The sequence below is a fragment of the Undibacterium sp. Ji83W genome (assembly GCF_049340385.1).
Lineage (GTDB): Bacteria > Pseudomonadota > Gammaproteobacteria > Burkholderiales > Burkholderiaceae_D > Undibacterium.
Genome location: NZ_JBMPOZ010000018.1, coordinates 57672 through 140070, shown reverse-complemented (window position 1 = coordinate 140070; position 82399 = coordinate 57672). Strand labels below are relative to the sequence as shown.

The following is an 82399-nucleotide window of genomic DNA, read 5'->3' as shown; positions in this document are numbered from 1 at the left end:
GAACTGATACAGATGGGGGAGATGTTCCCCAATTTATGAAGATCATCATGTTCCTGCAACGCATTTCATGCTTTTGCCTGAACATGATTTTGAAATTGAAGAAAATTAGAACTTAATCAGACATTCCCTATCAATATCCTTGCACCGAGAAGTCACTGAAAGCACCTTGATCCCGGCATTCCCGAGAAGTGTTGTGAAAAGTTTTGCCATTGATTCACAAAATTTCAAATACGTGGCTCTGTCGTCTTGGAAATTTTCCAGTAATTTATGCTGAGAGGATTGATCGATCATATGTACGATTATCTTTACTTAAGGCAATTAAATTAACCACTTTTTTGTATGCTCGTGCTCCAACAAGCTTAAACCAAGTAAATCGAAACATGCAATCATTGTCTTCGCTCAAATATTTTTAAAAGACACAAACTTAAATCATGCAACGAACTTTGCGTTTGCGCTATTGCGACTTCGGAAAAGCTAGCATTAGAGCATGCCTCACTTCGCTTTCATAAAGCCCACCATCGCGCACGCATTTTGACTATTTTTCGGTACAGCGTCTATCTGTAGGAGCGGCTTTAGCCGCGAAGAATCACTACGGTATTTGATTAACGGATACGGCCCATGCTGGCACCTGTTCTCGGCTGAAGCCGTTCCTACTAAGGTACGCCGCCATTTTTCCGTAAGCAAATAACAAACATCTTCATTTATTGCAACACTGTTGCAAAATAATTTGAATTACTTTATGATCCTGAAAATGCAATTGTGTTGCAAATAGACTTGAAGTAATAAACCATGTGCAGGCCAGATGCATGGCGGATGCTGCCTGTTTGCTTGAGGTGCTGAGCTGCTGAGCTGCTGAGCTGCTGAGCTGCACGCAAGTCTATATGCACGCGGCTCAGAGTTGGAAAATTGTGAAATACCAGGATACGTACAGACTGATTTCAGTCTGTTTTTTTAAACCAATAATGCAACAAAGTTGCATTTACAAATGCAGACGAGGTCATGTCCCCAGCGCTTCTTCCCTTGAAAAAAACTGGCCTGAATTGCGATCCTCTATCAACACTAAATAGCGCATCGCCAGCCTAACCAAACCCAGACACAGGATTCATCATGCCAAACCCCACGCTCTTGCCCGTCACCGTACTCTCCGGTTTTTTGGGTGCAGGTAAAACTACCTTGCTAAATCACATCCTCAACAACCGTGAAGGCAAGCGAGTGGCAGTGATTGTCAATGATATGTCAGAGGTAAATATCGATGCAGACCTGGTGCGGCAAGGTGGGGCCGAGTTGTCGCGGGCGGATGAAAAGCTGGTCGAGATGAGCAATGGCTGCATCTGCTGCACCCTGCGGGAAGACTTGCTGATAGAAATCCAGCGCCTCGCCAGTGAACAGCGCTTTGATTATCTGCTGATTGAATCGACCGGCATTTCTGAACCCATGCCTGTGGCGGAGACTTTTACCTTTAGAGATGAAGAAGGCCGCAGCCTGTCTGACATTGCGCGGCTCGATACCATGGTCACGGTGGTGGATGCGTATAACTTCTTGCGCGACTATGCCTCTGGCGACAGCCTGAACCAGCGCGGCACTTCCATGGGGGAAGAGGATGAGCGCACCGTGGTTGACCTGCTGGTCGAGCAGATAGAATTTTGCGATGTCATCGTCCTCAACAAGGCTGACATGGTCAGTGCTGCCGAGTTTGAGAGGCTGAGCCAGATCTTGCAGGCGCTAAACCCGCGTGCAGATATCGTGCCTTGCAGTTTTTCGAATGTGCCGCTGGAGCGGATATTGAACACGGGCCGCTTCAACTTTGAACAGGCATCTGCCGCACCGGGCTGGCTCAAGGAATTGCGCGGCGAGCATGTGCCTGAGAGTGAAGAATATGGCATACGCAGCTTTGCCTACCGCGCGCGCAGGCCGTTTCACCCTCAGCGTTTCTGGTCTTGCATACATCAGGGCTTTGCGGGTGTGGTGCGGTCAAAAGGTTATTTCTGGCTGGCGACGCGCATGGATATCGCAGGCGAATGGTCACAGGCGGGTGGCATTTGCCGTCACCATGAAGCGGGCTTGTGGTGGTCTGCCGTCAGCAAGGCAGAGTGGCCGCAGGATGCAGATTACCAGCAGCATATTTTAAGCAAGTGCATAGAGCCATTCGGTGACCGCCGCCAGGAGCTGGTGTTCATTGGCGTTGATATGGATCAGACGGCGATAGAAGCAACGCTGGATGCCTGTCTGCTGACGAATGCAGAAATGGCGCAGGGTTCAGCAAACTGGGCCAGCTATGAGGATCCTTTCCCATCATGGATGGAAGTGGATGATGGCGAAGACGAGGAAGCCGAGGAAGCCAACCACGCGATCACAGCGCACGTGGAGGCTTTAGTATGAACAAACTGATCCCCCTCACCCTGCTCGCTGCATTGCAAGCGATAGCAATCAATAGCAACGCCCATGAAGCCCATGTACACGGCAGCGCGACTGTCTTGCTGGCGCAGGATGGAAACAGGCTGACGCTGGAATTTGGCAGCCCCCTGGATAACCTGCTCGGCTTTGAACATGCGCCGCGCACGGACAAGCAAAAACAGGCCGCCAAGGCTTTGCTTGATCTCATGCAAAAGCCGGATACTTTATTGAAACTCAATGCAGAGGCAGACTGTCAGTTAGTCACGGTGAAAGTAGTTGCGCCTGTTTTACAAGCTACCAGTACAGCCAAGGATGAACATGCAAACCTGCACGCTGAATATGAATATGCCTGCACCAAAGTCGCCGCATTGAAGTCGCTGCAACTGAGCTTGTTTGATGCCTTCCCGGCGATACACAAGGTCGATGTGCAAGTGGCAGGCGCGCGTGGGCAGGTGGCAGCAACACTGACACCAAAACAACGCATGCTGGCATGGTGATGTCAGCAATAGAAAAAGACAGCAGCCCTGCACTGAGCCTGCGCAACGTTCAGTTTCGCTGGCAGGCCGGGCAGGCAGCGTGTCTGGACATAGAAAGCTTGAGCATCAGCAAGGGTGAAAGCGTGTTCCTGTACGGCCCCAGTGGCAGTGGCAAGAGCACGCTGCTGTCGCTGGCGGGTGGCATCATCACGCCGCAGCGTGGGCAGGTCACGGTACTCGGTAGTGAGCTGGGTGCCTTGTCTGGCGCAGCGCGTGACCGCTTCCGCGTGGATCATGCGGGATTTATTTTCCAGCAGTTCAACCTCATCCCTTATCTGTCGATGCTGGAAAATGTCTTGCTGCCTTGCCGCCTGTCGGTGCGGCGGCAGCAACGTGCCAGTGCAGTGCATGGCAGCCCGCGCGAGGCGGCCATTGCCTTGCTAAGTACCCTGGGGCTGGATGCCCACCTGTACCAGCGCCATGTCACAGGACTGAGCATAGGCCAGCAACAGCGCGTGGCGGCGGCGCGGGCGCTGATAGGCCAGCCAGAAATCATCATCGCTGATGAACCTACATCGGCATTGGATGCCGACAGGCAAAAAGATTTTATCGCACTCATTTTGCAGCAATGCGCCAGCCATGGCAGCAGCCTGCTGTTTGTCAGCCATGACCACAGGCTGGCAAGCCAGTTCAGCCGTGAGCTGGACTTGCAAAAAATCAACCGCGTGGAGCAGCACTGATGTTTTCGCAGTTATTTTCGCAGTTATTTTCGGAGTTATTTTCGCAGTTATTTTACTTCTTGCGACTGGCAGGCAAAAGCGCCTGGAACCGCCGCCTGACACTGGGCCTGATGCTGTTTATCATCAGCCTGTCGGTCTGCCTGCTGCTGGCGGTTGAGAGGCTGCGCAATGATGCGCGCGAGGGTTTTTCGCATGCCATCTCGGGCACTGACCTGGTCGTGGGTGCGCGTACCAGCCCGGTGCAACTGATGCTGTATGCGGTGTTTCGTATCGGTGCGGCGACCAATAATATTTCCTGGCAAAGTTACCAGGATTTGCTGCATGACCCGGCCGTGGCCTGGGCCGTGCCCCTGTCGCTGGGTGACTCGCATCGCGGCTTTGCGGTGGTGGGTACCACGCCAGATTATTTCAGCCGTTTTCGCTATGGTGATGCGCAAGGCTTGCAACTGCGAGCGGGGCGGGTTTTTGCCGGGGATGCAGATCATTTGTTTGATGCCGTCATTGGGGCAGATGTGGCAGACAATCTGGGCTATCAGGTCGGCACAAAAATCACGCTCACTCATGGTACTGGCGATGCTGCATTGGCTGAGCATGCCGACAAACCTTTCAAGGTGGTGGGTGTACTGGCACGCACCGGCACGCCAGTCGATAGAAGCGTGCATATCAGCCTGCAAGCCATGCAGGCTATCCATCTTGACTGGCAAGGCGGCGCACCCGTGCCGGGTTTTTCTATCGCGGCAGAACATGCACGCAAGTTTGATTTGCAACCCAAGGAAATTACTGCCGTGCTGGTGGGCCTGCACAAGCGCAGCATGGTGTTTCGCCTGCAAAGGCAAATCAATACAAAAAATGGAGATGCCTTGCTGGCCGTGCTGCCGGGCGTGGCGCTGGATCAGTTGTGGCAAATCATCAGCATCATTGAACGGGTCTTGCTGGCGATGTCGTCCCTGCTGGTGGTGCTGGGCAGTGCAGGTTTGCTGGCGGTGATGCTGGCCAGCCTCAATGAGCGCAGGCGTGAGCTGGCGATTTTGCGTTCTGCCGGTGCCGGGCCGGGGCACCTGTTCTTGATGCTAATGGCTGAGAGCCTGGGCCTGACCATTGCCGGTGCCATCAGCGGCCTGCTCCTGCTTGATGTATTGACGCTGGCGGGCAAGGACTGGGTACAGATGCATTACGGCATTCTCATCAAACCCGGCATTCTCAATGCAACAGAAATCCCATTGCTAGGCCTGGTGGTGCTGATGGGCATGCTCACCAGTTTGGTACCGGCATGGCTGGCTTACCGTAATTCGCTGGCTGATGGCTTAATGCCGCGTCTGTGAAAATGAGAGAACAACGATGAAACCAAAACATCAATCCCGCTTTGCTTACCAGTTCTGGCTGGGCAGCGCCTGCTGTATTTTATTCATGCTGACTGCCTGGCTGTTGATGACAGCCAAAGCGGCGGAGCCCAGCGGGCAATACAAGGTGGGGGACAGGCTGCCGCAGAATAAGGCTGCGGCATCAGCAGCGCCAGGAGCACCAGCGCCCGCCAGCAAGCCTGCACCCGCGCCTGCTGCCAGCGAAAGCTACAAGGAAATCCGCTGGGAAGCCCTGATCCCAAAGAACTGGGACCCGGGCAAGGACTTCAAGAACCTGGACATGAACTTCCTCAACGATGGTGACCCACGCGCCATGGCCGCCCTGCAAACCATGCGCGAAGCCTGGGACAAAGCCCCGGTCGAGGCAAACCTCAATGGCACGCGCATCAAGATACCCGGCTTCATCGTGCCTCTGGATGGCGAACGCGGCAAGCTGCGCGAATTCTTGCTCGTCCCCTACTTCGGCGGCTGCATCCACACCCCGCCACCGCCTGCGAACCAGATCATCGACGTGGTGCTCGACAAACCCGCCAAGATACAGATGATGGACGCGGTATGGGTCAGCGGTGTGTTGGAGACGACGCGTAGTGATACGTCCATGGGTAGTGCGGGATATCGCCTCAAGGGGATGAAGGTGGAGGCTTATGTTTATGCGAAGTAGGGCTTCAAACTTTAAGACCGCTCAACACAGAGGAAGGAAAGACTGCTTGCAAGCAGTCTTCGTTACGCAGGCGTGCGGCATGCCGCACGAAATCCCTGCTACACCACAGAGACACCGAGCTAGCACAGAGAAAATCTCGGAGGTTGGGCCGGAGCGTAGGTTGGGCTACGGTTCATCAGCCCAACACTGGGCCTCAACAAACGTATACGTCATTTAAACGCCGAGTGTTGGGCTGGTAAACCGTAGCCCAACCTACGATATTCCACCATCCGTCCCAATTCATCCAACTATTTAATTTTTTCTCCCTCAGGAACCCCATGCACTACAAACACCTAAGCCTCCTCATCGCTGCAACCTACCCCGTCCTCACCCAGGCCCAAGAACAAACAAATCCCGAAGTCCTGATCAAAGCCCAAAGACAAAACTACCGCAGCATCTCCGCCACCGGTGCCACCAAGACCGATGCCTTGCTGGCTGACCTGCCGCAAAGCGTGCGGGTATTGACGGCTGACCTGCTCAAGGACAATGGCGTCACCAGCCTCAACAATGCGCTGGACCTGACCAGCGGCATTGCGCGGCAAAGCAATCTGGGTGGTTTGTGGGACAGCTATGCCATGCGCGGTTTTACCGGCGACCCTAATTTTGGGTCTGATTACATGGTCAATGGTTTCAGTTCCAGCCGTGGCTACAATGGCTTGCGCGATACTGCGAGTACGCAATCAATCGAGATATTGAAAGGGCCATCATCGGCCCTGTATGGCCGTGGTGAACCCGGTGGTACGGTCAATATCATGACCAGGAAACCGCGCTTCAAACCTGAGTATGATGTTGACCTGACGCTGGCCAGCCACCAGACTTACCGCATCGCTGCCGACCTGACCGGGCCGGTCAGCGACAACATCGCCTACCGCATCAATGCCGCAGCAGAACAGGGTAACAGCTACCGCGACACCATCAGCAGCAAGCACAGCTTTGTCTCGCCTTCGCTGGTGTGGCTGATAGGTGAGCGCACGACACTCTCGTATGAACTTGAAGCCAGTGAACAAAAAACACCGTTTGACCGCGGCGTGCTGGCCGTGAATGGCAAGCTGGGCCTGATACCCAATTCACGTTTTCTGGGTGAGCCAGGAGATGGCTTGATGACAGTAAAATCTCTGGGACACCAGGTGTTTGTGCAGCATGATTTCAACCAGCAATGGTCGCTGCAAAGTGGCTTGTCTTATCGCGATAGTGCACTCAATGGCTACTCCACCGAGGCAAATAATCTGCTGGCAGATGAACGCACTTTGCGCCGCCAGCGCCGCTACCGTGATTTTTCTGCGACGGACAAATCTGCGCGGGTGGAACTGGTGGGCAAGTTTGATACTGCGGCAATCAAGCACCATGTCTTAATGGGTGTGGATACCTACCAGTTTGATGACAGCCGCGTGCAGTTGCGTCGCAATCCATCGGCTACGAATGCCTATGCCATCGACATCTACAATCCTGCGTATGGCAAGACTGCCGACCCGTTGACGCTATCTGTCAACACTCTGGAAAACCAGCGTGCACGTGGCCTCTACCTGCAGGACCAGCTTGATCTGGGTACGCAATGGAAGGCGTTGCTAGGCTTGCGCAGCGACCATTATGACCAGACCCTGACCAATTACCGCGCATCTGTCGCCAGCAGCCAGTCACTCGGTGCCACCAGCCCGCGTGCTGGCCTGGTGTATCAGCCCATGAAAGGCATATCGCTGTATGCCAATGTCGCAAAAGGCTTTCGCCCGAATAGCGGCATCAGCATCAGTAACACCGCCTTCCCGGCAGAAGAAAGCCGCTCTTATGAAGTGGGCCTCAAGTTTGATACGCCAGACAACAAGACCAGCGCCACCGTTGCGCTTTACCGTATCAAGAAAAGCAATGTGCTGACCACTAACCCAGCCAATACCGATTTCTCGATTGCGGCAGGTGAAGTGGGTAGCAAGGGGCTGGAGCTGGATGTGGCGGGCGACATCGCCACTGACCTGCGCCTGTCTGCCGCCTATGCCTACACCGATGCGACCGTGACCAAAGGCGACAACACCATCATCACTGGCAGCCGTTTTCCGAATGTCGCAAAGCATAGCGCCAACCTCATCCTGAGCCAGTTATTCACCATAGGCACAGCCAGGGCCAGCGTGGGTGCAGGTATCAATTATGTGGGTGAACGCCTGGGTGATGTGGCGGTGTCTTCCAGCTTTGTGCTGCCAGCCTATACAACGGTGAAACTCATGTCATCTTACAGCCCGAGCAAAACCACGCGGGTGTCGCTGAATGTGGATAACCTGTTCAACAAGCGTTATTACGCCAGTTCGTATAGCCAGTTGTGGGTGGCACCTGGCACGGAGCGCAATGTCAGCCTCACTCTGCATCAGCAATTCTGATGGACATGGCGGCTCAAAAAACCAGCCAGCGCATCAACAGCATCGATGCGCTGCGTGGCCTGGTCATGATGATCATGATGTTTGACCATGTGCGCGAGACTTTCTTTTTGCATCAGCAAGTCAGCGACCCTATGGATGTGGGCCAGACTGCGCCTGCATTGTTTTTCACGCGGCTGGCGGCACATCTGTGTGCACCGGTGTTTGTATTCCTTACTGGCTTGTCGGCATGGCTGTATGCAAACCCGCCATCTGGGCCGCGTGACTCTGGCCCGCGCGATGCCAGTAGTTTTCTGATCAAGCGCGGCTTGTTGCTGGTAGCGCTGGAGCTAACGCTAGTCAATTTCGCCTGGGCCGGGCAATTTCCGCCTGCGACGATTTACCTGCAAGTGATCTGGGTTATCGGCCTTGCCATGATCACCCTGGGATTGTTGCACAAGCTGCCGCCGCTGCTATTGGGCATTCTGGGTTTGCTGATCGTGACCGGGCACAATGCCCTGGCTGACCTTAGTTTTGCACCCGGCACCGCATCGTATGCCTTGTGGACTTTGTTGCTGCATCGTGGCTATCTCATCAGCGACGCGGCAATCAACATCAAGGTCAGCTACCCTCTGCTACCGTGGATAGGCATCATCCTGCTGGGTTATGTTGCTGGCCGTTTGTATGCGACAGGCATCAGCGCACATCGCCGCCAGCGCCTGCTGACTATCCTGGGCATCACTGCCCTGCTCTTGTTTGCCTTGCTGCGCGTTGTGAATGGCTATGGCGAAACCCAGCCCTGGCAATATCATGGCAACAGCCTGCTGACGCTGATGTCTTTCTTCAACCTGACCAAGTACCCACCCTCGCTGGACTTTGCCCTGCTGACGCTGGGCATAGGCATGTGCTATTTAGCCTTGCTGGAAAAATATCCTGGCAAGTTAAGCCGCATTGCCAGCGTGTTTGGTGGCGCACCGATGTTTTATTACCTGCTGCATCTGTATGTCTTACTTGCATTGCAGAAGATGATGCTTGCTACATTCGGTGCCAACCATGGGCAGAGATTTGGTGTGGATCATGTCTGGCAAGTCTGGCTGATTTCTGTGGTCTTGATACCCGTGCTGTATTACCCCTGCCGCGCCTTTGCCCGTTATAAACGGCAAAGCGGGAAGGCATGGGTCAGGTATTTTTGATGAACAGAAAATCACCGGGTAGGGTGCGCCGTGCGCACCGTCGTCGCATACAAAAACGGTGCGCACGGCACACCCTACGAAACCAACAAACATCGCAGGTCAAGGCTGTGGCGCAACCGTAACGGGAGATGCATAGTGATGCGCCGCATGCATATTCAGCCTACCGTGGGATGTAATCTTTGCTGTACACAACGATGACATGCGGCGCATTACAATGCGCCTTACGTTACGGCTACGCTTATGGCTATGGCTATGATTCAAAATCTACCGGAGCAGGCGGACAAAACCATGCAAGGTCAAGCCCATCCCGTGCCATCGCAGCTTCATCAAGTATGGGTGCAAACGGCACTACAGCCAGTTGCCCCAGCCTGGCATACAATTCCGTCGCAAAGCGGTGTGCATAGTCTTCTTTGGTGGACCTGGTCTTGCTATCCCACTCTTCCAAGGTACTGCGATTGAAGTCAACATGATGGCCTATCTCATGCAAGAGTGTGCGGTACAAAATGGTATTGCGCATGGACTGGGCATCAGGCGAAATTGCGTAGCCCTGGCGGCTGCGGATGATGGTGTGGCCATCTTGCTGCAAACGCGCCAGCTCTCGCAACTCTTCCTGGTTGAAGTGCTTCCCCCACTGATAGCCAGCCAGATTATGCGCTTCAATGACGATGGCTGCGCCGCGTTGCTGGCGTATCTCAAATGAGAATATTGCCCGCCCCCATGCGGGACTCAGGATGCGTTGTTTGCGCGTGGGCTGGCGCAGTACGATGAAATCAAAAGCGGATAAAGCTTCTGCCGGGCAATGCTCAAGTACTCTGCAGATATCATCTATGCTGCAGGCATAAAAGCAGTCAGCCCGGCTTGGCTCGACAAAGAAACGCATTTCGCGCCCGGCAATATCGCGCCTGACCAGCACATGCGTATCGAGCTTTTCATAATAAATTTCGCCCCAGGCTTCGGGCACGACCATGCGGTTATCGTTACCGTGGCCGTGGGCTTTGGTGCCGACGTGTTTGTTTCTGCGAGTGGGGTTCCAGCCGGGGCGCATGGGTTTAATTTACGTTGATCAGAACGTCGATTGTAATACAGCTCACAAGCAATTACCCGGTAGGGTGCGCCACGCGCACCGCTTACACTTGGTTCATCAGTTGGGGGATCAGTTAAGAAACGGTTAAGAGACGGTGCGCACGGCGCACCCTACTTATCGTCAAGCAGACAGGTGTTTTTTCCTGGAGTAAGCCTTGAATTGCAAAAAGGCGTTAAGGGCAAACAAGCCACCTGCAATGAATTTGGCTATTTGTTGGCTTTCGACAGACTGGAAGGCCAACGCCAGGAAAATCAGGCTGGACAGCATGAAGCAAATGCCAGATACGAGGTGCAGACGGGGATTTTTGACGTCTTTGGACATGTTAAATGAACTCTGAATAGGACGATTTCCATCATAGCAGGCCAATCAGAAATTTCCAGTTATTTCAACTACATCTGCAGCCGCATCAAGGCTAAATCAAGGCAAACTAAAATCAAAACTGTAAAAATGCTGCCCCTCTTTGATATCTATCGCCATGGTACCGCTGATGCCAGTCAGCTCATCGGTACCAGAATCAGGCACGACCTGTATCGTTAACTGCGGTTGACCACGGTTCATGAGACCAGTGTGCATGAGGACGAAACTGCCTTTCTTGCCCAGCAAAGTACCCGTCACCCTTTCTATGGCAACATAGCCTGCCGAGCCTTTGACTTCACCCATGGCCGACATCATTTCACCCTGGCTATGGGCTTGCAGCTCACCATGGAATTGCTTGTCTATCGTCATGCGGCCCAGTTTGGCGGCTTCTATGCCAGGTGCAGCAGCTTGCGGGCTGAGTTTGACTTCGAATTTGCCATTAACTTGTTGCATATGTTGCATGCGCTGCTCCTTTACAATGGTGGATGGGGATGCGGCAGTTTGCGCCTGAGATGCGCCAGTGTACAGGCAGATTGTGCTGATGACGGCAATGCCGGATAGCCTCGATAAAATTGTTTTCATCCCAGTTCCTGATTTAAAAATTGCATAAGCAGGATTACACCAGAGCCAAACCGCACATGATAGTAAAAACGCGACAAGCCGCAAACCAAGCTACAAACGATGAGCAAAAAATGAAACAGCCTGAATCCCAAGATCCTGGCCCGGCACGCGGCGTCTTGCGCCCGGCCTTTAGCGAAGGTGAATTCCAGCACCATCGCCAACGCCCATCGCCCGCGCTGGCTGATCTGGTGGCGCATTACTGGTATGTCGCATGGGATTTGCGCGGCCTGCCTTCGCAAGAACAAGCCACCTTGCCACATCCGAATGTGCACCTTGTTGTCGAGCATGGTGAGGCGCGCATCTATGGTGTGCACAGCGGGCGCTTCATGCGCACTTTGCGGGGTAAAGAAAGAGTATTCGGCATCAAGTTCAAGCCCGGTGGTTTTTTCCCGTTTTACCGGCAGGCAGTGGCACAACTGGGCAATACATCGATAGACGTAACAGACTGCTTTGGCAAGGATGGCGCAGATTTTTGCGCACAGATACTGGCGGCAAATGATGTACAAGCCATGTGCACTGCGGCAGAAGCTTTCTTGCTGCGCCACCTGCCACCAGCCGATGAACAAGTCAGCCACATTAGCACCTGGCTGACGCAAATAGAACAAGACCGCAGCATCGTCACCGTGGAAGACGTGATGGCAATCGCTGGCACGGACAAACGCAGCCTGCAACGCTTGTTCCAGAAATACGTGGGCATAGGCCCCAAGTGGGTAATACAACGCTACCGCCTGCATGAAGCCTTGGCCCAGGTGCAGGCAGGCAAGACCCTGAGCTGGACTGACCTGGCGCAGGAACTGGGTTACTTTGACCAGGCACATTTTGTGCGGGATTTCAGGCAGTTGGTGGGGATGACGCCGAGGGAGTATGAGAAGAGTTTGGGGTAACTCTTGCTTACCGCTCCAAGGCACTGCGTCAAAAGCCTTGGATCAACTTCCCGGATTATAAAAACCTAGCTCGTACCTGAAGAAATAAGCAAAGGTTCACGAATAGGAATTTGGAGCAAGGGGACTGCAAGCAACTGCAGTGCATGATTCATTAAAGTCCCCTGTACTTCGCAGATACCAAGAGTGATTATGAACGTAGTTTCGTTTGCGTCTGCGTATTCCATCGCCATCACCTGGGCACTCATCTGCACCCGAATCACCAGGGGAATGACAATGGAAAATTGACCGTCCAGCAAAATATTGAGCGAGGGATGATGAATGGATTCAAAACTGAGTGTTTCGTTCAGCGCGAATTGAGGATAAGGCATTGCTTGCATAGCCCGCCGAAAAATTTCTTTTACACCAATCTTAAGTACTCCCGCTATTCCTGCACGCGTACCTGCAACAGTTTCTGGCCAACTGAGTGAGCGACAATACTTTTCCACCTCTGCCTTCAATAGTAGCCCGTCCTGTGTTTCAATGTCCAGGAAACGATCTGCAGAGATTCTTTCTGCCTTGAAAATATCAGCCAGCGCCAGGTGTGGATTATTCATAGTTATTATTTGGCCCTATGGTTTGCACGCCCCAGTCAAGAACCGGTCTTACATGAAATTTTGGATTCTTGTTCACCATCAGCAATGAGATAAGCGGGGCATCCTCATCTTCATCTATCAGGGAACGAGTGCGCAAACGGCGCGAAAGCAAGGCCATGCCAGCGACACCTATCAAACCGCCACCGATCAGCGTCGCGACAAAAATATAGTCATGCACTGGGACATAAATTATTTTTTCAGTTTGTGTCGAAGTACGAACTTCGCACTCAGACCTCCCTGCTAGTATCGTCAGATACTCCGTTACTTCCAGGTAGAATGCCACGTCCACATAGATCGTCGCTCCAACATCGACCGGCGTTACCGCATAAACCATCGTTCCTGGGCATACCTTTTCACCAGCAACAGGAAATTGCCCGATGACCTTATCATCCTTATCAGTTGACTTGCCGCTGGCAATACGCTGAATTTTTAGTTGGACCGACTCCAGAATTTGCCTGGCACTGGAAAAATTCAACGTATGCAAATGAGGGACCGTCACAGAACGTTCACATATCCATGGAAGGACAGTCAATGTGACCGCAGACCCAGCTTTGACCAAACCTGGTATCGGATCTTGACCTTTCACCGCCCATTTTTCAAACATGGACAAGTTCCCGAACGCGACAGGGAAGCCCCCAGTTTTTAATTTTTCAATCGCGCTACTAAAGTCTCCTGTGACATCAGGTAATGAAACCTGGGAAAGTGGAGGAAAAGTGAGATATATCTTCTGGCCTTCTTTCGTTATGGGCAGTTGTTCGCCAGCCCGAGGGAACTGGAATTCTATCTTTGCGTCGTCCGGCTTATCTCTCCTGTCATCTGTCAACGTAAATACAGCATCCAATTTCTTATCTTTTAATATCGCCTGCGCCTGCTTCAAGGTTTTCTGCGTCAGATCTGGAATAACTGTTTTCGCAACAGTCATCGCGACATTAGAATATTGAGGGAGTATTTTTCCGCAATCGGGACAGGCTTGAATTTCTCCACCTGGAGGACCTGCATTTGCGGCATAAGTGACGGTTTTACCGAAATGTCCCTCAACAAGAAGCAGGTCCGCCTCGGCCTCGGTTTTCCCTTTCAAGTCTGGTACGCGTCTGCCGACCAGTACACCAATCGCTGCGTTATTTGACGCCTCGTCGAGTTGGTCTTTTTTATTGCTATAACATTGCCGTATGACGATATCGTCATTGTCTAATTTTGTTCTTTCATCGAAATTGACCAGTGTTTGCTTATTTAATGGCTGCTTATTTGAATTTAGTATGCTCTTTTTTATTTCACCGTTCAGCTTTGTTTGTGCATCACCGATAGTATCTCCAACAAAATATGGCACGGTAAACCAGGGGCAAGGTTCGCTGACGCGGAACTCATTGTCCACGCCAACTCTGAGACATCTCCCTTGACTATCCAGTATAAAACCCGTGGACCTGTTATCCACATAGCGAGAACGTACAGAGTCCGCAGCTGCGACATCCCGCTGAAAAAAAAATAATGCAATAAGCAGGACTGGCACAAGCTTTATCCGTATAGACATGCGGCTTCCTTCCGTAGGCTAGCATTGATTCAGTTTATTTTTTTTCTGGCTTGGCCCCGGTCGTGCGCAGATTAAGAAGTTTGTTCAGTAATTCAAACCAGAAGGGAGCACCGAAAGAGACTGCTATTGTGGTAAATAAAATTCCAAAAAAATCGCTCCATTTCAGACTCTTCACGAAGCGGCAAAGACAAGTCATAGAAGTACTCTTACATTCTTCTAAGTTACGCCAGCCAAACGGTAATTTAAGTGATTTAACATCTTTTCGAAAATCTTCCCCCAGCAACTTGTCCGTCAATTTCAAATCCACATTCACAATAATTTTTTCTGCCTCTGGACAATTTAAAGTTAATTTCTTCTTTTTTTCATCGGCACAAGCCTTATCTTTTTCTTTTTGCGATTCTTCAACGCTAGAATTAACTTTGTCCGCCACTTTTACTAGGCTAGCCCTCAGCTGTGGCGATTCCCACAACCGGTCTATGATAGTCAGCGTATTAATATTAAAAAGAGACGCGATAATTAGACCAAAAATAAGCAGTACCTTCTGTGTATTACGTTTGTACCAGCCAGATACTCTGTCCATGCTATTTTCAAACCATTCTTCTATATTTTTTTTTGCTTGCTCCAGATCATATTGTGCTGAATCCAGACACGACAAAAGTGCTGTACGTAACGCGTCGTCATCAGTGATCTCAACTACCGCCTGGCGGACATTGTCAAACGTATGCGGTTTTTTGTTAGGGCCGGGCAGATTCGCCTGCACAACAATATCAATCAGTGCCTGGGCAAACGCTTTCGATGGAATATAAGAGGGGTGAAAATTTTTACCAGCAAGAGGTTTTATGTCACCCAGAAAAAGACGCATTGTAGATTCTCCAATGGGTTCTCCAAGTGAGGCAATCAGTGGGTGTTCGTAGAATTTTTTTAGCTTCCCGGGATCCGTCAATAGTATCGTTAGCCCCTTTTTCAAATATTTGGCACGCGAGGCCAGCATTTGAGAAACTAATTCGTTCAAAGCCGAACACACCATGCTCAACAAAAAATAGACAAGTACCAAGCCAATCGCGATGTCGATAACACTGGACGTATTCATAATTTCATCCCTTCATTGTGGTTCCTGAACCGAGTTCACACCAAGAATGCGTAATATCCAAGCTAACATGTTCGTTGCCTGAAAGACCGATCATTAACGAATTCAGCATTTCTCACGCCATTAGACGCCCTCACCATATTATCTTTATTTCATGTAAATATTTTAACAAATGACTTTTTTACAACATTCATTTAACATCTTTCATTGTGCATTGCGATACAGAAGCTGGCATAGTCGCCACAAATTGCAAACTTGCAAAATAGATAATTTTGCACTATCTTGAAATGACCACCAATCTCCAGGAAACTGACATCAGGAGGTCACATGCAATACGATCCAAGCAAGACCGCCTTGTTCCATCCCGAATCCCAGCCTGCCTTGCTGGGCACAGAATTACCCTGGACCACGCATGCGATTTGTGCCGAGCTGGCGCGGCTGGCTTACTGGCATTATGAAAAAGGCGGGCAGGTGCTTGAGCATTTCCAGGGCATATTGACGCAGGCGCAGTTTGGGGAAGCCAGTTTGCTGCTGGATGTTGATACGCATACCCAGGGTTTTGCTGTTGTCAAGGGTGATACTGCCTATATCGCTTTCCGGGGTACGCAGCCGGATGATCCTACTGATATCCTCATCGACGGCTTGTTCTGGCCTGTGCACTGGCAAGGTGATGGCCAGGTGCATGATGGATTTTTACGTGCCTATAACAGCGTCGCGCCGCAACTGCATGACTGGCTGGGCAAGACCGAGGCCAAAAAAATTTATATCACTGGTCACAGCCTGGGTGCAGCAATCGCCACACTGGCCGCTGCCATGCTGCCCGACAGCCGCCTGGTTACGTTTGGATCACCCCGCGTGGGCAATGCCAGCTTTGCTGCCATGTTCAAGAACCGCGTGGTTGACCGCTATGTGGATTGCGCCGACATCGTCACTATCCTGCCGCCAGAGTCCGAATATTATGAGCACCTGCATGGCATGCATTACCTCGACCGCCACGGTGCCCTGATCGCCGCCCCCAGCAGCCTGGACATCTTGCAAGACCAGACCATTGCCAAGGCAGAATATTTGTTTGAACATGCATGGCGTAGCGAGAATGTCGGCTTTCGGTCGCTGGCAGATCATGCGCCTGTGAATTATGTGCGGGCGGTGTTGGGTTTGTGAGGAACGTCATATCTGTGTATTAAAACCAGGTCCAAAACCTCTCAACGCTGAGGAAAGAACATCTTTCGCATGCCGTGCATGACAAAAAATGGATAAGCGTAGGGCGCATTGCAATGCGCCGTATGTGAGCGATGCCGCACGGCAGAGAGATATTCCCACAGCATGTAGCGACCACATGCTGCGCATTACAATGGACCTCCCGTTACGACTACTTCACGGTCATGCGTAGTTCGATTGTTATTGCCAGACAGATGCGGGCGATTACGCGATGCTAATCGCCCCTACGACTCAGGCCTTTCACCTGTTGTCATCAAAAATGCTATCCTAAGCCATCAAGCTAACACCTAACACCAACATGCCCGCCAGCCCGCAAAAACAGTTCACCATGCTGCCCTGCCATTTACCCGGCGTAGAAGCAGTGCAGGCGCAATCCAGGCATGCCTTTGGGCGGCACATGCATGAGCAGTTTGGTATAGGCGTGGTGGTACAGGGTGCACAAAAGTCGCTCAGCGGCATAGGCATGGTCGAGGCGATGGCGGGCGACACGATCACCGTCAACCCTGGTGAAATCCATGATGGCATGCCGATAGGTGATAGCGGGCGCAGCTGGCAGATGCTGTACTTTGAACCAGCCCTGATCAGCAGCATCATGATGGACATCAACGAAGGCAAGACTACCCAGGCAGAATTCAGTCTGCCTGTCATGCGTGATGTGCGCATCAGCCTGGCAGTGCAAGAATTGTTTGCGACGATGACGGCGTCACCTGACGCGTACATGCCTGCAGAAGAACAAATGATCATGCTGTTCGCCCGCGTCATGCAACAAAGCGCCAAATTCAACCAGAGCGTGCAGGGTGTGGCGTCGGCCATACACCATGCGCGCAGTCGTATTGATGATGACCCGACTGCCGCCCTTAGCTTGCAAGACCTGGCACAACAAAGCGGCTTGAGCCGTTTCCAGCTTTTGCGTGCCTTTGCAAAGGCCACAGGCATGACGCCGCATGCCTATATCCTGCAACGCCGCCTGCACCACGCGCGTCGACTGATCGCTGCGGGTACGCCACTGGTCCAAGTCGCCATGGATAGCGGCTTTGCTGACCAGAGTCACCTGACACGCTTGTTCGTACGCAATTTTGGTGTGTCGCCAGGCGCTTATGCCAACCTGAGTTAGCCTGCAATTTTATTCAAGACCTTTGTTTTGCTAACTGTCACTCTGATGTTTTTCCATGCAGAGTGAGGCAAGCAATGTCAGACAGATTATTGGGGTATGTGTATTTGGCGCTGGCGATGATCGTCGTCGGCAGCACGGTGGTAGCCAGCAAAGTCATAGGCAATGGCTTGCCCGTGTTCACCGCAACGGCGCTACGTTTTGCCATCGCCCTCCCTTGCTTTTTATTGCTGATGCGCGTCACCGGCACACGTTTGCCCAGGCTGGGCAAACAAGACTGGCTCTTGCTGGTCTTGCAGGCCGGTGCTGGCAGCGTCGGTTACACTACGCTGCTCATCAGCGGCATGCGCCTGACTTCTGCAGCCGATGCCGCTGTCATTATCGGCACCCTGCCGATAGTCTCTGCGGCAATTGCCATTGTCTTGCTGGGTGAAAGGCCGCAAGCCAGTTTATTGCTGGCTGTATTGCTGGCAGGAGCAGGTGTTTTATCGATAGCCATGCGGGCAGATGCCGGTGGCCAGCATTCCTTACTGGGCAATGCGTTGATCTTTGCTGCCATCATTTGCGAAGGCTTGTTCATCTTGTTGAACAAGCGCCTGAAGACTGCCATCGCACCACTGGCACTGTCCACCATCATGACGGGTTTGGGATTAACTTTATCCATCATCCCTGCTCTGTTTGAAATGCCGTGGCAAACACCCGTCACCAGCGATGCAGTGTGGGCTGTGGTCTACTATGCCATAGTGCCAACAGTGGCTGGCTTTTTACTATGGTATGCAGGTGCTGCCAAAGTCAGCGGCAGCGAAGCCGCCCTGTTCACCGCCCTGGCCCCGGTGTCCGCCGTGGTGCTGGCGGTAGTGGTGCTGGGGGAAATGGTCAGCGGTAGCCAGATCACGGGTATTGCTTGCGTGTTGCTGGCGATAGGTGGGATGGCTTTGTTGGGCAAGCGTGAGGATGGTGAAGCAGACGAGAAAATTTCGTAAATTTGTGGGGTGCGCCGTGCGCCCGACGCCGTGCTCATAACTTCAAGACCACTCACCACAGAGGCACAGAGACACAGAGGAACGCATTCGAGAGGATGTACATGCCAGTGAGTCGTGCGCACCATCACCGTGTCCAAAAACGGTGCGCACGGCGCACCCTACTGATGTTTGCGCTCTACCCCGTTCACTGAAAAACCGTGTACATTATGCATCTGTCCCTACTGACCACTCCACGTTTCTGGAATACGCCATGCTCATCAAAAAAACGCTCCCGCTTTGCATTGCCCTCGCCCTCTCGACCAGCATGTTTGCAGCAAAGGCCAACGCGCAAAGCCTGTCACCGACCGAGCAAAAAATCGTCGCCGCCGTGCAAGCACGTTCTGAAGCTGCCCTGCAATTACTGGAACGCAGTGTCAACATCAATAGTGGCACGCTCAATCATGCAGGGGTGCGCGATGTCGGCAAGCTGTTCAGCACTGAACTTGATGGCCTGGGTTTCAAGACCAGTTGGTCAGAAATGCCAACCGCCATGAACCGTGCCGGGCATTTGCTGGCTGAGCGTGAAGGCAAGCAGGGCAAGCGCGTGCTGATGATAGGCCATCTCGATACCGTCTTTGAAAAAGACAGTCCCGTGCAGTTGTGGGACAGGAAGGGCAACCTCGTGCGCGGTCAGGGTGTCAATGATATGAAGGGTGGCGATGTCATCATGATAGAAGCGCTGCGCGCCCTGCATGCCGTGGGCGCACTTGACAATACCCGCATCCAGGTCATCTTCAGTGGTGACGAAGAAAGCGCAGGCCACCCCATCGCCACGTCCCGCGCTGACCTCGTCAATGCCGCCAAGCGCAGCGATGTGGCCCTGGCTTTTGAAGGCACGGCACTCGACAAACAGGGCAATGCCACCGGCACCGTGGGCCGCCGCGCCTCTGGCGGTTTTGTGCTGGATGTGACGGCCAAGCAAGGGCATTCTGCCGCCGTGTTCGGCCACAATGGTTATGGCGCAATTTATGAAACTGCGCGCATCCTGAACAGCTTTCGCGAAACTTTGATCGAACCCGACCTGACCTTCAACCCCGGCAATATCCTCGGCGGCACCGAAATCAGTTATGACAATCAAAACAGCAAGGGCACGGCATTTGGCAAGACCAATGTCATCGCCCCCAGTGCCCAGGTGCATGGCGATTTGCGCTACCTCAGCGCAGAACAGGGCCAGCGCGCCAGAGACCGCATGAAAGATATCGTCAGCAAAAACCTCGCTGGCACCAGCGCGACTATACGCTTTAGCGAAAACTACCCACCTATGTCCCCCACACCCGGCAACCTGGCACTGCTCGACATTTATTCAAAAGCCAGCTTTGATGCAGGTCTGGGCGAAATCAAGGCCTTCCCACCGGGTGAACGCGGCGCTGGCGACATACAGTTCGTCGCACCTTATGTAGATAGTCTGGATGGCCTTGGTGCCACTGGCCGAGGTGCACATTCACCGGATGAGGACCTGGATATTTCATCGATACAAAGAGCGACGATCAGGACGGCGATTTATTTGTACAGGTTGACGCGGTGAGAGACTGATGTTGCCATGCATAGTAAATATCAATCAAAGGGAATTCAAAACACATGATGCACTATTCAGGCACGCTTATTTTTAACGCCTTTTTTATCTTTGGTCTTGGCTATATCTGGGTTAAGAAGCCCCCAATTCCGCTTACATCGGGGAAAAATGCCATTTGGGTAAAGTATGAATCAGAACCAGACAGATGGCGTAAATATGCGGTGATCTTTAGTTTTTTGGTTTTGTTGATGATTGCTTTTGATTTATTGAGGATGGTGGGCAAGTAGGGCCGTAGGCACGATTAGCGCACCGTAATCGTACTCGTGGTCAGCGGTAAGTCTCCATGCTGCTTGACAATCACTGACCGTGCGATGAGATAGAATCTGGCATGCATAACGCGAACGCCGTTACGGATCACGGACAGACAAAGGGACATACTGGAGACCACCTTTTATTTGAGGCACCGCATGCGTACGATTACGTTTCACTAATCGTACGCATGCGGGTTGGCGTCACTTTGACACCAACATGGTGGCATTTTGCCCCCACCATGCTATACTCAATGAGTATAAGCAGTAGTACCGTGTGTAAAAAGTACATCGAAAGGCACATGATGAGCATAACTGAAGCCAGGGACCGGATCACCGCCCGCGTCTCTCAACCCATAGCGACAAAGCTGCAAATGGCAGCTGATTTGACGGGGTCAACCTTGAACCAGTTTCTGGTTCAGGCTGCTGTCGAAAAAGCTGAAAAAATTATCGCACATGAAAGAGCGATACATTTTTCGCATGAGGACGCGGTCCTGTTTATAAAAATGCTGGATAAGCCTGCTCCACCGAACGAGGTGCTGAACAAGGCGTTTGCGAAACGCAGACAGAAATAGCCAATGACAATATTCATCACTGCGCTGGAAGCAGAACATGATGTAAAAGGTTTTGATTGCGGCAATGATGCATTGAATAACTGGTTGCAGCAAATCGCCAGACAACATCAAAAAAACGCTATATCTCAGACATTTGTATTAACGGATGAAAAAACACCAGATGCTATTCTTGGTTTTTACAGTCTGGCTTTACGTGCGCTGATCCCCAGGCAAAATTTGCCAGCCTCAATGGCAAAAAAATTGCCTGCCAATGTCCCTGCCATTACTTTGGCAAGGCTGGCAGTACAAGAGAATCAGCAGGGCAAAGGCTACGGCGAAGAATTGCTGGTTGATGCAATGCGTCGTACAAGGACTGCATCGAAGACAGTGGGCGGATGGGCTTTATTTGTGGATGCCAAAGACGAGCATGCGGCGGCGTTTTATCAAAGATATGGCTTTGTTGCACTTCCTTCTGATTCTTTGGTTTTGCTTATTCCTATTGCGTGTATACCAGAATAAAAAACTGATATATCGCGAAAAGCAATCCTTCCTTTGATATCCGCATGAAGACACTTGCCCTTGTCTAAAGCAACTTCAATAAAGAAACAGCAATCTCTAGAGTGCGCCATGCGCGCCGCTAGCCAAACTGCATCATATCAATTGATGTGCAGGACGCAGCTGACAGCTTATTACTTCAAGAAAACTATATCCCCCACCACTAACATCACCATCACCAGCAAACCCCAGACAATAAATTTATTTGAATTTTTGGTCGCAGTCTTTTTATGCTGTTCAATGACGATAGGCCATATCAATAAGTAGTCGATAAAGGACTTATTGTCTCCCTTATTGCCGCCCTTCAAGACGCGCGAGACGCGAAAAAAAACAAGAATAAACCCGACCAGGACAAAAGCAAATCCAACTATGTTGTAAGCGTAGGGGTAGGTCGATAGCCAGGATAAAAAAGTTTGCATCAGATTTTCCAAATCACGCCGCACTACGAAATCTCAAGCTTAGCACAAGCGGCACCGCAATCGCATACACCACCACCACCGTGAGCCAGATCGCCCCCGGCCATTGTGATCGCACGACAAAATAGAGCGTCGAGAACATCAGCGGGCCAATGATGGAGGCGAGGCTGACGGCGGATGCCAGCACGCCCTGGAATTGCCCTTGCCTGCTCTCATCGACCATACGACTGGCCAGTGACTGCAAGGCGGGTATGCCGACCCCACCCATGACAAACACCGGCATGACGGCAAACACCATCCAGCCCTGTTTGGCAAAAGCCATGACGACCAGGGCCAGGCATGTGCCAGCAAACCCGGTCAATATGGTGCCGCGCTCGCCCAGCAACTTGACGGCGGGGCCGGGCAAGAAGGCTTGCGCCAAAGCCTGGCACAGACCGTAAGTGCCGAGTGAGAGACCTATCCACAGGCCATTCCAGCGGAACACGTCATTGCCCCAGAGTGCCCAGCAGGTGCCATATACCTCACCCGTCATGCTGAGGATGAAGAAGACTACGGTGACGGGCACCAGGTTTTTCATGGCAAATATCCAGCGCATGGGCAGTAGCGGGTTAAGCGCTGCCAGGTCCAGCTTTTCACGGCTGGGTGTGCGAGATTCTGGCAAGACAAAGTATGCCATCAATAGATTGGCCGCATTCAAGATCGCCGCCGCGATGAAGGGCAGGCGCAGGCCATAGTCACCGAGTACGCCACCGAGGATGGGGCCAATGATGAAGCCTGCGCCAAACACCGCATTGAACAGGCCAAAGCGACGCGCCCGCTGGTCTTCTGGCGAAATATCGGTGATGTAAGCCATGGCCACCGACATATTGGCGCTGGTCAGCCCGGCAATGGCGCGGCCCAGCAGCAACATCCAGAGTTGCGGCGCGAAGGCCATCACGAGGTAATTGATTGCCGCCCCGGCCAGCGAGATCAACAGCACCGGGCGACGACCCAGCCTGTCACTCAATGCGCCCAGCACGGGTGCGAAGATGAACTGCATCACCGCATATAGCGCGGTCATGATGCCTATGTAGGGCGCGACATTGTCGCCGTGGGTGACCTCTTCCAGCAGGCGCGGCAGGATGGGGAAGATCAGGCCTATCCCAACCGCGTCCAGACCGATGGCGGCGAAGATGACGCTCAGTGCCTTGGTACTTGCTTTATTAGCTGCTGTATTAGTTACCGTGTTAGTTGCAGAGTTAGTTGGAGAGTTAGTTGCGGGGTTAGTGACAGAATTAGTTGCTTCAGTCATTGCCCCGCTCCTTTACAGCCTGATTTTTTGGATGGGCGTTGGAGATTTTTCGCATGGGAACGCGCAGCTTGCGGGATCAAATCCCAGAGATTTCGCAAACCCATTGCTTTGGTAGTTTTGGTCATAACATTAACTTTCTTATTAATATACTCAATATAGTTATGTACTGAGTATATTTAATATATGCTATGATCTCGTCCATGTCAAATCCACCCGATCTCCGCACCCGCAAACGCCTGGCCATGCGCCAGGGCATATCCAATGCCGCCACCTTGCTCTTCCAGGAGCGGGGCTTTGATCATGTGACGGTGGATGAGATCGCGGCGGCGGCTGACGTGGGGCGGATGACGGTGTTCAATCACTTCCCCCGCAAAGAAGACATGTTCTTTGACCGTGATGAAGAGGGCCGCGAAATGCTGCGTGTCGCTTTGCGCCAGCGCGATCCTGATATTTCTCCGGTGGAGACCTTGCGCCTGCTCGCGCACAAGCTGGTGGCAGAAGAGAGTCCTTACGTGCGATTTTCTGCTGCTGCCAAAGGCTTTATTTCACCAGGCAGCCAGGGCTTCATAGAAACCATAGAAGGCAGCGAAACCCTGAAGGCACGCGCCAGGGCAATACGCGACGAAATAGCCCAAGTCGTGGCAGAGGCGATGGCCTTATCCGTCAAGCGCGACCCCGGCGACACCGATGCCGCACTGGCGGCCAACTTGCTGCTGGCAACGTGGACGGTGGCACTTGTACAGGCTCACCAGAGTTTCAGGCAAAAGCAGGATGCGGCAGTAGCGAAAGCTGTTTTTCTGGCGATTGTTGATAAGGGGAGCGTGGGGATCAGGGCGGCGATGGCGGGGACGGTTTATGCTTGAGTTTGGCTGAATGCGGTTGAATACGGATTACAAGCAGCCTGCATCCAGACTATGGAAAGCTACACATTATTTGCTGGTAACGGCATTTGCGCAGATGGATCCCAGCCTGCGCTGGGATGACCTGAATATGTATTGCAGAGCTTCAAACCTTGTTGCTTCGATACAGTTATAAGAACGATGTTCTCTTTCTATTACCGTCTCCTGTAGCTTGCATTGCGACGTCCCCGAACTAAAAGGCACGAGACATCCATTGCAGGGCAAGTTCAGGTGAAGGTGAAGCCAGGAAACTTTCAGCCTTACTGGCCCATTCACTTGATTCTGCGTCGCTTTGCGCCATCAATAGTGAAATAGCAGTTCGCATGTCGAGCAAGCCGTCCGGATCTTTTCCAGCGAGAATTTGAGAACCCATACTTCCACACATTGCATACAACATAGAAAACATGGTTTTTCTCGTTGGACAACTGTGGTCACTGGCAAAGCCTGCAATGAGCATTATCCGTTCAATGACAAGCAGATGATGCAAGGCCCCTTCAAATGGCGTATCCCTATCCGAATAAGCCAGTCTACGGATATCTTCATCACTCAATAAAGACATTTTCGCACTGGAAAATTGAATTCTTTGCTCTATGAAAAGCTGAACATCTTCCCGATACAAATTCATATAAGCATGAATCTTGAGTTTTACTTCTTCGCAGACAAGTTGACACTCCTGATCAAATTGATCGAAAACACTGGATTGAACTTCATCACGCTCTACCCGCTCAAGCACATCAGGTAGAAAATCTAGCCCCGGGCGAGGCTCGCGTTTCGTGACAAGTTTTACCACTTCTGCAAACATGCTGGCAGCCTGATTCGCTTTGATCAATTCAAGAAAGCGTGCAACATCTCTCCATCTATTTTCAGAATAACGTAAATAGTGACTTATTCCCTCAGTTTCTATCGTTGTGACAAACTCATGAAGTGCTACAGCCAGTTGGCCAATTTCCTTCATCTTGCAGTAATCACCGGGCCCCTGACAGTTGATCAGCCTATGCAATTCAGAGAGAAACTGCCCTGGCTCATTGATAGAAAAAATATCCAGATTCACACGCGCTCGTTTTCCCATTTTAATACTCATATATTCCAAAAACGGTTCGCATTTTCTCTCAGCATTTCTCTAGCAGTTTCAATAAAACAGATAGGTGAATTTAAAAAACAGATTCAGATAACAAAACCAATAAATAAACATGGATAAATATGTATCTTTGTTTCTTTTTCTTGTCAGGAAATACGTGGTCATAGCGATGACAAGAATTGCACCTGCAATTAAAAAAACGCGCATTACTTCATTTGAAGTGAGAAAACTGCCTATGCTGGCTAGCATAAAAGCCATATCAGAAAAATTTTTTGCTAGGCTCGTAAGCCAGGTCGACAAAGGGATATTTTTTAAGTCTCGTCTGCAAATCTAATAATTCAGCAGTATCCTGTCTGGTAATGAAATGGACGCTTTGTTGGTGTTGACTCATGATTTCCGCCCTTTCTCTTTACTCCACTCCTTCTGACAATCCGCATAATTCGCAAACTCATAACTGACACCAACCTCGCCGCGGTTGATGGCTTTGGCGTGGGCGAAGACGATGATGTTGAGGATGTTATTGGGCAGTTCGCGCTCGGTCTTGCCATTGGCCCACAGGTAGCCGTAGCTGACTGAGCCTTCCTTGAGGCCGACCATCCAGAATTGCGGACGGCGGGTGTAGATGTCGGTTTTGACTTTGTCTTTTTTGAGGCTGGCTTTGCCGTATTGCTGTTCCAGCGCCTGCGCGATGCGGTCGGCGGCGGCTTTGATTTGTTCACCAGTGCCGCTGACGGCGGTGATGGTGCGCGATGCGCCAACCTTGCAGATGCCACTGATGGGGGCAGTGACGGCATAGTAGTCGCTGAATTCGTCTACGGGTATGGGTGGCTGGCCTTCGAACAGGTGTTTGGCCTTGGTGGATTTGACAAAGCCCAATTTGCTGGCGAGTTCGGTTTCGCTGATGGCCATGGCGAGGCCGAAGGGGCCGGTGTTGGTGGATGTTGCTGGTGCGACGGGCCCTGTGTTTGCTACAGATATGGTGTTTATCGGGAGTGCTGGCGTGACTTGGGATGGCGCTGACACTGTGCTGGCAGTAGCGTCGGCAGACTTTTTGCAAGCCACGAGGCTGGCAGTCGTCATCACCAGGACAATGATGCAGAGGTGGTGGAGTTTGTTTTTATGCTGCATCAGGCTGTGATTGATGTATGGATATGGTTTACCAAGGTCGCTGCAATTTAATGATATTCGGGCATAAATTGCAATGGTTTTGATCGATATCCTTCTCAAGCAGAAATGCTGGACACGGTGCAGTGTTCGCGGCTGAAGCCGCTCCTGCTGGATATTTGTCGTGCGCACTGTACGGCACATCAACATATTTGGCGCAAATACAATGGATTCCTGCCTGCGCAGGAATGACGATTTTGAGGGTATTCGGATAAGCGGGCGGTACCGTTTGCATGAGCTTGTTTGCCTTAGCTTTGAGGTGGGTGCCAGGAAGAAATCTCTTAAGCGATCTATCTTCTAGCCACAGTCCGTCAATTGTCCCCGCCCTTTGCAACGTCGCTCCAGCGCAGGCTGGAGCCTAGCGGCGTTCATTGATCAACGAAAAGGCTTTGTAAATCAGGATATTCGTCGCAAGCAATGTACGGCGCATCAAAACTCACGGCACAAATGCGATGGATTCCTGGCTGCGCAGGAATGACGATTTTGAGAGTATGCAAATAGGCGGGCGATGCGGCTTGCATGGCCCGACTCAATCCCATCCACCCCATCACGTCCTCTCTAGTGGCAATCTGGTCATCAAAAAATCCAGCAAGGCAGCCACGCGTGGGGGTATTGCCTCCTGTTTATAAAATACCGCCCAGACTGGTTGCATCCAGGGCAGGCTGATATCTGCCAGCACGGGTTTGAGCCTGCCGTGGGCGCGGTCGGCCATGGTCAGGAAGTCGGACAGACAAACGATGCCAGCGCCCTGCACGGCCAGGTGGCGCAGGGTTTCGCCATTGCTGGCGTTGACTACGGCATCGATGATGTAGCCTTCATCCTCTGCTCCTTTGGCTACATCTGACTTGGGCAAGGGCCAGGTATTCAGGCTGGCAGGAGCAGTAAAACCCAGCAACCTGTGGTGGGCCAGGTCAGCCACGGTTTGTGGTTCACCGTGGCGTGCCAGGTAATGCGGCGCGGCCACCAGGCGAATGCGGCTGCTACCCAGGCGGCGCGCATGCAGGCTGGAATCGGTGAGCTGGCCTATGCGTATCGCCAGGTCGGCGCGTTCTTCGATGAGGTCAACAAAGGTTTCGCCGCTGACCAGTTCGAGCTTGATGAGGGGATAGGCGTCGAGAAAATCTGCCACCAGCGGGGCCAGCAAATGATCAAGCGTGGGGGTGGCGGCGTTGACCCTGACCAGGCCGGACGGTTGCGACAATCTGGCCGTCAGTTGTTCTTCAGTGTCATCAATATCACAGAGTATTTTCTTTGCCCTTTGCAAGAGCCAGTGACCTTCCTCGCTCAACTCCAGCTTGCGGGTGGTGCGCGTCATCAAGGTCATGCCGAGTTGCGCTTCGAGACGGGAAATGCTGCGACTGATGCCGGATGGGGTCTGCCCCAGGCGCTCGGCAGCTGCTGAGAACGAGCCAGTATCGGCCACCGCCACCAGGGCTTTCATGGTTTCCAGGCTTAGCATTGTTGACTCCCAGTCATAAGTTAAGTGTAGCTTAAGCTATTTTTCTTTGCCTTGCATGGGTTCAGACTGCAGCCTGTTATTCATTTCCCCATGTATGGAGTCCCTATGCCCTTAGCCCTGTGGGCGCTGACACTCAGCGCCTTTGCCATCGGTACGACAGAATTTGTGATTGTCGGCCTTATCCCTACCATCGCCAGCAGCCTGGCGGTGTCTGTTCCTTCTGCCGGTTTGCTGGTCAGCCTGTATGCGCTGGGCGTGGCAGTTGGTGCGCCCGTATTGACAGCACTGACTGGCCGGGTGCCGCGCAAGCAATTATTGCTGGGCCTGATGGCCTTGTTCACGATTGGCAACCTGGTGGCCTGGATGGCACCCAACTATGCCTCGCTGATGGCGGCGCGGGTGTTGACTGGTCTGGCGCACGGGGTGTTCTTTTCTATAGGCTCAACGATAGCCACTGGCCTGGTTGCCAAGGACAAGGCGGCCAGTGCGATTGCGCTGATGTTCAGCGGCCTGACGGTAGCTTTGGTGACGGGCGTCCCGCTGGGTACTTTCATAGGCCAGCATCTGGGTTGGCAGGCGACGTTTCTGGCAGTGTCGGCGCTGGGTGTGATTGCGTTTATCGGTTGTGCGATCCTGATTCCCTCCACCATCGCCAGCAGCAAGCCTGCCTCTTTGTTGACGCAAATGGCGGTACTCAAAAAGCCGCGCCTCTTGCTGGTATATGCGATGACGGCCCTGGGTTATGGCGGCAGCTTTATCGCCTTTACCTATCTGGCACCGATACTGCAGGACATCAGCGGTTTTAGCGCCAATGCGGTGGGCCTGGTAATGCTGGTGTACGGTGTCTCGGTGACCTTTGGCAATATCTGGGGTGGCAAGCTGGCAGATAAAAAAGGGCCGGTCGCAGCGCTGCAAATTGTGTTTGCTTTATTAGCCCTGGTCTTGCTGGTGCTGACTTTTACTGCGCATAACAAGTGGCTGGCCTTGCTGACCGTGCTGGCCTGGGGTGCAGTGGCTTTTGGTAATGTGCCGGGTTTGCAGGTGTATGTGGTACAGCGTGCAGAACAGGATGCGCCGCAAGCTATCGACGTGGCATCAGGTTTGAATATTGCTGCCTTTAATGTTGGTATCGCATTCGGTGCCTGGGCAGGTGGATTGATCGTCAGTCATATCGGTTTGATGCATACACCGTGGATAGGTGCTTTGGTAGTAGTGGGTGCATGGGGTTTAACGACGCTGGCTGGCAAACTGGACAAGGCTGATGGGATAGATTTCGCCACAGGACAAGCAAGGGTAGTTGCGATGCACTAAGCATGTTCAGAGAAGCGTCGGTTTTACTCCTCAGTAGCGACCACGTAAGTTGCGCCTCGCCTCGCCAACTACGTAGGTTGGGTCGGCCCAACTTACGGCCCACCCAATTTACGCCCCCCCCAACCTCCCCCCACCATGCGCGCTGGACAAGATTGATGTGCATATAAAAAAAACCTTGGTAGAATTGCGCCTTTCTTTCCTTTGCTACGAGCGGGCAAACTTATCCATCCCCGCCTGTGCAAGCAATCCCCATACAAGCACTTTAATGAACATCTCCAGACTATCTCTAATTATTTTATTGTCCCTCGCCAGCCAGTTGCCTGCTACCAGCCTTGCTGCTGGCCCCGCAAATCCTGCCAGCCTGGTCGTGCCAAAACAAGTTGTTGCCGGCAAAACCCAGGGAGAATGGTCCAGCGCCTGGTGGCAATGGGCGCGTTCATTTGATGGTGAAAACAATAGCCCGGTTGCAGACAAAACCGGTGAGTCCTGCCATTTCAAACAGCAAGGTCCGGTCTGGTTTTTGGCTGGCACGTATGGCACGCAAAGGACCATCAGGACTTGCACCGTCCCCAAGGATAAATATCTTTACTTCCCTCTGATTAATTACATGGTCAATTCAGGTGTGCCAGGCGAAATCAGTTGCAAGGGCGTCACTGCAGCTGTGAGGGAAGCCATTGATGGCATCCATATGCTGATACTGGAAATTGATGGAGTGCGCGCCACAAAACTTGAAGCACACAGACAAGTCAGCCCAGTTTGTTTTGATGCAGGTGCGCTGACCGGCGGCCGCATCAAACTCGCCCCCTCTGCTGCTGACGGTTACTATGTCATGCTCAAGCCCTTAAGCCCGGGCAAGCATACGATCAACTTTGGCGGGCGTAGCAACGATATGTCGCAAGCAGTGACATATACATTGATTGTCGAATAAACCCTGGTCTCGCCTATGGTAAAAAACACCCCGAATGTGGGTGTTTTTTTAAGGTGTCTGCCTGCAGAGATTATGCGGGCAAAGAATGGATATAGTTTCTTTTTTCCAGATCCGATTTCGCCTTCGCAGAAACAGCGCCAGCCTCCTCAGTGCGTCCGGAAGCCTGCAATACCTTGATGATATTGTCGATATCCTGGATAAACCTGTCCTCAATATCCTTTATAAACACGTCCCTGCCAGTTTCAGGCATGGCCTCCAGGAATTTCATTGTTTCATCATGCGTTTTCAACTTGGTCTCATAGAAGGCCAGCGCATCATCCATATAAGTGGAGCACACGGCAATGTGTGGTGAAGCGACCAGCTCATCCCAGATGAAATGCACTATTTGCGCGGCGAGTTCAGAGTCTGCATGGTGATAACCCATGAATTTTTTCAGCACGGTTTCTTGCTGATTAAGGCTGGCACCTATAGCGGCATAGTCATGAAAATAAGTCAGATTGCGTGACTGTTCCAGTGCCTCGATACTGTGTGCAAATTTTTGTTCAAGCCGGATTCTGGCTGGCTCATATTCCTGGCCCAACCGGGCCCATCCAAACAAGCAATATGACAGGCGCACGCCGTACAGCGAAGCATTGTCTTCATCCAGTGCATGCTCAAAAAACCATTCATAAGATACCAGCGACGTCTCATATTCTTTTGCGGCATGCGCCTCCATCGCCTTGTCAAGAACTTGTTTTGCATGCTGATTATGGTCGTTCATCAAGTGATTTTTCTCCAAAGTTGAATTGCCAGTGTGAAGTGCCTACTGTGCATGAGGTCTGCTCATGGGAATTATCTTTTACTGTATGAATTGCTTTTCTCAGGATCGGGCAAACCTAATAATCTGAGTTCAATATTTTTGGCGTCTTCTTGTGGCACCTTTTCAATAAAGTTTTGCTTCAGGAAACGCCACATGTCTTTCTCCAGCACTTCGCATTGCAAAACGGCGCGGCTTTTGCGTGTGTATCTGTGGACGTATTCGAGATCATCACCTTCTTGCGATGCTTCACGGTATTCGCGGCGTTCTCTATAATTTTTATAACTGATACTCTGGTTGTCGCTGCTACGGTCCTTGGTGAACTGGTTCATGGGAATCCCGCAATTTTCCTTGAAGTTAGTCATCAGGGTACGGTCAATACTGGAGCTGCATTGTGAATACCGGTGATCCAGCACCCAGCAGCTTTTGCCAGTGTCACGGTCTTTTTGCATGGCCGTGATCTTGCGCAGTGTAGAGTCGTTTTTGACTTCAGTCGCGGTACTGCCAATTTTTGCATTACAGGGTTGATCTGTATAAATCGTTTCGCCCGATGGGGTGACGCACTTTCGTACTTCTGCCTGCGACGGGCAAGGGAAGGCAAAAACCAGGAAAGACAGGCAAGCCAGAAGTAATTTTTTCATAGTAGATAGGCGAAGACAAGCTCGGTTTCTTGTCTTTATTTGTGATCAATTTGCATTTAATTACGCAAAACAGCTGCAAATTATAACGCAAGCTACAATTGGTTACATTTATGTTTGAGGGTTTATTCGCTTATCTATTTTGTCAAGTGCGGCCACTATGATGGCTGGTATAAACAGATAGCATGAAAATGATGAAAGACCAAGGGATGGCCCCAAGCCCCCCATCCCCTTTGATTGACGTCGCATTTTTTCTTTGCTAGGATCGAGCCATATCACTGGAAACAGTGACGTAAGCGTTTACGTTAGCCAACGCGCAAACAAATTTGTCATGCATTTGCAAGCAAATTTGTCGCGCTATGGATAATGTATATGCGACTACTATTACAGCGGGTATCTCTACTACCACGACTACCACTCCGGCTTTCTGCCTCTCTCCGCATTTTCACGAATGCGCCTCTTGCCACTACGGTTGGCCTCTTCCTCTGTTTTTTTGTTGGCTTTGCCGACGGTGTACTCATGCCATTTTTTGCCCTGTGGGCAGAAAAAGATGCGGGCATTTCTGCCAGCCACATAGGCTTGCTGCTGGCCTGCTATTCTGGTGGCGAGTTGCTGGCCACGCCCCTGGTTGGCGGCATTGCCGACCGTGTCGGGCGTCGCCCGGTATTGCTGATCTCCACTGCGGGTGTGGGGCTTGGCTTTGCCATTCTCTACTTTACCCACGGCGTATGGGCATCTGCCCTGGTGCTGATCTTGATAGGCGCGTTTGAAAGCGTCCTGCACCCCACTATCTCTGCTGTGATTGCCGATGCCATCCCGGCTGAACAACATCGCTATTATTTTTCCATCGCACGTGTCATGTCGAGTGCAGGCCGTGTCGCTGGCCCGGCGGTGGGGGCTGTGCTGGCGCTGTTTTCGCTGGGTGCAGTGTTTCTCGGGTCTGCCCTGGCGACGCTACTGGGTACGCTGATCATTGCGCTGTGGCTGCCAGAGACACTGACAAAAAATTCGATTCCTGATGACGAGGATGAAAGTTTGATGGGCATCCTGCCTGCCTTCAGGGATGCGCGCCTCGCTGGTTTGCTGCTGTGGTCGATGTGCCTGCAAATATCGGCAGGCTGGTTAAGTTCAGTCTTGCCGCTGTATGCGGTAGATGCAGGCACCCTGACACCATCACAGATAGGTTTGCTGTTTACTTATGCTGCGGCACTGACGGTGCTGTTCCAGTTAAAAGTCAGTTCCTTGCTGGCACACATCAGTAATTTCAAGATGGTGATTGCCAGCGGCTGCGTGCTGGTGGGGGCTTTTGTATGCCTGCTGTTTTCATCCAGCCTGGCAGCGCTGGTGCTGGGCGTGAGTTTGCTGTCGCTGTCGCAAATGCTGTTTGGCCCCTTGCTGCCTACCCTGATCATGGAACTGGCACCTGCGCATGCAAGGGCAACTTATATGGCTGCCGCATCAGTGGCGGCGGACTTGAAAGACACCGTGGGCCCGGCAGCGGGCACGTCCCTGTATGCAGTCGCCGTACGCCTGCCGTGGATGGTGGGGATACCTGTTGCCATTTGCGCGACGCTGGCGCTGGCGTTTAATGTCCGGCGGTGTGGGGGAGGGAAAACCCCGTAGGTTAGGCCGAGGTATAGGTTAGGCCGGGGTGTAGGTTGGGCCGGGCCTCGCTAGGCTACGCCTCATCAGCCCAACACTCGGCCCCTGCAAACGTATACGTCATTTAAACGCCCAGTGTTGGGCTGATAAAACGTAGCCCAACCTACGGGACCTGCCCAACCTACGAGATCGCCCCAACTCACGAAAATTAATCAACACGAGCAAAGGCTCATAAACAATTCAAAACCATCATGATCACAAAAACCGAAAAACCCACACACCACATCGAACGCCTGCACTGGGAAAAACGCAGCAGAACCCTGCGCGTTACCAGCGTCACGCGTTTGACACCAAATATGCAACGCATCACTTTTCAATCCGATGATCTGCACGATTTTGCCAGTCTGGCGCACGATGATCATGTCAAGATCATGCTACCAGTTGCTGGCGAAGCAGACAGTTTTGTTACACGCGAATATACGCCGCGATATTTCGACACACAGGCACGCACGCTGGTGCTGGACTTTGCCTTGCATCAGCATGGGCCAGCCAATGACTGGGCAAGGCGGGCAAAAACCGGCGACACCCTGATCGTCAACGGACCTGGTAAATCCATGGTCGTGGCGGATGACTTTGACTGGTATCTGTTAATAGGTGATGCCACTGCCTTGCCTGCAATTACAAGACGTGTTGAGCAATTGCGCGCAGGAGTGCATGTCACCAGCATCATCATGCTTGCTGATGCGGCAGATAAACAGGCTAGTGTGACAGCAGCCAACTGGCAAACGCAATGGCTGATATGCGAGCACGATTCAGTCAGTGACGAACAGGCTTTGCTGGTGACAGCCGCTGCTTATCAATTCCCGCCTGGCGATGGTTACATCTGGATCGCCGCCGAAAGACAGGCTGCGCGGGCTTTGCGTGCTTATATGGTGGAACAGCGCGGGCAGCCGGAAGCATGGATAAAGTCGTCGAGTTATTGGACGCGGGAAGAATGATGCCTGTTGCAAAATGATGCTATCGCCATTTTTTTGCACCTGCATTTGTAAGTTTTCTGTAACAGAGAAATCAATTTGTTTCTTACAAGTTTGTCATAATCAAGTTGAACACTAAACAGCGTTTTCTTTTTCGAGAAAAAATTAAATGACGGTGGGTTCACTTGTACATTTGAAGGACGTTTTTTGTCAGCGGCTTCAATAAGCGTGATCAGGGATGATGTTTACTGATAAAGTTCCTTGAGCATACACAAGATTTCTACGCACATTTTATTTGCGATCAAATCAAAACTGGATACTTTTGCGTGTACCGACCTGAACTCGTCAGCCCTTAACTTCGCGTTGGTTACTAAATTCCCTCCCCTTCAAGGGAGAGGGTTAGGGTGGGGATGGGTTTCAGTTGATTAACGATAAATGAATTTACGTCGGAAACCCATCCCAACCATTCCACCGCGCAGCTTGCAAGCTGCTTAGAAATTTGTGGCACAAAGCTGCGCTTTGCGAATTCCCACAAATCTCCCCTTGAAGGGGAAGGAGTTCAGTCTGTGTGTTCAAAGAGCATGCTCAATCAATAAATCAAGCGCAAAAAATGGAAAAGTTTCCATTCCCAGCACCCATACCCGAACACATCCCAAATGGGATGCTTTCCAAAACTGACCAATTATGTCAGTCCACTGACAAAAAATGAGATGTGCCGCGCTCAATTTTGGGGCAGCGCAAATGAGCAACTGCTTACCTTTTAGTAAGTGTTCAGTTACCTTTTGGTGACTTGTTTAGTGATAGCCGCCAGCTTGCGTGCTGTATGGCATTTATGTAGTGTTGCGCTTCGACGGATTGAGAAACACATTTATACGTCGTTTTCTTTTTTTTATTCATCGCACTACCGGCGCTTCACTTTTCTATCTGCGCGCACATAAAAATATGCGCAAAAAAAAGATGCGGGATACCTGTCGCATCCAAATACAAAACGTACAAACCAGGAGTTCATACGTGAAAAAAATATCCAACCGCATGACGGCCATCTGTCTGGCCTCATCGCTATTATGTTTACAACTGGCAGGTTGTGGTGGGTCCAGCAGCGCTGATTCAGCGCAGAATGGCGCAGGCACTGCCCCCATGGCTGCACCACCGCAAGGCGCACCGACAGAAACCGCGCTGACACCTGTTACAGCGACTGCCAGTTCCGTTGAACGTGGTGACCTGTCGGCAGCAGCGGCCATCGACCACAATGACAATACCCGCTGGGGCAGTGCTTTTACTGATGACCAGTATCTGACGCTGGACTTTGGCAAGTCAGAAACCATTACCCGCGTGCGCATACAATGGGAAAACGCCCATGCCACGCAATATCTGCTGCAAGTCTCTGACAATAATAGTGACTGGACGACGATCAAAACCGTTGATAACAGCCAGGGTGGTGTAGAAGACCTGACTGACCTGAATGGCAAAGGCCGTTACCTGCGCGTGAAGGGTATCAAGCGTTCTACCCAGTATGGTTATTCCATCATAGAGATACAGGCATTCTCTGGCGCGCCGGTGGTAACGCAACCGGGTACAGATCCGCAGCAGCCGAGCAATCCTGGCCAGATCGATTTGAGCAAACCCGGTGTTACCGTCAAGCCTGTCGCCGCAACATCATCCGCAGTAGAAAACCAGGCCATGTCAGCCGCCATGGCGATCGATGGCAAAGCCAATACGCGCTGGGGCAGCACCTCGGAAGACGGTGCCTGGATACAGTTTGACTTTGGCGCCAAGACACCTGTCGGCTACATGAAGCTGGTATGGGAAAACGCCTACGGCAAGGAATACGCCCTGCGCGTATCCGACGACGGCCAGACCTGGACGCAACTGCGCTATGTCAGCGGTGGCAAGGGCGGTACTGAAGAGTTCTTTAACCTCGGTGCAAATGCCCGCTACATACGCCTGCAAGGCGTGGCGCGTGCGACCCAATACGGTTACTCCCTGTTTGAAGTTGAATTCAAGTCACCAGGCAGCGACAACACCCTGCCAGATGCAGCGACTACCGCTTTGAAATTCCCAAGCAGCGGCAGCGGCTGGGCACCTTTGCCCGCTGCAGCAGAACCGCTGGAAAGCCTGCAATTTACCCTGCCTGACGGCACCCTCGTCACTCGCTTTGGTGCACGCGGCCTGGCACGCCATGGCCGCGAACGTGGTGAAGAATGGAATGAAATTGGCTACGGTCCGAATGAAACTGTCGATGCTGCCACCGGTTTGCCAGTCGATAAGGGCCCCGGCAATTACCTGACCTTTGTGGCACAATATTTCAAGAACCGCACCTGGGGTTTTGAGATCATCGACAATAGCCGCGTGGCAGGTGTGACCAAACCGGTGCTCACCGTCAATCAATACAATACCGTCGACTTTTTGCCGGGTGGCGTGGCCTTCTTCCGTGGTTTTGACCGCGTTGGTGTCACCGGTTATGGCTGGATGAATCCGGGTGAACTGGTGGACCGCAATGTCGCCATCTGCAAACCAGTGCCCTACCCTGCCAATAACAAGCTCAGCAGCCCTGATGGTGTGAATGGTGCCTGTACTTTGCGGGTCAAGGATTATCCGGGACATAGCGACCTGGATCCAAACGGCTTTCCGAATGATAAAAATATCCCGGCACGTCCGCTGGTGGTAGGTGACATCATCGAAGTATCGCCATCCATGTTCTCTACGCCTGAAGGCATGGCTGTCAAGGGTGACAGCGGCGGTGTACGTTATTACTCAGCCGAATGGATTTATGTGGTCGGCTCTGGTCTCAAGCCCTGGTATGGCGTGCAACCGCGCTTGAACTCGGTGCCTTTGCCGGAAGATACTTTGTCTGGTGGCCAGGGTTCGGTGTCCTACAATTATTCTGACAATGGCCTGTTCATGTTCCAGCAGCCGCACAATAATGCGGGTATGCAAAACATACAGCGCTTTGTTGAAGGCCGCCGCCTGGTGCATACCAACTTCACCACGGGTGACCATAATGAGAATGGCAATGACCGTTACCAGCAGGCAGTGGGTTTGCAGGGGCCGCGTTTCAACCAGTCTGCCTGTATTGCCTGCCACGTCAATAATGGCCGCAGCCCCGCACCTACCGCCATCAACCAGCGTCTCGACAGCATGTCGGTAAGGGTAGCAGCCACCAATGCAGCAGGCCAGCAATTGCCACATCCGCAATATGGCACTGTAGTACAGATGAATGCGTTCTCAAGCAGCGGTGTGCCGCAAAACTGGGGTACCAACGTCAACGTCGCCGGATTTGAAACCCGTACGAGCAAACTGGCCGATGGCAGCAGCGTGGAATTACGCAAACCGACACTGGCATTCGAGGGTGCAGTACCAGCCGTTTATTCGCTGCGCGCTGCCCAACCGATGATAGGCATGGGCTTGCTCGAAGCGATACCAGAAGCCGACATCCTGGCACGTGCCCGCACGTCACCAGATGCCGATGGTGTCATGGGTCTGGCAAATTATGTGTATGAGCCAGAGACAGGCACAGTGCGCGTAGGCCGCTTTGGCTGGAAGGCATCCAAGGCGACCCTGCGTCACCAGACTGCTGCTGCGCTGTTGCAGGACATGGCGGTGACGTCTGCGCCCTATCCTAACCGTAGCTGCACCACAGACCCGGCTGGCTGTGCTGCCGCACCTGCGCAAAAAGGTATCTCGGAAGCTGACCTGCAATCCATCACCCGCTACCTGGGTCTGGTGGCCGTGCCTGCACAACGCAGCATCGCCAGCGGCTTCCCCAAAGGGGTGGCACCGATGGATGAGCATGTCGTCAACCCGCAGCAAGTCAGTACTGGTGCCAAGGTGTTCCAGAACATGCGTTGTTCAGCATGTCACACGGTGGAGATGAAAACCGGTAGCGGCCATTTGCTGGCAGAATTGCGCAACCAGACCATCAAGCCATACACAGACTTGCTGCTGCATGACATGGGAACTGGTCTGGCCGACAAGCTGGTAGAAGGCCAGGCCCAGGGCAATATGTGGCGCACCTCGCCACTGTGGGGCATAGGCTATACCGAGAAAGTCATGGGCAATAACAGCAAGGTCGGCTACCTGCACGATGGCCGCGCCCGCAACCTGACCGAGGCCATACTCTGGCACGGTGGCGAAGCAGATAAGGCACGCCAGCGTTTTGAAGCCCTGTCAAAAACTGACCGTGATGCGGTACTGGCTTTCTTGAAGTCCCTTTAAAAAAAACTGTGATTTTTAGATTATCTTGATCTGACTTGTTTCAATTAACAGGCACTGCCGGGCAAATCATCTGCCCGTCAGTGCTTTTTTATTTTTTTGCGCCGCGCATTGTCGGCGCGAGATTCATCTCAGGCCAGCGTCACACTCACATCGATATTGCCACGGCTCATCTTCGAATAAGGGCAAATCTGGTGCGCAGCAGCGATCAGCTCTTGCCCCACGTCGTTTGGCAAACCCGGCAGGCTCACCTTGAGGCGCGCCTGCAAAAAGAAGCCACCGTCCCCGGTACCGAGATCAACTTCCGCATCAACTGCAGTGCCCGCAGGCAGTGAGATTTTTTTTTCTTTCGCTGCTCGCCCCATGGCACCGATGAAACAGGCTGACCAGCCAGCAGCAAAAAGCTGCTCAGGATTGGTGCCCGTGCCATGGCTGCCAGGAGGCGACAATTTGATATCGAGACGGCCATCGTCGCTTTGTGCGAGGCCATCGCGGCCACCAGTGGTATGGGTTTTGCCGGTGTAGAGTACTGTTTCGATCTTGTTCATGATGTTTCCTTTAGTGTGATATTGATAGTCGAAAAAAGTGGATGCGAGCCACCATCAAAGATGGTCGGCACTGATCACAGCATCCGCAAAAGCACGGGGTGCTTCTTGCGGCAAGTTATGGCCGATACCACCCGTGATGAGCACATGCCTGTACTTGCCGGTGAAGCGTTTGGCATAGGTAGCAGGATCAGGATGCGGCGCACCGTTGGCGTCGCCCTCCATCGTGATGCTTGGCACCGTGATGGAAGGGAAGCTGGCGAGCTTCGCCTCCAGTGCTTCATATTTCGCTTCGCCATTTGCCAGGCCCAGACGCCAGCGGTAATTGTGGACAGTGATGGCGACATGGTCAGGGTTGTCCAGTGCCACGGCACTGCGGTCAAAAGTGGCATCGTCAAAGCGCCATTGTGGTGATGCGGTTTGCCATATCAGCTTGGCAAAATCGTGGCGGTTCTTTTCATAGCCAACGCGACCGCGCTCGGTAGCGAAGTAAAACTGATACCACCATTGCAGCTCAGCCTTGGGTGGCAAGGCTTGCTTGCCCGCCTCCTGGCTACCGATCAGGTAGCCGCTGACAGCAACCAGGGCCTTGACGCGCTCTGGCCACAGTGCTGCAACGATACCGGCTGTGCGGGCACCCCAGTCATAACCGGCAAGCACGGCCTTGTCTATCTTCAACGCATCCATCAATGCCACCACATCAGAGGCCAGCGCCGCTGGTTCGCCATTGCGCGGGGCATGGTCATCAAGGAAGCGGGTCGTACCATAGCCACGCAGGTGCGGCACGATGACGCGATAACCAGCCTTGGTCAGCAAGGGCACGACATTGATGTAGCTGTTGATGTCATAAGGCCAGCCGTGCAGCAGGATGACTACCGGGCCATTGGCGGGGCCTTCTTCGACATAGCCGACGTTGAGGTCACCGGCATTGATCTGCTTGATGGCCGTGAAGCCGGGCAGGCCCTGGCTTGCTTTTGCAGTGATGCCCGGCCCGGTGCTGGCTGACTGCGCCAGAGCTGTTGCTGGCAGCAAGAATTGCGCACCAGCAAGAATAAGGCCTTGGGCGAGTGTGGCGGCTGCAAGAGCAAAGTGGCGCTTGCGGCTTAACTGATTGTTCTGATTGATTTGATTGGTCGGGGTGATCTGACTGATCTGGATGCTCTTGGTGATTTGAGCGGCGCGCTTGAGATATTGGTGCATTTGCTTACTCCTGTGATGGTGGCTTGGTTTTCAGGTTGAGGCTGAAGTTGCGACGGGTATTTTCTGGTAAATATCAATAAATTAATTATCGTCATAATTATTATTAAGCGAAATATATACCGACTCAGAATCATTTTCAAGTACGATAATCATTATTTCGATAATTAATTTACGGAGATGCCAAATGAACAAGCAACCGAGCAAACAAATGAGCAAAAAAACTGCAGCTGACAAGGAAGCAGCCCGGCTCGGCGACTTCATGTGTTTTGCGGTCTACTCGACCAACCTCGCCTATTCCCGCGTCTATAAGCCCGTGCTGGAGCAACTGGGGCTGACTTACCCGCAATACGTGACCATCATTTGCCTGTGGGAAGAAGATGGCCAGACCGTCAAGGCATTGAGCGAAAAACTGTTCCTCGAACCAAGCACCATGACACCCATGCTGAAACGCCTGGAAGCAATGGGCTATGTGAACCGTGAACGCGACAGCGAAGACGAGCGCAGCGTGCTGGTGTCACTGACCGACGCGGGACGGGAACTGAGAGAAAAAGCATTTGACTACCGCGAGGTGACGGCCAAGGCAGCTGGCCTGGCACCGGAAGAATTTCGCGTGCTGCAAAAAGCCATCGTCAACTTGCGCACCAATCTGATGGATGCCTATAAGCAGAATGAGGCAGGCGGCTAAGCATCCTCATCATAGTCTGCTACATAGTCTGCTAAAGAGATGCATATCAGCAGCCGTTTTTCTTTGCAGGCAGGTCTCATGCGAGCACTGTAAGTCTGATGTATAGTTTCCCTCGCATTTAAATGGAGAAAATTCGTGAGGGGAATGTATGAATAGTCTGACTGGAAAAACTGCAGTGATCACTGGTGCGGGACGTGGCCTGGGTGCAGCACTGGCCATCTCATTGGCAGAGGCTGGTTGCAAAGTGATTTTATGTGGCCGCATTCTTGCACAGCTAGCCGACACCGCCAGCACCATACAAAGCCTGGGACATGAGATGCCGGTATGTGTAGAAACCGATCTGGCCGATGTGCACAGCGTGCAGGCTACCATCGATACGCTGAGCAAATCGCACATCCACATCGACCTGCTCATCAACAACGGCACCATGTGGCTGGAAGCCAGCGATGAACCCTATACGCCTGCTCAAGTACTGGGCGTGATCAATTCTGCCGTCACAGGCACATTCCTGCTGACCCAGGGCCTGCTGCCGCTGCTGAGATCATCAAGTGGCGCAGATATCCTCACCATAGGCTCCATCAGCGGCCTGCCAAACGCCAGGATGCAAAGCGTCTCCGTCCCCTTCTACGCCGCCAAACGCGCCCAGGCAGGCCTCGCAGACGGCTTCAGGCAAATGCTGGCAGGCACACCCATCTGCTCCATCAGCGTGCACCCGCCTTATCTCGATGACGTATCACCGCAGCAACCAGAATGGGACGCCGTGCAAGACCGCCAGAAAGGCGAGCGCGCAACCAGCAAGGACGTAGTAGATGCCGTCCTGTTCGCACTGACGCGCCCAAGGCATATTACTTTGTCGGTGATACTGGATGCGGATGAGGGTGGGGTGTTTGGGTGAGGTTTGCTTGTATGCATTGGTAGGGTACGTTAAATACGGTACCGGCAAATGAAAATCATAAGACCTGACTGCTCACCACAGAGACACAGAGTCACAGAGAAATGCAGGAGGCTGGAAGTGCATGCTTCTATATGCCACCATACTTGAGGCCTTTTCCTTTTTGAGGGCTCGGTTGTGTACGATTAAGCTGCGCTAATAGTACCTAGGCGGGCTGCACATTATGTTTGGTGAGGCCTCGCAAGAACAACAATGCCCAAATGGGTCAAGTCCAAAAAAGGTCACGGAAGCGCAAGAGTGATCATCAATTTTCAGGGAACACGAAAAACAATATTTTTAGCCAACCCGGCCGTCCAGCCGTTTATCGCCTATTTGCCCAGAGGTGGCTATAATATGAACTACTTAATTTCGCGTAAGAAAAAGTTTCATCCATGAGCCAGAGCCTTTCCCATTTTTTCCCGGATTCTCCCCCTCACTTTTTTTTCATGGAAAGCCCATGGTTTTTCTTGATGCCATTTGTGTTCATACTTGGCATTTCGACGGCTTTGTCATTTCTTGGTGGCTGGGCCAGTCTGGCTACTCAATTTCGGGCGAACCAGGCGGCGACTGGTGAACGTTTTCGTTTTGTCACAGGCTCCATGGGTTCCAGGTTTTTCCCGGTCAACTACGGTAGCTGCCTGTTTGTGACTGTCAGTGAGCAGGGCCTGCATTTGTCAGTGTTTTTTCTTTTCCGTATGTTTAGTCCACCGCTGTTCCTGCCGTGGTCGCAGATGGAAACAGTTGAGAAAAAACGCTATTTTTTTCGTAACGGCACCGTTATCAACATGCGCGGCCAGCGGCCAAAGCTCATGCTGCTGGGCGCGGTTGCCGAAGCAGTTGCGACCGCATATGCAAAGGCTGAGGCGCAAAAAGGAAGCCGGGCTTACCCATGATGATGGAGGACCGATTAGTAGCGTAATCGTACGCATGCTGCTTGCACCGCCCCGCTACTACACCATGGCTACATTACGGTTTTCAATCAAATATAAACCATGTTCATGTTGTGGTGAAATGGCAATGACCATGCGATATGCTTAAGGTCTCTTCTTTTTTTGAGGGCACGGTTGAGTATCATTACGCTGCGCTTCATCGTACCTACACGGGCTAGCTCAGGTCGGTTGTTTCTCAGAAAACGAGGTAATAGCTGTGTGACCCTTTACACCTAAGACGCATATGATTGCGCCATTAGATCAAGCCTGATCTACTGCAGACGATTGCAGTGATTGTAATCAATATTACTGCAATGACGCCTACAACATATACCCTCTTCTCTGTCACGCTCATTTTCATCCATGTTTCTTCGTCAGGTCCACCGGGATTAGCAATGATATTTCTCCTAATTTTAACTAGCGGGTGGGATTGACTTGCAATCGTGTAAGCCCCCGCAGATTTAGAAATGCATGAATACTATTCTTGCCTCAAGCTCCTTCCAGATTTGAGGCAATCAATGCCATCCATGTCTTGAAAAAAATTGAGCTGTCTTTCAAAAATATTTCTGCAAATCCGCAATATTCAATCTCGTTGCCATTTTTTTCTGGTCTGCCTTCAATTCTGCCAGTGCTGATTTCAGTTCGCTTTCTGTCGGTCTCAAGGGTTTCAAGTTGGGGCCGAGGACAGGGATGATGCGGCGCTTGACATAGCGACTGCCGGCAGTAAGCAATTGCCAGCCTATCACCAGCAAGGCGATGATGGCGCAGGCAAGGAAGATGATAGCTTCATCAAAGGGCAGGATTTTCGTTAACACTACGGGGACGATGGTAATGAGAAAAAACGAACCCAGCAATGCCAGGCCGATGCCCATGTCTATATGGGTCTGCGCCATGCGCCGTTCCACCAAAGCCGACAAGAGATGAAAGGGCGTCTTGATCATGATGTCGCGCTCTTGCGGCGTCAGCAGGGTCGGAGTTTTTGTGATTTTTTCTTCGAGTTCCAGCCGGTCTTTATACACTTCCGGCAAGCTTGGGAACGTCGTCTTCATCAGCTCAGCAAGCGACTGTTTTTTCTTGGACAGTGTCAGATACCCATCAGGATTGGCATTAAGCAGTGTCTTGCATTGCTGGCATTCGCGCTCATGACTGACCAGCTCTCCCTCACCGGAGGTAATGTAATACACATGGCTGGCCAAGCCGACGCGGACCAGTTTGAATGCCTGCGGCCCGCGGCAGATAGGGCAAAAATCGGCAGCATAGCCAATATTTTTTCGTACATGTTTTTTTCCCCAGATGATGAGCACGGCTTCCCCTTCTTTGTTTTATTAGGGCTTACGCAAAATTGTCCCAGCAAGGCCATGCTTTAGGAAACCACCCTTGCAAGGATGGTTCGTTACGTCGGCAGACAATATATTGCCTGAAACCCCGACTTCACCGCAGCAACGAAGACAGTACTTTAGTACGGCTAGGCGCTGCAACGCAGCTGAGGCGGTTTTGCGTAAGTCCTATTTATTTTGTCTTGTTTGATATCAGCATCATGCTTGCATAATGTGTGCTGGCATTATATCCATGATTTATTATCTGCCAGTCGAAAATCATTTCAAAAACACAAAATAATCAGAGTCTTGCATTCATATATTTCAGTAATATGAAATATATGAATGCAAGACCCGATAACAACCTATTGATTGGACGTAGCGATGCTATCGAATTATTCCGGCATTGAGCTGCATGCTTGCGGTCTTTTCTTTTTTGAGGATGCCGCTGTGTACGATTACGCTTCGCTAATCGTACCTACGCAGGAGCTGCGAATTTCCTCACTATTTTTGCTCAACAAAGTCGAGTGATATTTCACTCAGATAAGGCTGTGCCTGGATTACTGCGGGCAGGTTGGATTTGATTTTTTGTTCGCCAAGTATGGTCTTGGGCGTGTTTTTTCCAGGGCGTAGCTGGAAGCGAAAATGCGGGACACAATCGCCGGGTGGTTTTGAAAAAGTGCCTTCATTGAAGCTGGTGACGTGGCCGCCACAATCCCAGCCAAAGCCATACAGGGTCAGCGGCTTGCCGTTCTGTTTTTCTACTGCCGGGATAGAATCAAGTATCTTCAAGCCCTGATAAGTCCACTGGCTTTTCTCAACATTGATATTGACGGAAACAAGGCGGGTCATTGCGTCATCATCAAAGAACACTTCTACCCTGTAGGGCTTCATCAGGTTTTGTGGATAAAGCACCAGTACTTTTTGTGTTGCTCCTTCCGCGCCATCCACTTCCTGCACCGTGGTGTTTCCCGGATAGCGTTTCTTCAGGCTTTGTGCGGTATCGCCTTTCTTTACCGGATTCTGGCAGGAAAGCGCCAGGTCAGCGGGAGCAGCAGGTTTATCGGCTGCATAGGCACAGGGGGAACTGGCAAGCGCGATGGCTGCACATAAGAACACGACTGGTTTCAACGAAGAATTCATGGCGCTCATTTCTCGAAATCTGGCATGCGAAAAGTAAATGGATGATATGCCTGTTTCGGGTTTATGTGAACCAGACTAAAGTTCAGGTCGCTGGCTTCATATTACGGCGGAGCACAAGAAAGGACTCTCCGCGCTGAGCCATGCTCAGGCAGTCAGCTTTACAGAAGAACTCATTTCATTGCCCCGCATCAAGATACCCAAACACTGCACGCCGCACTCTCTTGCGCAAATTGGCGGCACTTGTACCTGCGTGCGCCTGCGGCATAGCCCATGTCCTTGATGATGCCCAGCAAATCAACCAAGACTTCTGCCAGCATTGTCCTTTGATGCCTCGCAAATTGCCCTGACCGGAAAGGCGAGTGACTTCCATGTAATCGCAAAACTCAACATAAGCTTGTCAGATTTCCTGAAAAAGTGATGAAAAAACAGTCTCACTTGTTGTATTTTGAATAATTTAAGTGACACTTATGCTAACAATAGATGTTTTTATGATAACCTCCATCTCATCAGCAATTTTTTAGACAGCTTTATAGCGCTCGTTGCGTTCGTCGCTTGCCTCCTGTTCTTGATCAACGCCCTTAACTTAATCAATTTCGTTAAACAATCTTCGTCACCGCTACATTTGTACTGGCTTGCACGAATAACATCCTGAGATTACATCACATGAAAATTCAGCGTTTGATCGGTAATGGGTCGTCCCTGCTGGCGATTTTATTCTTTGCGCCACAAGTCGCGCATGCCTATTTTGAGGATCTCTGTTTATCCACACAAAACAACAAGATCGTTGCTTGCGTGGAACCGCGCGCGGCTTGTGTCAAGACGCCGTCTGAAGGAAAAGCTTGTCCGGTGCAGCTTGAGCAGGCGGTGAAGCAAATTGCTGCTCCTGTTCCCGCCAGAAGCATGATACATGCAGATGCTACTTACTTTTTGGCACAGGCACTGGGGTATAGGGCCGATGTGGCGTACTGGATCATTGCTTACAATGAAGTGGCAGACTACACGCAATATGCCCCCATTGATCAGTGCGGTGTACAAGCTTCTGCCAGCAACTCTGGCCAGTCTTATATCACGGCCAAATTTAATGGCTTTCAGCGCATCAATAACACGACCGATGGCCCGTTGTATCACTACGTGCTGCCGTTTTCACCGAATGGTGCAGGTACTGACGTGCATGGTGCCAGTGGCATCCAGGCCGTCTACCCGTTTCATTTCCCTGCACCCGGCTATCCAGTCGTGATTGACGATATTTATGAGGGTTCCCTGTCCAATCTGCGGCAATGGGCCATGCAGGCAGATGATGCACCTGGATTGCTGTGCGCGGCGGGCTTGACGGTGCCAAATGGCGCTTCGAATTTCAGTGGCCGCGCGTGCAGGACCGGGATCACTGTGCAGGGAACCGTGCCGGTGATTACACAGTCACAGAATGGTGTTCAGGTCAGCTTTAACTCAGGGCCTAAAATTCTGGACAACAGCAATGGCGATGTCAGTTACCGCGAACTGGGCCAATGGCTGAAGGATAAATCCCGTACAACCGGTGTCTTGTGGAAAGATCCGGCGATGCCGCCGGTTCCGGTGCAGCTTGCCCGCATCGGCTTGTATATCCACAGCATGCAGGACACGGCTTCGCATTCGACTTACTGCGGCGACGATGCCCCGTCTCCTCCTGGTGGCACCGATGTCGGTAGCTATATGAAACTGGATGGCAATAATCTGCAACTCATCTTCGGTGCGACCTGTGCCACGGCGCCGCACATCGCTGGGCATACCGAAGAAACAGCTACCGGTGATGCTCCCTTGCCCTTGCGTGATTACACATCACTCAATATGACATTGAACGAGCTGATTATTTTTGGTAATACGGTTGCCAAAGCCAGGGGATGGATCGTCAACCCTGAACTGCTGCCTCCTGATGTCGTTGGCGGCAAAAACGCCATGGGGCAAAGTTCCGCCGATCTGCAGGCCAGGCTCGTCGGCATCATCACCCAAGGCCAGCAATGGACACGTGGCGAAGTCTACAAGTCCGGCCTGGTGACATTGCCACTGCAGGAACTTTCCACTTTGAACCGGCTGCATGTCATGAACGCCGCGCTGATGTCGTACTCTGACTACGTGCAAAAGCAAACCACGGCACCTGGCCGCTTCACGCCATTCGAGCTGATGCCCGGCAACGCAAAGAGCCCGCAAGATACCAGCGCATGTTTTAAGTAAGGAAATGAGACGGCTATTTTCAGCCACAGACAGGCATATCCTGTATCAACAGAATTAATCAAGAGGACTGATGCAGAATTTTCCAGGCAAGGCTAACGCCGTATGGAATCCTCCCTTGCCAGGGAGGGCCGTTACGTCGGGAAATAACATGGTGCCTGAAACCTTCGACTACACCACCAGGACAAAGACAGTATTTTAGAACGTGTTTTGCTTCTATCCCCATCATTTCAACCCTGACAGGATTCATCATGAGCAACGCAGCATCAACACCGGACGCAAGCCAGTTCAGCCTGCAATTGCCGCAACTCAGCCTGCCTGGGCCAGACAATGCAGAAGAGGAATATGCGTATTCGCTGGGCATTCAAGCCTACGTCTTTGGTTTCCCCTGGATTTACAACACCCAACTGCGCTGGTTGTGGGCCAGCGAAGCGGGCAAGCATTTTTCAGAAAAACACGGGCTGCCAGACCTGTATGCGCCCATCAATACTTTTCATCACGCAGCCGTACTGGCTACGCCAGCCGCGCAAACGGGTGGCGCGCCCAATACCGATACGCTGTATTCCACAGCCTGGCTCGACATTGGCGAAGACCCCATCGTCATCTCGGTTCCGGCAGTCAGCGACCGGTATTTCGTCATCGAAATGGTGTGCATGGATGCCGACAACTTCGCCTATGTGGGCACGCATTCCACAGGCACAGAAGCAGGCAACTACCTGATTGCACCACACCACTGGAACGGCACGGTGCCAGATGGCGTGGCAGACATCTTGCCGCGCTCGCGCACCGATACCGTATTCCTGCTGGGGCGCACCGGAGTCAACGACAGCACTACGGCCGAAGTTCAAGCCGCCAATGAGGTCCAGCAGCAATACATCTTGACGCCGCTGGCAGACTGGCCCAATGCGCACACGCCGTATAAAAAACCTGTGATGATACCCTGGGGTGTCGACTACAACCATACCGCAGGGGCATGGCACACCATGAACGAAGCCATGACACAAAACCCGCCCGGTTTGCCGCCGGGGATCAATCAGCAGCAATTACTGAGGCTCTTTGCCACGATCAACATCGGCCCGAATCAGCAGGTAGAGAAGCAATCCGAAGCCACCCGCATCGGTCTTCAGCGAGCAGCGAGAGATGGACTGGCCTTGCTGAAAAAATTCAGCAAGGGTCGTGGGAAAACGGTGAATAACTGGACGTATCCACCGCAAGACAGTGGCCGCGCCGGGCAAAACAGCGACTTTATTACCAGGGCAGCGGTGCAGTCGCTGTCAGGCATCTGCGCCAACGACCCGGACGAAGCAGTGTATATCAACACCAGCATCGACAGCAACGGCAAGGATTTGAATGGCATCAATAGCTATAGCATGACTTTTTCGGCAGATAATTTCCCGCCGTTCAACGCTGATATGCACGGCTTCTGGTCGGTCACCTTGTATAACTCGACTTACAACCTCTGCCCTGGCTCAAGCAATTATTCCATCAATGGCTATTATCCAGAATTTTCGACAACCAATGCCGAGGGCGGCATGAACATCGTGATCCAAAGCGAAAAGCCCGACAACTTACCTGCTGGAAGTTACTGGTTGCAGTCGCCCAGTGACGACGAAAGTTTCTTTTTGATTTTACGTGTCTATGTTCCCGGCCCTACTGTCAGCTTCACGCAAACTTATAGCCCGCCAGCGATTTTTCTTGCAAGCTGATTGAAACAATGCGGAAAAATGACTCTGCCACTGGACAGACCCCGTTGATAAGCACATAAAGACGCAGAAAGACAAAGACGGGGTCACCCACTAGCCTCCAGTGGTCAAGTGGTCTAACGACATAATTAGACCACCACGATTATTCCCCCTGGCTGCTACATGAATAATTTCTCACCCCCTCTATTTCCCCGCATCCAGATACCCAAACACAGCCCTCCTCACCCGCCTGCGCAAATTGGCTGCACTGGCAGGGGAGTCTGAACCGGCCCGCGCGCCCGCCGCATCCACCATGCCCTTGATGATACCCATTAAATCGGCCATGACTTCTGTATCGCTGGCACCTTCTGGCATATCTGCCTGAGAGAGTATGTCGTGCACGGTTTTGCGCAGGCGGGTGGACTGGCGTTTGAGGTCTGCTGCTACCGGCAGGCGCAGTTCTTCTGCATCGAGTATTTTTGCCAGCGCCGGTCTTTTTAGCTGGTGGGTGACGGCAACGGCTATCAAGTCTTCCAGTGCCTTGCGGCCGCCCTGCTGCAGATCTATTTTCTCGGCATCGTCGACGAGTGCCGTGGTTTGTTCCAGTATCAGCGCCCTGCTGATGGCGTCTTTTGAGGGGAAGTACTGGTACAGCGAACCTATGCTGACGCCAGCCTTTCTTGCCACGGCATTGGTGGAGCAGGCACTGAGACCTTCAGTTTCGAGAATGTGAGCAGCAGCTTGCAATATGGCTTCTACAGTGGCCACAGAGCGGGCTTGTGTGGGGCTTTTACGAGGGGCCAGCGGGGTGGCGGTCTTCTTGATGGGCTTGTTCATGAATGCGAGTTTTCAATATGAGCGATAACTCATATTATATATCTACTTTGTTGAACACAACGAACACAACGAACACAACGAACTTAAAGAAATCAAGGAAGGCAAATAATCATGCAAACACAATATGAAAACGATCAACAGTTATTAAACGCCACCGTCATCGCCGTGCGCCATGCGGCTGACTTGTTGCTCCAGCGTTTCAAGCCAGATGCACGTCCTGCTGACTTGCCGCAACTGCTGACGATGATAGAAGACAATGACACTGCCGTGACGGCGCAATTGCGCGAGTCTTTACTGGCCCTGCGCCCTGGTGCCCGATGGCTGGACGATGAAAAATCCAGCGGCCCGCTGCCTGCCGGTGAATGGTGGGTAGCTGACCCGGCAGAAGGCAATGTCAACCATATCCACGGCACGACAGAATGGGCAGTGACAGCAACACTGGTGCGTGACAATGTGCCGGTGCTGACGGTGGTTGCTGAGCCGCTGGCGGCAAAACTGTATACGGCAGTGCTTGGCGGTGGTGCTTATCTGAGCGGCCAGCCCCTGCGTGTATCACAAAAACCCAGCCTGGCAGCGGCCCTGGTCAGCACTGGCCAGGCTACGCCAGGTGAAGGCAAACTGGCTTACAGCAAGATAGGACAGTCTGTCACTGCCATGCTGGAACATGCGCTGCTGGTGCGCATGGCTGTGCCTGCGACCATGCAGCTAGTGCAGGTCGCCAGCGGGCAACTTGATGCATTCTGGCAGCACGGCAATGTCTTGTCTGGCCTCGTCAGCGGTGCCTTGCTGGTGACAGAAGCTGGAGGCCAGGTAACAGACTGGACAGGCCAACCCTGGACTTTATCCAGCCCCAATTTTATTGCCGGCGCGCCTGTGATGAACAGCCAGTTGGTAGCAATCCTGAAAAATATATAAACAAAATAAATCAATAAAAGAAAAGAGAATAAGTATGATCATGAAAGAGTACGCAGTCGTCGGTGCCAGCAGCGGCACAGGTTTGGCCATCACCCGTTTGCTGGCCAGCCAGGGCAATACTGTGCGTGCCATTGCACGCAAACCACCCGCAGCGACAGACCTTATCAAACCCGTCGTTGCCGATGTGGGCAAGCCGGAAGCCATTGCCGCAGCACTGGCAGGTGAGCTGGAGGCAGTATTTTTTACGGTGGATATCCACAAGGCATTTGCATCAAAACAGCTGATACGCTCGGTGATGTTTGATGGTTTCGTGAATGTGCTGAATGGTGTACAGCGTCACGCAAAACCACCACGCATTATCCTGCTCTCGGTCATGGGGCCGGGCAAGCCTTCACTGACCTGGCTTCTGTTAAATCTGGCTAAGCGCGGCATGCAAAAGAATATCGTGGACAGGGAACAGGCGCTGATGGCTAGCGGCCTGCCCTATGTGATAGTGCGTGCGCCGCGTCTGGTTGATGTTGAAAACAAGATGGCAGCAGATGGAATTGAAACGACCAGGCCAGCAACAGCCGCCATGCTGTCTGCCCAGGCTAATCATCGCCTCGACATGAAGCGCACGATAGCAAGACCTGACCTTGCAGCCGCCATGATTGCTGCTGCAACATCTGCACCAGAAAACAGTGTATGGGATGTCTATGGTAATGATGCCGGGCCTGTGCCTGTATGGATGGAAGGGCGTTAAATAAAGGACTACTTATTATTTTTGCCGATGCAACCCGTAGGTTGGGCTACGCCTCATCAGCCCAACACTCGTCACTTGAATAACGTAGTCGTCTATCAAAGGCCCAGTGTTGGGCTGATGAAGCGTATCTGACAGCCGCCATGATTGCGGCAGCTACAGGCGTATCAAATTCAGGCAATGGCCCTGCGCGTGAGATTATCAATGGTAAGCAGACAGCTCATGCATATATCCTTTGTTCTGTGGAACTTTCTCAGCTAAAAATGGCCTGAAGCTGACCACCCATAAAGTAGTCACTACGTGCATCACTTGATAATTTCCATTAACAGATTGCCTATGAATAAGCTACTGCCAGCCCTTGTTCTGTCTTTTTCGCAAATCGTTTTTATAGAAGCAGCACAAGCATTGCACGTTGACCCAGGCCCCAGGGCAGCAACACCAGCACCGTCAATCGAAGCGCCGCGTGACCGCGTGTTTCGTGGTGTCATGACACTGGATGTCGATGCCTCTGATACGGTGCACAAGATCATCCGTGTGCGGCAAAGCATACCCGTGCAAAAAAGTGGCCACATGGTCTTGCTGTATCCTGAATGGGAAACCACCAGCCATGCGGCCACGCAAACAGTGGCTGACCTGGCGGGCCTGAGCATCATGGCAGGTGATACAAAGCTGGAATGGCAGCGCGATGCAGTGAACCCGTATGCCTTTCATATCACCGTGCCAAAAACTGCGCGTGAACTGAAGCTGGATTTCCAGATATTGCCAGCCAGCCGTGGCTTGTCGCCGGACATATTGAAGTTGCAATGGTCAAAGCTGGCGCTGTATCCGGCGGGATGGTACCTGCGCAATATTGTCAGCACTGCCTCCCTCACCCTGCCTGAGGATTTTCAATTTGCTACTTCGCTGGATAGCAATACAGTCAATGGTAATCAGATCAGCTTCAAACAAACCAGTGTTGAAAAACTCATGGATGCGCCTGTGTATGCAGGACGGTATTTCAAACGGGTAGAACTCACGCCTGCAGGCGCGGCTGTGCCGGTACATTTGAATATGCTGGGCGACTCTGAGGCTGCAATTGCCATCACGCCAGAATTTCTGGCCAGGTATCAGTCCATGGTGGCGGCTGTTCCTAAACTGTTCAAGGGTCAGCCTTATCCGCATTTTGATTTTCTGGTGACGCTGTCGGATACGATATTTTCTGGTGGTGGTGCCGAGCATTCAGAATCGACAGAGATCAATCTGCCAGCTGATTTTTTCTCAAATGCCGATGCACAATTACGCATTGCCAGCCTGCATCCGCATGAATATGCCCATGCCTGGAATGGCCGCTACCGCCAGCCTGCCGATTTATGGACGCCCGGCCTCAACATGCCCATGCGTGGCAGCCTGCTATGGATGTATGAGGGGCAGACAGAATTCTGGGGCCGCATACTGACTTCGCACCTGGGTTTCATGACGCGCCAGCAAAGCCTGGATGCACTGGCGATGGATGCCGCCTTTGTCAGCGCCCGCGTGGGCAGGCAATGGAAGTCGCTGCAAGACAGCACGATAGACCCCATCTATATGGCGGGCGGCAAGGCCGCAGTGCGCTGGCGCGACTGGCAGCGCCGTGAAGATTATTATGTCGAAGGTGTGATGCTGTGGCTGGATGTAGAGATGCTGATGCGCGAACGTTCCTCCGGCAAATTTGGCCTGGCTGATTTTGCTGGCAAATTCTTTGGCGGTGGCAAAGCGAACAGTGCCATCAGCACCTACACCTTTGCGGATATCTGCAAGGGTCTGAACCAGCTCGTGCCTTATGACTGGGCCACCTATTTCACCACCCACCTGAAAGCCCACAATGCCAGCCATGCACTGGATGGCCTGACACGCAACGGCTACCGCCTGAATTACACCGATGAACCCACAGACTATTTCACGAAGATGGAAGTGGATGCAGGCGCGACCGATTTTTCTCATTCACTGGGTTTGACGGTCAATAGCAAGGGCGTAGTCAACAGCGTGGCTTGGGAAGGCCCGGCCTTTCGCGCTGGCATCAGCCTGGGTGCGCGCTTGCTGAACGTGGGTAAGGAAGCGTATTCGGATACGGTATTGAAACAGGCCATCAAGGCGGCAGCGGTATCGAAGGAAGCGATAGAGCTGACTTTCATGGCTGATGGTAAAACGCGTACCGTAGCGATCAACTATACCGGCTCGCTGCGCTACCCGCGCCTGGAGCGTATTCCTGGTACGGTAGACAAGCTCGAAGGCTTGTTGAGTTTGCCTGTTTATGTGGGTGGGTGATTGTAGGTTGTGCCGAGTCCGTAGGTTGGGCCGGGCCTGTAGGTTGGGCTACGGGGTATCAGCCCAACACTCGGCCTTTGATAAACGAATACGTAATTTATAAGCCGAGTGTTGGGCTGATGAGGCGTAGCCCAACCTGCGAGCTCCGCTACCCGCGTCTGGAGCGTATTCCTGGAATGGTGGACAAGCTCGAAGGCTTGTTGAGTTTGCCTGTTTATGTGGGCGGGTGATTGCGGGTGGGGTGGGCATGTAGGTTCGGCCGAGTCCGTAGGTTGGGCTACGGTTTACCAGCCCAACACTGGGCCTTTGATAAACGAATACATGATTTGTAAGCCGAGTGTTGGGCTGATGAGGCGTAGCCCAACCTACAATGCTGTTTGCGGCTTGTAAGCCCCCCGTATCACCTCCGCCAACGCCATGCTCGCTGCACTAACCCCATGCGCGGGCATGCGCAGGCTGATGGCAAACTCATCGAGCACTGGCAAGCCAGCCTCTTCACCGAATATATCCAGCCCGGGTGGCACCGTAGATGGCAGCAAGGCTGTCACTGCCAGGTCTGCCTGCACCGTGGCGCTGATGGCTTCCATGCTGGGGTAATCGACGACATTGCGCCAGTCTATGCCGGCCCTGGCGAGTTCACGCACTACCGTGGGTTTGAAGACACAGGTTTCTGACACCAGGCAGATCGGCAATGGCCGTTTTTGCCAGGCACTGCCATCACGCTTGCCTGCCCAGACTGGTCTTTCCAGTACCAGCAACTCTCCTTGAGCAGAGCCAGCAGGTGCTTCAATGATGGCCAGATCCAGCAGGCCACTGTCAAAGTTTTTCATCAGTTCAGTGGATGAACCTGCGAGCAGGGATATCTCTACCTGCGGATAGGCTTTGACAAAGGCAGGCAGGATATTCGGCAGGTGCATGACCATCAGATCATGTGGTACACCGAGGCGCACTGTACCTGCGACTTCGGCCAGCGTCATGGATGCGAGGATGGCATCATTCATTTCTACCAGGCTGCGCGCCTTTTGCAGCAAGACTTGTCCTTCCGCTGTCAGTGAGACACCAGACCTGGTCCTGTCCAGCAAGCGCTTGCCGACCATATCTTCCAGCCGCTTGATTTGCTGGCTGACAGCGCCCTGCGTCATGTGCAGCCTTTGGGCGGCAAAGCTCATGCTACGCGTCTCTGCCACATGCAGGAAGGTCCTGAGTAAGCCTATGTCGAGGTTTTTCATGGGCGGCGATCAATCATTAGACTTTGTAATACCTTGTATTATGAATATTCGATTTATTAATGGGTCTCAGCTCACTATAGTAGCCGAATGCACTCTTTTGAAGGAAAACCCGCCATGAATCTGATACCCCGCGTTGCCCTTGTTTTCATCCTGACCATCACTATAGCAAGTACCATTACCATGACCAATCCTGCTGCCGCCGCTGTCCCCGCCCCTGTCGATTTTCAATCTCATTACCTCAACAGTGCTGAAGACAAACAGGCCATAGCGCGCCTGTTGAATAGCTATACGACATCCGTCAGCACAGGGGATGGCAAGACCTTTGCCACGCTCTTGCTGGATGAGCAAGTGCCTTTCATGGCGGTGCGTGGCGTCGCAGATATCGCCAACACTGGCGCTAGCATCGACACCCGCCGTTATGCGGATTTTCGCCAGGGCGTATTTTCTAGCGGGCGCAAGCTGGAGCAGGCTTTCTATAATGTCGATATCAAACAGGATGGCGCGCTGGCGCAAGTGTCCCTGGATTTTGTGACCAAAGAAGCAGGCACACAAAAAGGTGGCTTTGGCTGGAAGCTGCTGCATCTGCTGAAGATCAACGGCCACTGGAAAATCGCCAGCGAGTTTTATACTGTGCGGGCATTGCCTGCTGAATAAGCACAAGATAAGCACAACATAAGCAAAATAAGAAAATGGTGGACGGCCATGCAACCATCCACCATTTTTAATAACTACCTACAAGCGTAACAATCTTAACGCTGTGGTGTCTGGAAAGTGCGCGGTACAATCGCGAATTCTGGCCATGCAGTGTAATCAGGCAAGACGCTGCGTTGCATGAATTTTTGCCAGGCTGCGGTACCGCCAGTAAAACCGGAATCTGCCGCATAGGCCAGTGCTGGCTGCATGTTCGATGGATAGCCAGTTGGAGACGTTGAATAACCTGTCATCTCACCCACCTTCAATCCCAGCGCTTTTGCCATTTCCGGGCTATTGCAGGCCATGCCAGCCACGGCAGGATTGCGGCTGGCTTCATACGCCTGCCCAAATGTGGTGTACAAGGGTGCAGTCGCGCTTGCCCTGAGGTTGAGACTGTAAATGCCGCCAAAAATCCAGCAGTAATCAGGTGCCAGCATGCGGTTCACCGGGAAACTGGCCTTCCAGTTCAGCAGTGGCTGGGCCTTGCTGAAGCCCAGTTCAGCGGCACGCCCGGCTGCTGAGGTGAAGAAGTCATCCATCCACGGTGCTATACCGATATTGCTGTTATAAACAATCGCACCCGGGCCAGTGATGGCACCAAAGATATTGGCTGCCGCATTATTGCTATAGGTAGTGTTGTAGTAATCCAGATTGTTCGACAATATCCTGGTGAACTCAGCCTTGAGTACATCATTGTCAGGCGTGATATAGGCAGTCTCGGCCAGGTTGCGTATATCCCAGGCTTGCACACGCACGTTCGACTGGAAGATCAGGCCCTGGACATTGGCACGATAACCGGGGTTGGTCTGGAACACATCCCACATGGCCCAGAACTGCATTTCTTCCAGATGATAATAATCGCCCGTCACCAGATAAGGCAGGTAGCTAAAGGCTGGGGTATGCGCAGCATCAGCAATATTCGGATTACTGCAAGTACCACCACAGACCGGGAAAGCCTCGCGCTGCTTGGTGGCCGGGTTGTAGGTATCTCCCGGATTACCGAGTATGGTCATGTAGGGATAATCATGCAGGCTGATGGGCTTGTCGGTCTTTTGATCGCGGTAATGGGCAGACCAGCTGCCCGCCAGGTCTGCCGTCGCCAGTGTGGCATCCTTGGCGCGCTTGTCCATGCTTAGCAGGTACGCCGCAGACCAGCCAGGCATGAGGCCAATATCCGGCCTGCCACCGGTAGTGGGCATGCCAGGTTCCGCCAGGCCCGGCCCCATGGGCTGGAATTTGACGCCGCTCATGAGGTTTTTCATATTGTTCAACGCTGTCTCGGAAATGGCTATGCGCTGGTCATAATTTGGCACCGCCTTGCTGGCGATCAGGTAAGCCTTGTTATGGGCGATATGGGTTTGTGGTGCTACTCCCCACCAGAAAGTCTTGCGCCAGCGGGTGTGATGAAAATGCGTCAGGTTGGTTTGTGAAAACACGCTCTGACCACCAATGACGACCTCGGCATCATAAGTAAAATTTTGCGGCGCCGGTTGATAGGCCCAGTCATTTTCCAGCGTCACATCGACCCTGGCTTTGCTCAGGCCAGTGTAAGAACGCACGGCAAAACGGGCATGCAGGTGGGGATGGGTAAGGCCAGTGGAATCGTACAACGGTGCGGAGACCAGCCATTCACTGGCTTGTGAGCCACTGAGCCAGTTTTGTACAGTGCTACCCCTGAGCGCCTGGTCTATCGACGCGGTATACAACCTGCCAGCAATCGTGATATTCACGCTTCCATTAAAACCCGCATTGAGTAAATCAACAGGCTTGGCAACTTGCCCCGCAGGTGGTGCCAGCGGTACCAGTTTCAATTGCAGGGTTTGCGGCGCGCTTTTACTCAGTTGCGGCAAGACCGTGCTGATGATGGCATGGCGCACAGAACCATCTGCATGCCTGGCCTTGACATCAAGCTGCAATGGGATGCCAACGCCGCTGCTGAGCTGGCCCGCCAGACTGGCACCGGCAGGCACATCACCCACTGCAAAAACCTGGCCGAAAGTGACGGGGACATTGCTCTGCGCGGTATCAACCGTGCTGCTGATGTTGACATCAGGAAGTGCAGTACTGATGGCGCTGCCCGGGACTTGCAGGACAGGTTTGCTGGTCTGCGCAAACGCAGAGGATAGCGCGAGGGTGAGCAAGGTCACGGCTGCGCACGCAACCGGGATTCTTTTTGACATGGTGGTTTCACTTTCTCTGGTGGGGAGCTGAGGAGCACAACCTTTGTGCTGTCTTGGAGCAACTGAATAGTAGTCAAAAAACAAAGCACCCACATGACCGTTCATCGCCACAAAGCTACCAGTCATGCAGAAAAAAACGGAAACTAAATAGCTTGAAACCAAGCACACAAATGGATACAAATTGTTGCAACTTTAAAAATATTATGCGGCTAAGATGGCCCACCCAATTTGACAAAAACAAGAATGAAATCCCCTCAAACAGCAGTATCCAGTTTCCACAAAAAAATCCCGCGCCGGATTGCGTCAACGCATGTATTGGCTTGCATCAGCCTGGCCTTGCTGGCCACGGCTTGCGGCAAAAAAAATGAAGATGCATCAGCCTCATCTGTAGCACCCGTCATGACAGCCACTACGGCCAGCCAGGCTGCAGTGGCGAGTACGCCTGCACCATCTGCCCCGGCAGCAGCCAGTGACGACAAGCTGCAGGACTATATCGCCTGCTATAACCAGCTCGACAGAAATGCCCACCGCAGCATCGCCCGTTACCGCAGTTGGGTCAAGGACATGGATGCAGGCCCCAGTGGTAAAGAAATGGTGGTCTATGGCTTATACAAAATCGATGTCGCTGACATTGCCAAATGCAAGACCAGCTTTGCCCAAGCGGTAAAAGGAACACCAGGCAAGCTCGATGCTGCCGCCACTGCCTATATAGACAGCCTGGCTGAACTGGGTGCGCTGGTAGCTGACGCCGACGTGTACTACAGTCGCGACAATTACAAAGACGATGCCTTCGCCAAAGGCAAAAAACTGCATGCTCCACTGGCTGCCAGCATCAAGAATTTTGAAGAAAAGAGTAATATTTTTTCTGAAGAAATCGAAGTCGAAAACGACAAGATACTGGATGCAGAAATGCAGCAACTGGAAAAAAATGAAGGCCGCCAACTACCCTATCTGCAAATGGCATTGATGAGCAAAGCCAAGCATCTGATACGCCTGATCGGTGAAGAAAAATTCGACGCCGCCGCTGCCGCCAAGATACTGGCTGACTATGAAAGCGTGACCGACGAAGCCATCACTTATGTCAAAAAGAATAGCGAAAGCGCTGGCAGCGGCTGGTCCAGTCTGGAGAGAGCTACCGAAGACTACCGCAAAGCCGCCAAGGAACGCGTGCGCCGCATCCGCGACAAAGTGGCTTACAGCGAAGGCGAAAAGATGATGCTGAAACCAGGCTCAGGCTGGATGGTAGAAGGCAGCCAGGAAAAAGTCACCAAGGCTTACAATGAATTGATAGAGGCGAGTAATCACATGCATCGCTGATGCAAATATTTACGCGAGACTTCTGCGAGGCCTGCCTTGCGGAAATCCAGCAAAAAGAACCAACCCGGTAGTACTCCAGGTCCCCATCTGGAGTTGCTCTTTGTAATGCCCTCGATTTTTTGAGGGCATTTTTTTATGGTTGTACAGACTTACATTGCGCTACCTGTTTACCTACAACTGCCTTGTCTCCAAACAGTAATTTCACAGCGCATTGCGAACCAAACATTTTGCTCTGGTCATGGCCAACTCCTTGTACATCAAAATAATGATGGCTGGCGGATGTTGGCATGGCTTTCGCGACCGGCGTATGTTTGCCCAGGTATTGCTCATAGCTCCAGTAAGCATGGGCGCGGTCATAGCGTGTTGGTCCTTCTGCCTCGGCACCGCAAGACTTGTCGAGTACGCGGTGATTGGGGTCGGTGTCCAGACTGCCGACCAGGTAGGTCACCTGCCTTTGCAAATGGCGGATGTATAAATCCATACCCGGCATGCCTTTGGCATAAGCCACCATGTCTTGCATGCCATAACGGTAATCATCATAGGCGGGACAGACGGTTTTATCGTAGGGCGCAAAATTGCCAGGGTTTGCACGGTCTGGCCTGTCGGGCGTGAAATACAAATACGAAGACGGGTTTGCCACTACATATTGCACATCCAGGCCTCTTGCCCGCAAGGCTTCATCGACATGGTTAAGCACAGCATAACGATGCATTAACTGCCCGCCGCCGGAATGCCCGGCGAAAGTGATTTTCTTCAACAATGGCAGGCGTGACTTGTCTGCCAGCAGTTGGGCGATATCATCGATGACCTGCAATGAGCTCAAACCCGCCTGCGTGCCTGTGCCCGGCAAGGCAGGATCGCCCCCGGTCCAACCCTGCACAGACCAGACCGGCATGCCATCAAAGCCCTTGCCCGGATTATCAACGTCGGGCTTGCCAGGAAAATTGGGCGCCAGCACCAGCACTTCATCGAGTGAACGCCCCGACGCCTGCAACAGCTCCATCGCCGCAGCATAATAATCATCACCATTGCGCTGTATGCCATGCTGGACGATGATGACTTCACGTATTTCACGCAAGGCACCCAGGTCACCGCCCAGGCTGTGATTGGCATACACCGGGAAATCATAGCCAGCCTGCTGGCCAGGCACCGGCAGGTGCAGCCGCTGCCAGGCAGGTGCGGCACTGGCTGGCGATACAAGACAGCAAATAGCCAGCGTCACGTATGTCAGCTTGCAAAAGAAATTAGATGCTTTCATACCTGCCTCTGCGTTATTTGTATGTTGAGAATGATAGCATTGCCCTGTCATTCAAATTTATCGCAGCCTGCACATTTTGGAAATGAAATGTAATGAAAAGTAGCATCGTATGTATCGCCACAGCCTTGCTGCTGGCCTCAGGCAACAGCTTCGCGCAAGATACAGCCATTGATACCCGCCGGCTTCTCTCGCTGGCCCTGGTCAATTTTCAATACACGACGGCGGATGAAATCGAGGCTTTTTGCACCCGACTTGATTCCGCCTACAGCCCACGTTTCGCAGTAAAAAGACTGGAGTGGAACAAAAATATCAAGACCATGTATGTGATGATGTCGCTTGCAGTCAGCCGCGCAGGAACTACCGACAAGGCATCTGGTGACAAGGCCACATCAGGTTTGCGCTCACAGCTTGAAAAAAGTATGGAAATGTCCAAAGAGCTGGCCGACAGCGCCAAACCTGAGTATGAAATCCCGGCACAATGGAAAGAAATGAAATTGGGGAAAAATATAAAAGAAGACGTGCAACGCGGCATGTCTGGCCTGGATGAGAATGAACAAAAGCGGCGCTGTGATTTTGTACTCGCACAAAAGGGGATGCCAGCAATACCACCGAAAGAATTGCCCTGATTTGGATTGATGCGCTGTAGGGTGCACCGTGCGCACCATTGCTCGATGACTTTTATCATTCCGGTGCGCACGGCGCCCCCTACCAAAGTCTGATCAAAGTCTGATGATTCGCTTTTCAGCATCTCAAAAAACTCATCCCGCATTACGGATGAAAACCATCCAACCGTCATGCCGGACTTGATCCGGCATCCAGCGGCTTTCGTCGAACACTTGTGCTCTTGTTCATGAGTGAAAAGCTGCTCACTGTTTTCCAAGAACCTCAAGGATTTTCAAGCCCGGGTTAAACGACACTGGATGCCGGATCAAGTCCGGCATGACGATTGTGGAGCCATGGGTAAAACCAGGCAAAGAGTTTTTTAGTGTCTGGGCGAATGAAAGCCTTGCAACCACCATGCCAGACTTCATCTGGTATCTGGTAGAAAATCCAGACTCTGTGTAAAAACCACCCACAAGTGCTAGCATATACCTCATGGAAGCGAGCACACCGCCATGAGCAAGAAAAACACCGACTGGATACGCCAGGCGCCAGGGTCTGCCCGGCTGGAACGTATCGAAGCTTATTTCGCAGGCAACGCCTATGCCATGCACAAACATGATACCTATGCCATAGGCAGCACGCTGGCGGGCGTGCAAAGCTTCGCCTATCGCGGTAGCACCTGTAACAGCCTGCCGGGCGGCACCATCGTCCTGCATCCGGATGAAGCACATGATGGGCAGGCGGGTACTGGCGATGGCTTTCATTACCGCATGATCTATGTCGAACCTGCGCTGATACAGCAAATCCTTGGCGGCCAGGCTTTGCCTTTTATCAAGCACGGCATCTCCAGTGACCCGCGCCTGTTTGCTGCCACCCTGCCCCTGCTGCAAGCCATGGACAAACCCATGGATGCGCTGGAAGAACAGGATGCCCTGTTCGACCTCGCCCATGCCATGCATGCCTGTTCTGACAAACTGACTGGCACAGCCGCTGGTAAACTGCATTTTGATTACCAGGCGGCTGAACGGGCGCGTGAATATATCCACAGCGCCATGACAGACAACATCACACTGGATGAACTTGCCGACCATAGTGGCCGTGACCGCTGGAGTCTGTCACGCGATTTTCGCCTGCTGTTTGGTACCAGCCCCTACCGCTACCTGACCATGCGCCGCCTTGACCTTGTCAAAAGCCTGCTGATGCAAGGCTACACGCTGGTGAATGCAGCCCTGACTGCCGGATTCAGCGACCAAAGCCATATGAGCAAGCACTTCAGCAAGGCTTTTGGCCTGACACCTTTGCGCTGGTTGAACATGCATGGCAAGGCATTCAGACCTTAATATCTGACGCACAAACGTACAAGAATTGCTGTTGCATCTTGCGTATGCTTGGTTTTTTCACTCACCAAACCAGGGATGCCAGCCATGAATGCCACAGCAGTCAGCGACAACAAAATCTATCACAGCGTCAACTTCGCCCATAAATTCAGCCTGTTCAGCGAACAATGGTCACAAAAAGTCATCGCCGAGATGAATGATTACCAGTTTAAAGTCGCCAAATTGCAGGGCGATTTCATCTGGCATGATCATGCCGACACCGATGAAAGTTTCATCGTCCTTGAAGGACAACTGCGCATCGATTTCCGTGATGGCCACGTACTGATATCTGCAGGTGAAATGTTTGTCGTGCCCAAAGGCGTGGAACATAAACCCAGTGCAGAGCATGAAGTCAAACTCTTGCTGATAGAACCGCGTGGCGTGGTTAATACGGGCGATGAAGGTGGCGAGCGTACCAGTGAGCTGGATGTGTGGATTTGAGATTGATATTGTTTTTGGGTTTTATAGGATTTTCTTAAAAAGATATGCAGCTCAAGCAAGACAGCACTCACAAAGTCGTCATGCCAGACCTGATCTGGCATCCAGCGGCGTTCGTTGCGCACTTGCGACGTTAATCACGAGACGAAGGCTGCACGCATCTTTTACACACGCCGGGAACAATTTAAAGCCAAGGCTAAACGACACTGGATGCCGGATCAAGTCCGGCATGACGAGTTTGAGGGCAATAGTAAAGCAGGCAGAGTGTCGTTAATGTCCGTGATGTAGCTGTAACGGGATGTGCATTGCAATGCGCCCTACGTTACGGCTACGTTATGGATTTTTTTAAAGATAAAAAACTCATCCCTAGTTCAAGACGAAAATCTCAATACCGTCATGCCAGACTTGATCTGGCATCCAGCGGCGTTCGTTGCGCACTTGCGGCAGTATTCACAAGCCGGAAGCTGTGCACGTCTTTTGCAAATATCAGGAACGATCTTTAGCGAGAGCTCAACGACACTGGATGCCGGATCAAGTCCGGCATGACGGGTTTGAGGCCAATGTTAAACAAACTCCATTTCATATAAAACAACAAAATTAGTCACCCAAAGGTACAAATTTTTCTGTAGTATATTACATATCGCAAATGAAATCCCTTTAAAAACAGAACACCCACCCCGTCTTAATACCAAACCCAGCATGCCCATCCCCGCCAGCACAGCCCCATTAAATCGTTCCCTCGCCCGTGAAGAGGTCTATCGCAGCCTCAAGCAATGGATCATAGAATTGCAGCTCGCGCCTGGGGAAATCTTGCGTGACCAGGAACTGGCCTTGCAGCTGGGAGTATCGCGCACGCCTGTGCGTGAGGCCTTGCGGCAACTGGAGGATGAAGGCCTGGTGATTACCAGCTTTCATAAGTGGACCAAGGTCGCACCTTCAAGGCTCGAAGAAATTATCGAGCTGTACCCGGTCGTCGCAGCACTCGAAGCAACGGCACTGGAGCTGGCAGCACCTCGATTGGCTGAAGCTGATTTGCAGGAACTTAAGACTATCAATACGGCGCTCGCGCAGGCTATTGCGGCACATGCGCATCAGCGTGCGATTGAACTTGATGCGCAATTCCATGCCCTCATCGTGCGAGCCAGCCAGAATGCAGAGATAGAAAAACTGCTGGCGAATCTGCGGCCGCGCATCAAACGCATAGAACTTGCGCATTTTGGTGACCAGCGCATGGCGCCGCAGTCAATACAAGAACACAAAACCATTATCGCTGCGCTGCGTGCTGGTGATACCCAGGCAGCAGTGCAGGCCATCAAACAAAACTGGACTCTGCCACCGGATTTATTGCAAGTGATAGCAACTACTGTTCCTGCATAAGCCCTCAAGTCCTTAAGCCCCTTTCTAAGCCCGCTTGTCAATTTTGGAGTAAACCATGTCATCTGCCCTGCTCATCATCGATTTCCAGAATGCAGTTTTTATAGACCCGCCAGCCCATAGTGCAGACGAGGTACTGGCGCGCATCAGCGAATTGATTGCGAGGGCGCGCAAGGCTGGCATGCCGGTGGTGTATGTGCAGCATAATGAAGCGGGTACCGCCTGGGAAAAAGACAGCGACAGCTGGCAATTCCCCACCACCATTGCACCACAAGCTGGCGACTATGTTTGCGCGAAGCAGCACAGCAGCGCTTTTCAGCAAACCGGCTTTGAAGCAGGGCTCACTGAACGTGGCATAGCCGAAATTTTTGTCTGCGGTTATGCCAGCGAGTTTTGCCTGGACAGTGCAATACGCCAGGCAGCGGCGCTGGGCATCAAGACCAATGTGATTGCCGATGCGCATACCACGCGCAACCGCCCTCACCTGGACGCAGCTACCATCAGCAATCACCATAACTGGGTGTGGAGTGAGATGGGGCAGATCAGCGTGATCCCCGCTGCGCAATTACCTTTCTGAAATGTGGAGTAGCCATGACTGATATCAGTACCAGACTGGCAAAACCCGCCAGCGACATTCCGGATGGATTTACATCGCTGTCGCAAGGCGTGTTCCATGCATCGACCATCGTCTTCCCGGATGTTGCCTCCTTCCTGCACAGGCAGGCGCAGGCACATACGGGTTATAGCTACGGGCAAAACGGCACGCCTACCCACTATGCGCTGGCAAATAAATTGTCTGAGCTGGAGGGTGGTGGTCATACCGTACTGGTGCCGACCGGTCTCGCCGCAGCGGTGCTGGTCAACAGCATGTTGCTGGCTGCGGGCGACCATGTGCTGCTGCCAGACAGTATCTATGGCCCGACGCTGGAAACCACCAAAACCCTTTTTGCCAAATGGGGCGTGCGCCACAGCATTTACCCCAATGATATTGGCGCAGGCATCGCTGATTTTTTTGAACACAGTACCAAACTGGTGTGGACAGAAAGCCCGGCCTCCAATAGCATGGAAATGCAGGACATACCCGCGATTGTCACAGCCGCACATGCGCACCAGATCAAGGTGGTGATGGACAATACCTGGGCCACGGCACTGGGGTTCCGGGCGCTGGATGTGGGCGTGGATTTCACCATACAAGCCCTGACCAAATATGTGGGCGGGCATTCTGACTTGCTGATGGGCGCGGTCAGTACACGCGATGAAGCGGCATACCGCGCCCTGCGCGATACGGCTGAACTACTCGGCTATTACGTCGCACCTGATGAATGCTTCCTGGCTTTGCGCGGCCTGCCCACGCTGGCCTTGCGACTGGAACGCCAGCATGCATCTGCGCTGCGCATTGCCGTATTCCTGCAAAGCCATGCAGCGATAGCCCAGCTACATTACCCGCCTTTACCTGGTGATAAATATCATCATCTGTGGAAGCGTGATTTCAAACTGGGTAATGGCTTGCTGTCTTTCAGCCTGAAACAAGATGATCTGCCAGCGATAGAAAAGTTTGTTGCAGCACTACAGCTATTCACACTAGGCAATAGCTGGGGCGGCGTGCACAGCCTGATTGCTGTCGCACCACAGCGCGCCCCCAAAACCGGCTGGCTGCTGCGCCTGCATGTGGGGGTAGAAAATGTCGATGATTTGCTGGCAGATGTCACGCGGGCGTTGGCAACATTAGAAAATGATATTCCGTAGGGTGCGCCGTGCGCACCGCTTTTGCAATTTGAAGGGCAAGCCCGGTGCGCACGGCGCACCCTACTGATTTGTGGTATTTCATCAACCACGCTCTTGCAAAAATCTACTGTATCCACAATTATGCAATATCGATATTTGTCATAGAAAGTGACCATCATGAATCATCATAGCAAGCAGTTCCTAATGATCCATAAAGCGGTAATCGGGCCGCCTGGGTTCTTGAGGAACAATGATGAAAGATCACTCTCGTGCCCTGCGCAGGCACCATGCTGAGCGCCTGAAAAAGAAAAGGCAATTTTATTTCTATAGCTGGCCAGACAAATTGTCTCCCGCACGTCTTGGCAAGGTCGTCAATACACCTGCGCCATGCAGTTGTCATCTATGCGGCAATCCACGGAAATATTTTGATGAACGCAGCGTGCAGGAAAAGCGCTGGATGCAGCTAGTCGAATAACGTGGATTTGACTAACTCTGCAGGTCTGTAGGTGCGATTAGCGTTGCGTAATCGCACGCATATCACCAACAGAAGTCATCAATATGGGTAAGGTTTCTATCATTTCCGGGCATAACATGCGTACGATTACGCGTCGCTAATCGTACCTACAGCACAATACCTTACGACGCAGACAAAATTTCCAGCAGCCGCGCAAAGCCTGCTGGAATTTCATGCATCTGATCTGGTGAGTAAAGCACGTTCAACACCTGGTCATCCAGGTCAAGATCGACGACATCAATTGCGAGCCAGTCTTTAGACCAAAAATCTATCGCCCCGATTTTAGAGGATGATGAAAATTCCAGTCTTTTCAAATCACCAAAATCACCCTCCAGATATTCAGTCCAGGTCAGGACATAGGAAGCTGGAATCCGGGGTTCTACAAGTTCCTTGAAGTAGGCAAGGTGTTCGTTCATAAACTATCGCGTTCAAATCGGGAACACGCATATTATCCTGAACCTAACTCCAGATGTCACAAATACGGCACAATATTGCGCATGGCACGCGCCACATAGTCTTCTTTCTCACCCACAGGGGCAACGTAGTGGATGGCGCTTTCTGCTGCCTCTGTACCCACCAGACGGGCGATGATCCAGGCGGCAAGGTATTGCGATGCCAGGCAACCGCCAGCGGTGGCGACATTGTCTTTGGCAAAAAATGGCTGGTTCAAGACCTCGACACCGGCTTCCTGCACCCAGGGCTTGGTGGTGAGGTCAGTGCAAGCTGGTACGCTATCGAGCAGCCCAAGTCTGGCCAATATCAATGTGCCTGAGCATTGCGCCGCCAATAATTGCCGGGCAGGATCAAGCTGCAATTGCGCCATCAGGGCGGCGTCTGCCACCACTTCACGCGTACGCATGCCGCTGCCAATGATGACAGCATCTGCCGTATTCGCCTCGTGCAGGGATATCTGCGACTCCAGCAACAGCCCGTTCATAGAGCGCACCTGTGCTGTGGCGCTGGCGATGGACACGCGCCAGCCTGGCGTCTTGATGCGGTTCAATATGCCGAGTGCAATCAGTGAATCAAGTTCATTAAAGCCTTCAAATGTCAGGATGGCGATATGCATGTCTGCTCTTTCTTTATCAATGGAATGGCGATGAGGCATAATAGGCTGGCCAAGCAATACAATCAAATAATTGTCATGGATACGCTTTACGATGAACAGCCGTTATAAAACTTTGGTCGACAGCTTTGCCAGCGAGATACGCTCGGGTCACTTGCCACCCGGCACCCGCCTGCCCACGCATCGCAAACTCGCGGCAAAGCATGGCCTTGCCCTGGTGACGGCGACTCGCGTTTATGCTGAACTGGAAGCCATGGGGCTGGTCAGCGGAGAAACCGGGCGTGGTACCTTTGTGCGGGAAACTGCACTCTCCCCCGGCCATGGCATAGACCAGCATGCAACCGCAACGGGGATGATAGACCTGAATTTCAATTATCCCAGCCTGCCAGGCCAGACCGAATTATTGCGCACTGCCCTGCGCCAACTTGCATCCTCAGGTGACCTTGATGCACTGCTACGTTACCAGCCGCATGCTGGTCGGCAGCATGAGCGGGCCACTATTGCACGCCACCTTGCCAGCCGTGGCTTGAACGTGCATGGTGAACAGCTACTCATCGTCAGCGGTGCCCAGCATGGACTGGCCGTGACGGCGATGGCCCTGTTGCAACCTGGTGATGTGGTGGCGGTGGATGCGCTGACTTATCCCGGCTTCAAGGTGGTGGCTGACGCGCTGCACCTGGAACTATTACCGATCGCAATGGATCAACATGGCCCCGACCTGAACGCGCTGGAGAAGTTATGCAAACGGCGTAAAGTACGGGCGGTGTACGCCATGCCAACCATGCACAATCCCCTGGGTTTTGTCATGAGTGCGCAATGGCGGCAAGAGCTGGTGAGTATTGCGCGCAAACATGGATTGCTGATTATAGAAGATGCCGCTTATGCTTTTTTGGCGACCAGGCCACCTGCACCACTCGCCGCACTGGCCCCTGAACTGACGGTGTATATATCGGGGTTCTCCAAGAATGTGTCCACCGGGCTCAGAGTAGGATATGTCGCAGCGCCAACGCAATGGGTGCCCGCAATTGAACGCACCATACGGGCGACTACCTGGAACACCCCTGCCCTCATGACCTCGCTGGTGTGCAACTGGCTCGATGACGGCACGGTAGCCCGGTTGGAGAAAGAAAAGCGTGCTGACGCCAAAGCCAGGCAAACCCTGGCTGGCAAAGTACTTGCGGGATTCGACTACATCAGCCACCCCGCATCTTATTTTATCTGGCTACCGTTACCAGCCGAGCTTCGTGCTGACCAGCTTGCCATGGCACTGGAACGCGAACAGATTGCAGTATCAACGGCTGAGCCCTTTGCGACAACGGAACACGTGCCGCATGCGATACGACTGGCACTGGGGTCCGTTGATATGATTGTGCTCAAGCAGGCACTGGAGAAGTTCAGGCAGGTGTTGGAGCGGTATGTGTATTGATCAAGACACGCTAGCCTGACCACAGAGCCGCTGACGCATCAATTCCACAAATGCATCCAGCGTCGGCTCAGGCCCGGCTCCCAGATTGGCATTCGTCCCCATGTCATCAATCTCACGCAAGACCGTGCCACCGCCCATGGAGGTCTGCCCCAATACATAGTAGCGAATATGTTGGTTAGTCTTGTTGCGCACGACACCGGAAAAATGCGGAGCCAGTACCCAGGTGCCCACACTTTGCTTGACTTCTTCCAGCGACTTGCCAGTCAGGTCTACTGGTGCAGCTTGCGGATAAGCCAGCACCAGCAAGTTATGGTCGGCATCCAGCTCAAACTGGTGCCAGCGGTATTGCAAGGCCTCTTCCTGCAAGCTGGGTATTTCCTGGGATTTGCAGGCAATGTGATAAAACAGGTAGTGGGAATTCTCGTCGGCCTTTTCGACAATATCAAATAATTGCGCCGCCTGGCGGAAGACATAATGCGGCAACACCTGGTAGGCAATGTTGTAAGACAGTTGCTCCAGCGATGCACGTGCAGGTGGCTTGCTTTTGAAAAAGTCGAACAGTCCCATGGTGTCTTCCCGGATTTTTGTATGTTTTTCTGTGCTTCGCCAATGAGAGTTTCATTTGCCAGGCGGCAGACAGGATGACAAATGAAACCATGGCTGGCCGCGCTTTGTCAAATAGTCGGGTCAAACATGATTGGAACGCGCGATGATTCCTGTAGGGTGCGCCGTGCGCACCGCATTGAATGCCAGGAGCGGCCTGCACTTCAGTACTCTATGCTTGCGCCACAGCAATTTTGGCAAAAGAGATAAGCGTAGCCGTAACGGGAGGTGCATTGTAATGCGCTCTACGTTACGGCATAAATGAAAAATCGGGTGTGCGCCTGCTTAATATTGTTCAGAGTTCACTTTACGCACTCTGCAGTAACTATGCCTCATCTGCATCTAGAGGCACCAGTTTGCTCAAATCCGTGCTTTCTACCAGGGCATTATTCAGATCTTCATTCCAATCTCCCAGCGTTTCATTGCCAAGAAATCCTGCGACTTCCATCAATTGAAGCTCGTCATATTCTTCAGAAAAACTGTCCTGCACCTCATCCATCACTGCCGTAATTTTCTTATCCTTGCGCAAGGCATCCAGGAAAATTTCTGTGACTTGCACATATTGCGCTTTGTCCTCGCCTGCATAGATACGTGCGAATTTTCGTAATTGCCAGGCAGATTCAAGATGGGGCAAGATGGACATTGCAATGCGGATAAAATCCTCAAGCCTGATTTGCTCTTTGAAACCATGACGATACAAGGCACGCAAGACATTCTCATCGCTATTCTGTCCATCGGCGCAAACCCGTGCTGCCAGTAAAAAGAGTGTCTTTTCTGTATAGCCGTACTTTTCAAAGAGCTTATCGATGAGCCTGTAATGATAAGTCTCATGCCCCATGTCCCAATTGAACAAGAGCCTGGCAAACTGCGGTATATAGTTTTCATCGGCCAGTGCCAGCTCTGCAATTGCATAACTGCCTCTGGGGTGAAACTCATCTTGCCAGGTGTAGTTTTCATGATTAACGTTACTGACATATTGCGAGATCAGTGGCCTGAGGCCAGTGATCTTGGCGGCTTCATGGAAAAAAGCGCGCTCATGTACTATTGCTCCATCATGCTTGAAGACAATCTTGTAGTTATCGGATTGCTCTCCATTACCAAAATCAAGAAATTTTTCCATATCCGATGTGATTGCATTTAGCTGCTCGCAAACTAATTGCAGACCGGCCTCATCCATCTTGATATCCATGGTGAGGACTAGCCAGTCCCCAAAATTTTTTCTGTCACCTGCATGTCGCCAGCGCTGCATCTGTCATCTCCATCAAGAAATCAAGAATGAATTATGCCAGAACAACTGGGCCTTCTATGATGCTGAGATCATGCCCCGCATGCATGCGTGGTGCACGGCACAGATTTTCTCCCCGGGGATGTTATGACACCATGCGGCGCATTGCAATGCGCCCTACGTCACGGCCATGGAAAAAGACATGTGCACGATTGCACGAAGTTAATCGTGTCTACGTTCCCGGTAGGGTGCGCCGTGCGCACCTGATTTTCGTTGATGCATCCAAAGACCAGTGCGCACGGCGCACCCAACAAAATCAAAGCGCTTCCAGCGCGCGCGCCAATATCTCCACATCATCCTCAGTATTCAAATAAGAAAACGATGCCCGCGCTATGCTGTGCAGGCCGCGTGCCTGCATGTCCAGCGGTGTATAGGGCACGCCGTTTGCGCCTATGTAGATGCGTTGCTGGGCGAGTGTGTTTTTCAGGGCCATAGCATCATGCCCGCGCAAGTTGAACGAGACTATGCCGGACTGTTCACCCTCCCCCAGATCATGCAGGCTGATAGCGGGGATACTTGCCAGACGTTCGCGGCAGGCTTTTGCCAATGCTGCACTCACCGCCCCCAGGTTGGCGACACCCATGTTCAATGCCAGCTTGACGGACTTTGCCAAACCTAGTTGCAGGGCAACTGCGGCCTCGCTGGTTTCAAAGCGGCGGGCGTCATTGCGCAGATGAACTTCATCTTCTGCAATGGGTGCCGATGAGACATCAACCCAGGCTGGTTCCAGCTTGTCCAGGAATGATTTACGCACATACAGCAAGGCCGTGCCGCGAGGCCCGCGCAAGTGTTTGCGGCCTGCGCTTTTGAGTACATCACATTGCAGGGCTTTGACATCGACAGGTACCTGGCCCAAGGCTTGCCCGGCGTCGATGATATAGGACACACCTGCGGCGGCAGCGACCTCGCCAACGGCAGCGGCATCGTTGATGAGGCCGCTATTGGCAGGCAGCCAGGTGAGCGAGATCAGGCGTACATGTTTGTCGATCATTTGCGTCAGCGCGTTGGCATCAACACTGCCATCTGCGTGGCAGGGGATGGTTTCTACCCTTGCGCCTGCAAGTTGTGCGGCACGCTGGTAGTTTGCCAGGTTGCCGCCCCACTCTTGCCGCCCTACCAGTATGCGGTCGCCCTGCCGTAATCTGGGCATGGCGGCAAATACATTGCCAAAGGCACTGGAGCCAGAGTTCATGAGGGCGATTTCATCGCAGTTGGCGTTGATCAGTGTTGCGGCGTCTTCGCGCAGGGCTTGCAATCTGTCAGCTACCAGCAATGCGGCTTCCATGGGGCCGACTTGCGCTTCCAGATCCAGATGGGCGTGGATGGCTTGCAAGGCAGCCTGCGGCAGCAGCGAAGCACCAGCGTGATTCAGGTGCGTGCCTCTATCGATGCCCGGCGTTTGCGCACGCAATTGCGCCAGTTGCTCAGCACTAATCATATCGCCACCAGAGTGACGATGGCATCGACTTCTACCGCTGCACCTGTCGGCAAACTGGATACACCTATCGCCGTACGTGCATGGCGGCCACGTTCACCGAGGACAGCAACAAAGAGATCAGATGCGCCATTGGCGACTGCGCTGTGACCGTCAAAGTCATGGCTGGCGGCGACGAAAACACCCAGGCGCTGTACCTGGACTATGCGCGTGATATCTCCACCTGTGACAGCATCAATAACAGCCAACAGACGCAGTGCCGCCATTTCAGCTTCTTTGTGCGCGGCCTCAACTGAGCCGCCTGCACCAAGCACGCCACCTTTGGCCGTGCCCGGATTGCCGATTTGCCCGGCGATGATGAGCTGGTTACCCTGCAGGGTATAGCTAAGGTAATTTGCTGCCGGTGCCTTGACAGGAGGCAGGGTGTGACCGAGTTCTTGCAGTTTTTTTGAGATGGTAGTCATGATCTTGTTTCTCTTATGTCTTAAGCGAGGGTGGAATTAATCGATAATAAAAGCTTGCCTTGCGTGCCGCGTTCTGCCAGTGCAGCATGGGCTTGTGCGACATCTGCCAGCGCATATTCAGCATGGATGCGCAACTTGACCGTGCCGTTGCTCAGGCAATCAAACACCTTGCTTGCATGCTCCTGCAAGGCTGCAGATGTGTTCAGGTAATGCGGCAAGACCGGGCGCGTCAGAGTGATGCTCTTTTTCATGAGTTGCAAGACATCGACAGGATCAGGCTGGCCGCTGGCTGCGCCAAACAGGATGACATGGCCGCAAGGGGCGACGACATCCAGACTCTGGGTGAAGGTGCTTTTACCGACGGAATCAAACACCACAGCTACACCACGCCCCTGGGTTTTATCGCGCACATGGACGACCCAGTCTTTGTCGTCTTCATACGACACCGGCTGCGCACCAACGCTACGCAACCAGTCAGCCTTGCTGGCAGACGATGCCGTGCCGAATACTGTCAAGCCGCGTGCCACCAGCAATTGTACCAGCCAGCCGCCAACACCTCCAGCCGCAGCATGCACCAGTACTGATCCTGTTGCAGGCAGGCGCGCCACATCATCAAGCAGCATGATGGCTGTCAGGCCGTGTTCCATGGTAGAGCAGGCATCACGCAGGCTCACGTCATCCGGTATGCGTATCAGGTTGGCGGCAGGCACGGCTACCTGGCCTGCATAGGTGCCTTGCACGCCGGTGGTATAGGCCACCCGGTCACCTGCGCGCCAGTTACTGTTTGCCGGCGCTTGCGCGATGATGCCCGTGCCCTCTATGCCCATGGGCCAGGGCTGTTTCACGCCGGGGTAACGGCCTTCACGCTGATAGATATCAACAAAATTCACGCCCGCCCAGGCAGCATTGACGATGACCTCGCCAGTGGGTGCAGATACCTCTTGCAGTTGTAGTTGCCCAGGCCCGCCGAACTGATTCACGATGATTGCCCGCATGGTCTTTCCTCTGCCAAGTTTCGATGCCCCAATTATTGTCGTAATATAGGCAGACAAAAAACGATACTTTCGCAATATGAAAGTGAGGAAAATTCAATATGCAAGGAAAACTGCCGCCCCTGTTCACGCTGCAAGCCTTTGAGGCAGCCTCACGCCTGGGCAGTTTCAGCCGTGCTGCAGATGAACTGAGCCTGACGCCCGGTGCCATCAGCCGCCAGATACGCCAACTGGAAGACTGGAGCAGCCTGACCCTGTTCAAGCGTAATGGCCCCAGGGTCAGCCTGACGGACGATGGTGCAGCCCTGCTGACGCGCCTGGCTGGCCCTTTGTCTGCCCTGCACCAGGCCATTTACCCACCGGCAGATGCCACGCAAAAAACCCTGCACATCACCACCCTGGCGTCGATTGCCAAAGAATGGCTGCTACCACGGCTGGCCAGCTTTAGCGCTGCCCATCCGCATATACGTCTGATCATCGATACCGACTATGCCCTGGTGCGCGCCGCCCCGCGCGTGGCCATGGTGGCGATACGCCATGGTGCCAGGCAAAGCACAGACCAGATTTGCGAAACCCTGTTCACCGACCGTCTGCTGGCCGTGACTTCGCCAGAACTCAAAACCAGGCTGGGTACAGATGCGCGCCTGTGGCCCGCATCAGCCATGCTGCAACATCTGTCGCTGGACCCGGCAAACTGGCTGGCCGCCGCTGGCCTGCCAGAAGATTTCACTTTGCAGGGTCAGGCATACAATGATGCCGATGTCTTGCTGGAAGCCGCCCAGCACAGCCAGGGCATCGCCCTTGGCCGTCTCTCAATAGCCTGGCGTCGCCTGCAAGCTGGCAGCCTGGTACTGGCTAGCGATACCATCTGCCCTACCCCGCGTGACAATCTCATGGTCTTGCGGGAAGACAGTGCCGGGCTGCCCGAAGTGCGCGCCTTTACTGACTGGCTGCGTGAACAAGCACGTGCCTGGCAATTGGAAGTGGATGCCTTTGATGAAATGAGCAGGATCTGAAAGCTCAACACAGAGTCGCAGAAAAATACATCAGACCGGCAAGCCCAGCACAGAAATACAGTGGATGGAATTAACGGACATACGTAGATTGCGTTACGCAAATCACACTATTTGTTACGCACAAACTCATTGCTCATTAGCTATCATTGAATTGTTCAATGGCGTTCAATTACGCTCGATTACGCTCGATTACGCTCGATTACATCATCAAGCGCTCAAAACTGCTTGTTCAGAATCGCAAGAGATCGATTTGTAATTTCATTCACAATATAAATCTTAAAATGAAAATCAACACATTTGGCATCAGTACTTTGGCCCTCTACACTATCCTTTTTTCCATCCTGCTCACCTCTGCCCCAGAAAGTTTTGCGCAAAGCAGGGATTTTCGCTTGAAAACCCGTTTTACCGGCGCAAACACCTGCCTGGACATTATCAACGACGGACTAAACAAAACGCCCACCATGGCGAATTGCGGTAGCTATACTGGCCAGGTCTGGCAATTGGTCAGCACTGATGAAGCCGGATATTTCAAATTGCAAAACGATTTTTCTGGCCCGGCCATGTGCCTGGACATCATCAATGATGGGAAAAACAATCAACCCGTCATGTCTGCGTGCGGCAACTTCAGCGGCCAATCCTGGAAATTCGAGGCCAGCTCTGAGCGCAAATATGCAAAACTGAAAAATACTTTTTCTGGCGAAAACATGTGCCTCGACATCATCAATGATGGCAAGAACAATCAATTAATCATGAGCAATTGCGACCAAGTCACCGGGCAGTTCTGGCGTAATACCGCATTCTGAAAAATCAGGGAAGATCAGCAGAGTGCACTATAACGCCCCACAGAACTATCACCGTTATCACATTGATTGATTCAGCCAACTAATTAAACCGCCAGCTTCTACCTCATGATACTGACGAAAACCCAAATGAAGATTAGAATGCGGATATCGCAGTCTTTCTTCGAGAGTAGTTTCATGAAACCAGTGAACAAAACCATAGAATTGACCAGCCTCAGCGGTCTGGTGGGCATAACAGGTATTGCAGCATTGGCCGGGCTGCTGTTTTTTAATATCAATGCGACCACACAAGCTAATGTTGCCAGCCTGCAGGCCACAAACGCTGCCAAACTGACCCCAGTCAATACCAAACCAGCCTCCCGCCTGCCTGGCAAATCAGACTGGAAGCAGTTGAACCCTGCGCAACAACAGGTTTTGCTGCCCCTGCTGTCGCAGTGGGACAAACTGGACGACAAGAATAAAGCCAAGTGGGCCACCATTGCAGACCGCTACGTCAGCCTGAAACCTGAAGAGCAAAAGCGCATACAAAAACGCATGGAACTGTGGGCGCAACTCAGCCCGGAGCAAAAACAGATCGCCCGTCTGAACTACTCGCAAGCCAAAAAAATCGAAGCTACCCAAAAAACCAAACAATGGGAGCTGTACCAGCAATTACCAGCAGAGAAAAAACAATTGCTGGCCAACGGTGTACCTTTCCAGCTCGCCACAGTGCAAACACAAAAAAACCTGGCTGACACCATCACTACAGCCAGCACAGAAAATGCTGCCGCATCTGCCACGGAGCAAACATCAGTCTCTGCCAGCGTAGCGGCTGATGTGGAAGTATCAGCTTCACCAGCCAGTAATGGTGATTTGCCTGTGGTGGTCAAGTAAGCTTAAAAACATCAGCATGCTGCAAATGCCCTCTGATTGAGTTCATCTCAGTTGAGGGCTTTATTTTGAATACCTTTTGCATAAAACCCTGATACTTTCCATACAAGCTTTGCCGCAGCATCTTTGCATCAGCATCAAAGACATAAGTGGGCTACCAATATGAAATTTTCAAGCAAACTATGTTCGTGCTTGCTCTTGTGCGCACTCTCAAGCATCAACGCTAACGCTGGCAACAAATCGGACCCCGCTTTCTGCGAACAGCTAAAAGCATTTTCAACAGACTTGGCAATCGACCAGAGCCGCAGTGTCACCTTCTTTATCCGCAAAGTTGACATCCTCTCCTATCAAAAAGTATGCAAGCAGGACGCACCAGACGACAAAAGCCGCACATTCTGCAACTGGTTAAGTCAAAACAGCTCAGGCGAATTCATGGCAGCAAATATCACCAGGGCACTGTCATGCATGGCGGGAAGCACGAGCTTTTTTGGCAAAGCGATGGAAATTGAAGAACTCAAAGGTAAATTTACTGCTTATGAAGCTTTTCAGGACATGCCGGACATCATCATCAACTTCAAATACTCTTTTGATGCACATGCAAAAGAGGAAGAAAATTTTTTCACCATCAAGACACGCAAAGTAAAAATGGAAGCTGATTAAGAGCGACTCCTTCCCACAGTAGAGCAGGATGCACGTGGCTGTAGGCGTAATGGATACACCAGCTACTTGCATCCTGATCAGATTAATGTAATGCTAAGGCAACACACCGCCACCAGGATGCCATCATGGGGTTTTCTACTTCAGTCAAACAAGACCAAGACACTGATCGCTTATTGGGCATGAATATGACGCCATTTATTGGCGTCATTCTGGTTGTACTGATGGTATTGATCGCTGGCATTCCACGTCAGCGGGATATTTTGCTATGGAAATTGCCAACCCTGCTCAATGTCAGCTGCGACTGTATGGCAGAAATATCTTTTACAAAAATCACGATAGACTTTGATGACAGCATATTGTGGGATGGGCATGTGGTATCTCTTGAGGAAATGCAAACCCGCTTGTCGCAGATAAGCAAGACCGAAACGTTACCACCAGTGGTGTACTTGAAACCATCCTTCATGACCAGTCACGCGAGCCTGGTATCGGTTACCAATAGCATACAGCGTAGCGGAATAGACAGCGTACGTCTGGTGATAAGTGAGTTCAGGACAGTGTCGTAGGACCACAGGGCGCATTACAAGCACTACGTCCCTGAAACGGCGCAGTGCAACGCATCCTACGAGCCGTAAGCCACGTTGCAACGTGACTCAGAGATTGGTGATCAATTTCTTGTAGGGTGCGCCATGCGCAACAGAATTTCCATAGATATATGCAGAGAGCGGTGCGCATGGCGCACCCTACTGAATCACGGCATCTCCACCTGCACCCTCAGAACATAGCAAGACCGCAGGACGCATTGTCTGCATTAATTACCCTTATAAATCCCCGCTTCCAGCGTGTATTCGCCGCTGCGTACATAGTAAGTGGATTTGTTTTCCAGTTGCTTGGTGACGGGGTTATTGTAGCGGTAATCGACCCAGCCTTTACCCTTGGCTTTTGCGCCTTCGACAATCTCCTTGCGGAAGAATTTGCCGTCAGCATCTGGCAACACCAGCATGTTTTTTCCTACCAGCTTGGGATTGACGGGGTGAGCGAGAGTGGTGCCATCGAGGCTGCGCACGACCAGATAGAGGTCGCCTTTGATGAATTCCGGGTTTTTGTTATTGACTTCTTTGATGAGTGCTTCAACACTGTTTTTCTTGACATAGGCCAGTCCTTTTTCAACCATATCAATGGCATCAGCGGGGCTGTCGGCATAGGCATTCGGAACAATCATGGAACTTAACAAAGCCAGGAAAATCAGTGCGCGTCGCTTCATGGTGTCTCCCGATATGGTTATGGTGTTGGCTTAGTATATGCAAGAGGCATGGGTGAGACAAGATAAATTGATGCATGCCAATGACCATGTTTCATTTGCATCTGTACCACAAAGTAAATCGACAATGAGAACAGATCACAATTTTTCGTCAATTTGCAAAAAAAACGCGTAATCATGCCTGCAAACGCGAAAAAAAATCAGCTTTCCTGAATTAACATTTTTACTCAGACTGGTCATGCGACAAGCCTTTCTTAATCTATTCACTTCAATCAACTTCAGGAAGCACCTCATGCAATTACTCTACCAAACACATTCACCGTATGCGCGCAAAGCCCTGGTGTTTGCCCATGAAGCCGGTCTGGCCGGGCAAATCGAAGTCATCCACCATGAAACCAGCCCTACCAATCGCAATGAAGCTGTATATGCTCAAAACCCTTTGGGCAAGGTGCCAGTGCTGCTGCGACCTGGCTTGCCGCCGCTGTTTGATTCTGATGTAATTTGCGAATATCTGGATACCCTGAACGCGGGCAGGCCGTTGATTCCCCCACAGGGCGAAGCACGCTGGCATGCCTTGCGGGTGCAGGCGGTGGCCAAGGGCATGGCAGATTCTGGCATTGCCGTGCGCTGGGAAACCACGCGCCGCCCTGAGGCCTTGCGCTACCCTCCGCTGCGTGACGGACACACAGAAAAATTGCTGGCCAGTTATGACTGGCTGGAACAAGAGTTAGATGTGGATGGCCCAGTCCATGTCGGCCACATTGCGGTAGCAACTGCACTAAGCTGGCTGGAATTTCGTGAGCTACCCGGTTTCAGGGATCAACGCCCCAAATTGACAGCATGGTATGAGGCATTCATCACCCGCCCTTCCATGCTGGCAACGCCACTCTCTGGTGAAACACAGGACTAGACTAAAATTAGCTGGAATTGGCGAAATGAAGCTCTGTTAACGCCATTTGCTTGAATGCCGGATTGTAGCATTCTGCCAGCCTGACTATTTACGTACCCTGGGTTTGACAGAAAAAGCCTGATTAAATACCTGACGCGCCAATGCATGTGCATCTTCCGGCAGCCAGCCTTCATAATAAGAGGCGATTGCTTCCAGAATTTCACGACGTGCGAGGACGGCATTGGTCTGTTCTATGACCTGCTCGCCGAAGGGGCTCTTGGAACATGCAGCATAGCCCAGCAAAAAAGCGGGCTGTTCTTGCAGCGGATAAAATTTCAGGTCGACGAAATCAGCACTATCGCGGCTATTGAGGAAATTGGCTTCATACGGGTAGCCCAGCATCAGGTTGACACGGCCCATGGCATTCATCTGGAACAGGCTTTTTGCCGCATTCGGCGCGCTGTTGAGGAAGATGCTTTTCTTGCCTTTGTGAGCGAGTAGCAGTTCATCAACTGCTGCGCCATAACTGCGGCCGCTTTGTACGCCGACGGTCAGGACTTCATCTTCCAGCAGCTTGCTCAAGTTGAGTTTATCGCCCGCGCCCAGGTAGGGACGCAGTTGTGCAATCTGGGCACGCGGGATCATGGCACCGGGTGGTATCTGGGCAAAAAATGGAGTGGAAAAAACCATGGTTTTTTCGCGTTCGGCATTTTTAAACAGACCCAGGGCGCAGGCATTGCTTTCATCCTTGAGCATCAGTTCAAGGCGCTTGAGCGGGACATTGATGAATTTGTGCTGGTAGCCTGGCAAATTGGGGATGAGATGGCGTTGCAAGGCCAGGTCAACGATACCCTCGCCCTTGCCCGGCCCCTCGGGAATATACAGAGGGGGCAGCGGAAAGACATACCAGTTGATCTCGCTGGCAGCCTGACCAGCAGCCAGAATCATGCCACTGGCAAGCAGGCTGGCGGCCAGGGCAATACCCTTGATCCACTTTCCTGCACGCGCTGATAGATATGAAGCAAGCTGCATCCACCCTCTCCCTGGTCACTGTTACACGACAGCACAGTGCCAGTATGTCACATTTTATTGGCATGACAAAGTTGAAAGGTTTTTTCAGATAGACAGCGACATTTTTGCAGGGTGCGCCGTGCGCACCTTGCCCGGCTGAAAACTTAAAGACCACTCAACACAGAGACGCGGAGACACAGAGATGGCACAGTGTCTTTAACGGTGCGTACGACGCGCCCTGCTTGTCCGTCGCACACATACGACCTCCCAGAAAGCTTCTTCTGTTCTTGCTCTGTGTCTCTGTGTCTCCGTGTCTCTGTGGTGAGATTTTTGGTCTTTTTTAAAAACCATCATTAACAGCATGTAGTGGACAAAGCCTGCACGCTACCGCGATAAAGATTACGCAAAATCCCCATCAGTTGAGACTGACAACACCCGCCATTGCTGCAACTCTTGCTGATGTTTTTCCAGGCTGGCACCGACGATCTCTATGGCGTCTGAACCAGCCGCATAACGCAATGGTGGCTGGGCCATATTGCTGATGCTCACCACCGCTGCGCCGAGCTTGACGGGGTCACCGGCTTGCTGGTGGTTGTAGCTGGCATAGCTCTCGCGGCTGTTGATGCCACTATTGGCATAGTCGGCTATTGTCTTGTCGCCATAACGTACCGATGTCTGGTCGAGGAAGTCGGTGCGGAAGAAGCCGGGTTCGACAATAGTGATGTGGATACCGAAGCGTGCTACTTCCAGCGCCAGTGATTCTGAGAATCCTTCTATGGCAAACTTGCTGGCGCAATACACAGATGCACTTTCAAAACCGGCGATGCCACCTATCGATGACAGGTTGAAGATATGCCCGCGCCTTTGTTCGCGCATGACAGGCAAGACAGCGCGTGCCATGTTCATGCTGCCATAGACATTGGTATCGAACTGCTGGCGGATTTCTGTAGTGCTGATTTCTTCAAACAGGCCGAGTTGGCCGTAGCCAGCATTGTTGACCAGCACATCAAGACTGCCAAACTGGGCGCATGCTGCCTTGACTGCGGCTTGTGCCTGGGCTTCGTCGTTGACATCCAGTGTCAGTGCCAGCAGTTTGTCGCCATAGCTGGCAAACTGGGTTTGCAGTTTGCTGATATCGCGGCCAGTGACGACAACCTTGTCGCCGCTATCGAGTGCTGCCTTGGCAATGGCTGCGCCTATGCCACGGGTGGCACCAGTAATTAACCAGGTTTTTTGTTTCATGATTTAGCTTTCAGTGGTTGCCCGCGGTTTGCAGGAATGAAGCCATGATAGGTAAATAACGCCATGAACTGAATGCCGGAAACTTTCTGATTCTTGCCTAATCCTATTGCGGCATGCAAATGACCTCAGATTATTGCTATGATGAATGCCCATTCCTATTTCTATTCCTATTTCTACTCCCGCTCATCTCGCCTATGCAAAACAAGGACGACATCAACCAGAAGCTGGCAAGCATGGTAGCCAATATGGCACCGCAAGAAGGCTTTACTGCATCTGCCCTGGACTATGTGCATTTCATGCGCAGTAACCAGGCATTTAGCCGCACGCCTGTCATGTATGAACCCTGTATCTGCATCATCGTCCAGGGGCGCAAGCGTGCCTATCTGGGTGATGCGATGTTTGTCTATGATGCCCGGCAGTATCTGGTGGTATCTGCGCCCATGCCATTTGAAGCAGATACCGAGGCCACGCCAGATCAACCCTTGCTGGGCATCCATGTCGGCATACAGCAAACACTGGCGGCAGAGCTGGCACTGGCCGTTGAAGAGAGCCAGCTTGCACAGCCCGCCAGCACCGATGCCACAGCAGCCTTCATGTATGCCACACGGGTCGATGATACTTTGGCAGATGCCGCATTGCGTCTGCTGCAGGCTTTGGCGTCGCCGCTGGAAGCAAAGATACTGGCACCTGCCATCGTGCGCGAAATTTATTTCCGCATCCTCATGGGTGAGCAAGGTGCAGCCATGCGGGCAGCGCTAAGCCAGGGCAGCCATTTCCAGAAAATCACCCGTGCCCTGCGCAAGATACATGAGGGTTTTAG

General features: G+C 52.3%; 80 protein-coding genes (1 of these 80 running past the window's edge). 48 read left to right on the top strand and 32 right to left on the bottom strand.

Annotated elements, in window-relative coordinates:
- Nucleotides 1-1107 precede the first annotated feature (1107 nt).
- From zigA to ACO0LD_RS24015, 7 genes are all read left to right on the top strand, one after another.
- Nucleotides 1108-2379 (top strand): zinc metallochaperone GTPase ZigA, encoded by a 1272-nt coding sequence (gene zigA / locus ACO0LD_RS24045; protein ID WP_423010709.1) that lies wholly within the window; start codon nucleotides 1108-1110, stop codon nucleotides 2377-2379.
- Nucleotides 2376-2891: a DUF2796 domain-containing protein gene (locus ACO0LD_RS24040; protein ID WP_423010708.1), complete on the top strand. Its 516-nt coding sequence runs from the start codon at nucleotides 2376-2378 to the stop codon at nucleotides 2889-2891. Before zigA ends, ACO0LD_RS24040 begins: the two co-directional genes overlap by 4 nt.
- On the top strand, nucleotides 2891-3610 hold the full coding sequence (locus ACO0LD_RS24035; protein ID WP_423010707.1) for an ABC transporter ATP-binding protein: 720 nt from the start codon (nucleotides 2891-2893) through the stop codon (nucleotides 3608-3610). The genes ACO0LD_RS24040 and ACO0LD_RS24035 overlap by 1 nt, the downstream gene beginning before the upstream one ends.
- Complete coding sequence (locus tag ACO0LD_RS24030; protein WP_423010706.1) at nucleotides 3610-4932, top strand: ABC transporter permease; 1323 nt, start codon at nucleotides 3610-3612, stop codon at nucleotides 4930-4932. Before ACO0LD_RS24035 ends, ACO0LD_RS24030 begins: the two co-directional genes overlap by 1 nt.
- A 16-nt stretch (nucleotides 4933-4948) precedes the next feature.
- Nucleotides 4949-5632 carry a DUF3299 domain-containing protein gene (locus tag ACO0LD_RS24025; RefSeq protein WP_423010705.1) on the top strand — a complete coding sequence of 228 codons (684 nt, stop codon included), beginning with the start codon at nucleotides 4949-4951 and terminating at the stop codon, nucleotides 5630-5632.
- Between the two features lie 317 nt (nucleotides 5633-5949).
- The gene (locus ACO0LD_RS24020) at nucleotides 5950-8034 is read left to right on the top strand and encodes a TonB-dependent siderophore receptor (protein ID WP_423010704.1); all 2085 of its coding nucleotides are present in this window, start codon (nucleotides 5950-5952) and stop codon (nucleotides 8032-8034) included.
- A complete protein-coding gene (locus ACO0LD_RS24015) occupies nucleotides 8034-9203 on the top strand; it encodes a DUF1624 domain-containing protein (protein ID WP_423010703.1) in 1170 nt (389 codons plus the stop codon). Before ACO0LD_RS24020 ends, ACO0LD_RS24015 begins: the two co-directional genes overlap by 1 nt.
- A 250-nt stretch (nucleotides 9204-9453) precedes the next feature.
- On the opposite strand, the gene ACO0LD_RS24010 is transcribed toward ACO0LD_RS24015, so the two are convergent.
- The 3 genes from ACO0LD_RS24010 to ACO0LD_RS24000 all read right to left on the bottom strand — a co-directional run bounded on the left by ACO0LD_RS24010 (nucleotide 9454) and on the right by ACO0LD_RS24000 (nucleotide 11226).
- Entirely contained in the window at nucleotides 9454-10248 is a 795-nt protein-coding gene (locus ACO0LD_RS24010; protein WP_423010702.1) for an ImmA/IrrE family metallo-endopeptidase, read from the bottom strand.
- Between the two features lie 159 nt (nucleotides 10249-10407).
- Nucleotides 10408-10608: a hypothetical protein gene (locus ACO0LD_RS24005; RefSeq protein WP_423010701.1), complete on the bottom strand. Its 201-nt coding sequence runs from the start codon at nucleotides 10606-10608 to the stop codon at nucleotides 10408-10410.
- A gap of 96 nt (nucleotides 10609-10704) precedes the next feature.
- Nucleotides 10705-11226: a DUF3224 domain-containing protein gene (locus ACO0LD_RS24000; RefSeq protein WP_423010700.1), complete on the bottom strand. Its 522-nt coding sequence runs from the start codon at nucleotides 11224-11226 to the stop codon at nucleotides 10705-10707.
- 110 nt (nucleotides 11227-11336) lie between these two features.
- Between ACO0LD_RS24000 and ACO0LD_RS23995 the strand changes: the two genes are divergently transcribed.
- Complete coding sequence (locus ACO0LD_RS23995) at nucleotides 11337-12149, top strand: DUF6597 domain-containing transcriptional factor (RefSeq protein ID WP_423010699.1); 813 nt, start codon at nucleotides 11337-11339, stop codon at nucleotides 12147-12149.
- A gap of 65 nt (nucleotides 12150-12214) precedes the next feature.
- Here the strand turns inward: ACO0LD_RS23995 and ACO0LD_RS23990 are convergent, their stop codons facing one another.
- The 3 genes from ACO0LD_RS23990 to ACO0LD_RS23980 are packed head-to-tail and all read right to left on the bottom strand — an operon-like array spanning nucleotide 12215 to nucleotide 15399.
- Nucleotides 12215-12742 carry a hypothetical protein gene (locus tag ACO0LD_RS23990; RefSeq protein ID WP_423010698.1) on the bottom strand — a complete coding sequence of 176 codons (528 nt, stop codon included), beginning with the start codon at nucleotides 12740-12742 and terminating at the stop codon, nucleotides 12215-12217.
- The gene (locus ACO0LD_RS23985; protein ID WP_423010697.1) at nucleotides 12735-14309 is read right to left on the bottom strand and encodes a PASTA domain-containing protein; all 1575 of its coding nucleotides are present in this window, start codon (nucleotides 14307-14309) and stop codon (nucleotides 12735-12737) included. Before ACO0LD_RS23985 ends, ACO0LD_RS23990 begins: the two co-directional genes overlap by 8 nt.
- 34 nt (nucleotides 14310-14343) lie before the next feature.
- Nucleotides 14344-15399 (bottom strand): hypothetical protein, encoded by a 1056-nt coding sequence (locus ACO0LD_RS23980; RefSeq protein ID WP_423010696.1) that lies wholly within the window; start codon nucleotides 15397-15399, stop codon nucleotides 14344-14346.
- Nucleotides 15400-15723: 324 nt separating this feature from the next.
- Between ACO0LD_RS23980 and ACO0LD_RS23975 the strand changes: the two genes are divergently transcribed.
- The 7 genes from ACO0LD_RS23975 (at nucleotide 15724) to ACO0LD_RS23945 (ending at nucleotide 21641) form a co-directional block, all read left to right on the top strand.
- Nucleotides 15724-16557, top strand: coding sequence for a lipase family protein (locus ACO0LD_RS23975; RefSeq protein WP_423010695.1), 834 nt, complete (start codon nucleotides 15724-15726; stop codon nucleotides 16555-16557).
- 355 nt (nucleotides 16558-16912) lie between these two features.
- Nucleotides 16913-17728 (top strand): AraC family transcriptional regulator, encoded by an 816-nt coding sequence (locus ACO0LD_RS23970; protein WP_423010694.1) that lies wholly within the window; start codon nucleotides 16913-16915, stop codon nucleotides 17726-17728.
- A gap of 74 nt (nucleotides 17729-17802) precedes the next feature.
- Nucleotides 17803-18708 (top strand): DMT family transporter, encoded by a 906-nt coding sequence (locus ACO0LD_RS23965; protein ID WP_423010693.1) that lies wholly within the window; start codon nucleotides 17803-17805, stop codon nucleotides 18706-18708.
- Between the two features lie 250 nt (nucleotides 18709-18958).
- The gene (locus ACO0LD_RS23960) at nucleotides 18959-20272 is read left to right on the top strand and encodes a M20/M25/M40 family metallo-hydrolase (protein ID WP_423010692.1); all 1314 of its coding nucleotides are present in this window, start codon (nucleotides 18959-18961) and stop codon (nucleotides 20270-20272) included.
- A gap of 53 nt (nucleotides 20273-20325) precedes the next feature.
- On the top strand, nucleotides 20326-20547 hold the full coding sequence (locus ACO0LD_RS23955) for a hypothetical protein (protein ID WP_423010691.1): 222 nt from the start codon (nucleotides 20326-20328) through the stop codon (nucleotides 20545-20547).
- Nucleotides 20548-20870: 323 nt separating this feature from the next.
- Nucleotides 20871-21143, top strand: a complete 273-nt coding sequence (locus tag ACO0LD_RS23950; protein ID WP_423010690.1) for a DUF1778 domain-containing protein — start codon at nucleotides 20871-20873, stop codon at nucleotides 21141-21143.
- Between the two features lie 72 nt (nucleotides 21144-21215).
- Nucleotides 21216-21641 carry a GNAT family N-acetyltransferase gene (locus tag ACO0LD_RS23945; protein ID WP_423010689.1) on the top strand — a complete coding sequence of 142 codons (426 nt, stop codon included), beginning with the start codon at nucleotides 21216-21218 and terminating at the stop codon, nucleotides 21639-21641.
- 170 nt (nucleotides 21642-21811) lie between these two features.
- Here the strand turns inward: ACO0LD_RS23945 and ACO0LD_RS23940 are convergent, their stop codons facing one another.
- Both ACO0LD_RS23940 and ACO0LD_RS23935 read right to left on the bottom strand, forming a co-directional pair.
- On the bottom strand, nucleotides 21812-22096 hold the full coding sequence (locus tag ACO0LD_RS23940) for a hypothetical protein (RefSeq protein WP_423010688.1): 285 nt from the start codon (nucleotides 22094-22096) through the stop codon (nucleotides 21812-21814).
- Nucleotides 22097-22109: 13 nt separating this feature from the next.
- Nucleotides 22110-23384, bottom strand: a complete 1275-nt coding sequence (locus tag ACO0LD_RS23935) for a TCR/Tet family MFS transporter (protein ID WP_423010687.1) — start codon at nucleotides 23382-23384, stop codon at nucleotides 22110-22112.
- 200 nt (nucleotides 23385-23584) lie between these two features.
- On the opposite strand from ACO0LD_RS23935, the gene ACO0LD_RS23930 reads away from it, so the two are divergent.
- On the top strand, nucleotides 23585-24247 hold the full coding sequence (locus tag ACO0LD_RS23930) for a TetR/AcrR family transcriptional regulator (protein ID WP_423010686.1): 663 nt from the start codon (nucleotides 23585-23587) through the stop codon (nucleotides 24245-24247).
- A gap of 229 nt (nucleotides 24248-24476) precedes the next feature.
- Here ACO0LD_RS23930 and ACO0LD_RS23925 read toward each other — a convergent pair whose 3' ends face one another.
- Together ACO0LD_RS23925 and ACO0LD_RS23920 are read right to left on the bottom strand one after the other, a co-directional pair.
- On the bottom strand, nucleotides 24477-25364 hold the full coding sequence (locus ACO0LD_RS23925) for a DMP19 family protein (RefSeq protein ID WP_423010685.1): 888 nt from the start codon (nucleotides 25362-25364) through the stop codon (nucleotides 24477-24479).
- A gap of 384 nt (nucleotides 25365-25748) precedes the next feature.
- A complete protein-coding gene (locus ACO0LD_RS23920; RefSeq protein ID WP_423010684.1) occupies nucleotides 25749-26270 on the bottom strand; it encodes a hypothetical protein in 522 nt (173 codons plus the stop codon).
- On the opposite strand from ACO0LD_RS23920, the gene ACO0LD_RS23915 reads away from it, so the two are divergent.
- A complete protein-coding gene (locus ACO0LD_RS23915) occupies nucleotides 26269-26499 on the top strand; it encodes a hypothetical protein (protein WP_423010683.1) in 231 nt (76 codons plus the stop codon). The genes ACO0LD_RS23920 and ACO0LD_RS23915 overlap by 2 nt on opposite strands.
- A gap of 394 nt (nucleotides 26500-26893) precedes the next feature.
- Here the strand turns inward: ACO0LD_RS23915 and ACO0LD_RS23910 are convergent, their stop codons facing one another.
- Both ACO0LD_RS23910 and ACO0LD_RS23905 read right to left on the bottom strand, forming a co-directional pair.
- Nucleotides 26894-27046, bottom strand: a complete 153-nt coding sequence (locus tag ACO0LD_RS23910) for a hypothetical protein (RefSeq protein WP_423010682.1) — start codon at nucleotides 27044-27046, stop codon at nucleotides 26894-26896.
- A gap of 26 nt (nucleotides 27047-27072) precedes the next feature.
- The gene (locus tag ACO0LD_RS23905; protein WP_423010681.1) at nucleotides 27073-27984 is read right to left on the bottom strand and encodes a LysR family transcriptional regulator; all 912 of its coding nucleotides are present in this window, start codon (nucleotides 27982-27984) and stop codon (nucleotides 27073-27075) included.
- A 105-nt stretch (nucleotides 27985-28089) separates the two neighbouring features.
- Between ACO0LD_RS23905 and ACO0LD_RS23900 the strand changes: the two genes are divergently transcribed.
- Complete coding sequence (locus ACO0LD_RS23900) at nucleotides 28090-29295, top strand: MFS transporter (protein WP_423010680.1); 1206 nt, start codon at nucleotides 28090-28092, stop codon at nucleotides 29293-29295.
- A gap of 265 nt (nucleotides 29296-29560) precedes the next feature.
- Nucleotides 29561-30223 carry a hypothetical protein gene (locus ACO0LD_RS23895; protein ID WP_423010679.1) on the top strand — a complete coding sequence of 221 codons (663 nt, stop codon included), beginning with the start codon at nucleotides 29561-29563 and terminating at the stop codon, nucleotides 30221-30223.
- Nucleotides 30224-30293: 70 nt separating this feature from the next.
- On the opposite strand, the gene ACO0LD_RS23890 is transcribed toward ACO0LD_RS23895, so the two are convergent.
- Complete coding sequence (locus ACO0LD_RS23890; protein WP_423010678.1) at nucleotides 30294-30983, bottom strand: hypothetical protein; 690 nt, start codon at nucleotides 30981-30983, stop codon at nucleotides 30294-30296.
- 71 nt (nucleotides 30984-31054) lie between these two features.
- Nucleotides 31055-31660 carry a DUF4124 domain-containing protein gene (locus tag ACO0LD_RS23885; protein WP_423010677.1) on the bottom strand — a complete coding sequence of 202 codons (606 nt, stop codon included), beginning with the start codon at nucleotides 31658-31660 and terminating at the stop codon, nucleotides 31055-31057.
- Nucleotides 31661-32023: 363 nt separating this feature from the next.
- Between ACO0LD_RS23885 and ACO0LD_RS23880 the strand changes: the two genes are divergently transcribed.
- The 3 genes from ACO0LD_RS23880 (at nucleotide 32024) to ACO0LD_RS23870 (ending at nucleotide 38448) form a co-directional block, all read left to right on the top strand.
- Entirely contained in the window at nucleotides 32024-33280 is a 1257-nt protein-coding gene (locus tag ACO0LD_RS23880) for an MFS transporter (protein WP_423010676.1), read from the top strand.
- 230 nt (nucleotides 33281-33510) lie between these two features.
- Nucleotides 33511-34257, top strand: coding sequence for a siderophore-interacting protein (locus ACO0LD_RS23875; RefSeq protein ID WP_423010675.1), 747 nt, complete (start codon nucleotides 33511-33513; stop codon nucleotides 34255-34257).
- A 1113-nt stretch (nucleotides 34258-35370) separates the two neighbouring features.
- Nucleotides 35371-38448, top strand: a complete 3078-nt coding sequence (locus tag ACO0LD_RS23870) for a di-heme oxidoredictase family protein (protein WP_423010713.1) — start codon at nucleotides 35371-35373, stop codon at nucleotides 38446-38448.
- 128 nt (nucleotides 38449-38576) lie between these two features.
- Here ACO0LD_RS23870 and ACO0LD_RS23865 read toward each other — a convergent pair whose 3' ends face one another.
- A complete protein-coding gene (locus tag ACO0LD_RS23865; RefSeq protein ID WP_423010674.1) occupies nucleotides 38577-38993 on the bottom strand; it encodes an organic hydroperoxide resistance protein in 417 nt (138 codons plus the stop codon).
- 54 nt (nucleotides 38994-39047) lie between these two features.
- Complete coding sequence (locus ACO0LD_RS23860) at nucleotides 39048-40115, bottom strand: alpha/beta fold hydrolase (RefSeq protein WP_423010712.1); 1068 nt, start codon at nucleotides 40113-40115, stop codon at nucleotides 39048-39050.
- Nucleotides 40116-40374: 259 nt separating this feature from the next.
- Here ACO0LD_RS23860 and ACO0LD_RS23855 point away from each other — a divergent pair, with 259 nt between their 5' ends.
- The 3 genes from ACO0LD_RS23855 (at nucleotide 40375) to ACO0LD_RS23845 (ending at nucleotide 42699) form a co-directional block, all read left to right on the top strand.
- A complete protein-coding gene (locus ACO0LD_RS23855) occupies nucleotides 40375-40875 on the top strand; it encodes a MarR family winged helix-turn-helix transcriptional regulator (RefSeq protein ID WP_423010673.1) in 501 nt (166 codons plus the stop codon).
- Between the two features lie 148 nt (nucleotides 40876-41023).
- Nucleotides 41024-41770: an SDR family oxidoreductase gene (locus ACO0LD_RS23850; RefSeq protein ID WP_423010672.1), complete on the top strand. Its 747-nt coding sequence runs from the start codon at nucleotides 41024-41026 to the stop codon at nucleotides 41768-41770.
- Nucleotides 41771-42276: 506 nt separating this feature from the next.
- Complete coding sequence (locus ACO0LD_RS23845) at nucleotides 42277-42699, top strand: hypothetical protein (protein ID WP_423010671.1); 423 nt, start codon at nucleotides 42277-42279, stop codon at nucleotides 42697-42699.
- Nucleotides 42700-43289: 590 nt separating this feature from the next.
- Here ACO0LD_RS23845 and ACO0LD_RS23840 read toward each other — a convergent pair.
- Both ACO0LD_RS23840 and ACO0LD_RS23835 read right to left on the bottom strand, forming a co-directional pair.
- Nucleotides 43290-44039: a hypothetical protein gene (locus tag ACO0LD_RS23840; RefSeq protein WP_423010670.1), complete on the bottom strand. Its 750-nt coding sequence runs from the start codon at nucleotides 44037-44039 to the stop codon at nucleotides 43290-43292.
- Nucleotides 44040-44555: 516 nt separating this feature from the next.
- A complete protein-coding gene (locus tag ACO0LD_RS23835) occupies nucleotides 44556-45194 on the bottom strand; it encodes a hypothetical protein (RefSeq protein WP_423010669.1) in 639 nt (212 codons plus the stop codon).
- Nucleotides 45195-45857: 663 nt separating this feature from the next.
- Between ACO0LD_RS23835 and ACO0LD_RS23830 the strand changes: the two genes are divergently transcribed.
- Together ACO0LD_RS23830 and ACO0LD_RS23825 are read left to right on the top strand one after the other, a co-directional pair.
- Nucleotides 45858-47402, top strand: a complete 1545-nt coding sequence (locus ACO0LD_RS23830) for a hypothetical protein (RefSeq protein ID WP_423010668.1) — start codon at nucleotides 45858-45860, stop codon at nucleotides 47400-47402.
- 248 nt (nucleotides 47403-47650) lie between these two features.
- Nucleotides 47651-49105, top strand: coding sequence for a DUF1254 domain-containing protein (locus tag ACO0LD_RS23825; protein ID WP_423010667.1), 1455 nt, complete (start codon nucleotides 47651-47653; stop codon nucleotides 49103-49105).
- A gap of 180 nt (nucleotides 49106-49285) precedes the next feature.
- On the opposite strand, the gene ACO0LD_RS23820 is transcribed toward ACO0LD_RS23825, so the two are convergent.
- On the bottom strand, nucleotides 49286-49918 hold the full coding sequence (locus tag ACO0LD_RS23820) for a TetR/AcrR family transcriptional regulator (protein ID WP_423010666.1): 633 nt from the start codon (nucleotides 49916-49918) through the stop codon (nucleotides 49286-49288).
- 111 nt (nucleotides 49919-50029) lie between these two features.
- Between ACO0LD_RS23820 and ACO0LD_RS23815 the strand changes: the two genes are divergently transcribed.
- From ACO0LD_RS23815 to ACO0LD_RS23805, 3 genes are all read left to right on the top strand, one after another.
- On the top strand, nucleotides 50030-50833 hold the full coding sequence (locus ACO0LD_RS23815; RefSeq protein WP_423010665.1) for an inositol monophosphatase family protein: 804 nt from the start codon (nucleotides 50030-50032) through the stop codon (nucleotides 50831-50833).
- Nucleotides 50834-50873: 40 nt separating this feature from the next.
- Entirely contained in the window at nucleotides 50874-51575 is a 702-nt protein-coding gene (locus tag ACO0LD_RS23810) for an NAD(P)H-binding protein (protein ID WP_423010664.1), read from the top strand.
- Nucleotides 51576-51908: 333 nt separating this feature from the next.
- On the top strand, nucleotides 51909-53855 hold the full coding sequence (locus tag ACO0LD_RS23805) for a peptidase M61 (RefSeq protein ID WP_423010663.1): 1947 nt from the start codon (nucleotides 51909-51911) through the stop codon (nucleotides 53853-53855).
- 365 nt (nucleotides 53856-54220) lie between these two features.
- Here the strand turns inward: ACO0LD_RS23805 and ACO0LD_RS23800 are convergent, their stop codons facing one another.
- Nucleotides 54221-55084 (bottom strand): LysR family transcriptional regulator, encoded by an 864-nt coding sequence (locus ACO0LD_RS23800; RefSeq protein ID WP_423010662.1) that lies wholly within the window; start codon nucleotides 55082-55084, stop codon nucleotides 54221-54223.
- A gap of 114 nt (nucleotides 55085-55198) precedes the next feature.
- On the opposite strand from ACO0LD_RS23800, the gene ACO0LD_RS23795 reads away from it, so the two are divergent.
- Complete coding sequence (locus ACO0LD_RS23795) at nucleotides 55199-55738, top strand: hypothetical protein (RefSeq protein WP_423010661.1); 540 nt, start codon at nucleotides 55199-55201, stop codon at nucleotides 55736-55738.
- A 95-nt stretch (nucleotides 55739-55833) separates the two neighbouring features.
- Here ACO0LD_RS23795 and ACO0LD_RS23790 read toward each other — a convergent pair whose 3' ends face one another.
- Nucleotides 55834-57957: a hypothetical protein gene (locus ACO0LD_RS23790; RefSeq protein ID WP_423010660.1), complete on the bottom strand. Its 2124-nt coding sequence runs from the start codon at nucleotides 57955-57957 to the stop codon at nucleotides 55834-55836.
- Between the two features lie 243 nt (nucleotides 57958-58200).
- Between ACO0LD_RS23790 and ACO0LD_RS23785 the strand changes: the two genes are divergently transcribed.
- A complete protein-coding gene (locus ACO0LD_RS23785; protein ID WP_423010659.1) occupies nucleotides 58201-59274 on the top strand; it encodes a YiiG family protein in 1074 nt (357 codons plus the stop codon).
- A 133-nt stretch (nucleotides 59275-59407) separates the two neighbouring features.
- Here ACO0LD_RS23785 and ACO0LD_RS23780 read toward each other — a convergent pair whose 3' ends face one another.
- On the bottom strand, nucleotides 59408-60532 hold the full coding sequence (locus tag ACO0LD_RS23780; RefSeq protein WP_423010658.1) for a hypothetical protein: 1125 nt from the start codon (nucleotides 60530-60532) through the stop codon (nucleotides 59408-59410).
- A gap of 92 nt (nucleotides 60533-60624) precedes the next feature.
- Between ACO0LD_RS23780 and ACO0LD_RS23775 the strand changes: the two genes are divergently transcribed.
- From ACO0LD_RS23775 to ACO0LD_RS23740, 8 genes are all read left to right on the top strand, one after another.
- On the top strand, nucleotides 60625-61158 hold the full coding sequence (locus ACO0LD_RS23775) for a hypothetical protein (RefSeq protein WP_423010657.1): 534 nt from the start codon (nucleotides 60625-60627) through the stop codon (nucleotides 61156-61158).
- A gap of 313 nt (nucleotides 61159-61471) precedes the next feature.
- Nucleotides 61472-61597, top strand: a complete 126-nt coding sequence (locus ACO0LD_RS23770) for a hypothetical protein (RefSeq protein ID WP_423010656.1) — start codon at nucleotides 61472-61474, stop codon at nucleotides 61595-61597.
- A gap of 50 nt (nucleotides 61598-61647) precedes the next feature.
- On the top strand, nucleotides 61648-62475 hold the full coding sequence (locus ACO0LD_RS23765; protein WP_423010655.1) for an AraC family transcriptional regulator: 828 nt from the start codon (nucleotides 61648-61650) through the stop codon (nucleotides 62473-62475).
- Nucleotides 62476-62559: 84 nt separating this feature from the next.
- On the top strand, nucleotides 62560-62952 hold the full coding sequence (locus ACO0LD_RS23760) for a cupin domain-containing protein (protein WP_423010654.1): 393 nt from the start codon (nucleotides 62560-62562) through the stop codon (nucleotides 62950-62952).
- 696 nt (nucleotides 62953-63648) lie between these two features.
- Entirely contained in the window at nucleotides 63649-64326 is a 678-nt protein-coding gene (locus tag ACO0LD_RS23755) for a GntR family transcriptional regulator (protein ID WP_423010653.1), read from the top strand.
- 55 nt (nucleotides 64327-64381) lie between these two features.
- Complete coding sequence (locus tag ACO0LD_RS23750; RefSeq protein ID WP_423010652.1) at nucleotides 64382-64900, top strand: isochorismatase family protein; 519 nt, start codon at nucleotides 64382-64384, stop codon at nucleotides 64898-64900.
- Nucleotides 64901-64914: 14 nt separating this feature from the next.
- Nucleotides 64915-66069, top strand: coding sequence for a trans-sulfuration enzyme family protein (locus ACO0LD_RS23745; RefSeq protein WP_423010651.1), 1155 nt, complete (start codon nucleotides 64915-64917; stop codon nucleotides 66067-66069).
- Nucleotides 66070-66298: 229 nt separating this feature from the next.
- Nucleotides 66299-66523, top strand: coding sequence for a hypothetical protein (locus ACO0LD_RS23740; RefSeq protein ID WP_423010650.1), 225 nt, complete (start codon nucleotides 66299-66301; stop codon nucleotides 66521-66523).
- Nucleotides 66524-66684: 161 nt separating this feature from the next.
- Here the strand turns inward: ACO0LD_RS23740 and ACO0LD_RS23735 are convergent, their stop codons facing one another.
- Nucleotides 66685-66978 (bottom strand): hypothetical protein, encoded by a 294-nt coding sequence (locus ACO0LD_RS23735; protein WP_423010649.1) that lies wholly within the window; start codon nucleotides 66976-66978, stop codon nucleotides 66685-66687.
- A 56-nt stretch (nucleotides 66979-67034) separates the two neighbouring features.
- Entirely contained in the window at nucleotides 67035-67631 is a 597-nt protein-coding gene (locus tag ACO0LD_RS23730; RefSeq protein WP_423010648.1) for a DJ-1/PfpI family protein, read from the bottom strand.
- Nucleotides 67632-67722: 91 nt separating this feature from the next.
- On the opposite strand from ACO0LD_RS23730, the gene ACO0LD_RS23725 reads away from it, so the two are divergent.
- Nucleotides 67723-69054, top strand: a complete 1332-nt coding sequence (locus tag ACO0LD_RS23725) for a PLP-dependent aminotransferase family protein (RefSeq protein WP_423010647.1) — start codon at nucleotides 67723-67725, stop codon at nucleotides 69052-69054.
- Here the strand turns inward: ACO0LD_RS23725 and ACO0LD_RS23720 are convergent, their stop codons facing one another.
- From ACO0LD_RS23720 to ACO0LD_RS23700, 5 genes are all read right to left on the bottom strand, one after another.
- A complete protein-coding gene (locus ACO0LD_RS23720) occupies nucleotides 69055-69621 on the bottom strand; it encodes a hypothetical protein (RefSeq protein WP_423010646.1) in 567 nt (188 codons plus the stop codon).
- 361 nt (nucleotides 69622-69982) lie between these two features.
- Complete coding sequence (locus ACO0LD_RS23715; protein ID WP_423010645.1) at nucleotides 69983-70906, bottom strand: hypothetical protein; 924 nt, start codon at nucleotides 70904-70906, stop codon at nucleotides 69983-69985.
- Nucleotides 70907-71198: 292 nt separating this feature from the next.
- The gene (locus ACO0LD_RS23710; RefSeq protein WP_423010644.1) at nucleotides 71199-72380 is read right to left on the bottom strand and encodes an aminotransferase class V-fold PLP-dependent enzyme; all 1182 of its coding nucleotides are present in this window, start codon (nucleotides 72378-72380) and stop codon (nucleotides 71199-71201) included.
- Entirely contained in the window at nucleotides 72377-72841 is a 465-nt protein-coding gene (locus tag ACO0LD_RS23705; RefSeq protein WP_423010643.1) for a RidA family protein, read from the bottom strand. The genes ACO0LD_RS23710 and ACO0LD_RS23705 overlap by 4 nt, the downstream gene beginning before the upstream one ends.
- Nucleotides 72842-72861: 20 nt before the next feature.
- Nucleotides 72862-73836 carry a quinone oxidoreductase family protein gene (locus tag ACO0LD_RS23700; RefSeq protein ID WP_423010642.1) on the bottom strand — a complete coding sequence of 325 codons (975 nt, stop codon included), beginning with the start codon at nucleotides 73834-73836 and terminating at the stop codon, nucleotides 72862-72864.
- Nucleotides 73837-73934: 98 nt separating this feature from the next.
- Between ACO0LD_RS23700 and ACO0LD_RS23695 the strand changes: the two genes are divergently transcribed.
- The 5 genes from ACO0LD_RS23695 to ACO0LD_RS23675 all read left to right on the top strand — a co-directional run bounded on the left by ACO0LD_RS23695 (nucleotide 73935) and on the right by ACO0LD_RS23675 (nucleotide 77742).
- Entirely contained in the window at nucleotides 73935-74849 is a 915-nt protein-coding gene (locus ACO0LD_RS23695) for a LysR substrate-binding domain-containing protein (RefSeq protein WP_423010641.1), read from the top strand.
- Nucleotides 74850-75130: 281 nt separating this feature from the next.
- Nucleotides 75131-75652 (top strand): RICIN domain-containing protein, encoded by a 522-nt coding sequence (locus ACO0LD_RS23690; RefSeq protein ID WP_423010640.1) that lies wholly within the window; start codon nucleotides 75131-75133, stop codon nucleotides 75650-75652.
- Between the two features lie 174 nt (nucleotides 75653-75826).
- Nucleotides 75827-76522, top strand: coding sequence for a DUF3106 domain-containing protein (locus ACO0LD_RS23685; protein WP_423010639.1), 696 nt, complete (start codon nucleotides 75827-75829; stop codon nucleotides 76520-76522).
- A gap of 429 nt (nucleotides 76523-76951) precedes the next feature.
- On the top strand, nucleotides 76952-77179 hold the full coding sequence (locus ACO0LD_RS23680) for a hypothetical protein (protein ID WP_423010638.1): 228 nt from the start codon (nucleotides 76952-76954) through the stop codon (nucleotides 77177-77179).
- Nucleotides 77180-77304: 125 nt separating this feature from the next.
- Nucleotides 77305-77742: an ExbD/TolR family protein gene (locus tag ACO0LD_RS23675; RefSeq protein ID WP_423010637.1), complete on the top strand. Its 438-nt coding sequence runs from the start codon at nucleotides 77305-77307 to the stop codon at nucleotides 77740-77742.
- A 245-nt stretch (nucleotides 77743-77987) separates the two neighbouring features.
- Here the strand turns inward: ACO0LD_RS23675 and ACO0LD_RS23670 are convergent, their stop codons facing one another.
- Nucleotides 77988-78440, bottom strand: coding sequence for a cache domain-containing protein (locus ACO0LD_RS23670; protein WP_423010636.1), 453 nt, complete (start codon nucleotides 78438-78440; stop codon nucleotides 77988-77990).
- 289 nt (nucleotides 78441-78729) lie between these two features.
- Here ACO0LD_RS23670 and ACO0LD_RS23665 point away from each other — a divergent pair, with 289 nt between their 5' ends.
- Complete coding sequence (locus ACO0LD_RS23665; protein ID WP_423010635.1) at nucleotides 78730-79347, top strand: glutathione S-transferase; 618 nt, start codon at nucleotides 78730-78732, stop codon at nucleotides 79345-79347.
- Nucleotides 79348-79431: 84 nt separating this feature from the next.
- Here the strand turns inward: ACO0LD_RS23665 and ACO0LD_RS23660 are convergent, their stop codons facing one another.
- Both ACO0LD_RS23660 and ACO0LD_RS23655 read right to left on the bottom strand, forming a co-directional pair.
- Complete coding sequence (locus tag ACO0LD_RS23660; protein WP_423010634.1) at nucleotides 79432-80358, bottom strand: TIGR02285 family protein; 927 nt, start codon at nucleotides 80356-80358, stop codon at nucleotides 79432-79434.
- 378 nt (nucleotides 80359-80736) lie between these two features.
- Complete coding sequence (locus ACO0LD_RS23655; RefSeq protein WP_423010633.1) at nucleotides 80737-81579, bottom strand: oxidoreductase; 843 nt, start codon at nucleotides 81577-81579, stop codon at nucleotides 80737-80739.
- A 194-nt stretch (nucleotides 81580-81773) separates the two neighbouring features.
- Between ACO0LD_RS23655 and ACO0LD_RS23650 the strand changes: the two genes are divergently transcribed.
- A protein-coding gene (locus ACO0LD_RS23650) for an AraC family transcriptional regulator (RefSeq protein WP_423010632.1) crosses the window boundary here: on the top strand, nucleotides 81774-82399 show its 5' portion. Its footprint extends 298 nt past the window's final position; the window shows 626 of its 924 coding nt (coding positions 1-626); it begins with the start codon at nucleotides 81774-81776; its stop codon lies off the right edge, out of view.

Bases quoted from the DNA above. Each gene is read 5' to 3' on its own strand.
- zigA (WP_423010709.1), top strand. From the start codon at position 1,108: ATGCCAAACCCCACGCTCTTGCCCGTCACCGTACTCTCCGGTTTTTTG.
- ACO0LD_RS24040 (WP_423010708.1), top strand. From the start codon at position 2,376: ATGAACAAACTGATCCCCCTCACCCTGCTCGCTGCATTGCAAGCGATA.
- ACO0LD_RS24035 (WP_423010707.1), top strand. From the start codon at position 2,891: ATGTCAGCAATAGAAAAAGACAGCAGCCCTGCACTGAGCCTGCGCAAC.
- ACO0LD_RS24030 (WP_423010706.1), top strand. From the start codon at position 3,610: ATGTTTTCGCAGTTATTTTCGCAGTTATTTTCGGAGTTATTTTCGCAG.
- ACO0LD_RS24025 (WP_423010705.1), top strand. From the start codon at position 4,949: ATGAAACCAAAACATCAATCCCGCTTTGCTTACCAGTTCTGGCTGGGC.
- ACO0LD_RS24020 (WP_423010704.1), top strand. From the start codon at position 5,950: ATGCACTACAAACACCTAAGCCTCCTCATCGCTGCAACCTACCCCGTC.
- ACO0LD_RS24015 (WP_423010703.1), top strand. From the start codon at position 8,034: ATGGACATGGCGGCTCAAAAAACCAGCCAGCGCATCAACAGCATCGAT.
- ACO0LD_RS24010 (WP_423010702.1), bottom strand. From the start codon at position 10,248: ATGCGCCCCGGCTGGAACCCCACTCGCAGAAACAAACACGTCGGCACC.
- ACO0LD_RS24005 (WP_423010701.1), bottom strand. From the start codon at position 10,608: ATGTCCAAAGACGTCAAAAATCCCCGTCTGCACCTCGTATCTGGCATT.
- ACO0LD_RS24000 (WP_423010700.1), bottom strand. From the start codon at position 11,226: ATGAAAACAATTTTATCGAGGCTATCCGGCATTGCCGTCATCAGCACA.
- ACO0LD_RS23995 (WP_423010699.1), top strand. From the start codon at position 11,337: ATGAAACAGCCTGAATCCCAAGATCCTGGCCCGGCACGCGGCGTCTTG.
- ACO0LD_RS23990 (WP_423010698.1), bottom strand. From the start codon at position 12,742: ATGAATAATCCACACCTGGCGCTGGCTGATATTTTCAAGGCAGAAAGA.
- ACO0LD_RS23985 (WP_423010697.1), bottom strand. From the start codon at position 14,309: ATGTCTATACGGATAAAGCTTGTGCCAGTCCTGCTTATTGCATTATTT.
- ACO0LD_RS23980 (WP_423010696.1), bottom strand. From the start codon at position 15,399: ATGAATACGTCCAGTGTTATCGACATCGCGATTGGCTTGGTACTTGTC.
- ACO0LD_RS23975 (WP_423010695.1), top strand. From the start codon at position 15,724: ATGCAATACGATCCAAGCAAGACCGCCTTGTTCCATCCCGAATCCCAG.
- ACO0LD_RS23970 (WP_423010694.1), top strand. From the start codon at position 16,913: ATGCCCGCCAGCCCGCAAAAACAGTTCACCATGCTGCCCTGCCATTTA.
- ACO0LD_RS23965 (WP_423010693.1), top strand. From the start codon at position 17,803: ATGTCAGACAGATTATTGGGGTATGTGTATTTGGCGCTGGCGATGATC.
- ACO0LD_RS23960 (WP_423010692.1), top strand. From the start codon at position 18,959: ATGCTCATCAAAAAAACGCTCCCGCTTTGCATTGCCCTCGCCCTCTCG.
- ACO0LD_RS23955 (WP_423010691.1), top strand. From the start codon at position 20,326: ATGATGCACTATTCAGGCACGCTTATTTTTAACGCCTTTTTTATCTTT.
- ACO0LD_RS23950 (WP_423010690.1), top strand. From the start codon at position 20,871: ATGATGAGCATAACTGAAGCCAGGGACCGGATCACCGCCCGCGTCTCT.
- ACO0LD_RS23940 (WP_423010688.1), bottom strand. From the start codon at position 22,096: ATGCAAACTTTTTTATCCTGGCTATCGACCTACCCCTACGCTTACAAC.
- ACO0LD_RS23935 (WP_423010687.1), bottom strand. From the start codon at position 23,384: ATGACTGAAGCAACTAATTCTGTCACTAACCCCGCAACTAACTCTCCA.
- ACO0LD_RS23930 (WP_423010686.1), top strand. From the start codon at position 23,585: ATGTCAAATCCACCCGATCTCCGCACCCGCAAACGCCTGGCCATGCGC.
- ACO0LD_RS23925 (WP_423010685.1), bottom strand. From the start codon at position 25,364: ATGAGTATTAAAATGGGAAAACGAGCGCGTGTGAATCTGGATATTTTT.
- ACO0LD_RS23915 (WP_423010683.1), top strand. From the start codon at position 26,269: ATGGCGAGGCCGAAGGGGCCGGTGTTGGTGGATGTTGCTGGTGCGACG.
- ACO0LD_RS23920 (WP_423010684.1), bottom strand. From the start codon at position 26,270: ATGGCCATCAGCGAAACCGAACTCGCCAGCAAATTGGGCTTTGTCAAA.
- ACO0LD_RS23910 (WP_423010682.1), bottom strand. From the start codon at position 27,046: ATGCAAGCCGCATCGCCCGCCTATTTGCATACTCTCAAAATCGTCATT.
- ACO0LD_RS23905 (WP_423010681.1), bottom strand. From the start codon at position 27,984: ATGCTAAGCCTGGAAACCATGAAAGCCCTGGTGGCGGTGGCCGATACT.
- ACO0LD_RS23900 (WP_423010680.1), top strand. From the start codon at position 28,090: ATGCCCTTAGCCCTGTGGGCGCTGACACTCAGCGCCTTTGCCATCGGT.
- ACO0LD_RS23895 (WP_423010679.1), top strand. From the start codon at position 29,561: ATGAACATCTCCAGACTATCTCTAATTATTTTATTGTCCCTCGCCAGC.
- ACO0LD_RS23890 (WP_423010678.1), bottom strand. From the start codon at position 30,983: ATGAACGACCATAATCAGCATGCAAAACAAGTTCTTGACAAGGCGATG.
- ACO0LD_RS23885 (WP_423010677.1), bottom strand. From the start codon at position 31,660: ATGAAAAAATTACTTCTGGCTTGCCTGTCTTTCCTGGTTTTTGCCTTC.
- ACO0LD_RS23880 (WP_423010676.1), top strand. From the start codon at position 32,024: ATGTATATGCGACTACTATTACAGCGGGTATCTCTACTACCACGACTA.
- ACO0LD_RS23875 (WP_423010675.1), top strand. From the start codon at position 33,511: ATGATCACAAAAACCGAAAAACCCACACACCACATCGAACGCCTGCAC.
- ACO0LD_RS23870 (WP_423010713.1), top strand. From the start codon at position 35,371: ATGGCTGCACCACCGCAAGGCGCACCGACAGAAACCGCGCTGACACCT.
- ACO0LD_RS23865 (WP_423010674.1), bottom strand. From the start codon at position 38,993: ATGAACAAGATCGAAACAGTACTCTACACCGGCAAAACCCATACCACT.
- ACO0LD_RS23855 (WP_423010673.1), top strand. From the start codon at position 40,375: ATGAACAAGCAACCGAGCAAACAAATGAGCAAAAAAACTGCAGCTGAC.
- ACO0LD_RS23850 (WP_423010672.1), top strand. From the start codon at position 41,024: ATGAATAGTCTGACTGGAAAAACTGCAGTGATCACTGGTGCGGGACGT.
- ACO0LD_RS23845 (WP_423010671.1), top strand. From the start codon at position 42,277: ATGCCATTTGTGTTCATACTTGGCATTTCGACGGCTTTGTCATTTCTT.
- ACO0LD_RS23835 (WP_423010669.1), bottom strand. From the start codon at position 45,194: ATGAATTCTTCGTTGAAACCAGTCGTGTTCTTATGTGCAGCCATCGCG.
- ACO0LD_RS23830 (WP_423010668.1), top strand. From the start codon at position 45,858: ATGAAAATTCAGCGTTTGATCGGTAATGGGTCGTCCCTGCTGGCGATT.
- ACO0LD_RS23825 (WP_423010667.1), top strand. From the start codon at position 47,651: ATGAGCAACGCAGCATCAACACCGGACGCAAGCCAGTTCAGCCTGCAA.
- ACO0LD_RS23820 (WP_423010666.1), bottom strand. From the start codon at position 49,918: ATGAACAAGCCCATCAAGAAGACCGCCACCCCGCTGGCCCCTCGTAAA.
- ACO0LD_RS23815 (WP_423010665.1), top strand. From the start codon at position 50,030: ATGCAAACACAATATGAAAACGATCAACAGTTATTAAACGCCACCGTC.
- ACO0LD_RS23810 (WP_423010664.1), top strand. From the start codon at position 50,874: ATGAAAGAGTACGCAGTCGTCGGTGCCAGCAGCGGCACAGGTTTGGCC.
- ACO0LD_RS23805 (WP_423010663.1), top strand. From the start codon at position 51,909: ATGAATAAGCTACTGCCAGCCCTTGTTCTGTCTTTTTCGCAAATCGTT.
- ACO0LD_RS23800 (WP_423010662.1), bottom strand. From the start codon at position 55,084: ATGAAAAACCTCGACATAGGCTTACTCAGGACCTTCCTGCATGTGGCA.
- ACO0LD_RS23795 (WP_423010661.1), top strand. From the start codon at position 55,199: ATGAATCTGATACCCCGCGTTGCCCTTGTTTTCATCCTGACCATCACT.
- ACO0LD_RS23790 (WP_423010660.1), bottom strand. From the start codon at position 57,957: ATGTCAAAAAGAATCCCGGTTGCGTGCGCAGCCGTGACCTTGCTCACC.
- ACO0LD_RS23785 (WP_423010659.1), top strand. From the start codon at position 58,201: ATGAAATCCCCTCAAACAGCAGTATCCAGTTTCCACAAAAAAATCCCG.
- ACO0LD_RS23780 (WP_423010658.1), bottom strand. From the start codon at position 60,532: ATGAAAGCATCTAATTTCTTTTGCAAGCTGACATACGTGACGCTGGCT.
- ACO0LD_RS23775 (WP_423010657.1), top strand. From the start codon at position 60,625: ATGAAAAGTAGCATCGTATGTATCGCCACAGCCTTGCTGCTGGCCTCA.
- ACO0LD_RS23770 (WP_423010656.1), top strand. From the start codon at position 61,472: ATGACGATTGTGGAGCCATGGGTAAAACCAGGCAAAGAGTTTTTTAGT.
- ACO0LD_RS23765 (WP_423010655.1), top strand. From the start codon at position 61,648: ATGAGCAAGAAAAACACCGACTGGATACGCCAGGCGCCAGGGTCTGCC.
- ACO0LD_RS23760 (WP_423010654.1), top strand. From the start codon at position 62,560: ATGAATGCCACAGCAGTCAGCGACAACAAAATCTATCACAGCGTCAAC.
- ACO0LD_RS23755 (WP_423010653.1), top strand. From the start codon at position 63,649: ATGCCCATCCCCGCCAGCACAGCCCCATTAAATCGTTCCCTCGCCCGT.
- ACO0LD_RS23750 (WP_423010652.1), top strand. From the start codon at position 64,382: ATGTCATCTGCCCTGCTCATCATCGATTTCCAGAATGCAGTTTTTATA.
- ACO0LD_RS23745 (WP_423010651.1), top strand. From the start codon at position 64,915: ATGACTGATATCAGTACCAGACTGGCAAAACCCGCCAGCGACATTCCG.
- ACO0LD_RS23740 (WP_423010650.1), top strand. From the start codon at position 66,299: ATGATGAAAGATCACTCTCGTGCCCTGCGCAGGCACCATGCTGAGCGC.
- ACO0LD_RS23735 (WP_423010649.1), bottom strand. From the start codon at position 66,978: ATGAACGAACACCTTGCCTACTTCAAGGAACTTGTAGAACCCCGGATT.
- ACO0LD_RS23730 (WP_423010648.1), bottom strand. From the start codon at position 67,631: ATGCATATCGCCATCCTGACATTTGAAGGCTTTAATGAACTTGATTCA.
- ACO0LD_RS23725 (WP_423010647.1), top strand. From the start codon at position 67,723: ATGAACAGCCGTTATAAAACTTTGGTCGACAGCTTTGCCAGCGAGATA.
- ACO0LD_RS23720 (WP_423010646.1), bottom strand. From the start codon at position 69,621: ATGGGACTGTTCGACTTTTTCAAAAGCAAGCCACCTGCACGTGCATCG.
- ACO0LD_RS23715 (WP_423010645.1), bottom strand. From the start codon at position 70,906: ATGCAGCGCTGGCGACATGCAGGTGACAGAAAAAATTTTGGGGACTGG.
- ACO0LD_RS23710 (WP_423010644.1), bottom strand. From the start codon at position 72,380: ATGATTAGTGCTGAGCAACTGGCGCAATTGCGTGCGCAAACGCCGGGC.
- ACO0LD_RS23705 (WP_423010643.1), bottom strand. From the start codon at position 72,841: ATGACTACCATCTCAAAAAAACTGCAAGAACTCGGTCACACCCTGCCT.
- ACO0LD_RS23700 (WP_423010642.1), bottom strand. From the start codon at position 73,836: ATGCGGGCAATCATCGTGAATCAGTTCGGCGGGCCTGGGCAACTACAA.
- ACO0LD_RS23695 (WP_423010641.1), top strand. From the start codon at position 73,935: ATGCAAGGAAAACTGCCGCCCCTGTTCACGCTGCAAGCCTTTGAGGCA.
- ACO0LD_RS23690 (WP_423010640.1), top strand. From the start codon at position 75,131: ATGAAAATCAACACATTTGGCATCAGTACTTTGGCCCTCTACACTATC.
- ACO0LD_RS23685 (WP_423010639.1), top strand. From the start codon at position 75,827: ATGAAACCAGTGAACAAAACCATAGAATTGACCAGCCTCAGCGGTCTG.
- ACO0LD_RS23680 (WP_423010638.1), top strand. From the start codon at position 76,952: ATGGCAGCAAATATCACCAGGGCACTGTCATGCATGGCGGGAAGCACG.
- ACO0LD_RS23675 (WP_423010637.1), top strand. From the start codon at position 77,305: ATGGGGTTTTCTACTTCAGTCAAACAAGACCAAGACACTGATCGCTTA.
- ACO0LD_RS23670 (WP_423010636.1), bottom strand. From the start codon at position 78,440: ATGAAGCGACGCGCACTGATTTTCCTGGCTTTGTTAAGTTCCATGATT.
- ACO0LD_RS23665 (WP_423010635.1), top strand. From the start codon at position 78,730: ATGCAATTACTCTACCAAACACATTCACCGTATGCGCGCAAAGCCCTG.
- ACO0LD_RS23660 (WP_423010634.1), bottom strand. From the start codon at position 80,358: ATGCAGCTTGCTTCATATCTATCAGCGCGTGCAGGAAAGTGGATCAAG.
- ACO0LD_RS23655 (WP_423010633.1), bottom strand. From the start codon at position 81,579: ATGAAACAAAAAACCTGGTTAATTACTGGTGCCACCCGTGGCATAGGC.